The sequence below is a fragment of the Chitinophaga sp. CC14 genome (genome assembly GCF_048957795.1).
GTDB classification, from domain to species: domain Bacteria; phylum Bacteroidota; class Bacteroidia; order Chitinophagales; family Chitinophagaceae; genus Chitinophaga; species Chitinophaga ginsengisegetis.
In genome coordinates this window covers 1,787,812-1,903,154 of the sequence record NZ_JARBFY010000003.1, presented here as the reverse complement: position 1 = coordinate 1,903,154, position 115,343 = coordinate 1,787,812, and the positions used below count along the sequence as shown (strand labels likewise).

The window sequence follows — 115,343 nt, the reverse complement described above, 5'->3', positions numbered from 1 at the left end:
ACCATCCAGCAATACTTCTTTGGTGCTGCCGTTCAGCGTGAGTAAAATGCGTTTGCCTTTTTCTGCATCACTGTATACCAGTTGCAATGCTGCAGGATGTTGCGTGGTAAATGCCCACTGCTCGCCCACTTCACTGCGGTAATAACTTTCATAATCAATGCCGGAGAAGCTGAATAGCGGCGTGGCATTATCCCTGTTCAAACGGGTGGCATGACGCAATAAATGAACCGGGGTAATATCTACCGCGCCTTTGCAGGCAACTGCCAGTACAGCAATGTCTTTATCTGCCAGCTTAAAATCTGCGGGTAACTGAAGTTGTGTGTTACCATCTTTGGAAGATATTTTAACGGGTACTTTCTTTCCGTTGCTCAACAAGGTTACCTGGCTGATCTTACTGTTCAGTCCCGGTAAAATGATAGTGCCGTGTTCCGGCTGCTGCAATAAATGCAGGTATAATTTGCCTGGTTTTGTAGTTACTTCACCCCAGGCAAAGGTAGTATCAAAGGGATTGGCAGATGCGCTGTAAATGGCTTCACCGTTGAGTTTCAGCCAGGCGCCGTTTAACAGCAGTACTTCTTTTTCAAAATCTACTACCGAACCATCGCCACGCGGACCGATGTTCAACAGGTAGTTTCCACCACGACTTACCACTTTAATCAGTCCTTCCAGTTTTTCATGCGCTTTGTCTTCCGCCTTGCCATGCTCCTGCCAGCTGCGATAGCCCCAGGTTTCATCATACACCGAAGCAGGCGTTTGCCATGCGGAAGCAATCTTATAATCAGGATACTGGTTATCTCCCATTACACAAAAATCACCGGCGTCATTACCCAAACGGCCGCTCACCATACAACCCGGTTGCAGACGATGTACAATATCCGCCAGGTCCCTGCTCTGCTGCGCGGTGAGCGATCCCATATCAAACCATATCTCGGATACCGGGCCATAGTTGGTCATCAGCTCCGTTACCTGCTTCTTGTTAAATTCATGATGCTCCGGCGTAATAGGATCACTGTTACTGCTGGAAATAGGATATGCCTGCGGAAAGTGCCAGTCGATCAAAGAAAAGTACATCCCAAACTTCAACCCATGCCTGCGGCACGCATCCGATAATTCTTTCAGCACATCCCGTTTGAAAGGCGTTGCATCTACCACATTATAATCGGTGTAAGCAGTATGAAACATGCAAAAACCATCATGATGCTTGGAGGTCATCACTACCGACTTCATGCCCGCAGCCTTTGCCAGCAGTACAATAGAGTCGGCATTCCAGTGTTCCGGGTAAAACTGTTTGGCGATATCGCCGTAGGTATCGCTGTAAATACCGGCGTGCGCCTGTATCTGTTCACTGTATCCTTTTGTAACGGGCTTGCCTTCCCAAACGCCTCCCAGCGTGGAATAAATAGCGCCCCAGTGTATAAACATGGAATACTTCTGATTCTTCCACTCCGTTTGTGCCACAGGCTCCTGCGCCTGCACAAACTGACCGGTGATAATAAGCCCCAGTAAAACGACAAAGATTTTCTTCATAGATAATAAGCGGTTATATGCCGACATAAAGCTAAATCGTTATACTGTTGGTTAAGAATAGGATTTTAGCAATTAGCAGTTCGTTTTTAGCCGGACTTGTTAATGAAATTAAAAAGCAGCTCTCGCCGTAGGCACCGCATCCAGCGACGTAAAGTCGCCCGCCAGATATTTATAGTAGGCGGTAATAGCAATCATACCCGCATTATCAGTACAGTACTCGAATTTAGGAATAAACGTGCGCCAGTGGTGTTTCCGGCCATATTCCGTTAACGCAGTCCGCAACCCGCTGTTGGCGCTCACGCCGCCGGCAATGGCAATATCGCGGATACCTGTTTCTTCAGATGCCTTCACCACCTTATTCAGCAATATGCTTACAATACGGTGCTGGATAGACGCACAGATATCAGGCAGGTTTTGCGCAATAAATGCAGGATCTTTCTGCTGGTTCTCCTGCAGGAAATAAAGGATCGCCGTTTTCAATCCGCTGAAACTGAAGTTCAGATCGGGGATCCGTGGCTCGGGGAACTTAAACCGCGTGGGATTACCGGTTTGGGCGTATTTATCTATCAACGGGCCGCCGGGATACGGCAAACCCAATATCTTGGCACTTTTATCAAAAGCTTCTCCGGCAGCATCATCCAGCGTTTCACCAATCACCCGCATGCTCAGCGGGCTTTCACATAAAACGATCTGGGTATGACCACCAGATACCGTTAAGCATAAAAAGGGAAAGTCGGGTTTGGGATCATCAATAAAGTTAGCCAGTACATGTGCCTGCATATGATGCACGCCTATCAGGGGGATATCCAGCGCCATCGCCATTGATTTGGCGAAGCAGCTGCCCACCAGCAGGGAACCGATCAAACCGGGTGATTGGGTAAAGGCAATCGCACTCAGCTCTTCCCGCTTTACCCCCGCGGTTTTCAGCGCGATGTCTACCACCGGCACTATATTCTCCTGGTGCGCGCGGGAAGCCAGCTCCGGCACCACGCCACCATATTGCTCATGTACCTTCTGACCGGCAATATGATTGGATAACACCTGCCCGTCCACGATCACTGCTGCTCCTGTATCATCACAGGACGACTCTATAGCTAATATTTTAACCGACATAAGGCGCAAAATTAATAAAAAAGGCGGGAAAACCCCGCCTGTACAACAGTCACACTGTTGCCCGTTATGTATAATGCCTGCTTAGTTACTACGGATGGCCACCACTGGATCCAGCTTACTGGCTGTATAGGCCGGGATAAAGCCCGCGAGCAGCCCCACCAGGGCAGATATGCTCAACCCGAATATTACCGAACCCGCGGACAGCACCATCTCAAAGGTACCAGACAGGTTAATAATTAATGTAAGAAAATAAACCAGCAGCAAACCAAAAGTACCTCCCAGTAAACACAAACTCACCGCTTCCAGCAAAAACTCCATCAGGATAATACCCCGGCGCGCTCCTATGGCCTTTTTCAAACCAATGATGTTGGTCCGTTCCTTTACCGTTACAAACATAATATTCGCAATACCAAAAGCCCCTACTATCAATGCAAAGATGGCAATCATTCCCCCGCCCATATTGATCGCTGCAAACATCGCATTCAGGCTGTCGTTAGCGGTACTGATTTCATTCAGGGAAAAATCATCCTCTTCTTTCGGCCTTAACCGGTGAGACGCGCGCACCACTCCTCTCAGCTCATCTTTCAGCTGATCCATACTCACATTGGGTTTAGCCTTTATCAGGATATACGGGTCCGCAAAACGGCGTTCATCCACCACTGTACGGGCAAAGCGGTAAGGCAGTATAATGGCATTGTCGTACCCGATGCCGCCAATCATGCTCTCCCCCTTCTTCTTCAGCACCCCAATGATCTTTACATCCCTGCCGGCCACTTTCACCACCTTGCCCATAGCCGCTTCCGGCGAAGGGAAAAGCCCGTCCCAGATGGTAAAGCCCAGGATCGCCACATTGGTGCCGCTGTTACTTTCACTGTTGGCAAAGAAACGGCCGTCGAGAATCTGTAAGGTCTGTATCTGGTCAAAGTCGTTTGTCACCGCCATCATCGTCACTCCATCCATATAATCATCTCCATATTCTACCTTCTTATTGCCCGATTCAAAATTGAAAGAAGCAAAACTGGCACTCTGCACCTTATCCTGTATGGGTTTGAGATCCTTATATTCCGGCTCCGGGCGGTTCATATATTTCCACCAGGGATATTCCCCGTTGCCGCCCCAGGGCCACTTCTGCATATATACCACATCGTCGCCCAAATCGGCCAGATCCTTTCTGATGTTGTGTTCCAGGCTACCGGTAAGCGTAAATACCGCGATGATACAGAAGATGCCAATGGTAATTCCAAACAACGATAAAAAAGTGCGCAGCTTATTCACCCGCAGCTCCTGCATCGCCATTTTGAAACTATTCCATAATATTTTAAGGGTTGCTATCATATTCCAAATTTAGCGGATTTATCGGCACGGGCAGCGCCAATAAACACGAAATATAGCCGGACAAAAAATTTAGTTACCTTTGCTGCCATTTTTCGGATATTTATGAAGTACGCTAACGAAATCAGTAAAAGAAAATCCTTTGCTATCATCGCTCACCCGGATGCCGGTAAAACTACGCTGACAGAGAAATTCCTCCTGTTTGGCGGCGCTATTCAAACAGCCGGTGCGGTGAAGTCCAATAAAATAAAGAAGCACACCACTTCGGATTTCATGGAAATTGAAAGGCAGAGAGGTATCTCCGTAGCCACTTCCGTTATGACCTTCGAATACCGCGACATCCTCGTTAACCTCCTGGATACGCCCGGTCACAAGGACTTTGCGGAAGATACCTACCGTACGCTGACTGCCGTAGACAGCGTGGTACTGGTGATCGACTGCGTAAAAGGGGTGGAAGAACAAACGGAAAGACTCATGGAAGTATGCCGCATGCGCGATACACCCGTGATCATCTTCGTCAACAAAATGGACCGTGATGGTAAATATCCGTTCGATCTCCTGGATGAACTCGAAGAGAAACTCAACATCCGGGTACGGCCTCTCAGCTGGCCCATTAATATGGGCAGCGACTTTAAAGGCGTTTACAACCTGTACGATAAAAGCCTCGTAGCTTTCCTGCCCAACAAGAAAGCCACAGACGAAGACGTGGTGCCGCTCACAGATCTCAGCAGCAGCTACGTTGATGAACACTTTAACGCAAAAGACGCCGCACAGCTGCGCGGCGATGTGGAACTGATCGAAGGCGTGTACGATGCCTTCAACAGGGAAGATTACCTCGCCGGTAAACTGGCGCCCGTTTTCTTTGGCAGTGCCGTAAACAATTTCGGGGTGAAAGACCTGCTGGATACGTTTGTGGACATCGCGCCCATTCCGCGTAACCGCACCGCTACCACCCGCGAAATAGACGTAAACGAAGATAAATTCAGTGGATTCATTTTTAAGATCCATGCCAACCTCGATCCGCGCCACCGCGACCGTATCGCCTTCCTCCGCGTTTGCTCCGGTAAGTTTGAAAGAAATAAATTCTATCACCATGTTCGTTTAGACAAAGACGTTAGGTTCAGCAACCCTTACAGCTTCCTGGCCCGCGAAAAGAACGTGGTAGACGACGCCTATCCCGGCGACGTGGTAGGTTTGTTTGACACCGGCAACTTCAAGATCGGCGATACTCTCACGGAAGGGGAAAACTTTTACATCACCGGTATCCCAAGCTTCTCTCCTGAGCTGTTCAAGGAACTGGTGAATAAAGATCCGCTGAAAACAAAACAACTGGAAAAAGGTATCCGCCAGCTTACAGATGAAGGCGTGGCACAGCTGTTTACCCAGCATGGTGGCAACCGCAAAATCATTGGCTGCGTGGGCGACCTGCAGTTTGAAGTAATCCAGTACCGCCTGCTCCAGGAGTACGGCGCCGCCTGTCAGTTCAATACCCTGCCTTTCTACAAGGCATGCTGGCTCACCGGTCCGAAAGAAAAGATCGAAGAATTCATCCGCTTTAAATCTTCCAACATCGTGGAAGATAAAGACGGTCATATCGTATACCTGGCCCAATCGGAATGGTACCTGAATACCGAACGCACCAACAACCCCGATATCCAGTTCAACTTTACATCAGAAATTCATAAATAGGCATACTGCTTTTGCCGTTGGCTTCTTCAGAAGCTAACGGCAAAAAAAAGCCGCTTCCTGTGAACAGGCGCGGCATTACTTGTACGACCAACTCAAATTATTGCTTTATTGAGAATATTTTGATTTAGGTGTGTATCGTGTGTGTTATACAAAAATAGGCACAGGCATCCACTCCCCTTTCTCGAAGTGGGAAAATGATTTACGCAATCGGGAATCTTTATTCGGGAGAAATAGAATACTGGAAAATGTATTCCTCTGTAGTACCGTCCCGCACGCCTTCTACGCGGGCATCCAGGTGCCTGGCATCTTTAAAACGGTAAGTAATTTTCCTGGGGAAATCATTGTTCAGGTCTTCCGCCACAAAACCAATAGCTTTCAAAACCCGCAGTTTCAGGTGTATGGTAGCTGGCTTGTCCTGCCCTTCATAGGCAGGAATATAAAAGATATCGGCTCCTCTTCTCACCAGCTGCATGGACTGTTGTAAGGCGCTGTCCGCCCCCACTACCCGCCAGGTTTTTCCTTTCCAGGTAGAATCGTTGATCCGGCTCCAGGTTTCCACGATGGTGCTTTTGCGGGTGTTCATCTTCCAGGTGCCCTCCAGCTTGTCCAGGAAACGGAAATCAGCAGGACTTACCTGGCCGGCTGCCCGCAGGCTGCCGGCCAGTAACAGGATCAGCAGCAGGTAACTACTGCTGTACCACCGCTTCTTCGCCATAGATCTGTTGTTTGTATTTGAGAGAAGGAGAAGTCAGTAAAGGTCCGATACCCAGCTCAGGCCATTTGGTATCCACTTTCCGGATGGTAGCGTCGTCCGCTACAATGATATTGGGCCAGTCGCGCTCAAAATTGTCCAGCAGCCTGGTTTTCAGCGTGCCGTCCATACCAATGCCGCCAATATATTTACCGGGTTCACCGGAAGGTACACGAACAATAAAGCTGTCGCGCTTAGGGTCCAGGTTATTGCAGAAACGCCATAATGCAGACGCCAGATCGCTTACATCCACCGTGTGCTCCACAAAAAGGATCATCTTAACGCCTGCCAGCGCGGGCAGGGTATACAGCTGTTCATTCAGCTCCCGTACATGCGAAGGGCGTGCCTTTTCCACCGCTACCAGGATACAGGAAATATCCAGCGGCAGCAGTGAAGCGTTGATGCCTTTGATTTCCGGGAACTGCTGCATGATGGCGGCAGTATCCAGCTGGCGCGGAGCCGGAACGGATATAAAAGTAGTGTCCTGCTCTTCTTCATATTTACGGGTACCATCGATACACATTTTACCGCCAAAGCCCATTTTGGAGCAGGAGTGGTCCAGTACATCCATCGGTCCCTGGCTCAGGTAGATGTCGGAAGCGGGGTTCAGGTGTTGGAAGACATACTGCGCCAGTTGCTTATAATCGGTGATCTTTGTGCCGTCGTCTGTTACTACCAGGATCTTGTTAAACATCATCTGCCCGGCGCCCCACATGGCATTCATCACCTTCTGCGCCTGCCCGGCATAATCTTTTTTGATCTGCGCAATCACCAGGTTATGAAACACGCCTTCCACGGGCATTTCCATATTGATGATTTCAGGTACCAGCGTCATTTTAATAGGCGCCAGGAAAATACGTTCGGTGGCTTTACCTATCCAGGCATCTTCCTGCGGAGGAATGCCTACTATCGTCGACGGATATACGGCGTCTTTGCGGTGCGTAATAGCCGTTACATGAAATTTAGGATACCAGTCGGCCAGTGAATAATACCCGGTATGATCCCCGAAAGGGCCTTCCCAGATGAGTTCTTCAGAAGGTTCCACATAACCTTCAATCACAAAATCCGCATCTGCGGGTACTTCTATTTCCGGTTGGGTAATACACTTCACCAGCTCCACTTTCTTCTTACGGAGAAAACCGGCCAGCATATATTCATCCACGTTTTCCGGGAGTGGTGCGGTAGCGGAGTAAGTATAAACAGGATCTCCGCCCAATACTACGGCAACGGGCATACGCTTATTCAGCTTCTTGTACTCCATGAAGTGTTTTGCGGATACTTTATGTTTATGCCAGTGCATGCCGGTCATATCTTTTTCAAATACCTGCATGCGGTACATCCCTACGTTGCGGGTACCGGTAAGCGGGTCTTTGGTATGGATCACAGGCAGGGTGATAAAAGGGCCGCCGTCTTTAGGCCAGCAGGTAAGCACCGGCAACTTGCTGAGATCCGGGTTAGCCATAACCACTTCCTGGCAGCTGCCTTTTCCGCTTACTACCTTTGGCATCCAGGAAGCAAACTGTCCGAGCTTTGGCAGCAGGGCCAGTTTATCAAGTATACTTTCCTTTGGTTTGGATAATAATTTAAAGAGATTTTCAATTTCACCGGCTACATCGTCCAGTTCACTCACGCCCAGCGCCAGGCACATACGCTTGTAACTGCCCATAGAGTTGATCAGCACGGGGAAGTCGGTACCGGTATTTTCAAACAGCAGGGCTTTGCCCCCGTCGGGCGATTTGCTGACCCTGTCCGTTATTTCAGCGATTTCCAGTTTAGGGTCCACATAAGTTTTTATGCGCACCAGTTCTCCAGCCTGTTCCAGCGTGTCTATAAAGTGTCTGAGATTTTTATATGCCATGTTTGGATCTTATTACCAATCAACAAAAGTAACCATCCCGCACCGCAATAAAAAATGCCCCCCATGTAAATATGGGAGGCATCTCATTTATTCCATTTTCAGTTATCAGTTCACTATGGTAACACCCGCGTGGAATACGGCTCTTGGCCTTGATGGGTAGTAGCGTACCGGGGCTGGTACCGGAACAGGTATTACGGCCGGGTAGTAAGCCGGTCTGGCGTATACCACTCTTTGAGGGCGGTAGCAGTCGTCATACCTGTCGCGTACATACACTCTTCTGGGGCGCTCGCATCTTTCCCAGCGGTCATCATCATAACGGTCATATCCGCGTCCATGTCCATATCCGTGGCCACGTCCATGTCCCCTGTCATATCCCCTTTGTGCATAAGTGGTGAGCACAGTGCCGCCAATAAGCAGCATCAACAGCAGTACTTTTTTCATGTTTCTTTGGTTTTTAGTTCAAGATCGGTTGGCAAATAAAAGTTGTGGTGTGTTATTCATTTCAACCCGCATACCGGGCAAAAGTGGCATCTGTAACAACATAAGCAGAACCCGGATATGCAATAAAAGTATACCTGTGAGGCTTATGCGGTTTCCTATGATGCTTTTTATACGGTCTTCTATGATGATGCGGTGGTGTTGGCGGAGCCGGTGGCCGGTGATGCGGAGGCGTTGGTGGCCTGGGCAATCCTGGCGGTAACGGTGGCGCCGGCGGATGTGGTAAATGTGCCGGAGCCGGTGGCCTGGGTGGCAGTGGTGGTGCAGGCGGCCTTTGCTGTGCAGAAAGGCTCATAGAACCTGTTATCAACATCACTGAAGCTATATTTAAAAACTTCCTCATGGCACTTCTTTTTCGTTAGTTAAAACAGGCAGTTGCACACCAACTTATTTTTGTAGCGGCTGTTGTTTCATTACTCTCTCCGCGATTTGTGATTCTGCGATCCGCCATAAGCTGGTGGCTGCATTAGTACCTGTTTGAACTCATAAATTCAACAACTATGCCAATAAAAAAAATCCCGGCGGTATGCCGGGATTGAAACTATAAATAAAGTATTAGACAGTATGACTATCAATACATTATGGTCTGAGTATCGGGCAACGGGTAGCCTTTTGTTTACCCCAGCCACTACCACCGCCCAAACGGTAAGTAATGGTAAAACCGGAAAACGCATACCAGTCTTTATATTTATCAGAACCGCGTTTGGTACCATCTGCAGGATAGGTTCCCGGCGTCACTTTACCGGTTACTTCATCGCCCCGGTAAGCCATGTCCACTGATTTCTGACCACGATAGGTCAGCAATGTATTCTGGTCTACGTAGTTGGTGCTCACATCATCCATATAATCCGTAGTGGTAGGACGCAGCCCTATTTCAAATCCAAGGGTCCAGTTATCATTGATGATCGCTTTTACACCCGCTCCAAACGGAAAGGAAAAGGAAAACAGGTCGTAAGGCTGACGGGTAGGATACTGCGGTAATCCCTGCCCTTCCGTACCCAGGGGACGAAGCCGCACGCGGTTACCCGACTGGTCTTTAGCCGTGGGATCAAATCCAAAACCACCCACCCCCACGAACACGTAAGGCGTAAACCCTTTTTCATCGAGGTCGAAAAAGTTGATTTCGCCAATCAGGCTGCCTTCAAAAATATTGGTCCGGAAACTAAGGTTACGCGCTACCAGGTCTTTGGAAGAATTAGTGCTGTCTGCGCCGGTAGCAATACCCCAGGTAAAGGATCCACGGATAGTGAGGTAACGGTTAATATCCTTTCTCACCAGCAGTCCGAGTGCAGGCCGGGTATATTTCATATCCACCCTTTGCTGGGAAAGATCCCCGCTGTAATTGCTGATACCTGCAAAAGCGCCGACATGCCAGTCCTGCGCAAAGGTGAAAAAGGGAACTGCCATGAATAACAACAGTATTCCGGTAGATTTGGAGAATTTCAATGTATTTAAGTTTAAGAGGTTAGTCCTTATTATTCGTGCAACCATTTAACGTTATTATCACAATTTTTATTTGGTGCCCCCTCCCAAACTTTCTACCGCATTTCCCGGCACATTACTTTAAAAATGTAAAAATAAACTAATAAACCAATTAACTAATAAACAATTAAACTAGCATCTTATATAAGCCCATCCTTCCTGTTGCCTTTCCACCAGGTGCGCTACAGCTGCCGGCACCACCTCCACAAAGGGAAACAGCTGATCTGTTGCCAGCTGACGGCTGTTCAGGGTATTCCGGCAAATGAGGAACCGGACGGACTGCCCATGCAGGGCCGATATTTTTTCGGGGAAAGGGTGACCATCGGGCAGCAGTAAATTCCAGGCATGACCATGTACTACCACCTCTATGGCTATACGGGTTTTTCGTTCGTTGGTATAATTAAGAAGATTATTGAGCTGCCCGAGCATAGACAGCTGGGCATCCCGTTCACCGGATGTGATTTGAAAAACTACCTGCATGCTGACAAACCTAACTAAATATTGGCAAACCCGAAAGTAATGGCATCAACATTAGGTGGATGTTATTGTCAGAGATGATTCTCTGTTCGTTTTTCATTATGCAACTCATACTGTACCTTCCTCAGCTTCTCTTCCAGCTTGCAGTACTTCTCTCTTGCCTCACGTAGCTGGTACTGTAATGAAGCCTCTTTTTGCGCCTGTTTTACAAGATTAATATTGGCTATCCGCAAAGCCTTGAAATGATGGTACAGGATTGCCCAACCCAGTAACAACAATAATGATAAAACAATGATGACGGCTACCATAAGATAAAAGGTTATACGATCATATCAATCAACTATGCTAAACCACCGGGAAATGGTGTTGCGAAGGCCGCAACTCCATAACAGGATTGATAGGACAAAATAATTCAGGCTATAAAAACTGTATGAATGGCCCCGCTGATGGTGCAAACATGACACGACAACTAAAGATATTGATTCCCGTAATTAACGGTTTGTCCATTTTAGCTTTTTCCTTTCTTTCTCCCGGGCAATCTCTCTTCCGGCAACAAATTTTCTACATATTATAAAAATACGCACTGAGTAAAAAACATATCATATTGAAAATCAATCATATAAAATGATCCAAAAATTTACTTCTCCGGTGATCATAAAAAAAATTAAATTAGGGATAATGTTCATGTAGTGATCTTCTTATCAAGGACGTAAATCAGCATGTACCGGATCCAATGAAAATCAACTAAATCCCTCATATTGTATGGCCGCCCTTCTGACCAAAGAACAACTTGAAAATTTTGCTTTACAAGGGTTATCTTATGCAGATGATCATGTCAGTGATCCCTTTAATATCAGAGATGTGGCAGAACGCCTCGGTATTTCCTACTCCTACTTCTATCACAACTTTGTGAATTACATGGGAGAACCATTCTGGCACTATGTTAAACGTCACCGCCTGGAACTTGGCGCCGGCCTGCTCCGGCACAGTGGCTATAATATCGGCGAAATCAGCGAGTATTGCGGATATGCCACTACAGCAGCTTTCAGCAAAGCATTTAAACTACATTTTAAAGAAAGTCCGAAAGATTTCCGCCGCATCATTATCCTGCCCAATGAAAACAGAACGCTGCAGATCACTAAAACCATCACAGCAGCAATAGGAAATGATGCATTCCAGGAACTGTTCAATTACGACCGCTGCGAAAAACTCAGAATGCCGGATAGTATCCTGTACTACTCCTTCATTTCACGCGGCCAGGACCCGATCGCAGAAATGATCGCCCGCATGAATACCTATCATAACCTGTTTAAAAAGATGCAGACATTATACGATCTGCCGCAAAGCAGGATCATTACAGGCACCCTCGATGCTGTGCCGGTAACCAACTATGAAAAACTATCGATGTTCGCCGGATTGCTGATTCCAACATCTGCTATAGGCGCGCATATCCAGTTGCAGAAAAACCACTCTTATCTCGCTACCAAACGGATAGCAGGCGGCAACTACCTCAAACTGCCGGTGCCAATGGACTTTGCCACTGCAGGCATGCCGATGTATAATTTTATCAGTATGAACTGTAAGGAAGGCGTATTCAAAATGAGCGGGAACCACTTCTTCATCTCGCTGGACGGACCAACATACTCTGAAATATTTATCCCGCTGCTCAAAAAACATTATTAAAAAGAAAACGGAATGATCTCCTGATCATTCCGTTTGTTCCTTTTTTATTTGGTAAATACAGCCCGGAAGCAATTGGCGCTCGTATTCACCGTATCTTTCTGCGGCTTGCCCGTTCCGTAAAACTCATCCAGGAACCCCGCTGCATCCGACCAAACCGTTTGCATCATTCCCTGGAAACGCGGTTTCATCTCCTTAGTGGCACTGGCCCGGTAATCATACATGTCTTTCAGCTGCAGCTTTGCGTTGGCCGGCATCCTCCACGGACATGTGATCACCGACAGTCCTTTCATTGCCAGGTACACCGGCGTTTTATCCGGCCGCTCGTAATGCCAGTCGCAGATAACCACATCTTTTGGAACCAGGTCCACCGCACGGTGCGTATTGTTCATGCTCGCCTCCCAGGCGCCTAACCCCGTCAGCTTGCCATCCAGTAACCTGTCGCCCCACATCCACAGCTCACGCCCCTTCTGCGCCAGGTGATTCCGGATTGTCCATACCTCCCCGGCAAATAATTCGGCTTTGTCGCGGCCGCCGCAACGCGGACATTTATCTTCCCCGATATAAAACACTTCATCCATGCCTGCATGAAAGGCGGTACTCTCAAATACATCACAGATCTCATCCACCAACTCAAATACAATCTTATGTACACCCGGATGTAACGGGCAATAACTCTTGCAATACAAACCATCTGCATTTGGCCATACATAGTTCGCCGGCATCTTTACCCAGGGCGTTTCATCAAAATCAGGATATACCTTCAGCAGGTTGCTGGTAGTACCAGCCCACGACTGATGACCCAGCAGGTTAATCTGCGGAATCAGCCGGATGTTATGCTTACGGCAGGTTTGCACCAGCTGCTTTACCTGTTGTTCAGTTAAGCCGCCGGCATCACGCAGTTCCGGGTGCGACTTAAACTGGTAATTAAAATCAACACGCAGCACCAATGTGTTGATATGCCGCGGCGCCAGCTCTGTGTCAATAAATTTCAGGAATGGGGCCAGTCCTTCCGCTCTGGGCGCAGCTATACAAAAACCACGAACAGGCAAAGTATCGGCCGGCAGGGGATTTGCAAAGGAAAGGGAGCTACTGCCGCAAACGAGCAGTAAAAGGGCAAACAGTTTTTTCATAACGCTTAAATTTTTACAGGCATGTCGTAAAATAATAAAAGCAGTGCGCAACTGCAACCTTTTCACCGGAACAAATGTATAATGAGCATTCTAATGTTATACACTTTGATTTTTAATATCTTTGATAAAAGCACTACCTCTATGAACGAGATCAAACTACCGTTTACTGCCCGTCTCACTTTTACCCTGTTTTCGATCATTCTCATTATATATATAGCCCATGTTGGCAGCGGTATTATTGTTCCGTTGATGTTTGCCATGCTTATCGCCATCATGCTGCTGCCGGTTGTTCACCAGCTGGAAAAATGGCGTCTCCCGCGGGGGCTTGCGGCCATCATAGCGGTGTTACTGTTTATCATCGGCATCCTGCTGCTGATGCTCCTCCTCGCCAAACAAATGGAAGCCTTTATCTCCGACTTCCCGCAACTGGAACAAAAACTCACGCTGGTGATCGATTCCACCCAGGATTGGATCAACACCAAATTTCATATCAACTCCAGCACACAAATGAGCTATGTGGAAAAAGCCATGATGGGCACGCTCGGAACTGCCACCAGCTTTATCAGCCAAACATTCCTGTCGCTTTCCTCCCTGCTTGTGTTCGTGGTATTTGTATTCCTGTATGCTTTCTTTATCCTCTTCTACCGCAGGTTGCTGGTATCTTTCCTGATAAAGATCTTCCAGGAACAACACCGCGAGAAATTACTCACCGTAATCGCCAGCACACGCACCATTATTAAAAGCTATGTAGGCGGACTGATGATAGAAATGGTCATTGTAGCTATTCTTAACACTGTGCTGTTCTTTATCCTGGGTATTAAATATGCTATCCTGCTGGGCGTAATGGCCGCCATCTTTAATATCATTCCTTATGTAGGGATCTTAACGGCAGCGATTCTCATTATCCTGGTAACACTGGCTACGGGTACGCCTATACAGGCATTACAGGCAGGTGTTGCCCTGTTCCTCATCCACGTACTCGACAGCAACGTGCTTTTCCCCAGCATTGTGGGTTCCAAAGTAAAGATCAACGCATTGGTCACCATTATCGGTGTGGTGCTTGGGAATATGTTATGGGGCATCCCTGGTATGTTCCTCGCTATTCCGACCATCGCTATTATTAAAATTATTTGTCAGAATATAGAAGAGATGAGCCCCTGGGCTATTTTGCTTGGCGATGAAGCCAAACCGAAAGTAAAGAAGATCAGAAAAACGAAAATTGACGAAGCAAAGTCATAAAAAAAAGACTGTTCAATATAAAAAAAGTTGCCCCGGAAATACCGGAGCAACTTCTCACTATAAATCAACAACCAATTGCTATGATAATAACGGATCTTTCTTCAACCTGTTCTTATATACCCAGTAAAACACAACCGGGAATATAAAAAGATTAAAGAAGGTATCTGTGATCAAACCGCCTATCACCACACGCGCCAGCGGTCGCGCGGTTTCCGAACCAATTCCCATACTGGTGGCCGCAGGCAACAACCCGATCGCCGCCATCATGGCGGTCATAATCACCGGGCGTATCCTCGACTCCACCCCATCGTGAATGGCCGCCGCCAGGCTGAAATCACCTCCGCGGTGCATAGTCCGCACATTCGTTTTGAACTTCGACAGCAGGATCACACCATTCTGTACACAGATCCCAAACAACGCGATAAAACCAATACCCGCGGATATACTGAAGTTCATACCGGTAAGCCACAGCGAAAAGATCCCACCGATAATCGCAAACGGCACATTGTTCAATACCAGCAAGGCATCTTTCACCTTTCCGAAAAGTATAAACAGGATCAGGAAAATCAGCAACAAACTGATAGGTACTACCTGCATCAGCCGTTTGGTAGCCCGTTGCTGGTTCTCAAAATCACCGGCCCACTCCAGCGAGTAACCCTTTGGCAAAGTGATCTGCTCACCCACCTTCTGCTGCGCCTCCGCAATAGTGCTGCCCAGATCCCGGCCCCGTACCGAAAATTTTATGGCGCCGTAACGCATATGTTTATCATGATAGATCATACTAGGGCCCACTATATGGTCAATCTCCGCAATTTCTTTCAACGGAATCTTATTTCCCCGTATAGTCGGTATGGTTAGATTCCCTATCGATACCTCGCTTTCCCGGAAACTCTCGGGGTAGCGTATACGAAGATCAAAGCTCTTCTCCCCCTCATAAATCCGGGTAGCAGCCTTTCCGCCAATCGCCATCTCTATCACGGAGTTGGCATCTTCTGTGGTAACCCCGTACAACGCCATCTTTTGCTGGTTCAGGTTGATGCGTAATTCCGGCTGACCAATATTACGCAGTATCCCCAGGTCCTCAATACCGTGCACTCCTTTCAGGATCTTCTCTATCGATTCTTCTTTGTCTTCTATCAGCTTAAAATCATCTCCGAATAACTTCACTACAATAGAGCCCTTTACACCGGAAACCGCTTCCTCTACATTATCCATGATTGGCTGGGAAAAATTCAGGGTAATACCTGGAATACCCGCCAGCTTTCCATTCATCTGCTCTATCAACCGGGCCTTCGATACCCCGCTCTTCCACTCACTTTGCGGGTAAATGTCTACGTGAAATTCAATATTATAAAACCCCGTAGCATCTGTACCATCATTGGGCCGCCCCGTTTGAGACATCACCTGCTTCACTTCCGGAAAGGTGAGCAGCTTCCGCCTGATATCATTGGCTACCTTCACCGACTCTTCCAGCGATGTGCTCAACGGTCCGGTGGCCCTGATGTAAATGGCGCCCTCATTAAGCTGTGGCAGGAATTCCGTTCCTAAAAAACGGAAACAATATAACCCAAACGCCAGTACGGCCAGCGACACGGTAAAGGCTACACGCCGGTGACGGAAACAGTAATTAAAGATGCGGAGCGTGATACGGTTAATAAACGCCAGGAAAACATTATGCTTCTCCTTTACATTCTTCCGGAGCAATACACCCGCCAGCGCGGGCACCAGTGTAAACGTAAGGATCAACGCCCCCAGTAAAGCAAAACCCAGTGTCCAGGCAAGCGGGGAAAACATCTTCCCCTCTACTTTTTCAAAAGTAAAGATGGGCAGCAACCCCGTGATGATGATCAGCTTTGCAAAAAAGATCCCCTTCCCGTTCTCCAGGCAGGCTTTCCGGATCAACCCCGCCTTGCTCAGTTTATTAAACCGCTCCATCCCCACACTATGCGCCTTCCTGTCCAGCACCACAAAAATTCCTTCCATCATCACCACGGCCCCGTCAATGATGATCCCGAAGTCGATCGCCCCCATCGACAACAGGTTAGCGCTCATCCCTTTTATCCGCAAACAAATAAACGCAAACAACAACGCCAGCGGAATCACCACAGATACAATCACCGTAGTTCGCCAGTCGGCCATAAACAGGAACACAATCACCGTTACAAAAATGATCCCCTCCAGCATGTTGTGCAACACGGTATGCGTGGAAAAATCGATCAGGTCTTCCCGGTTATAAAAGGGCTTTATCTTTACATCATCGGGCAAAATACGTGTATTCAGCTCCGTTATCTTTTGCTTCAGCGCTTTTATCACTTCCGCAGGGTTCTCTCCTTTCCGCATCACCACGATGCCTTCCACTACATCATAATCCTGGTCGCGCCCCACCTGCCCCAGCCTCGGCAGCGCCGATATGCTTACATCGGCTACATCCTTTACCAGTATGGGTGTACCGTTGATATGGTCTACAATGATGTTCTTGATTTCTTCCGTGTTATTGAGTATCCCGATCCCTCTCACTACATATGCCTGCGCATTTTTTACAATCACATCGCCTCCTACGTTGACATTACTTTTAGACAATGCCTGGTACATCTCCTGTGCCGTAATATCATACTGCACCGCTTTATCGGGATCAATGGTTACCTGGTAAATTTTCACTTCTCCCCCAAAACTTACAATATCCGCCACACCGGGCACTGATAAGAGGTTCCGCTCAATTACCCAGTCCTGCAACGTTTTCAGCTCGGCTACAGACAGCTTGCTGCTCTGAAGCGTATACCGGTAAATTTCCCCGGTAGGGCCATATGGCGGCTCTATTTCAGGATCCACGCCATCCGGCAGCGAAGCCGATGTAATATTATTATTGATCTGTTGCCGCGCAAAAGTATCATCCACGCCGTCGTCAAAAATCACTTTCACCACGGAGAGGCCGAACAGGGAAGAAGAACGGATATACGTTTTCTTTTGCGCCCGGTTCATGGCAATCTCTATCGGTCTTGTTACAAACTTCTCCACTTCTTCTGCGCTCCTGCCCTGCCATTGAGTGATGATAGTCACGGAAGTATTGGTTACATCCGGGAACGCATCTACCCCGATCTGCTTAAAGCTGATATAGCCGGCAATAGCCAATATACCGGTGGCAAAAAAAATGAAGTATTTATTGCTTAAAGAAAAAGCAAGTACGCGCTTAATAAATCTGTTCATAGTGATGGCCTTTACTGCTGATCCTTCAGCGTTTCATAAATGAATACCTGCCGGGAAGCTATCACCCGGTCGCCCTCTTGCAGGCCTGCACTTACATAGGCCCGCCCATCGCTGGTTTTATCGATCTTCACCTCTTTTACAGTCACGCCGCATTTCGCATTGGAACGTACCAGCACGTAGTATTTGTCGTGGTCAAAAATGATCCCCCTTGATGGAATGCTTACGGTATTACTATCGGAACGACGATTGGCTTTCACACGCACAAACATCTCCGGCTTTAGCAGGAAACCCGGGTTTTTCACTACCACCCTTGCTTTCATCACTTTATTTTCGGGGTCCAGTATATTGTAGATCTTGTCGATAGTACCATAGAAAATTTTATCCGGATAAGATAAAGTGCTCATCTCCACTTTATCCCCTTCCCGGATACCGGCGATGTCCGATTCAAAAATGTTGATCATCGCCCATACTTCATTGAGATCGGCCACCACAAAAATAGGATCCGTGTTATCCGGCCGCCACTGCATGCTTTCGGCGGCGCGCTTGCTGATCACAAATCCGGGTACCGGCGCTTTCACGGCATAATCCGTACGATGCCCGCCGCCATTGATATCCAGGATAGCCTGCGATTTATTATAGGCGGCTACAGCCTTATCATAGGTACTCTTTGCTTCTTCATATTCGCGCTGGGAATTCAACCCGCTTTTATAAAAAGATGCCGCCACTTCCATATTCCTTTTGGCGGTTTGCATATCATTAACGGATATACGCTGATCGGCTGTAAACCCCGCCATCTCCGGGCTTTTAATAATAGCCAGCACCTGGCCCTTTTGTACAAAATCGCCGGAATGAACTTTTACGGCAGTTACAATGCCACTCACCATCGGGAAAATGCGCGCGGTTTTATCTTCATTCTCGGTGATTTTCCCGGTAAGCAGCAGCTCATTTTCAACCGGTCGTGCAGTAGCGGTATCAACTACCAGCGTGCGGAGCAGTGAGTCTGAAAGTGACCATGAACGCGGCTCTTCAGGCGTCACTTTGCTGCCGCAGCCGGTGATGATACCACTAAGGGATATAATGATAACAATTGCAGGTATATACCGTTTTACTAAATATTGCATGTAAAGAAAATTTATCAGGGATGAAAAACAGGTGTGCCGGTGGTGTAATTGAGCGACTCCAGTGCATGTAAGCGGTCGTATTTCAGCTCGTTCATTTTGAGTACGTTGTTCCGGTAGGCATCATACAGATCTATGAATTCAAGTAACCCGATATTGTGAAGCCGGAAATTTTTCTCTACCTCATTCATCATCGTGGTGTATTCATTTTCAAAACCGGGATCAAATTCCCGCACCAGCTTTTCTGTTTGTAATGCCTGCTGCAAGCTATTCATCACTTCATGCGCCAGCTCATCTTCCTGCCCCTCCAGCTGTAGTTTGCTGCTCTCCAGCGCCGCCTGCGCGGTTTTAATATTCCCCTGGTTCCTGTTAAAAAAAGGCAATGGCATCGATACACTCAACCCGTTATAGTTACGCTCAAAGTTGCCCTGCTTATCATAGGAAACGCCCAGCTGCAGGTCGGGTACGGCCATCGACTTCTGAAGACGCACGTTCAGGTGATTATAGTTCACCGTTTCCTGCGCTATCTTCAGATCGTAGCGGTTTACCCGCGCAGTATCCAGCAATGATTGAAAGCTGTATTCCAATGCCATCGGTTTATCGCCAACGCCTTCCGGCAACACCGGCCGGATCACCGTACCCGGCGGCACTCTCATCAGCAATGCCAGATCGGACTGTGTTTCCCGGATCTCCTGCTGCAACTGCAAATGATCATGTTGCAGATCGTACAACATAGATTTGATGCGCACAATTTCCTTCGGCGCAATATTCCCTTGCGCCTGTTGAGCGGTAAACACACTCACTACCGTTTGTAAAAAAGTAATCTGGCTGGCAAATGTTTCCAGCGACTGCTCCTTGTAATAGAGATCATAAAAATTATCATGAAGAGAAAACCGGAGGGTACGCAGCAGGTCGTAGAACTGGTACTCACTCATCTTAACCCCGCTCTGGGCCAGCTTCACCGCCTTGTTGCGCTTGCCGGCCAGTTTAAACAGCTGCTCCGCCTGCAGGCTGTTCTGTCCGGCGTAAGAAAAGTCGAACCATTTCCGGGTGGTATGGTTATACAATACATTCTCAAAAGTCACCTGCGGATTATCGTACAGCTTTGCGGTGATTACGCCTGCTTTGGCCGAATCAATGCTGTAACGCTGTGTAAGTAAAGGAATATTTCTTTGCAGGAATTGCTGCTCCGCCTGTGGCAATGTTAGTGTCAGTGTATCTGTAACCTGCGCTGATGCTGTAATACGGAACACAGTGGCAAACAGTACAAGCCCTGCTAATCTATTGATCATACAACTTTTTTTCGTTGCACAAAGATGGTAAGCGTCTATTAGCAGCTTATTAGAATGAAGTTAAAACCGGGTTAGAATTTTCCGGCGGGAGTAAAGAAAATATTAAACGTGGTTCCCTGGCCTAACACACTGCTTACCGTGATGGTAGCCTTATGCAGCTGCAGGATCTTTTGTGTCATAGATAAGCCAATACCATATCCATCAAAAGGATGCGCATTATCCGCGCGGTACAGCGGCATAAAGATCTTTTCGGTATCAGTTGCCGCTATACCAATGCCACGGTCGCTTACAGACAAAGTAATACCGCTGTCGCTATAGGAAAGCCGGGCACTAACGTCACGGTTATACGAAAATTTAAACGCATTGCGGATGATGTTCTGCAACGCCAGCGTCATCAGCGAACGGTTGCCGCGGATACAAAGCAGGGCAGCATCTTCCGGAAGGCCGCTGAGTTGTACATGCAGCTGCAGCGGTGGTGATTTATGACGCCAGTACTCTGCCAGTTCCCACAATAATTCATCCAGCCGGATCAATTCACTGTTGGCTTCCGTTAAATTGGCATCTACTCTTGTAAGCTGCAACAGCCCATCCGTAATGATCTTCAGCTTCTCCGACTCACCGAGCAAAGTACCCAGCGTTTGTACATATTCTTCCCGGCTCCGGCTGTTCTGCAGCGTGACTTCTATCTCCCCGATAATAGTGGTTAATGGTGTACGCAGCTCATGAGAAGCATTGGACACAAAAGAACGCTGCATATCAAAAGCCTGTTCCAGGTGTTGCAAAAGACCATTAAAATTAGTGGCCAGTTCATCTATTTCATCTTTATTCAATCCCTGCTGCACCCGCATGTGCAGGTTGTTGGAGCGGATCTTCTGCACCTGCCGGTTAATGCTTTTGATGGGCTCCAGCGCCCTGCTGGCATACCACTGCCCCATCAGGAAAGTGATCAGCAATGCTGCAAAAAACATCACGATCAGTATCCATAAAAGATACTGCAGCTGCTGGATACCAGCTGTATTACGCGCGGTTACAATCACTACAAAGTCGCCCTGGTTATCGGGATAATAGATCCCCAATCCCGACTCTTCCTGGAAACGGAAGCGGTACACTTCCCTGTGACGGATGGTTTCCAGCAGCGACACCGGCCAGTTGTACCTTGTTTTTTCAATGAACACTGCCTGGTTATGCTGATCATAAATATTACTGAATTCATCGGGTATCCGTTCCCGGTAGCTCTTCTCTATTTCGAGGAATTTCTTCTTCGTCAGCTCGTCCTTTTCCAGGTACACCTGCGCCGTTACCAATGCACGCATCTGCAACAGCTTATAAAAACTGTTCTGGATGTATTGGGCAGATAACAGGTATATCAGTACGAAAACAACCGTAAGGATAATACCCGAAATCAGGGTAAACTGCAGTGATAGCCGGTGCCGGATCTTCATAAGCTTATTTCTGTTTCATCACATAACCCATTCCAACTACGGTGTGGATCAGCTTTTCGCCGGTAAAGCCTTTTTCAATTTTATTCCGGAGATAATTAACGTATACATCAATGGTGTTGGTGCCCGTGTCAAACTCCAGGCCCCATACGGCTTCAGAGATGAGCGCGCGGGAAAGCACCTTGCCCGTATTGCGGAGCAGCAGTTCCAGCAACGCATATTCCTTGGCAGTGAGCACAATTTCCTGTCCTTCGCGGCTGGCAGTTTTGGTATGGGTATTCAGCTGAAGGTCCGCAAACGTAAGCACCGCCTGCTCCTGGTGGAAATGACTTTTTCTTCTCGACAACGCATTGATACGGGCTATCAGCTCGGAAAAATGAAAAGGCTTGGCGAGATAGTCGTCGGCGCCGGCATTGAGTCCTTCTACAATATCCTGCGTGGCATTTAACGCTGTGAGCATTAATATAGGTACACTGATTTCCAGTGCGCGCAGATTTTTACATACAGCCGTTCCGTTTATACCCGGCAACATCAGGTCCAGTAAAATAAGATCGTAATCCTGTTCCAGGGCAGCCTGCTGACCGGCAATTCCATTTGTATGCACATCCACCTGGTGGTGATGCTCTTCCAGCCCGCGTTTGATGAAAGCGCCCACTTTAACTTCATCTTCTATAACCAGTATTTTCATATCAAAAAATTATAAGCAATAACCCCTGCAAAAGTAGGATTGTTTACCCGGGCGGGCATTAAAGCGGGATTAAAATCGAGGTTCCTATGGACAATTTCGCAATATCTGTTAGCTTTGCTCCAACCTAAACCGGCAACCGTATCATGCATTTACCCGTTTTAAGTACCGGCGACCTGGTGCTGAGACCCATAGAAGATAAGGATACCGCCGCCCTCTTCAGACATTTTTCAGATGATGCGGTCACAAAATATATGGACATTGATTCTTTTTCCAATATCAGTGAAGCCACACATATTATACAGTTCTTCCGCCAAAGCCTGGAAAAGGAAGAAGGCATGCGATGGGCCATCACACTGGCCGGAAAGGACGAACTGATAGGCACCTGCGGATATCACAAAATCAACAAAACACATTTCAAAGCGGAAATCGGGTACGACCTGCAACCGGTTTACTGGGGCAAAGGCGTGATGAAAGAAGCCATCAGCGCCATGCTCACTTATGGCTATGAGGAATTACAGTTCAACCGCATTGAAGCCTTTGTGGACCCGGAAAACCAGGCGTCTTCCAAATTGTTAAGCAGACTGGGATTCCGGTATGAAGGTTTTTTAAGAGATGCCTTCTTTGAAAAAGGAAAATTTGTAAACGCAGAACTCTACAGTCTTTTAAGACACGAACATACACGGGAATCTATTTTCTAATTATTATATACCATGAGCTTACAATTCCGGCATGCTACAGAAGCCGACCTGCCACGGATCGTTGAAATTTATAACACTACTATCGCCGGCCGGATGGTGACCGCCGATACGGCACCTGTTACCGTTGAAAGCCGGCTGCCCTGGTTTCATGCGCACAACAGCACGCACCGTCCGTTGTGGATGATAGACGATAACGGCAGCAATGTAGGCTGGCTGAGCTTTCAGTCTTTTTACGGCCGCCCCGCCTATAACGGTACCGTGGAAGTAAGTATCTACCTTGATGAAACCGCCCGTGGCAAAGGATTAGGCAAAAAAATACTGCAACATGCCATTACCGTAGCGCCGGAATTTGGTGTACAAACCCTGCTGGGTTTCATCTTTGCACACAACGAACCCAGTCTGAAACTGTTTATGAATATGGGTTTTGAAGAATGGGCGCACCTGCCGGAAATTGCGGTGCTGGATGGTGTGGAAAGAAGTTTGAAAATTTTAGGAAGAAAGATCTGACCCCGGCTACAACATTCCTTCAGTTTTCGGGGATAATTTCGGACCGTAAATCAGGAAAAATATGTGGTGGTTTTATGCATTGCTATCCGCTTTCTTCGCGGCACTAACCGCTATCCTCGCCAAAATCGGGGTAGCGGATATTCCTTCCAATCTGGCCACAGCCATCAGAACTATCGTGATATTGGTGCTGGCCTGGGCCATTGTATTTGCAAGAGGGGAATATAAAAGTTTCGGCGCCGTATCAAAACACGGACTGCTCTTCCTCGTATTATCCGGCATTGCTACCGGCTGTTCGTGGATCTTTTATTTCAAGGCACTCCAAATCGGCAAAGTATCACAGGTAGCACCGGTGGACAAGCTCAGTGTAGCGCTCACCATAATCCTGTCAGCCATTTTCCTGCATGAAGCGCTCACCTGGAAAACAGCCATCGGCGCCGGACTCATTATAGCCGGTACATTGGTGCTCATCTTAAAATAAAATCAAAAAAATCAGCGTAATCCTGGGAAAGACAACCTCCGCGGCATTTACTCCGCTTCTATTTTGTACACACAACGGCGGGCGCCGTTGATAATGTGTTCCATCCGCGACACATTCATTTTTTCTCCGAGTATGCTGACAAACGTCCTCATCTCGGAAGTACAGATATTATCACATTCTGTGGCGGCACAGCAAATGGGACAGTGATTCTCTATAAAATAATAGGTATCGCCTTCTTTTTTCCATTCAGCCAGGTAGCCTTCCCCGGAACGGATGGCCGCAAACGAGGTAAGCCGGTTTTCAATACCGTTAACCCCTTCCAGGGCACTGCTGTATTTTTCCAGCTGGCTTTTCTCCCGGGCGTTCACTACGTTATCGAGCGCTTCCTTACCCAGCACATTCTTAATGGTCTGGATCAGCTGAAGGGTGAGTTCGGTATGTGTGTCGGGAAAACGGGCATTACCCAGGGGGGTAAGGCTCCATATTAAAACAGGCCGTCCTACGCCCTTGGAAGCACTTTCCGATTGCACCAATCCTTCTTCTGCCAGTTTGAGCAGTTGAAGCCTGGCGCCCTCTCCGGTAATACCCAATTCATTGGCCAATTCTGCTGCAGACAGCGGTCCCCGGGTCTTGAGCAACGTCAAAAACCGTTCGGCAGCATTCTTGGTTCGTATTGGATAATTTTCCAAGTTCTTACTTGTTTTATTCTCAAATATCGGTATTTTTGTGAAAGCTAAAAAAAAGATTTTGGGATTTTGGTGAGTTTATGAGATCCTTCATCAAAATTTAATCTCATAATCATTTAAATCTCTAAAAGTTAAATATTAATGAACGTCCTGATATTTAATGGTGCAATAGATGATCGTCCTTATGCCACAGCCAACCAGCTGGCGGTGTATCTGACGGAACAGTTAAAAGAGAAAGGATTTTCCCCGGAGATCTTCAGTCTGGGTAACGCCCAAATCCCCTTTTTCTCCCAGGCGGAAGCAGGAACAAAACCACCCGCAGTAGACGCCATGTGCAAAGCTTTTTGCAAGGCGGATCTGCATATCTGGATGACTCCTTTATATCATGGCAGCATGACAGGCGCCATGAAAAATTGCCTGGACTGGCTCGAAATGACAAGCAAGAACCAGCGTCCTTATTTAACAGGAAAGGTTGTAGCTTTGCTGTCCTGGGCGGACGGCACCCAGGCCATGCAGGGTATAAATGCGATGGACGCAGTGGCAAAGGCACTAAGGGCATGGGTTTTACCATATTCCCTGCCTATTTTGAAAGACAACCTGTATGACCCGGAAACCCGCGGGTTCACTGAGTTCTATAAAAATAAACTGGATACGATGGTGCAGTTACTGTGTGCGGCTAAATCGCATGTAGTGGCTGGTATTGAAGGATAAACAGATAAGGAAGGCCGGGAAACCGGTAAATAGCTAATTAAAACAAATTCTGAGTATGATAACCGTTTCAGAAAAAGCAGGAGAATATATCAAAGCGCTGATGGAAAAAGAACATCATGCGCCGGGCACCTTTGTGCGTGTAGGCGTAAAAGGTGGTGGTTGCTCAGGTCTTGAATATGTGATGAAATTTGAAGCAACTGAAGAAGAAGGCGACCAGGTTTTTGAAGATAAAGGCGTAAAAGTAGTGGTACAAATGAAAAGCCTCCTGTACCTGTATGGTACAGAACTGGACTATTCTGATGGACTCAACGGAAAAGGCCTCTACTTTAATAATCCAAATGCAACCAGAACGTGTAGCTGCGGCGAAAGCTTTGCGGTTTAAATATTAAACTTGTATGATCAACAGTAACGAAATAATTGATGATATAGCCAATAAGGAGTACGAGTTTGGCTTTAGCACCGATATTGAAATGGATATAGCTCCTCCGGGGCTGAATGAAGATATCATCCGTTTTATTTCGGCGAAGAAGAATGAGCCCGAATGGTTGCTGGAATGGCGCCTGAAGGGATTTGCCGCGTTTAAGAAAATGGAATTCCCGAAATGGCAGCACTTTGAAATGCCTAAGCTCGATCTGCAGGCACTTTCCTACTATGCCGCCCCCCGTAAGAAAAAACAGCTCAACAGCCTGGATGAAGTAGATCCGGAACTGCTGGCTACCTTCGCAAAACTGGGTATTCCCCTGAATGAACAGAAAGCCCTTACCGGTGTAGCCGTAGATGCCGTTTTCGACAGCGTTTCCGTAGCCACCACTTTCAAAGGAAAACTGAAAGAAATGGGCGTGATCTTCTGCTCTTTCGGTGAAGCAGTACAGGAACACCCCGACCTGGTAAAGAAATACCTGGGCAGCGTGGTTCCACATACTGACAACATCTTCGCAGCACTCAACGCCGCTGTATTTTCCGACGGCTCCTTCGTATACATTCCCAAAGGCGTACGCTGCCCGATGGAACTGAGCACTTACTTCCGTATCAATGCACAGAACACCGGACAATTTGAACGTACCCTGATCATTGCAGACGATAACAGCTACGTAAGCTACCTCGAAGGCTGTACCGCTCCTATGCGTGATGAAAATCAACTGCACGCAGCAGTAGTGGAACTGATAGCGCTCGAACAGGCGGAAATAAAATACTCTACCGTACAAAACTGGTATCCCGGCGATAAAGACGGTAAAGGCGGTATCTATAACTTCGTTACCAAAAGAGGTATCTGCAAAGGCGCTGCCAGCAAGATCTCCTGGACACAGGTAGAAACCGGCTCCGCTATTACCTGGAAATATCCCAGCGTAATCCTGCAGGGCGACCACTCCGAAGGTGAATTTTACTCCGTAGCAGTAGTCCGTAACAAACAGATCGCTGATACCGGTACCAAAATCCACCACATCGGTAAAGGCACCAAAAGCCGTATCATCTCCAAAGGTATTTCTGCCGGCAGAGGTGACAACAGCTACCGCGGCCTGGTATCCGTTGGGCCACGTGCCGACAATGCACGTAATTTCACCCAGTGCGATTCCCTGCTCATCGGTAACCAATGCGGCTCACACACGTTCCCGTATATCGAATCAAGAAACAAAACTGCCATGATCGAACACGAAGCCACCACTTCGAAAATCGGTGAAGACCAGATCTTCTACCTGAACCAGCGTGGCATCGACAGCGAAAAAGCAGTAGCCCTGATCGTAAACGGTTATGTGAAGGAAGTACTGAACCAGCTCCCAATGGAGTTTGCAGTGGAAGCACAAAAATTATTATCTATTACACTTGAAGGAAGCGTTGGATAACTCATTATCCAATTAATACATACAGAACGAAATAAAACAATCATGCTGACGATTAAAAATCTGCACGCAGAAGTAGAAGGGAAAAAAATTCTGAAAGGCATTAATCTCGAAATAAACAAAGGAGAAATGCACGCCATCATGGGACCTAACGGTTCCGGCAAAAGCTCATTGGCTTCTGTTCTGGCGGGACGGGATAACTACACTGTCACCGAAGGTGAAGTTTGGTTCAACGGCAAAAATCTGCTGGATATGGCTCCGGAAGAACGCGCCCGCGAAGGTGTTTTCCTCGCTTTTCAATACCCCGTAGAAATTCCAGGTGTTTCTAACCTCAACTTCCTCAAAACCGCACTGAACGAAATCAGGGCGTATAAAGGTCTCCCGGCCCTCGAAGCCAGGGAATTCCTGAAGCTGACCAAAGAAAAACAACAACTGGTTGACTTCCACTCCAACCTGATGAACCGTTCCCTCAACGAAGGATTCAGCGGTGGCGAAAAGAAACGTAACGAAATTTTCCAACTCGCTATGCTGGATCCACAGCTGGCCATACTGGATGAAACAGATTCCGGACTGGATATCGATGCACTGCGTATTGTTTCAAATGGTGTAAACAAATTACGCGATGCAGAAAAATCTTTCGTAGTGATTACTCACTATCAACGCCTGCTGGAGTATATCATACCTGACTTTGTGCATGTATTATACAACGGCCGTATCATTAAAACCGGTACCAAAGAACTGGCACTGGAACTCGAAGAAAGAGGATACGACTGGCTGAAAGAGGAATTACATTTGAAAGAATCTGTATAAAAAGAACTATGACAAGCGATATGATATTGCCATTTTACCAGGCGTTAACAGAAGATGTAAATGCACTATCGGCACAGGTTCCGGCCCTCGCTACGGATACGCTGCAGGACATCCGCCGCAAGGCGCTGGAGCGTTTCTCTGCAATAGGCTTGCCTACGCTGAAAACGGAAGCATGGCGCTACACGAATATTCAGCGCTACCTGAAAGAGTTTCCTTATGAACTGCTCACCACCGCTTCCCCTGTTTCAGAAGCAGTAGTAAACAGCACCGCTATTCCTGAACTGGACTGCTACCGCATTGTGCTGGTAAATGGCCACCTGCAGGCGGATCAGTCTACCCTGCCGCAAGGTAAAGGTATTACCGTTGGCGCCATGAGCACCCATACTACCGCACCAGGCTTTGTTACTTATTTCAACGAACAGCACCACCTGGCCGCAGAATCATTGGCACAGCTGAATACAGCCCTCTTCGCAGATGGCCTGTATCTTGAACTGGCTGCCAATACCGTGCTCGATAAACCAATACATGTAGTAAACGTTTACTCCTGTACAGCGCACGCCTTCATTCAGCCACGCCACCTGTGGATCCTGAACAGAAACGCGGCCGCTACTATCATCGAAACTTCCGTACACCCGGAAACCGCCACCATCGCTTTTGCGAACAGTGTACTGGAAACCGTGGTACTGGAAAATGCAGAACTGTGGCACTATAATGTACAACAGGGCGCCGAAAGCTTCCGCGAAGTACATACCACCGCTGCACAGCAACACAAAGACAGCCGTTATCACCATTTTAATTTCACCCTGCCAAACACCCCGTTCACCCGTAACAACCTGAGCGTGGCCCTGAATGGCAGTCATACCGAAACTAATCTGAACGGTTTATATATTGCCAGCAAACACCAGCATGTAGATAACCATACCTTTATGGATCACATCATGCCCGATTGCAACAGCAACGAACTGTACAAAGGCGTACTGCTCGATAACGCCAACGGCGTATTTACCGGCAAGATCCTTGTACACCAGGAAGCACAGAAAACAAATGCTTTCCAGCAGAACAATAACCTCCTGCTCGGTACCAAAGCGGACATCAACTCCCAGCCTCAGCTGGAAATTTATGCCGACGACGTAAAGTGCAGCCACGGTTTTACTGCCGGTCAGTTCAGTGAAGAGTCCATGTTCTACCTCCGCTCACGCGGTATAGGCGAAGATGCGGCAAAAGCACTGATGGTAAACGCCTTCTCCCACGACATCACAGATGCAGTGAAGGTGCCTGCCCTGCAACATTTCCTGCAGACGCAGATTGCGGAGATCATGAATAACTAATTTTACAATGGAACATATTGCTAACATAGTAACCGACGGCCTGGACGTAAAGCAGATCAGAAAGGATTTTCCTATCCTGCAGCAACAGGTACATGGTAAACCGCTGGTATACTTCGACAACGGAGCTACCACGCAGAAACCACAGGTTGTAATAGACACGGAAGCCCGCTATTACGAAGAATATAACAGCAATGTGCACCGGGGTGTACATCACCTGAGCCAGGTAGCTACCAACGCATACGAAAAAGCCCGCATCACCATTGCAGGTTATATCAATGCCGCCGACCCGCATGAAGTGATCTTCACCGCAGGTACCACCGCCGGCATCAACCTGGTAGCCAATACCATGAGCCGCCGCTTCCTCAAACCAGGCGACAGCGTTATCATTTCCGCCATGGAACACCATAGTAATATAGTGCCCTGGCAGATAGCCTGCGAAGAAACCGGCGCCATACTCAAGGTAATTCCTATCAACGACCGCGGCGAACTCCGGATGGATGCATACGAAGCCATGCTGGATGACTCCGTGAAAATAGTAGCCGTTACCTACGTTTCCAATACAATGGGCACCATCAACCCGGTGCAGGATATTATAACGCTGGCGCATGCACGCAATATACCGGTACTGCTCGATGCCGCTCAGGCGATCCAGCATATCAGTATTGATGTACAGGCCCTCGACGTTGATTTCCTCGCTTTCTCCGGTCATAAAATTTATGGTCCCACCGGAACCGGTGTACTCTATGGCAAAAAGGAATGGCTCAATAAACTGCCTCCCTACCAGGGTGGCGGCGATATGATCAAAACCGTCACTTTCGAAAAAACAACATACAACGAACTGCCGTATAAATTTGAAGCCGGTACCCCTAACATTGCCGGTGGCATCGCACTGGGCGCGGCTATCCAATACCTGCAGCAAACCGGGATCTCCAAAATCCAGCAATGGGAAGAAGAGCTGATGGAATATGCCATGCAGGAACTACGACAGATCGATGGTATCCGTTTTATCGGAGACGCAGCAGAAAGAAGCGGCGCTATCTCCTTCCTGGTACACAACATCCACCCGTTTGATATGGGTGAACTGCTGGATCAGCAAGGCATCGCCGTAAGAACAGGACACCATTGCACCGAACCACTGATGGATATCTTTAAAATCCCCGGTACCGTGCGTGCATCCCTTTCTTTCTATAATACCAAAGAAGAAATAGACAAACTGGTAGCCGGCATAAAAAGAGCCAGCGCCATGCTTTTGTAAACAGGCGAATATGACGATTCAGGAAATACAGGAAGAAATAATATCCGATTTTTCGGTGATGGGCAGCTGGGAAGATAAATACGAATATATCATCCAGCTGGGTAAGGAATTACCACTCATCTCAGAAGAATTTAAAACGCCGGACAATCTCATCAAAGGCTGCCAGTCGCGCGTGTGGCTGCATACAGAGCTGAAAGACGGCAAATTGTTCTTTACCGGCGACAGCGATGCCGTAATCACCAAAGGGCTTGTTAGCCTGATGATTTATGTACTTTCCGGTCATACACCACAGGAAATTGCCGCAGCAGAAATTTATTTTATCGATGCCATCGGCCTGAGCAGCCACCTCTCACCTACCCGCTCCAACGGGTTACTGAGTATGCTCAAACAAATGAAGCTGTACGCCATCGCCTACCAGGCTAAAATTAACCAGCAATGAGTGAAGCAACATTAAGAGAACAGATAGAAGCACAGCTCAAAACCGTATTCGACCCGGAAATCCCGGTGAACATATGGGAACTTGGACTGGTATACGAAGTAAAGATCAAGGAGAATAACAGGATCGGTATCGATATGACCCTTACCGCCCCCGGCTGCCCCGTAGCCGGCGATATTATCCGGGAAGTAGATGAAAAAATAAGAAATATAGAAGGCGTTTCTGATGTAGATGTTCACCTTACTTTTGATCCACCCTGGACAAAAGACATGATGAGCGAAGAAGCAAAGCTGGAACTCGGCTTTCTGTAAAAAATCACAATACTTACATACTAAAACCAAATATCAAATACACTGCGTAGTGTTATCTGATATTTGGTTTTTTATTTTATGGAATTATTTACTTTGCGGTTTAAATCGTTAATCCATTGAACCTATCCGACGAACAAGTGCTTGCTATGGCGCCTGATGAATCTTCCCGTAAAGCCGGGAAGGACCTGGCCAATCCGGCTAAATGGGTGAGTAAAGGCGTCAGCGAAATAGCGTTATGGGGCGAATGCCAGGGCAGCGGCAGTAAACCATACCAAACACAGATAGACACCGGCAACATGGCATTCAAATGCAGTTGCCCCAGCCGTAAGTTTCCCTGCAAACACGGACTGGGACTGCTGTTGCTCTACTCCAGGCAGCGGGCTTCCTTCCCCGAAGAAACACCACCCTCCTGGGTAAGCGAATGGCTCGCCAAACGTGCAGAAAAAGAAGAGAAGAAAAATACAACGCCCACTGCTACAGAGAAGCAGGCAGATACCACCGCCCAGGCCAAAAGGCAACAGGCACGCATGCAGAAAGTAAGCGACGGCGCCGCAGAACTCCTCCGCTGGATGAAAGATCTCATACGCAATGGTATCATGGACATGCCCGAAAAAGATCCTTCCTTCTTTGAAAATATGATCCGCCGCATGGTAGATGCACAGGCCCCCGGCCTCGCCGCCATGATGCGCGAACTGGCAGACATCAGCTACTTCCACGACGGATGGCAATCCGTTTTCATCACCCAGCTCACCCGCATTTACCTCGTTATACAAGGCTATCAGCATATCAGCGACCTCCCGCCCGCACTGCAGCAGGATATCCGTACCCTCGCCGGATTTTCTACCTCGCAGGAAGAACTGAAGGAACAAACCGGGATCACCGACACCTGGCAGGTACTGGGAAAACAAACTACAGAGGAAGACCGCCTCGTGGTGGAACGCTATTGGCTATACGGCGTAAATACCAAACGCCCCGCGCTGATCCTGCAGTTTTATGTACGCGGGCAAAGCACCATCACCAACGCCCTCACACCCGGCAGCGCCATCAATGCAGAACTGGTATTTTACCCTTCGGCAGCACCGCTGCGCGCACTCATCAAACAACAGGTAACAATACCGGCCAATCATACTTTCAACGGCTACGCCGGATGGCAGGAAGTAGTAACCGCGCAAACCGCCATCAGTGAAGTACTGCCCGTGTATAACGACCAGGTATACACGATCGCAGACCTCACCCCCGTTTGGCACGCGGAACAATGGTGGCTGCAGGATAGCCGCCAGCAACTGATGCCCGTGAAAAAAACATTCCAGCACATCTGGAAACTGCTGGCGCTGAGCGGAGGAATCCCCCTGCACATGGCAGTTACAGGTAAAGAAACCCAATACGAACCCATTGGCGTTTGGCACGAACAGGAATACAAAATATTATAATGGAGCACTGGAATCAACTCATCAATACCGCCCTTCTCGGCACGGCCAAAAAGCCGGCCGGCAGCACCGGTATGAACGGCCCGCTGCAACAGGCGGCCAATACCATACTGACCGGCGATAACACAGATAAAGAAGATAAGTTCCTGCAACTGGCTGCAGTACTCTACAACTACCGGCTAAGCGGTACCCAACCCGTAACCGCCAGCGTAGCACCCACGAAAGTGTGCCCGCCGGAAACCAAACCTTACTGCAAACCCGCCGCCGTTAGGGTATTGCAACAGGTACAGGAAACAGACAGCATCCAGCTCCTCCAGCTTTGGCTGGAATACTGCGCCAAAGCCAACGTACTCCTGCCACCGGCGCAACTGCCCGTGATGCTCGATAAAGGCTGGCGGAATAAATCGCTGCGGGCATTGATCGCTGCCACAGGCGGGCAACGCGCGGAATGGCTCGGGCACTTTAACCCCGACTGGAACTTTTCACGCGTGGCAGACACCATCGAAGACAGGTGGCAGAACGGCGCCACGGCACAACGTGTGGAAGCGCTGAAAGAACTGCGTGCAGCCGATCCCGTAATGGCCCGCACCTGGCTGGAGCAATCCTGGCCCAAAGAAAGCGCCACGGTGAAAACCGAACTGCTCTCTGTACTGGAACAACCCGCAAACCCTGCAGACATTCCCTGGCTGGAATCCCTGCTTACTGAAAAAAGTAAACAGGTAAAAGAAACCGCCACCCGCATCCTGAAAAAACTACCCGGCTCCTCCCTGCATGAAAAATACTGGCAGATCATAGCCGGCGCCATACAACTCGATGAATACGGACAGGTAACCGTAGCCCTCCCGGAAATAACAGACGACAGCATCTTCCAGAGCGGCATCGAAAAACTCAGCAACGATAAAACCATCACGGATGAAACACACATCCTCTACCAGCTGATCAGCCTCGTACATCCCGCCCGCTGGGAAGAGCATTTCAAGCGGAATACGGAAAGGGTGATCGCCCTTTTTCAGTTGCAGGATTCGCTGAAACCCTTTATTCCGGCACTGGTGCTGGCCATCGCCTGGTTTGAAGACAAGGAGCGCGCCCTTTCGTTTATGCATCACAGTGAAACATTTTATATAGATATCATTCCCATGCTGCCGCCGGAACAGCAGCAGCAGTTCAGTGAAAAGTTTTTTGATGAACACCCGGATTCCATCATCCAGTACGCCTGTAACAACCAGGAAGAATGGAACCTCCCGCTGTGTACCCGGATATTTAAATATGCGGCCACACAGCCTTACACTTACAACCAGCAGTTCATGAGCAATCATATCCGGCAAATACCCGTGGCCATTGCCGCTACCCTGGACGATATCACGCCCGTGGAAGCCTATCACACCGGGTACTGGAATAATATAAAGGTTCACCTGGGCCGGCTGCTCCAGGCAAAAAGCCAGATACAATCACTTTAATCCAAACACATTAATTAACATACCATGTCAGACATTTTACGTTACCACGCCGAACAATTGTATGCACAGGAGCTGGAAGAACTGAAAAAAGACGACCCGGGGAAGCGTCCGCAAAACTGGTTACTGACACCCCAATCGGTAGTCACCTACCTGATCGGCGGAAAACTGAAGAACGGTTTTGAGGTCACCCCTAAATATATTGGCAGCAAACGCCTCATGGAAATCGCGGTTGCTACTCTCGCTACCGACAGGGCCCTGTTGCTGTATGGCTTACCCGGTACTGCCAAAAGTTGGGTGAGCGAACACCTGGCGGCTGCCATCAGCGGCGATTCCACGCTCATTATACAGGGCACCGCCGGCACCAGCGAAGAAAGCGTGCGGTATGGCTGGAACTATGCCCGTCTGCTGGCAGAAGGCCCTACCCGGAATGCCCTGGTGGAAACGCCGGTGATGCGCGCCATGCAGGAAGGTAAAATTGCCCGTATTGAAGAACTCACCCGCATCGGCGCCGATGTGCAGGATACCCTCATCACCATCCTGTCGGAAAAAACGCTCCCCATTCCGGAACTGAATACAGAAGTGCAGGCCACCAAAGGATTCAACATCATTGCCACCGCCAACAACCGCGATAAAGGCGTAAATGAACTATCCAGTGCGCTGAAACGCCGCTTCAATACCGTTATCCTGCCTGTTCCGGATTCTATGGAAGAAGAAATTGATATCGTAAGAAGAAGAGTGGAAAGCTTCGAAAAAACGATGGAGCTGCCGGCAGAAAAACCGGCGATTGAAGAAATCCGCCGCATCGTTACCATCTTCCGCGAACTCCGCAACGGCGTTACCCTCGATGGTAAAACCAAGCTGAAGTCGCCCGGTGGCACCCTCAGCACTGCTGAAGCCATTTCTGTAGTTAATAATGGTCTCACCCTCGCCGCCTGGTTTGGCGATGGCACCCTCAATGCTGCCGATCTCGCAGCCGGTATCATCGGCGCCGTGGTGAAAGACCCCGTTCAGGATAAACTGGTTTGGCAGGAATACCTGGAAACGGTAGTGAAAACACGCGAGGAATGGAAAGATGTGTACCGTGCCTGCCGCGACCTGGCGTAACGGAATATTAAGGATCAAGTCCACCTTTGAAGCGTGGTTGAAGCGTGGATGAAGCGTATCAGGTCCACCTTTGAAGCATGGTGGAAGCGCCTTTAAAAGGAAGGAAAGCCTTCTTCAGAACTTCATGTTTTACTTTAAGGTGAATTTTACAACTTAATCATAATGTGTTCATTGCATAACGATTGTTTAGAAATTACTTTCAGTATATTTTCCGGGAGATGTCAAACCGCAGGCATCCCACTCATTTATTAATAATGATCGACGTATGTCTGTACATATATTAGGTATCCGGCACCACGGCCCTGGCTCTGCCAGGAATGTAAAGGCTTTTCTGGAAGAGCTGCAACCGGATATTGTGCTGATCGAAGGGCCGCCGGAAGCAGATAGCCTGTTGCAATGGGCCGGTCATGACGACCTCCAGCCACCAGTAGCGATCCTGGCGTACCAGCCGGATAGTCCGCAGAAAGCCTGCTTCTATCCCTTTGCTGCATTCTCACCGGAATGGCAGGCAATGCTGTATGCCAAAACCCATCGCATCCATGCCCGCTTTATGGACCTCCCGCTGGCCCATGTATTCGGAATGGAAAATGAAGCCGCCGCCAAAAGAGCAGCCGGAGCGCAAAAGGACGAAACCCAAAAAGAAGATGAAACCCAAAGCACCACTCCGGACGAAGAAACTCCCCCTCCGGAATTAAACAACTCCACAGAAGAATTCACAGCTGCAGAACTGGACATGGAATTTCTGCCGCCATCACCGCAGGACCCGGTCGCCCACCTGGCCCATGCCGCCGGCTACGACGACGGTGAGCGGTGGTGGGAACATATGTTTGAATACCGCCTCGGGCAGGAACAGGTATTTGAAGCCGTGCATGACGCCATGCACGCGCTCCGGGAAGAACTCCCCCGGCGGTACGACCGGAAAGAAGCACTCCGCGAAGCCTGGATGCGGAAATGCATCCGCCAGGCGGAAAAGGAAATGTTCCAGCGCATAGCGGTAATATGCGGCGCCTGGCACGCACCGGCGCTGCAAACCATGCCCAAGCAAAAAGACGATAACGACCTGCTGAAAGGACTCCCCAAAACAAAAGTGGAATGCACCTGGATTCCGTGGACGTATAGCCGCCTCAGCTATGAAAGCGGCTACGGCGCAGGCATCCCCTCACCGGGATGGTACGAACATATCTGGGAACATCCCGCCGATGATGGCACCCGCTGGATGGCCCTCGTGGCAAAGCTCTTCAGGGAGCAGCAACAGGATACCTCCGTGGCGCACGTAATGGAAGCTGTACGCCTGGCCAATGCGCTGGCGGCCCTCCGCCATTATCCGCGGCCCGGACTGGAAGAACTCAACGAGGCCACCCTCAGTGTGCTCTGCAACGGGGAAAGTATCCTTATGCAGCTGATCCGCGATGAACTGATTGTGCGCAACAGGATCGGGAAGGTGCCCACGGAAGTGCCTACGCCCCCGCTGCAAACCGATATCACCCGGTGGCAGAAAAAACTGAGACTGCCCCAAACGGCCGACTTTAAAGACTATACCCTCGACCTCCGGAAAGACACGGACCTGGAAAGAAGTATCTTCCTCCACCGCCTGCAACTGCTGGAAATACACTGGGGAAAACGGTTTGAAGTATCCGGCAAGGGCACTTTTAAAGAACAATGGCGCCTGCAATGGGACCCCGCCTTTTCTATTGACATCATTGAAAAAGGCAGCTGGGGAAATACGGTAGCAGAAGCCGCCACCAGCTTTGTAATCAACACCGCCAATAATACCGGCACCCTGCAACAGGTGTGTAAAATGCTGGAATCAGCCATCCCCGCGGAACTCCCCGCGATAGTGGAAGTGCTGATCCACCGGATCAACAACCTCGCCGCAGCTTCCGGCGATGTACTCCAGCTGATGGAAGTAATTCCCTCCCTGGTAAATATCAGCCGGTATGGCAACGTGCGCAAAACAGATGCAGCGCTGGTTAACAACATCACCGAAAGCATGATTGGCCGCATCTGCATCAGCTTACCCGCTGCCTGCACGGCGGTAGCCGATGATGCCGCACTCCCGTTGCTGGACCTTTTCTTTGCCATGAACGACGCCATTAACCTTATACAGGATAATGACCTCACCGTCTCCTGGCAGGAAACACTGCTGGTCATTTCCGGCAACCCGCAGTCGGCCCCCATGATAGCCGGCTACGCCTCCCGCCTCCTTTTCGATGCCAAAATAATGACGGGGGAAACACTGGTAAAAGCTTTCAGTGTATCCATGTCCGTTGCCAATCCGCCTGCACTGGCAGCTGCCTGGCTGGAAGGCTTTCTCAGGGGCAGCGGCACTCTCCTGTTACTGGATGAAGAGCTGTGGAGCATGGTGCATAATTGGGTTTCCCAACTGGAAAATGATATTTTCATACAGGTATTGCCGTTATTACGCCGCACCTTTTCTAACTTTACTGCCCCGGAAAGAAAAAAACTGGGCGACAAAGTGAAACACGGCGGAAATGGAACCAGCATAAAAGCAGCTACCACAGGGGATATGGACCATGAGCGGGGCGCCCGTGGCATCCCGGTAGTGATGCAATTGCTGGGATTTAAAGACGCTAAACTATTACCGGATGGAGCATGAAGAACAGGTTCGCAGGTGGCGGCTCATGCTGGGAGGATCCCAGAATGATGGTACTTCCTTCCCGTTAAATAAAACGGACCTGCAGTTGGACAAAACGCTGGAAGCCCTGTACGACAGCACCAGGCAGGGAGGATTAGGACCATCCTCCCCAAATGTAAGCCGCTGGCTGGGCGACATCAGGAGCTACTTTCCCGCCTCTGTGGTGCAGGTAATGCAACAGGACGCCCTCAAACGCCTGAACCTCACCCAGATGCTCTTTGAAAAAGAGATGCTGGAAAACATAGAACCCGATGTACACATGGTGGCCACCCTGATGACATTGAGCAAGGTAATCCCGGAAAAAACCAAAGACACCGCCCGGCAGGTAGTAAGAAAAGTAGTGGATGAACTGATGCGGAAACTGGCACAACCAACCCAACAGGCCATCACCGGCAGCTTAAACCGCAGCGCCCGCAACCGGCGCCCACGGCATAATGAAGTGAACTGGCCACTCACCATCCAGAAAAATCTGCAACACTATCAACCGGACTATAAAACCATCATCCCGGAAACACTGATCGGATACGGCCGTAAACGGTCGGCGCTGAAAGAAGTGGTATTATGCCTCGATCAAAGTGGTTCAATGGGTACGTCTGTCGTTTATTCTGGTATATTTGGGGCCGTAATGGCTTCTATCCCGGCACTAAAAACACAAATGGTGGTGTTTGATACCGCCGTGGCAGACCTTACAGAAGAATTGCAGGACCCGGTAGAACTGCTGTTTGGCGTACAACTGGGCGGTGGTACAGATATCCATGCCGCATTGAAATACTGCGCGCAGATCATCACCAAACCGGCAGACACCGTGCTTGTATTGATCACCGATCTCTTTGAAGGAGGAGATGAAAAAAATATGCGGAAACGCTTTACCGAACTTGCAGCAGCAGGTGTACAGGTAATCGTACTGCTGGCGCTGAATGATGAAGGCGCCCCCAGCTACGACCACGAGAATGCCCAATTCCTGGCTAATCTCGGGATACCCGTATTTGCATGCTCCCCGGATAAATTTCCGGAGATGATGGCCTGTGCATTGAGCAAACAGGATGTTGCACAATGGGCCGCAAAAGAAGATATTGTGCTGAAAAAATAAACTGAATCTATCTATACCCTTATGCCATACAAAAAGGAAACTATACTACCTCTTGTTGAAAAACTGAAACAACTGAATGACTATGAAAACATCGCAGGCACTATACAGTCCGGGGTAGATTTCCTTACAGGGCATACCTATGAAACACCACCGGTATTTCCCACCGCTGAAGCCGCCCGGCAAATGGGACATTTTATTTCCCTGCTGCAGATTCCCGATCACTGGGACGACAACGACCGGCTCATCCTGAAGCTGATTTCACCTCCGCTTACCTGGAACGAATGCAAAGAAACTTTCCTGACTACCATCATTCCCATGTTGGATATGCCCGGAACTTCCTCCTCCATCGTATTGCGGTTCAGCTACTTTACCAGCTACCTCCAGCAACGGGGTTGCACACCGGAAGAAATCGGCTCCCTCATGATCAGCTATTCCAGGGACGGCAACAACTTCGACCTGGCGCCGCTGAAATTCACACCCCTGCGCAAATTCCTGCAGGACCTGATCAAAAGTGCGGAACCACACGTGATCAACGCCTACGTAAACACCTGGCGTAAGAAAGGATGGAACTCCCTCTTCTTCCGGCTTCTCACCAAAGGGCACCCGGACCGGGAAATGGAATACCTGGAAAGCATCCTCCTGCTGCCGGAATACCTCCCGGATCAACAGGCCGTGTCACGCGTATTATTGCAAAACAACCCGGGCAAGTATGAACCGCTGATCGAAAAAACAACCACGCAGCTGGCCGCAGTACCCGACTATGCAGCCGCACTCAGTGGTTATTATTTACTCGCCGGTCATCTCCCGGAAAAATATAACCAACGGCTGCTGAAAGCAGCCTACGATTTCCTCGACATGCCGGTGGCAGGCCCGTACACACCGGAATCGGGATATTCAAAAGTAACAGGGAATGTACCGCCCAACAACATGCCACCCGGCGTGCTGGCTGTGCGCGGCCTACTGCACCTCGACCGCCCCGCGGCCGTTCCCTATCTCGGTAACCTGCTTTCCCAAAAACGTTCCCTCCACCCGGAAGCCTTCCAGGTGCTGGCAGACGAACTACAGGAACAGGCTGCCCCCATGTTGTTACACGCACTGGAAAATGATTACGACGCCAGAACTGTACTGCCGGTACTCTCCCAACTGAACAAAGCGCTGTATATTGATCAGCTCTGGCCATACACACTGCATAAACTGAAGTCTGTTCGTACACTCGTGGCCGTTATACTGGCGGAACACCCGCAGGCGCTGGAAAGAGCAGCGGAATTACTGGGGCATAAGAAAGCGGATCAACGCTTAACTGCCGTACAGATCCTCTCTAAACTCGACAACCCGCATGCACGCGAACTGCTGCAACTGGCGCTTCACAAAGAAGTAAATGACGATGCCCGCGACCTGATGCTGGAAACACTGGGAGGTCATACCCTCACGGATACCGACGACCTGGTGCTCGTTACCAAACTGGTGATGTTTGCAAAGAAAAGACACAAGCTCTCCAAACCGGCGGAGAAATGGCTGGACGACAAAGCCCTGCCACCACTCTATTTGCTGGATGGCACCGTAATGACCACCGACATGATGCGCTTCCTTATTTACCGCATGTCGAGGGTAACGGAAGTACACGCCGACGTGGAAGCCAAGCCCCTGCTGCGTTTGATCGACAGGTCCCGCAGCGGCGATTTTGCCCGCGCACTCTATAAAGCCTATGCCGACCAGGGCGGCGATCTGAAGCTGAAGTATCTCATGACCCTCACGGCCCTGCTGGGAGATGACCTGCTGGCAGATACGCTCCGGGAAGACATACAGCTCTGGATCACCACCAAACGTCTCAAAATGGCGGAACACGGCGTGGGCGCACTGGCCCTGCATGGCAGCAATAAAGCCCTCCGTGAAGTGGAATTCTTCTCACGCAGGTACCGCTTCCGCAAAGCAGTAGTAGGCGCCGCAGCCCTCAGGGCGCTGGAGCTTACCGCCACGGAAAGAGGCATGACGCTGCATGAACTGATCGATTCATTGGTGCCGGATTTTGGCTTCGACGGATTGTACAGGTCCTTTGAAGTAAAGAACGAAACATACCGCGCCTTCCTCGACAGCAACTTTAAACCGGCTTATCTCAACGATAAAGGCCGTCGCTTAAAAGCGATCCCGGTAGCCACTCCCAGGGACATCAGGAACGCATTCAAAGCGCTGCCAAAAGAAATGGCCGACACCATCAGGGTACAAACACAGCGACTGGAACTGTTCCTGGAAGAACAAAGAAAATGGAGCGCTGCAAAATGGCAGGCGGTATTTCAGCAAAACCCCGTGATGTCTGCTTTTGCAACACGACTGGTATGGGCATTATTTGATGAAGCCGATCAACTGATCACCGCCTTTTACTGTGATGAAAACATAACGCCGAAAACACTTACAGGCGCCGTTCTTACCATTCCTGGAAATGCACACATAAGGATATTGCATCCCGTTCACCTGGATGCAGCTACCCTGCAGCAATGGAAAAATAAATTCAATGAACTGCCTGTTGAACCGGTGTTTCCTCAATTGGAAAGACCGGTAACCTTATCGCAGGGTTATGCAGCCGTGGAATACGATTACGGCGACGCTTCTATGGAAAACGGTTTGCCAAGTGGTTATATGGAACAGGAAGGTTAATAGGAGGTTCTTTTAAATCACGGGATTTTATTGTATTTTTTCACCTTAACCAAGTGAACAATAAAAATCTACGCATGTTAAAACTACGCTCCACACTGGCATTTGCCTGCCTGCTACTGCTGTCGGTAAGGCCCCTGCAGGCGATCAACATTATTCCGCAGCCGTCGGAAGTAAAAACATTATCCGGCACATTCTCTTTATCCGGCGCCACTGCCATCATTCCAGGCAAGTGCGCCGGCGAGGCCAACCAGCTGCAACAGGCATTACAGGAAACATATGGTCTTTCTCTCGCCCTGAAACCCACCGCTAAAAACAATTACATCCGCTTCTCCCTGAATGAAAAACTGGAAAAGGAATTAGGGAAAGAAGGTTATCAACTGCAGGTAACGCCGGATAACATTACCATCACGGCAGCCACTGCCACCGGTGTGTTTTATGGTATCCAATCTTTACGCCAGCTCATTACAGCCAACGGCAACACCTACACGATCAATGCCGTATCCATCAAAGATAAGCCCCGCTTCGGCTGGAGGGCATTCATGCTGGATGAAGGCCGCTACTTCAAAGGCGGCGAAACCGTAAAGCGCCTGCTCGATGAAATGGCGCTGCTGAAAATGAACGTATTCCACTGGCACCTGACCGACGACCAGGGCTGGCGCATCGAAATAAAAAAGTATCCCTTGCTCACCAGCGTGGGCAGCAAACGCGATTCCACCCAAATAGGTACCTGGAACAGCAAAGTATATGATGGCAAAGCTCATGAAGGATTTTATACACAGGAACAGATTAAAGACATTATTAAATACGCGGCGGACAGGCACATTACTATCATACCTGAAATAGAAATGCCGGGTCACTCCAGCGCCGCTATTGCCGCGTATCCCTGGCTGGGCACCACGCACACGCCTATCAAAGTACCGGGCAAATTCGGCGTGCATTACGATGTTTTCAATGTATCCGATCCTAAAGTGATCGCTTTCCTGGAAGATGTGTTGCAGGAAGTGATTGCGCTGTTCCCGTCCAAAGTAATCCATATTGGCGGCGACGAAGTAAAATACGACCAGTGGAAAGCAGACGCCGGGGTAAACGCCTACATGAAAGCGCATAAACTGGGCTCACCCGCCGACCTCCAGATTGCTTTCACCAACAACATCTCCAACTACCTCGCCCGCAAAAACCGCCGCATGGCCGGCTGGAACGAGATCATGGGCAGCAAACTGCATGAGTTCACCGATAGCAAAGATGTTTCCGCTACTGAGAAACTCGCGGCCGGTACCATCGTACAGTTCTGGAAAGGAGAGCTGAAACTCATCACCGATGCGGTGTCCAAAGGATATGACGTGATCAATTCCTATCACGCCATGACCTACCTGGATTACGACTACAAGGAAATACCGCTGGAAAAAGCTTACAGCTTTGATCCCATCCCTGAAGGGCTGGATCCAAAGTATCACACCAAAATACTGGGCAGTGGCTGCCAGATGTGGGGCGAATGGATTCCGGATGTAAAAACGATGAACCACCAGGTGTTTCCGCGCCTGGCGGCCTATGCGGAAGATGGCTGGACCGTTCCTGCCAACAAAAACTTCACACAGTTTTCCAATGCACTGCAATACTTCTATACCCGTTGGGATAAAGAAGGTATTCAGTACAACAAATAATTATAACAGCTATTGCAGCACCTGTTTGGCTGCAATAGCTGTTTATTTCGCCGGCAGCAGCTTCAGGGTATCGCCCGCCTTCTGTAGATGATAAATGATGATCCCTCTGGTGTTTGCAGTTAACGCATCAGGATCGTTTTCCCTGAAAGCAGGAAAAGTGCGTACCAGCGTTTTTCCTTTTATAAAAAATGTATCCTGCCCCCTGTAAGCCTTTTGCTGCATGGTATCCAGCGAGTAGGTATTAATCCTTGTGATTTTGGGCCCTATGTCAAAAGCATAGATCTTACCGAATTGACCGGTACCTTCAGACAGCATCTGTAAGTAAAGCTCCGGTTTACCGTTTCCGTCCAGGTCCGCGATCATCATATTTTTCAGCGCCCCCTTCACGTCTTTTTCAATGGTGCTGTCTGCCTGTGTGGAGTCTTTTTTGCTGCCCACCGCCAGGATCAGGTCCCGCATGCTGCTGTTGCCACGGGCAATAGCGGAAATACGGTAGTCTCCGTAGGTGGTATCCAGTGTCACGCTTTTCACATCTTCTGTTGCAGGCGCCTGCACCGGCGCATTGGCAGAGTCTTTTGCTGCCCGTTCTTCTTTATTTTGCATGGGGCTGTTGCAGGCTGCAAAAATCACCACCGGCAACAGTGATAGTCTGAAAAATATACGATCCATAGTCCGCTGGTTTTAAAATCAGACCCGGTCGCTGAGGTACGGCCGGAACTGCCTGTCATCAATGTTTTTTACGCTTGTGGGCTTTGGTATCCTTGCTGTTATGCGTGGTATCATCGCCTTTATCGTCTTGTTCTTCATTCTTCCTGCTGTCAAGATTATCCCTGATTTCAGGCCGCGGCAGATTGGAAAAAGATTGCTGTTTACTTTGCCGGGTATTTTCATTTCTGGTGCCTTTCATAAGACAAATTTTTGGTGAACAATACCTTAGGCGCCACAAAAGCAGTGCCTCACTCCTTCCGGCTATGTATGGGCAACCGGTAAGGGATAGCGTGTCTGTCGCTCCACTTTTTGACGGACAATATCCACAGTAAAAACGGGGAAGGAATAACGCAGAGAGGGGATAACTAAAATAGGATCAGTGGCTTATCTCCAAAAGTGCTCTGCCGCAGGAAAGGGCGCATGATATCTGCTTATTATCTTCCTGAACATAAATTTATTTTTTTATGAAAAACCTACCAGCTACCATCGGACTTATAGGCGTTCTTACCCTCTTTGTTTTCTTCAGGGGTAACCCGGACAAGGCGCAGGCGGCTCCGGTAAAGCCTATACAAACTGACCAGATTGAAGTATTTGCACAGGACACTTTTCCACCTAAGCCAATGGACACAGTGATGAAACACAAGAAGAAAAAAGATAAAAAAGGAGATACTTCCTGGCCACAGAAAAGAGATACTTTATTCAGATGATTTTAGCGGAGGGGAATTCCCCTCCTTTTTTTATTGTTCAAGCGTACCAAATAAACCGTTCTTATAATCCTGTATAGCCTGCTCAGTTTCTTCGGCAGTATTCATTACAAAATTATCTTTCGCTGCTACCGGTTCATTGATGGGTTCCGCGCAAAGGTATAACAGCCGGGTATTTTCAAGCGCGGTGATGCGAATGTCCGCTTGCTCATCGCCCTTATCAAACACTACGAGATGATAGCCTGCTACTGCTGTTCCGTTCACTTCTATTTTTCCATCCACTACATACAGCAGCGTCCAGTATCCACGTGTAGCCGTAAGCGTTACCTCCTTCCCGGCTTCCACATTTCCCCAGATAGCAGTGATAGGTGTGAAGTTTTTTAACGGCCCGGTTTTACCTTCATATCCGCCGCCCACAAGGGTAAGGTGTACACCTTCTTTTTCCGCTACTGCGGGCATTTCCGTTCCTTTAATATACTGGTACCAGGGATCTTCTGCTTTATGCGCGGCGGGCACATTAAACCAGAGCTGCAACAGCTCGTAGTTACCCCCTTTCTTCAGAAATTCTTCCGACGGGCCTTCACTGTGCAGGATCCCTTTCCCGGCAAACATCCATTGTACGTCGCCTGCGGTTACGGTCATGGCATTACCGGCATTATCGCGGTGGTAGCCCTGACCCTGCAACATAAAGGTAACCGGTGCAAACCCGCGGTGAGGGTGCGGATGCAGCCTGTCTTCCGGCGATCCGGGCGCAAAATACCTAGCCGGCATATGATGCACCACAATAAACGGATTGGCAAAACGGAACTGCATAGTGGGCAGCGACTGCCGCACTACTTCCGTATCGGTAATATGTTTTTCGCGTCCTTCGAGAACGTGGAGGATTTTCTTCTCCATAAAAAATATTTTATCGGATCAGTTTTAACCTGGCTTTTTCCACGGAGCTGCGGAACATTTTCAGGATCAGTACTTCATAATTTTCAATGATGATCACTTCTCCTTCCCGCGGAATGTTTCCGTGGATGTAGTTTATTAAACCGGAAAGGGTTTCATAATGTTCGCTTTCCGGCAGCGGGTAAGGTAATAATTCATTGATATCTGCGAGGTATTCATGCGCATCCACAATAAAATTATCATCTTTCTGCTCTACAATCGGCGCTTCATGATCATGTTCATCCTGGATATCCCCTACCAGTTCTTCCAGGATATCTTCCATTGTAACAATTCCTTCGGTATCGCCGAATTCGTTGGTTACCACGGCCATTTGCAGGCGTTGTCCCTGGAAGGTGCGCAGCAGGTCTTTTATTTTCATGCTGTCCGGTACATAAAATACCGGCTTCATGATATCCTTTATATTATGGAGTGTTTTTTCGTGCATTCCCTTTACCACATCCTTGGTATATACCACGCCTTTCAATTCGTCGAGCGAACCGCTGGACACGGGATACCGGGAATATCCATCTCTGATTACCTGGTCTATCAGCTGATCCAGGGGCAGATTGATGTCGAGGGAAGAAATATCTTTACGATGCGTGAGGATTTCTTTTACACGACTGTCGTCAAACATAAATACGTTCTGGATCAGTTCCCGTTCGGTTTCCTCGATGGCGCCGCCTTCCTGGCTTTCAGAAATGATCAGTTTCAATTCCTCTTCCGAATGGATTTCAGACTCTCCGGCGGGTTTAATACCAATAAGACGAAGGATACTGTTGGCAAAGCCGTTGAGCAGCCATATAAAAGGACGGAAGATCACGAACAGCGCCCGCAGCGGGATGGCTACCACCAGCGTGGTGGGCAGCGGTTTGCGGATGGCCATTGATTTAGGGGCCAGTTCCCCGAAAACGATATGCAGGATGGTAATAATGGTAAAAGCAATAGCTACGGCGATTACATGGGTGGCGGCCAGTGAAATGGTAACGCCCAGGCTTGCCATCAGCTGTAGTACGATGGCGGTCATTACCGATTCGCCTACCCAGCCAAGCCCCAGTGAAGCCAGCGTAATCCCCAGCTGTGTGGCCGCCAGGTATCCATCCAGGTTATTCAGGATGCTTTTGGCGGCAGCAGTAGCTCTTTTGCCTGCTACGCTGCCTTTGCTGTTGATTTGAGAAGAACGTACTTTAACAATGGCAAATTCTGCCGCAACAAAGAATCCGTTTAATAATACTAATATAATTGTCCAGAAGAGTTGCCAAAGCATGTAGTTGTTAAATTGGTTCGCAACCCCAAATATAGGTAAATCAATTTTTATACGTTCGGGTATTTTGAGGAATTACCCTTTATAAATTAAAATTTCGGGAGATATATCACTGATTTTACCTTTCTTCCATGCAATTTTTTCCAAGCAGTCTACTTATTTCATAGAGTTTATGTATTTTGTGGGGAATTAAGGCTGGCACATTAATAGAAAATGGAGAAAGAACTTACTACCCTCGCTGCGCCCGCAGCTACGAGCGCAAATGAATCAAATGCTGCAACGCCGCAGGAAAGCGTCAACTTTAGAAAACAGCGCTGGATTTATGGTATCGCAGGCATCTTCATACTAGGCGTTATACTTGGTGTGGCATGGTGGCAATCGCCCGATTTCCGCACCTATGTGGAAGACGTACCTCCAACTTTTTATTATTTCCTCATAGCCGGGTTTATTTTCGCCATGATCGACGGCGCCATTGGTATGTCTTATGGCATTACTTCTACTACCTTTTCCCTGTCGATGGGTATTCCGCCTGCATCAGCGAGTACGGCGGTACATATTTCAGAGATCCTCAGCTGCGGTATTGCCGGCTGGATGCATATGCGGATGGGCAATGTCAATAAAAAACTATTCAAACTGCTCATATTACCGGGCATAGCCGGCGCCATGATAGGCGCTTACCTGTTGTCGTCGCTGGAACATTACGCACAATACACCAAGCCGGTAGTATCGCTTTATACGCTCATCCTCGGCACGGTAATCCTGATGAGAGCCATTAACGCGCAGCGTAAAAAGCACGTGGCTAAAAAAATAAAAAGAATAGGTCTGCTGGGCTTTGGTGGCGGATTTATAGACGCCATCGGCGGCGGTGGCTGGGGTTCTATTGTATTATCTTCCCTGATTGCCGGCGGCAGACATCCCCGCTTTTCGCTGGGCACGGTAAAGGCTACCCGCTTTTTTATCGCCATGCTCAGTTCCCTCACTTTTGTAACCGTATTGTACCATGTACACTGGGATGCCGTACTCGGCCTCGTGATAGGCAGTGCCATCGCTTCTCCCATTGCGGCAAAAGTATCCAATAAAATTTCTGCTAAAACTATTATGGTGGCAGTAGCGGTAATTGTGATCCTGGCAAGTATGAGGAGCATCTACATGTTTGTGCTCAAAATCATATAGTCGTAGCCGTTAATCGTTGCTTACCTGCTGGTTTACCTTTAAAGTAATGGGCTTGTTGATCTCATATTCCACCAAAGCTTTAATGGTGATCACTTCGCGGTCGCTGAAAGGCCGCTGCGGAAGGAATTTCGGATCTATATCCACCTGGATTTCGGCGGTCCGGTCTTCAAAAAGATAGTTATTACCACGGAGCTTTTTAGTAACGTAGCCGGTCACCTTAACGGCGATGCTGTCGTTGTGCAGTTGCCGGGCATTGCGCATCACCTCTCCGATGGTGTAAGTCCGTTCCTGCAGAGCGAACAGGGGAAGCAACAAACATAGCATCCAGCTTTTCATGATAAATATATTGGTTTGCTAACACCATAAACAATAATCATGACAGATTGTTCACCGAACAGATACATTTGGTTATCTTGTAAATCATAAACTTCAGGTATGGGATTCCTCAAAACGTACAGCAGTATGTTCTGGTTACTGGCAGGCATCATCGCCGGCAGTATTGCCGGGCTTATATTTGGTGAGCGTGTAGCCATTATTAAACCATTGGGTGATGTTTTTTTAAACCTGTTGTTTACTGCTATTATACCACTGGTATTCTTTGCTATTTCCTCAGCCATTGCCAACATAGAAGCAGGGCATAAGCTGGGCCGTATCCTCGGCGTTATGTCGCTGGTATTTCTGAGTACCGTTCTCATCTCTGCCTTTCTTACGATTGTGGCCGTCTGGATATTTCCTATCCACCAGCAGGTAACCCTCACAAAAGATGTGAACCTGGAACAGCCGGGTAACTGGGGGGAACAGTTGGTACGACTCCTCACCGTGAATGAATTTTACGAGTTGCTGTCACGTAAAAATATGCTGCCGTTCCTCATCTTCTCCGGGCTGGTTGGTTTTGCCGCTATGCGTACCGGTGAAAAAGGCACTGCTTTCCGCGGCTTTCTGCAATCCGGTAATGAGGTGATGAAAGATATCCTGACGCTCATTATGAAATTGGGCCCTGTTGGGCTGGGCGCCTACTTCGCTTACCAGGTGGGCACCGTAGGACCACAACTGTTTGGCACCTACGCGCACTCCCTCGGTATTTATTATGGCTTTGGCATCGTGTATTTTATTGTTGGCTTCAGCGCATATGCGTTTGTTGCCGGTGGTATACCCGGTATAAAAATTTTCTGGAAGAATAATATCATTCCTACCCTTACTGCTGTTGGTACCGGCAGCAGCATCGCTACTATTCCGGCTAATCTTCAGGCAGTAGAACGGATGGGCGTTCCGCGCGATATCGGTAATGTGGTGGTGCCATTGGGCGCCACGCTTCACAAAGACGGCTCCAGCATTTCTTCCATTATAAAAATGGCGGTGGTGTTTGCTATGTTCGGAAGGGGCTTCGACGGTGTAGCAGTAATTTTAATGGCACTAGGCGTTACCGTTATAGCCAGCATCGTGGAAGGCGGTATTCCTAATGGCGGTTACATCGGCGAACTGCTGGTGATGAGCATTTACGGCTTCCCCATAGAAGCGCTCCCGCCGTTGATGATTATAGGCACACTGGTAGATCCGCTGGCTACGATCCTCAATGCAACGGGAGACAATGTAGCTGCTATGCTCACAACACGTTTTCTGCGAGGGCGGGCGCCGGCAGTTTCGTAAATGCCTGCTCCAGGTCGGCCAGCAAGTCGGCCGTTTCTTCCAACCCTACTGATAAACGGATCAGGCTATCGCTCACGCCTGCTGCCCTTCTCTTTTCTGCGGGAATGGATTTATGGGTCATGGCCGCGGGGTGACACAACAAACTTTTGATACCGCCCAGGCTTTCCGCCAGTTTAAAATAGTGCGTGGATGTAACAAAAGCAGTAGCTGCTTCGGCCCTGTCATCTTTCAAAGTAAAAGATATAATCCCTCCAAACCCTTTACTCTGCCGCTTTGCCAGCTCATGCCCCGGATGCGATGGCAGCCCCGGGTAAAACACTTTATCCACTGCCGGATGTTTCTCGAGGTATTCTGCCAGCGCCTGCGCGTTAATACCATGCTGCTTAATACGCAGATGTAATGTTTCGATACCACGTATCAGCAGGAAGCTGTCGAATGGTGAAAGAATAGCGCCGCAGGCATTCTGATAAAATTTGATCTCCTCTCCCAGCTGTAATGTTTTAGCTACTACTACCCCTGCAATCAGATCGCTGTGGCCGCCCAGGTATTTGGTAGCGCTGTGGATCACCAGGTCGGCGCCCAGCTGCAGCGGCTTTTGCAGCACGGGGGAAGCAAAGGTATTATCTACACAAAACAAACAGTTATGTGCTTTTGCAATGCGGCCAATGGCTTCAATGTCTGAAATCTTCAACGTTGGATTGGTAGGCGTTTCCAGCCAGATCAGGCGTGTGGCCGGCGTGATGGCGTTGAACACCGCCTGCGTATCAGAAGTATCCACATAGTTTACTTTGATACCAAACTTCTCATATACTTTATTGAATAACCGGAACGCACCTCCGTAAATATCATCTACTGCTACAATTTCATCGCCCGATTTCAGGAGTTTGATCACCGCGTCAATCGCTGCCAGGCCACTGGCAAAGGCAGATGCAGTAGCGCCGCCTTCCAGCTTCGCAATGATCTTTTCTGCGGTTTCGCGGGTAGGATTATTGGACCGGGCATAGTCGTATCCTTTATTTACGCCAGGCGCGTCCTGCACAAAAGTAGAGGTCTGATAAATAGGCACGGCAATAGCGCCTGTTTGCGGATCTACGGGAATAGAATGGATCAGTTCAGTGATAGTGCTCATCTTTGTTTGATTTTTAGTTTGATGAAAATTGATTAAACAGGTCCGTTAAATGAGCATATCAAAAAGGTGGGAGCATAAAAAAAACTCACCTGGGAGCCAGATGAGTTTTCTAATATTGGAAGAATAATATAAAGTAAAACTATTGATCTGACTTATCTTTCCTGGTCCGTAAACCGGGATGGATGCAGCACCTTTCACTGTTTGCACAGTGATGGTTGCTAAGGTATCGTCGGGCCATGTCCCTCCTCCTTTCTTGATAAGCTATTTAAAGAACTGGTGCAAAGATAAGGCAGAAAAAATAACTTCCAAATTTATTTTCCTACAAAATCAGTAGACTATTGTTTATGTGCGAGTGTTAAACGGATGCCTTCTTCATAAGAAGTAGGTTTCACTTTAAAATGCTGCTCAAACTTTGTAGAGTCGAAAATATAGGGATAGTTGCTTTGGTACAGCATTTCCTTCATTTCCCGGATCGTGGTATCAAACAGCCCGGAGAGCGTGAGCATAAAGCTGCCCAGCTTCATATACTTAGGTTTTACGCCCATCTGGGTAGCAATGATATTCACATATCCGTTGCCATCGGGCGCAGGGTTGGCGGTGGGCAGATGCCATACCTGGTTCCAGGAAGTATCGTCCTGGGAAAGCAGGTACAATCCTTTGGCGGCATCCGGCGTAAAGGTGTAGCTGTGTGTCTGATCGTCTTTTCCAAGCCACATGGCATTGCTGTTCTTCCTGAACTTATCGATGATCAGCAGGTTGAGGAAACCGGTTTTATCGGCGCCGGGACCGTAGAAGTCGGCGGACCTTGCAATGGTGGCGGTCAGGTTACCGGCCTTCACCTCATTCATCAATTGGGTGGCAATGGCCGCACGAACCGCTCCTTTCTTACTGGCCGGATGATACGGCGTATCTTCTTTCATTGGGCCGTTTACTAACCCGTAAGGATATACGTTGTCGAAGAAGATGAGTTTTGCACCGGCCTCTTTGCATGCATTAATTACATTGGTCATAATCTTTGGCCATGCGTCTGACCATACCTTGATATCATATTTAAGACCGGCAGTAAGAAATACCACGGCGCTGCCTTTTACGGCTTTCTTTGTTTGTGCGGCGTCGGTAATGTCAGCCGGTACCAGGTCGGTAATGCCTTCAATAGACTTCGGCGAACGGCTCACAAGACGTACCCTTTTGCCGTGGCGCACCAGTTCGGCAGCCAGATCGTTAGCAATAATACCTCCTGCACCAAGGATTGTATATAAGGGCTGGATAGAAGAATCAGACATAAAATGAGGATGTGTTTATATGATAGACGAATAAGTGAACGGAATATTTTATTTCAGGGGTCTAATGGATCAAAAACATTTACCTGCAGCGACCGGAGGTCTGGCAGAAACGACAAAAAGTAAAGATCGGCCTGTTTGATATCTGCCGCAGGCATGTATCCCAGCTCTGTTGTACAGCGTTGGGTAAACATCGGGCTGTTCACATAGGCGATGTGCATGACGTCAGACACGCACATCATCCTTTTATTGGCTGGTATGCCACTCTGCCACACGATCCTTACGGCATTACGCACGTTGGTGGTGGTGTGGCGGGCATAAGGATCTACCATTACCGCTGAAGCCGGGATCTTTAGTTCATTTACCAGGTACTTCTTCATTTCCACCGCTTCGGAATATTGGGTACCCACGGGTCTTACATGCCCACCGGATACAATAATAAAGGGGGCCATTCCTTTGCGGTACAGTTCTGCCCCGGTGCGGCAGCGGCTTTTACCGGTTTCGCTGATTGTTTCCTTTGCCACGGGGCTTGCCCCCAAAATAAGCATGGCGGTGTATGGATATTTGTTCCAGTCTGTTTTCTTTATTTGTTTATACGCTTCTTCATTGGTACCGGATAATGGCTCATAGCGCACGGCTTCATCGCGGTGGTTCAGCTCCAGTAAGCCCAGCGCTACCTGCAACGATGGCTGGAAGAATAAGTCCGGCTTCTTTTCCGCTGCCTGTTCTATTACCCGTTGCACCATTGCCCTGTAAGCGGGCGATAACACATAATAAGTGGCAGAGTCAATCACGGGGTAGCGAAGCCCTTTACCGTTCGTATAGGCATTGAGGATATAGTTCACCCCATCGGCAGCGTCCTTCCAGGCGAGGGAAAGGAATGCAGCGTCAGTTTTCCCGGCATATAGCTGGAACAGGCCACTGCCCCGCATTTCGCTTAACAGGCGTTCCATCTCCTTTGGGTGCTGTTGCAATAATGTAAGAAAGGCGCCATTCACTTCATTAATGGTACTACCGCTAAACTGCAAAGAAGCGGTAACATCGCCACTACTCACGGGATGGGCTGCACGCTGTGCGTAGGTGTTGCGCAATGCGGTAAGCGTGCTGTCTTTATTCATCAGCTGTGGCAGCCCGGGTACACGTTCCAGCAGTGTGAACAGGTAAAAGATCCTGTCCTGCAAAACGCTTGTTCCCTTGTAAAATTTGTAATGCAGGTCCGGCGAAGCAGGTTGACCAAAAGTACAGGATAACACCAGGAGTAACAGGCCGGTAAGAAAGCAGTTTTTCATTAAAGCAGGTATTACAGGAACAATAATACAAAAGGAAAAGGGAACTTTATCTTCTCCCTGAAATATAACCTATATTTTATATACCAATATTTAAACCTTGAAGTCTGACGGTATATGAAAGTTTTAATAGATAAAAATATATAATGTATTAAATATAATTATACATAGAAAACTCAGCAGAAAATACATACCTATTCTTTTTGTTTTTCATTGATTATCTATTAGTTACGGAATATAAAATCATTTATTTTCGTCGCGGTTTAGCCACCACGCCAACGTCCCAATCATATGTAACAATGTATACAACCCAAGAAAAAAAGACCTTTGTACGTTATGCTGTGCTAACGATAATGGTGATTGTTCTGATGACCTTTTTTATGATTATCTCTTTAAGAAAGAAAGAGTCAGCACAGTTAAGCATAGTTGTTAAAGACCTGATAGCCACCAAAACAGATGTTGGTCATATTGACCAGGCCGTACAGTTGCTGTATGCAGCCGATAATAACTTCCGCGTATATACGCTTACCTACGACAAGCATTACCTGAATGCTTATGTGGGCCAGTTGAGCAGCATTACTGCGCACCTGGACAGCGCCATGAACTCCGCCAAAAAGGAGAAGCAGCTACATGCGCTCCTGGCCGACAAAGCGAGGAAGTCGCAGTTGTTCCTACAGACACGGCTATACGTAGATTCATTACTACAACTGTCGCAGGTATGGGACACGGCCACCCAGCCCCTCCCCCTGCAGCAACTGGGCAATATCAAAATACCGGCGCCTAATATAAAAGCGGATACGATTGTTACCACGGAAACAGCTACCACCAAAGGCCGCAAGAAATTACTGGGCCGCATCAAAGATGCGATCAGCAATAAATCGCAGGTACAGCAAACCAGCCAGCAGGTGAAAATCGTTCAATACGACGCCCCGAAGGATGGCAAAGCCTTTTCAAAAGATCAGCTGTCAAAGATCCAGGCCGCCTATAACAAGTTTATAAAAGACGCCACCGAAAGTCATAATAACCTGAAGCAGAAAGAATATGCCCTCGTTATTGCCAATGAGCGGCTGTTCTCCGGGCTGCTTCACCTCATGGCCAACCTGAAACAGAACATTGTAGCCGAAACCGATAAGAAACGGCTGCAGCTGGGCCAGGACATCGATCATTCCCTCTACAGGCTGGATAAGCACAATTACTGGGAAATTCCCCTCATCCTGTTACTGGCGGGGATCATTATATATGGTATCATCCGTTTATACCGCTACGACCTGGCTTTATTGAGAGCCAAGCAACAGGCGGAAAAGTTTGCACAACAGAAAAGCGACTTTGCAGCTACCATCAGTCATGAAATACGCACGCCGGTACAGTCGGTACTCGGCTACACGCACCTGCTGGAGCGCGACCAAACACCGGAAACGGTGGCGGCTATACGTCATTCGGCAGAAATGCTGTTACAAGTGGTAAATAACGTGCTCGACTACACGCGGATGGAATCTGCAGAGCCGCTGTTAAGGGAAGAAAAGTTTGCTCCCCGCACCGCTATTGAAGAGGTATGCAATACGCTGGCCGTACAGGCATCCATGAAATCACTGACGCTGGATGTAAACATTTACTTCCCCAGCACTTTAATTGTATTGGGCGATGCCTTCCGGTTGAAACAGGTATTGATTAACCTGGTGGCCAACGCCATTAAATTCACGGAAAAAGGGGGCATTACCGTAACAGCGCATATGCGTGACAACAACTTATTACAGGTAAGCGTAAAAGATACAGGTGTAGGTATTTCACATAAAGAACTACCTTTGGTATTCGATGCTTTCTCCCAGGGAAATAACCATTATCATAAAGGAAGCGGATTGGGATTGCATATTTCCAAGAAGATCATCGAGCTGCACAGCGGAAGGATACATGTGGAAAGTCTTGCAGGAAAAGGCTCTACTTTTTATTTTGAAATCAGGTACAAGCTGATGACCCCATCACCTGTTACCAAAAAAATTATTGTCCCGGTGAATAATACATCTACAAACGCTACTATTCCGGCAGGTATCCGGTTACTGGTGGTTGAGGACAGTATCCTCAACCAGAAACTACTGGCCCTGATGCTGGACAGAATGCAGGCTTCCTACCTGATTGTTTCTTCAGCAGAAGAAGCGCTGGAAGTGTACCATCGTGAAGCATTCGATTTTATACTGACCGACATTGACCTCCCCGGTATTGATGGACTGATGCTGACCAACATGATCCGGGAATTACCAGACAAAAAGAAAGCCGCAGTAACCATTATTGCCATTACCGGTAATGTTATGGAAGATGATATTGAGCTGTATCTCCGCTCAGGTTTAAATGATTACATCATGAAGCCTTACCGCGAAGAAGACATCCTGGAGAAAATTACCAGGCATCACCAAATGGCTTAAATTGCGGAATGACTATCGCCGATCAGATCATTGCTTTCAACAGCCAGCTGCATTTCCCGGGCAAGTTGCCCGCAGGTATACGTGTGATGAACCCTTTCCGGGAAGGCCCCGGTATTATGGGGATCATGACCCAGTTCTACAAAAAATTTTATGACGACAAACAGCCGAGGCAACTGATCCTGGGCATCAATCCCGGCCGGCTGGGATCGGGGTCAACCGGCGTACCCTTTACGGATACCAAACGTATGTGGGACAAGTGCGGCATTGAAATTACCGGGCTTAAAACGCACGAGCCTTCTTCTGTTTTTGTGTATGATGTGATAGACGCCTATGGCGGGGTGAAAAAGTTTTACCAACAGTTTTATATCAGCTCCATTTGTCCGCTTGGATTTACCTCCCTTCAGCCCGGCGGAAAAGAAATAAACTACAATTATTACGACAGCGCTGCTTTAACAAAAGCTGCTTATCCCTTTATTGTGAGCAGTTTAAAAGAACAATTGCAGTGGAATATCAGTCGTGAGGTATGCTATTGTATGGGGACAGGAAAGAATGCCGCGTTCCTGCAGGCATTAAATGAAAAGGAGAAATTTTTCGGGGCCGTTGTTCCGTTGGAACATCCCCGTTTTGTGATGCAGTATAAATCCAAAACGAAGTCGCAGTATATCGACAAATACCTGACGGCTTTTGAGGAACACCCATAACCCCAACCTGTGGATTTTTTACGCCGTCTGAACCGCAATCTGGTCTGCAATATTGTTCAGCAGTCCCATGTTTAAACGACGGCCGTTGTCTGTAGCGCCTGGTGCGCGCACAAATCCGTCCTCATCTTTTTCCATCATTACCTCTTCTCCGTCTACATCTACCAGAAAGCGTTCAGCTGAAGAGGGCTTTACATAAAAGCGGCCTCCGGAAGTTTTGATCATAAAAGCGTTCATAAGATTCTTTTTTCTAAGAGATCTTACGCAAACCACGGACCAGCTATGTCAGGACAAAAAATAAAAATATTGATTCCAGATCAGTTCGAATTCTGCCTGGGAAATTAACTCCGGAATAAACTGCCGTTCTTCACTGATTTCTTCCAAACCGGGCATTACCTGGTCGGACAAGGCGGTACCGCCGAAATGAAAATTGCTGCAGGCAATGCCGAAGCTTCCATCCGGGTAGATTTCAATTTTCCGGTTTTCGAAACGCTGCGAATCTATCTCACTGTACAGGTATATTGGTTCGTCTTCAAAATGATGAAGCCAGGATACTTTGAGATACTCCATGCTCAGATTTTTACAAGACGGCAGTCCCAGGTATCTTTGGGTTGTTCCGGTACCGGATCGGGCGTTACCACGCCGGTGATCTGGTAGATATTGCCTTCTTCATGCAACCGGTCGCCTATCTGAGGGGTCAGTTCCTCTTTGAAGCGGATGGTGGCAATGATACCGAACGACTTGTAACTATGAATTTTCACAATACTCGCAGACCTTACGGGTAAGAGCAATTCGGCCTTTTTGCGATTGTGACTCCTGTACAGGGAGAACATCAGCCATAATGCGAGGGCAAACAGGCTAAGGAGCAGCAGATTCACGGCTTTTTTTAGGTTTAGGTTGAATAAATATGTTATGGTTGAACCGCACCTCCTGTTGGCATAAAAGAGGTGATACTACAATATAGTGAATTTAACACATGTAAACAATTTTTTTTACAAGGGCGGGCGGATTGGTCCCGGGGAGGAGACATGGAGAGTAGTGCTTACTTAAAGGTTACTTCCCGGATGCTTCTCCGGTGCTTCGGACATGGGTACCTGATGGACTATCCATGCACTATCTATACTGTTCGCATGCACTCCTCATGCACTATTGATGCACTATCCATGCACTATCTATATATTCAGATCGCCAGAGTCCGCTGATATGATTTTTCAGGGAGAAGGGGTACGGCAGTATTCATCTCCTTTAATTATAATATTAAAACATATTTTCTAAACATTAATATTAAATACCTGCAATGGATCATCGTAGAGGAAAGTATATCCCAGCAGGTTTCTCAGTTTACTGGACCCTACAATCTTATACGGCTCCTCTTCGGCGGGCAATCTACGCGGCATCTGGATACCGAGGCGTTGTGCGGCGGCCTTGTAGTAATGGCTGCGTTGCGGATGTCCGCTGGCGCAGGCGTTAAACACTTCCCCCCACACCTCTTTTTCTATCACCTGCCGGATAACACCGATGCAGTCGTCCCGGTGGATCACGTTCATGGGCTGGGCGTTGGCTTTCCGGCCTTCCATGATACGGCGCTGGTCCGGTAGCCGGTCGTAGCCAATAAGCCCGCCGAAACGCAGCACAGTGGTATCAAATGCGCCTGATTCCAGCAGCAGGTTTTCTGCTTCCCGCAATGCCATCCCGTTGGGGGTATCGGGCAACTCTTCATTTTCTTCTGTTACCAGTCCGTTGATATCTTTATATACGGAGGTAGAGCTTACAAAGATAACTTTGCGGATAGGCGTGGTTTCTATAAAGCTGCGCAACAGGGCTATTTCAGATACATGTGCATCTTTGCCCCTTTCTTTCCGTGGCGGAACATTTATGATGAGTATGTCGGCATCCCAGAAGGCGTCGGGGCCGGTTAGTACATCTTCCGACAGTACTACGGTGTATGCTTCCAGGCCGAGCGCCTGCAATTCCTGTACGCCCGCAATGCTGGTGCGGGCTCCTTTTACGGAATAGCCCAGGGTTTGCAGGTGCAATGCCAGGGGCTTTCCGAGCCAGCCACAGCTTAAAACACTGATCCTCTCCTTTCTTTCCTGTTTGTGGGTTACTGCTGTGCTGTCCATATAAAATAATATTTTACCGCAATAATGCTGATTACCATCACGAAGGTAACTGCGTGATTAAGGTACATCACCTTGCTGAATTCTCCGTGTTCAATACTGCGTTCATTTTCACCGATGTAAGGCTTATGTACTACCACGCCCTGGTACGAATTGGGACCACCAAAGCGGCAGTCAAGAATCCCTGCCAATGCGGCCTCCGGGTATCCCGAGTTTGGGCTGCTGTGTGCCGGTCCGTATTTAATCATAAAATGCCAGGCACGACTGCTGCCATACAGGAGGATCATCAACAACGCCGTGATACGGGCCGGAATAAAATTAGCTACATCATCCAGGCGGGCGGCAAAGCGTCCAAAATACAGGTATTGCCCGTTCTTATAACCTATCATGGAGTCAAGGGTATTGATCATCTTATACAGCATCATACCGGGCAGGCCCAGCACTGCATAAAAAAACAGTGGCGCTACTACCCCATCGCTCAGGTTTTCCGACATCGATTCAAACACCGCGATACGGATCTGATCCGGTGAGAGATGAGCGGTATCCCTCCCAACTATCCACGACAGCCGCCTGCGGCCGGCTTCCAATCCTTCTTGATGTAAAACATCAAATACTTCTTTGCCTTCCTGCAGCAGGCTTTTGTTGGCCAGCGCAAAAAAAACAAACACTGCACTGAATGCATAGTACACTACTGGCCACCCCGATAGTACTATAAGCGTAAAATAAAAACTTATATACACGGCCACGCACAGTGTAATGGTGAGCAAAGCGCCCTTCCAGAACCTGGCACGGCCCCTGTTCAGCAAACGCGTACCCTGGCTGATCAGCCAACCATAAAGTTTTACCGGATGCGGCCAACTGCGCGGATCTCCCAGCAGCAGGTCGGCGGCATACCCTAACAGTAACGGCAATACGAATGCTAATAGAGGGTCCATTGGCGCAAAGCAGTAGTCAGTAATTGATTATCGGCGGCATTGCGGCAGGCCACCCGGCAATGCCCGGGTCTTAATCCGTAGAAATTAGAGGCATCACGGATCAGCAATCCATACTTCTCCATCAGCCAGGCTTTCAGCGTAGCTGCCGTACCGGTTAATGTTTCAAACAAAAAATAATGCGTATGCGATGTATACACTTTATACTCCGGCATCTTACGGACGCCCTCCCATAAATGAAAAGTTTCCTGCAACAGGCTACCGGTGGCAATGGCAAACTGCTCCGGGTGTTCCAGGATATAGTAGCCGGCTTCCAGCGCCAGGCTATTTACCGACCACGGCATCCGGAAAGTACGGACACGGTCCAGCAGTTGTTTTCTTCCCGCCACATAACCCAGCCGTAATCCGGGGATGCAACACGTTTTTGTCATGGACCTCAGCACCAGTACATTCGGCAACCGGTGCAGGTGCGGCAGCATGGTAGTGGCGTTCAGCGTAAATTGTATATAGGCTTCATCAATGATGAACACCGTATGCTTGTTATGTGTGATGAGTTTTTGCAGGGCCGCTTCATCCAATGCCTGCCCGGTAGGATTGTTAGGATTGCAGATAAATACCAGGTCGCTGCTGAACACTGTATCCGGTGTAAGTTTATCCCATTGCAGGTACTGCACCTGGTGCCGGTATAGCTTACACGCATCTGCGTACTCCGAAAAAGTGGGCGCTACTACCGTAGTAGTGGCTCCTGTGAATGCCTGTGCCACGAGGTAAATAGCTTCCGTGCCTCCATTGGTGACCAGGATGCTGCCAGCAGGCAGGACGGCCTGGCTTTCCAGCAGGGCCTGTAGTTTTGCACCACCAGCATCAGGGTAATGATCTATGCCGGTTACTTTATTCTTCAGATGCTCCTTCAATCCTTCCTGTAAACCGCCGTACCATACGTTGGAGCTGAAGTCAGCTTTCACCTGCTGATTAAACAGGTACCCATCGTCTCCGTGTCCTTGTATCATAATGCAATAATATTATAATTCCAGTGCCTTATAAACAGCCGGAATGTCCAGATGTTCACGGATGTGTGTTGCCAGTTTGTTATATTGTTCCTCTTTAAACCGGCGGTAATCGAACTCCTTTGCTACTGCGGGTTTCCCGCAATGCGCCAGCAGGTCGTTGATCACTGTATCATTATCCAGGATACCATGCAGGTAAGTACCCCAGCAGTTGGCGCGGAGAAAATACCCGTCTGTGCCATCATCGGGAAATGTATTTAGCGGAGAAGGGATGGTGGCGGTAGTATCTCCCATATGAATTTCATATCCTTCACACACTTTCTGCTGATCCCGGTAGTAAAAACTTCTTTGCCGGGTTACTTTTTCTTTCGTAAGCACGGTGGAAACCGGCAGGATACCCAGTCCTGGTATACTTCCTGCAACACCTTCCACACCGTGAGGATCCGCTACCTGTTGGCCCATCATCTGGTAGCCACCGCAAATACCGATCACTGCTTTATTTCGTTTATACGCTTCCGTTATAGCGGCAGCGGTACCGTTATTCCTGATCGAGATCAGGTCGGCGACGGTATTTTTACTGCCTGGCAGGATGATAATGTCTGCTGCAGACAGTTCAGCGGGATTATCTGTATAGAAGATATTCACCCGCTCATCTTTTTCCAGTGCATTAAAATCAGTGAAGTTGGACATATGCCGCAACAACACAATGGCTATATTTATTTGCCCCGCGGCAAACCGTTTTTGTTTCAGCGGTAATGAAACCGCATCCTCTTCTTCAATATGAATATCATGATAATAAGGCAACACGCCAGTTACCGGCACGCCGGTAATGCTTTCCAGCATTGCCCGTCCATCTTCAAATAAACGGATATCGCCACGGAATTTATTGATGATAATACCTTTGATCAATGCTTTTTCTTCCGGCGGCAACAGCGCGATGGTTCCGTATACGCTGCCGAAAATCCCTCCACGGTCAATATCTGCAATGAGATATACTGCTGCCCCGGCATGCAACGCGATCCGCATATTGGTGATATCTTTTGCCCGCAGGTTCAGTTCTGAAATACTGCCCGCACCTTCCATTACCACGGGATTAAACCGTTGCGATAAACGGTTAAACGCACCTTTTACTTCATCAAAGAGGGCACGCTTATCATCTTCCATGAAGTATTCCCAGGCCGATTGATTACCGGCCGGCTTGCCGTGCAGCACCAGCTGGGCGTTGCGATCGCTGGTAGGTTTCAGCAGTACCGGGTTCATATCGGTATGACACGGCACCCCGGCCGCTTCTGCCTGTACGGCCTGCGCACGGCCTATTTCGAAGCCATCGGGCGTTGCGTAGCTGTTGAGCGACATATTCTGGGCCTTAAAAGGCGCCGGAGCATATCCATCCTGTTTAAAAATACGGCAAAACCCGGCAGTGATCACGCTTTTGCCTACATCGGAAGCCGTACCCACAAACATTACCGGCCGGAGTTGTTTCATTCGTTCATGACATTGGTGCTGGCGCGAAGATATTAACTTTAAGATAAGAATACCAGCTTATACCGCCCACAAGACGATGACCAGCACTGTAATTATTTAAATATTTCATCTCCTACCCCACTATTAATCGCCGCCTTTTTCACTTTCATCACCGCATCATAACCACCGGCATTGGTAGTAATGGTAAACGGCAATTGTACACCATTTACGTCGCGGTAATCGGTGAAGTCGGTAGTCGTTTCTTTTTCGTTGCCTTCCTGTCCGGGCAGGGAAACGGTGCGTATTTTCAGGCCCGTTTTTATATCGTAGTAGTTGCGCAGCAATGCCCCGTTGGAGGTAGCAATACTGATAACATAGGTGCTTGTATTATTTACGTCGGCTGTCAGCGGCGCCAGTTCCAGCTTTACATCGTTGGTGCGGTTGAGGTATTGCAACTCCGGGAAAAGGCTGTTCTTATCTTTGAGGATAGCTTTGTCTGCCGGCGAAAGCGGTACTTCCTGTCCCATGCGCATCATACTTATATTACTGCCATTGATCAGCAGCTTAAAGGCAATTAATTTATTAACCGGAATACTTACCACCTGTAGTATTTTATCCGGTTGTTTCACCTGCAAAGTGCGCTCAATAGGTGTTCCCTGGATGTTCCCATCTTCTTCCAACAACAGGTCTTTTACACCATTCAACTTATCGGCCCCGCCTATGGCGTCGATATATTTTTTTAATATAGCCGTGCCCGTAGTACCATCCGGAACAGGTTTACCCAGGTCTGCTTTCCAGCTGTTATTGGCAGGATTGATATCGGGAAAATTACCTGCGGGATCAATGATTACGCTGGTTAGCCTGGTAGTGGAAGGATAGCGGAACGTCCAGTTACTGCCACGCTGCCATACTTCCACGGGCAAATGCATCGTATCTGTTTTACCATTGGCATCTGTTACTGCCAGCACTACCGGCATGGGAAGTTGTTCCAGGTTCTGAATGGTGATGAGTGCCCCCTGTGCAGGATCGTTCTTTACATACTTCACCTCTTTTACGGCCTGGTCCAGTTTCCAGGTATTAAAGAACCAGCCGCGCCAGAACCAGCTGAGGTCTTCGCCGGCAGCATTCTCTATACTTCTGAAAAAGTCCCACGGCGTAGGATGTTTAAATGCCCACCGCTTAATATATTCCCGGAATGCATAGTCGAAACGTTCCGGACCCAGGATCTCATTTCTGAGGAGATTCAGTCCTGCTGCGGGTTTATAATACGCCGCGATGCCATTGTAATTAAGACCAATAACATCCGGGGTATTCATGATGGCTTCTGCGTTAGCAGAAAACAGCATGGGGGCTGATCGCTGCATACTTTGACGCGCAGCGTATTCTCCCATGTTGAAATTTTTGGTAGAGATCCCGTTGATGAAAGTATTGAAGCCTTCATCCATCCAGGCATATTTACGTTCGTTGGAACCTACAATCATAGGGAACCAGTTATGTCCGAACTCATGGTCTGTAACGCCCCAGAGGCCGCCCTTTGTGGATTTCCAGTTACAGAAAACAATACCGGGATATTCCATTCCACCTACAACACCTGCTACATTGGTAGCTACCGGGTAAGTATATACGTACCATTTATCTGAGTAGTGTTCGATACAGCCTTTTACATATTCGGTAGATCTGCCCCAGGCGTTTTTGCCGGCTACTTCTACCGGGTAAAGTGATTGTGCCAGCGCCTTTTTGCCACCGGGCAGGTTAATACGGGCAGCATCCCATATGAAGGCTGCGGAGGCGCCCCAGGCTACATCACGGGTATTTTTACATACGAAATGCCAGGTACGGTTTCCTTTGGGTGTGTTGTTTCTTACGTCTGCGCTGTCGCGGATATACACGGTTTCATCGCTGTTACGCGCTTTGGCAAGCTGGCTCATTTCCTTTGGCGACAATACCTGTGCTTCATTTACCAGTTGCCCCGAGCCTCCTATCAGCAGGCTGGCGGGAGCAGTGATGGTATAATCAAAGTTGCCGTACTCGAGGTAAAATTCCGATGCGCCCAGGTAAGGAATGTTATTCCATCCGAGTACATCGTCATATACCGCCATGCGCGGGTACCATTGTGCTATTTCGTAGATCCATCCGTTAGCAGTGCGCAGCCGGCCGGTGCGGTCGGTACCATATTCCGGGACCGTATAGGCGTAATCTATTTTCAGTTGCAGGGAGGCGCCTGTTTTGAGGGCATCTGCCAGCTTCACCTGCATACGGGTATCATTTACCAGGTAATTGGCGGAGGCGGTTTTCCCGTTGGCAATCACACTTACGCTTTTCAATTCAAAACCCTGTGTGAAGCTCCGGTTGGCAAAACGTTCGCCGGAAGCCGCTACCGTAGCGCTGCCGCGGGAATCTTCCCGGTAGATGTTCTGATCCAGCTGCAGCCATAAAAAGGGCAGTTGGTCCGGGCTGTTATTTTTATAGGTAATGACTACGGAGCCGCTTATACGATGTTGAGCCGTGTCGAGGGTTACGGCCAGTTTATAATCCGCCGCATTCTGCCAGTATTTCGGACCAGGCTGGCCGCCTGCACTGCGGTATTCATTACCGGGAGCGGGATAAAATAGCGGGGAAAAAGCCTCATGCGCATCGTATTTGGATACTGTCTGGCCCATTCCCTGCTGCATCCCGGTGCATAATAGCAAGGATGCGATAGCATAGATTCTGTTGATTTTCATCGGAAGAGAATAGATTTAGAAGCACCGAATATACAGAAAATGCCGGCAGTATAAAACCGTTACAGCGAACAACAAAGTGTGGAATTACTTTGCGGTTCGCTGTAACGGCTTTTTATGGGACACGTTTTTTTAAAGACCGTGTTCTTTTAATTCCTTTTTCACATGTTTAAGACGGAAAGCAAAGATAATGCTGAGGATACCGGTTCCCCAGAAGGCCGCCGCCATAAGTCCCAGTACCGTGGCTACGCCGAGTGCCGGGTTATCGAGAATAAAGATGGAGATAATAATCAGGCCGATCCCTCCTACCAGCAGCCAGCCCCAGTTGGGCACCTTATCTGTTTGCAGCTGGATGGAAAATCCTATCAGGCTGATACCCTTGAACAGGAACCAGAAAGCCAGGAAAAGCGGGATCACCGCCATGCTCACAGAGGGATACAACATCAGGATAAAGCCTATCACCAGATCTATAATGCCTGAGGCAAGCGACCATCCCCAACCGCTGTGTACTTTACGGTTGCCCACTGCAAAAGCAATTTCAAAGATACCCGTCACAAACAGGGTAACGCTGAAGAAAATGCTGAGCAATACATAGCTGCTGAAGGGATTGGAGAAAACAATACAACCTGCAATAAGGAATATGATCCCGTTGAGCAGGTACAACCACCAATACTTCACATTATTCCTGATAGCCGAAATGAATTGTGACATAATAATTACTTTAACGTGATGAAAGGATAGTACTACGTTTCTCTCTAACACATCCCGTAGTAAAATGTTCGCCGGGAATATAGGCGCACAAAAACCGGGGAAAAGCACTTAACTTTGTCCAAATGATTTAAATCATTTATTTAATAAAAGACGGAAACTATCTTTGTGGAATGAATAAGGCGATCAAGCAAGACAGACAGCCACCTAACTGGTGGCACCAGGCAGACTTCATGGGCATTCACGCGGTGCCCTTACTGGCATTCTTCACCGGTACAACAGCATTTGACTGGATATTGTGCGGTGTACTGTATGTAGTACGTATGTTTTTTGTAACGGCTGGTTACCACCGTTATTTCTCGCACCGTGCATTTAAAACGTCGCGGTTCTTCCAGTTTATCCTGGCGGGAGGTGCGCAAAGCAGTTTACAGAAGGGCGCCTTATGGTGGTCGGCCAATCACCGTATTCACCACAAGCACAGCGATACCCCCGAAGATCCGCATTCAGCGAATGTTTACGGCTTCTGGTACGCCCATATCGGCTGGATCATGGGTCCTGAATACAAACCTACCCGTTTTGACCTGATCAAGGATCACAAAGCGAAAGAGTTGCTGTGGCTGAATAAATGGCATATGGTACCTGCAGTGGTATTGGCTATAGCCGTTTATTTTGTGGGTAATAAAGTAAATGGCACCGGCTGGTTCGACTGGTCCGCAGGGTTATCTACCTTATTGATCGGGTTTTTCCTGAGCACTGTGCTGTTATATCATGGTACTTTTACCATCAATTCACTTATGCACAAAATTGGTAATAAGAGATATTATACCGGAGATGAATCCCGCAACAGTGCTATTCTGGCGCTGATCACCCTGGGAGAAGGCTGGCATAACAACCACCACTACTACCAGAGTGCAGCCAGACAGGGTTTCTATTGGTGGGAATTTGATATCACCTACTATGTTATCAAAACATTAGGTTTCCTGGGAATAGTATGGGAAATACGCCCGGTTCCGGCCAAACTGAAAGAAAGCAATAAGCTGAAACAGCAATCTGCTCCACGCGTACCAGTGGAGGAACTGAATTAAGCGGATTTTGTCTTACTCAGGATTAGGCTGATTATACTGATTTAAGGATTTTACTTTTTGGATTTTATACCTGATTTGGGGAGATATAAGTGGATACTTTCGCTTATATCTCCCCAAATCCTTTTAAATCAACAGTGATCAAATCCTTAAATCAGTATAATCAGCCTAATCCTGAGTAAGACAAAATCCGCGTTATTTTTCTATCTTGTCTCCCTAAAATTAAAATTCCATGCAATACACACCCGCAGCAGACAGGTATAACAGTATGACCTACAACAGGTGCGGTAAGAGCGGTTTACAGCTGCCTGCCGTATCACTGGGTTTATGGCACAACTTCGGATCTGTTGATAATTTTGAGAACGGACGCAGTATTATTCATAATGCATTTGATAAGGGTATCACCCATTTTGACCTCGCCAATAACTACGGACCTTTACCCGGCAGTGCGGAAGAGAATTTTGGCAGGGTATTGAAACAGGATTTCACCGGGCATCTGCGGGATGAACTGATCATTTCCACCAAAGCAGGGTATACGATGTGGCCCGGTCCTTATGGCGACTGGGGTTCCCGCAAATACCTTGTTTCCAGCCTGGACCAGAGCTTACGCCGCATGCAGCTCGAATATGTAGACATTTTTTATTCGCATCGTCCGGACCCGGCCACCCCTATTGAAGAAACAATGGGAGCGCTGCACAGCATTGTGCAACAGGGAAAGGCGCTGTACGTGGGACTTTCCAATTATACTGCCGAACAAACAAAAGTAGCGGTGGAAGTATTGAAATCACTCGGTACCCCCTGCCTTATACATCAGCCTAAATACAGTATGTTTGAACGCTGGATAGAAGGCGGACTGCTGGATGTACTGGAAGCCAACGGCGTAGGCTGTATTCCCTTCTCCCCCCTGGCGCAGGGATTACTTACAGACCGTTACCTGAATGGTATCCCCGCCGGTTCCCGCGCCAGCAAGCCTACCGGGTTCCTGCAGGAAGGTGAAGTAACGCCTGAAAGAATTGAGAAAGTGAAAAAGCTGAATGTACTGGCGCAGCAACGCGGCCAATCCCTCGCACAGATGGCGCTGGCCTGGATCCTGAAAGACAAACGGATCACCACCGTATTGATCGGCGCCAGCTCCGTTGCACAACTGGACAACAACCTGGATACGTTGAAAAATACAGCTTTTACAAAAGAAGAACTGGACGCTATCGAAGCGATATTGAAATAGTTTTATAGTGGTTGGCCGTTAGCAGGAGATGCTAACGGCTAACTGTTACTTTCTTCGTTTTGCCCGCTCGTATTGCACCGGCCATTTAATTTCTGCACCCAGTTCATGGGCCGCCCTCAGCGGGAAATAAGGATCACGCAGCATTTCGCGGGCCATCAATACCATATCGGCCCAACCGTTGGCGATGATTGACTCGGCTTCTTCTGCCGTGGTAATTAATCCTACGGCGCCGGTGGCAATACCGGCTTCCTTGCGGATCTTTTCTGCAAAAGGTGTCTGGTATAAAGGTCCCACTTTAATCTGCTGGTGTGCCGCCAATCCGCCGGAAGAACAATCTACCAGGTCCACTCCTTTCTCTTTTACAATGGCAGCCAGCTTTACTGATTCTTCCGGGGTCCAGCCGCCCTCGGCCCAGTCGGTGGCTGAAATGCGCAACAGTAAAGGATATTGCTCCGGCCACACTTCACGTACGGCTTCCACTGTTTCCACGAGGAGCCGGATCCTGTTTTCAAAACTGCCGCCATATTCATCTGTACGTTGATTACTAAGAGGAGATAAAAAGTTGTGCAGGAGATAACCATGCGCACCATGTATTTCTATTACCTGGAAACCTGCCTTCAATGCTCGGATAGCCGCTGCTTTAAAATCGTCTTTCACTTTACGTATGCCTGTTTCCGTGAGTGCTACCGGCACCGGGTACACGTCGTTAAAAGGAATGGCGCTGGGCGCTACCACCTCCCAGCCGCCATCTTCTGCGGGCAGGGCGCGGCTGCCTTCCCAGGGCCTTAATGTGCTGGCTTTCCGGCCGGCATGGGCCAGCTGAATGCCGGGAACGGCGCCCTGCGCGGAGATAAATGCGGTGATTTCCTGCAGCATAGGTATGTGTTCATCCTTCCAGATGCCCAGATCGTGAATGGAAATACGGCCTTCCGGAGATACTGCCGCCGCCTCTGTTAGTACCAGCCCTGCACCACCCACAGCCCGGCTTCCGAGATGCACCAGGTGCCAGTTGGTGGCAAATCCATCGGTGGAAGAATATTCACACATAGGCGATACCGTTATCCTGTTCCGGAAAGTAATTTCCCTCAATTGCAAAGGACTAAACAAATGTGACATAAAACGCTGCTTTTAAGACCGTTAAAATTAAGCATTAATCGTATAGCGAAAACATAATATTCAAGACCCGTCAGGCAAAGCAAATATCCCTGGAAAAGCCTATTTTTAGGGCATATACCTATAAGTCCGATGTACCGTTTCCCTGTCCGATGCAAATTTGTTGTGTCCCTTGTGCTCTGTTTTGTTTTCTGTTTAAGTGCTGTTGCTCAACAAAACGCTGATTTTAGTGCTTCCGCTACCAGCGACTGTGAGTCGCTCATTACCAGTTTCACCGATCTCTCTACCGGCAACCCTACTGCCTGGTTGTGGGACTTTGGGAATGGTACCACATCTACCAAAAAAAATCCCGGCGCTACCTATGTAAAAACCGGGAAATACACCGTATCGCTAAAAGTAACTTTTGGAGATGGCAGTACTAAAACAGCTGTTAAAACAGATTACATTGCCGTAAGGGCAAAACCGGTTGTAAACTTCAGTGTATCTTCCGGTAAAGGATGCGCACCCTTCACCACTACCTTTACGGATAAATCCACCGCGGAAGGAAGCCTGCAAAATTTCAGCTGGGACTTTGGCGATGGCGAAGTGTTACAGAACGGCAGCAGTACTCCCAGCCATACTTATACCAAACCCGGTGTTTACAGCGTCATTCTCACGGTAACTGACAGCTACGGCTGTACGAACTTTAAAGTGCTGGAAAAAGTGGTGGACGTAGCACCAGCCATTGACGCCAATTTTACCGTAGCAGAAAAAACACTGTGCAAAGCACCGGTAGATGTACTATTCACCAACACTTCCAGCGGTCCGGGTACGCTCTCCTATAAGTGGGAATTTGATGATGGCGGCACCAGCACGCTCAAAGATCCGTTGAAACATACCTTTACCACCAAAGGCACGCATAGCATTAAACTAACGGTAACGAACGAACGGGGTTGTGCTGCTACCGCATCGGTTACCGACATCAATGTGGCTAACTACGCAACTACCTTCTCTGCCCCTTCGCTGATATGTACCGGCCAGGCGGCGCAGTTCCAGGCATCCTTTTCGCCCGTTCAGCCGCAAAGTACCACCTGGGAAATCAATGGCGAGTATACCTGGTCGTACCAAAACAGTGTGATTTACAATCCCCTCGCTGAAGGGCCGCTTCATATTAAGCTGACTGCCTTATACGGCAACTGCCCCGATGTGGTGGAAAAAACCGTTACCGTAAAACCAACGCCCACCGGCCAGATAAGTACAGATAACAAACCTATCTGTAATGTGCCGGCTACTGTTAATTTCAAAGACAATATGACGGGCGCCACCAGCTGGAGCTGGACTTTTGATGACGGACAAACCTCCACCCTTCAAAATCCCACACACGTATACAACAATGCAGGCACCTATTATGTACGACTAGTAGCCACCAGCAAAGATGGCTGTTCTAATTACAGCACCAATTACCTGTACATCAGTCAAACCGATGTATACCCATACATGAGCAACAACAACGGTTGCGAAGGGCTTAAAGCAGCTTTTTATGCCAGCATCAACAATAACGATGTGATCAAAACTTACCTCTGGAACTTTGGCGATGGTACTACATCCACCGAAGCACAACCGGAGCATACCTATAGCAAAGCCGGCATGTATACCGTAACACTACAGTATACTACCGGGAACGGCTGTACGGGAACCAGAACAGTACCCGGTACCGTAGCAGTTTATAAAAAACCGGTACCCGACTTTACCTCTCCCGGCGCTCCCGAAGTGTGCGGTAATACGCTCACTACTTTTATCGACAAGTCGGATGTAGGCACCAGCTGGTCGTGGAATTTCGGCGATGGCAGTTATGGCTACAACAGTACTTCCCAGCACAGTTATTCAGAACCCGGCACTTACGATATTACCTTAACGGTTACCAATGGCAGCTGTCCTAATACCATCACTAAACCGGCGTATATAAAAGCCGTCAACCCCTTCCCACGATTCGATATTGAACCGGTGGATTGCAGTAAACGTACAACCGTAACCGTTACCGAGGCTTCTTTGGGCGCCACCAGCTGGAAATGGAGCTGGGGCGACGGTACAGAAACTTCCTATACTAGCCAAAGCAGTAAGGTTACGCATACTTACGCCAAATCGGGTACGTATACGATACAACTCACCACATCTGATGGTCATTGCACTACCTATCTGAGCAAAACAGTGACTATTATAGCGCCATCTCCTGTTATTATCGATGCCGACAAAACAGCGCTTTGCAGTAATGAAACCGTTACTTTTAAAGTAACTTCATCTGCCTCGGGTATTTATCATTATGATCCCTACTACTGGCAGGTGGATGAAAGCACCACCAACTGGGGATGGAACTACGGTACCTATGCGTACACCAATCCGCCGCCTGGTAAGCATAGTGTACGTTTGCTGATGCTTAATCAATTATATTGCTATGATACCAGCAATGTGATGGAAGTGAATGTACGCGGCCCCATTGCAGATTTTAATCTCCCTACAGAAGCACAGTGTAAAGGAACAGAACTCACCTTCACGGATAATACGGATCTTACCTACAGTAATAAAATAGTAAAATGGCAATGGAACTTTGGTGATGGCACTCCCGTACAATCCTTTACCAGCGCTCCATTCAAACATACCTATCAACAGGCCGGAAGTTATTATTATCCTGTAATGACCGTTACAGACCAGGACGGATGCACCAACACCACCAGCGGAAAGTACCTGCAGGTGAATGGCCCGGTAGCATCGTTCTATGCAGACTATTACCTGGTGAAGCCCGGAAGTACCGTTAATTTTGGGAATACCTCCTACGTAACCGGCGGTAATATTACCGACATAAAGTGGAGTTTTGGAGATGGCAACACCTCCAATGAGCCTTACTATGTATCACATTTCTATCCCGACAAAGGCGTATACCCGGTAACGTTAGAGCTGAAAGATAATAACGGCTGTACAGATAAAGTAACACAAAACATTAAAGTATCCGCCGTAGGCGCAGGATTTACCTATACATCAGAATTTGTAAACGGCAGCAAATGCGCCCCGATGATATTCCGTTTCACGAATACGTCCATCAACTACACTTCCTGCTCCTGGGATTTTGGCGACGGCGGCACCTCCGATCAGTTTTACCCGGTACACACTTACACCGAATCCGGGCATTATACCGTGAAGTTAAAAGTAAAAGGCGATGCAGATACAGAAGATGAATACAGCGAGGTGGTAATCGTTACCGGGCCTTACGCCACCATTGCAACCAGTGCCGACGGCGGTTGCCTTGAAAAAGAAATCACCTTTACCATCAAGCCTGAAAATGCCACCACCTTTAGTTGGGACTTCACTGATGGCAATGTGGAACAAACCACTGCACTCGAAATAAAACATCATTTCACAGAACCAGGCATCTACAAACCCCGGTTACTACTAAAAGACGACGCTGGTTGCAAAGGCAGCGCCTTCCTGGATCACCCGGTAGTGATAGATCAGCTGGATATTAAACTGAATCCATCTCCCGCAAAAATATGCGATGCAGGAACACTTACTTTTGAGCCTGAGTTTAACAGCTATTCTGCAGATGAACTAGGCATTACACCTACTTTTACCTGGGCATACGACGCCACACTTACTCCTACTGATATCAATACCACTACGCCGGTATTTCACCTGGATAAATTGGGCGAATATAAATTCGGCATGACGGCCACCACTAAATACGGCTGCACGCAAACGGTAGAAGTACCGGTAAACGTATATCCGAAGCCGTTAGCCGTCATCAGTGCGCCGGATAAGGCATGTAAAGATATACCGGTAACTTTCAGCGGCAGCGTTACCAAAACAAATGACGTTACCTGGAGCTGGGATTTTGGTAATAATACAACCAGTGATATACAGCAACCACCGGCCTTATCTTATTCCCAACCGGGCCTGGTACAGGTGAAGCTCACCGTTACCAGTAAAGACGGCTGCACCGACGAGGTAATACATCCACTAAATATTTTACCGTTACCGGATATCAACGCCAGCGCGCCGGCGGATTTTGTTTGTCTTGGTAACACCACCGTATTACATGCCGGCGGCGGCGGTACTTATGAATGGACGCCCACAACCGGGTTAAATGATCCTTCCATTGCAACGCCCACGGCCTCACCGCTGGTCAACACCACTTACCAGGTAAAAGTAACTGACAACAATGGATGTATCAATAACGATGAAGTAGCGATCCGCGTGGTACAGCCGTTCACGATACAAGCCACTCCTGATACTGTGTTATGCCTCGGCGACAAACTGCCGCTGCATGTATCGGGCACCGACTATTACACGTGGACAGGAACTGGTATCGACAAACCCTCCTCTCCTACGCCGGTAGCCACGCTCACAGGCGCCGGTCAATACGTGTATGAAGTGACCGGGTTTGATAAAGACAATTGTTTCTCTGATAAAACATCCCTTACCGTAAGGGTAAATCCCACGCCCACCGTAAATGCAGGTGTGGACCGTGAAATAATGGCCGGCATTCCCGTATACCTGGCAGCCAACACCAGCAACGATGTGATCCGCTGGCGCTGGACGCCTGCTGAATTCCTGGACTGTGCCACCTGCGCACGGGTACAGGCACTGCCCGATTTCACTACAAAGTACCGGGTAGAAGTAGAAAACGTATATGGCTGTAAGGCTGCCGACGACGTGGTGCTGCACATCCTTTGCAACCAAAGCGCTATATTTATGCCGAACGCGTTTACGCCGAATCGTGATGGCAGGAATGAACGGATCTATCCCAAAGGCAAAGGCGTGAAGGAAATTGAGTGGCTGCGGATCTATGACCGTTGGGGTACCCTGGTGTTTGAGAATACGCACTTTGCTATCAACGCTCCTGCCGCAGGCTGGGATGGCCGTAGTGGTAATAAAGAAGCGCCAATGGGCACTTATATTTATTCCATGCAAACCGTGTGTGAAGGCGGTGAAAAATTTGAGTTTAAGGGAAGTATTACGCTGATAAAATAAAATGACGAACGAAACCATCATACAACACCGGCAGGAACTTAACAGCAACGGCTATACGGTAATACCGGATGTATTCTCTGAAAGTGCCATTGGGGAAATGATTGCTGTGATTGATAGCGCGGATCATACCGGCCCATTGTTCCGGAAAACCAATGACCTCTTCGCCATCCGCCGTTTTTTACAGGAGGTGCCTTCTATTGCCCCGCTGATATTTACACCTGGCATCAGGCAAATTGTCCGGGAGCTGTTTAGCGAACAACATGTTCCCGTTAAATCTATTTATTTTGACAAGCCCGGGCAATCCAACTGGTTTGTGGCCTGGCACCAGGATCTCACCATTTCGGTAGCCGAAAAGCTGCCTGTAGCCGGTTATGGCCCGTGGACTGTAAAGCCCGGCCAGTTTGCCGTACAGCCGCCAACAGACATCCTGGAAAGCATCTATACCCTCCGCATTCATCTTGACGATACGGATGAACAGAACGGCGCATTAAAAGTATTGCCCGGCTCACACGCAAAAGGTGTTTACCGTGCCGACAGTATTGATCTGAACCAAACCCCGGATGTGAGCTGCTGCGTGAAGAAAGGCGGCGTGATGATTATGCGGCCATTGCTGATGCATGCTTCCGGACGCAGCAGCAACGGGCATAACCGGCGGGTAATCCATATTGAATTCAGCGACCGGGAACTGGCGGGTGGACTGCAATGGGCGGAAACGCGTAGGTTGTCTTTCTCCGGATTAGACTGATTAGACTGATTACCTTGATTTTACTTTTGGATTTTATAATGATTAAAAGATTAGGGGAGATATAAGCGAATTTCGCTTATATCTCCCCTAATCTTTTAAATCAAAAGTGATCAAATCCCTAAATCAGTATAATCAGTCTAATCCGGAGAAAGACAACATCCTCTCAATACCCCACGTTCTGTTTCAACGTAGCCGTACCGTTTTTAACGCTAAGATCAATCTGGCGTTGCGGAATCGGGAACCTCACATTTTTGCTGGTGAAGTTGCCGTTCACGATGTCGGTGGTAATATCTTTTTCGTAACTGAAATAGCGGTTCAGTTCTGTTTGCGCAATACCCCAACGTACCAGGTCAAAATAGCGGTGGCCCTCCATTGCCAGTTCCAGCTTGCGTTCAAACTGGATGGCTTTGATGGCCCATGCTTTCCCGTTAGCCGTAAAGGCGCCGGCAGGATATGCTTTGATATTGTACTTCGCTGCGGGCGTGTTGGTATATCCATCCATTGGGTGGGCCGGGTTCAGGTATGTTTTCACCCAGCCAACGGGGTTGGCGGCGCGGGTGCGTACGATGTTTACGTGATCCTGTGCAGTGCTCAAACTTCCGGCCTGTGCCTGGCATTCAGCAGCCATGAGCAGTACATCGGCAAAGCGGATCAGTACATAGTTAATGGCGTTGCCGGGCGCCCAGCCGTTGCCGTCGTAAAACTTATCCTGGGTAGCCTGCATGTATACATTTTTGATGGCGGCATAAGGGCCTGCGGATTGCTGGTCACGTACCCAGTTCATGCCGGGGTGGTTGCCCCAGTCGAGGAAAGGAATACCACGACGGCCAACGGTCCAGTCGAGGCGAGGGTCCAGGTTGCCCGCATCCGGTGTAAAGGCGGCGCTGCTGGCTAACCCCATGTCATTTTTTACGGGATGATCATTAAAGTTATCGATGTAAGGCAGGCCGTTGGCATCGGTGCGGTAAGAGTTTACCAGGTCCTGTGAGGGTTGGTAGAAGCCGCAGCAGCTGAAAGGTCCGTTGTAAGGATAGTTCAGCATTTCGCCCTGGTTAGCATTGCCGGTGCCACCGGAACCATCGTTGGCGCTGTACTGGATAGAGAAAACCGCTTCACTGTTATTCTCTGTAAAAGCATCAAAATTATCATGGAACTTTGTAGTGAGGGCGTAAGGAGTTCCTTTGGCAGTAACGCCGTGTGCAATCACATCTTCAAAGATGGGCATGGCTTCCGCGTACTTCTTTTCATAGAGCAGTGTTTTAGCCAGGTAGGCTTTGGCGGCCCAGCTGTTAGCCCGACCAATTACATCCTGTATTTCATTGAGATTTTCAGCCGCATATTTAAAATCCGCTTCAATCATTGGCCACACGTCTTTATCGTTGGGTATCTTGTATTCATCTACATCCAGCTTGTTATAGCTGTTGGAATTTTCATCTACCCAGGGAACATTATCAAACATCTTTTTCAGGTCTGAATAATAATGCCCGCGAAGGAACCGGGCTTCCGCTGCCAGTTCTTTCTTCTCCTCTTCCGTCATATCTGTAACGTTTGGAAGGATGTGTAATACAAAGTTACAGCGGCGCACACCTTCATAATTTACGCGCCATTTATCATTAAAGAAGCCGTTGGTGGCATTTCCCACGAACGTACCTATTTGCAATATGGCGGCGGCATCGCCGGGATCGCTGCCTTTATGGGCATCCCCACCGCATACGCTGCCATAGATCCAGTTGTCGGGCGACACGGCAAAACCGCTGCCACCGGAGATGTTCACCATATCTCCATCTTTAAAATCCTGGCCGTCCAACGCGCCATAGGCGCCTATGAGCAATGTATTCACGCCTTTTTTATTGGTGAGGGAAGATTCTTCCAGGGAAGATTGTGGTGTGCGTTCGAGAAAACTCTTACTACAACCGGAAATAAAGGGAGTTGCAATCACCGCACTCAATAGTATATGATATAATGATTTCATGATCCTGCTTTTTTTAAATGAGCAATTGTTAGAAACCCAGGTTAATTCCAATGAGGAACTGGCGCTGGTTGGGGTAGGCGCCTTCGTCTACACCAAAGTCCGTGATATCGGAACCACCGATTTCAGGATCCAGGCCGGAGTATTTTGTAATGGTGAATACGTTGGCCGCCTGGATATACACCCGCAGCTTTTCTACGTGTATGCCCGACAGCAATTTAGTGGGCAGGGTATAGCCGAGCTGCATATTTTTGGCCCGGAGATAAGCGCCGTTTTCCACCATATAAGAGTTGGGGACGCCCTGTGTGCTGGTAGATCCATCCACTTCCTGGATAGGCGCTGTTGCGTTGTGGTGATCGGGACGCCAGGAATCATATAAGGCAGTTTTGCTTTTGGCGCTTTCAAAAGATGGGTAGAAATCGCGCCACCAGCGCACGTTATTCCAGATCTGGTTGCCATGTGTACCGAAGAGGAAAATGCTGAAATCAAATCCTTTGTAAGTTACGCCCAGGTTGATACCGTAGGAGAAGTCGGGGTTAGGATTGCCGAGGAAGGTACGGTCGTCCGGTGTAATGATACCATCGCCGTTCACATCCTGGTAGCGGAAGCGGCCGAGCCCTTCGCCTTCCTGGTAAATGGCGTCGGTACTATTGGTTACTTTCTTCGCCTGTTCATCTGCTGCTGCAATTTCTGATTCTTCGTTCCAGAAGCCGATCACTTTATATCCAAAGAAAGAGGAAACCGGCTGTCCTACTGCATTGCGGATGATGTTGCTGCCATCGAAGCGGCGACCGTCGCTATCGAAGTAGTCTACTCCATCTGCAATTTTTACGATTTTATTTTTGTAGGTGGTAAGCGTACCGCTGATATTTAACTGCAGATCTTTGTTGATATTTTTATGCCAGCCGATGGAGAAATCGAACCCTTCATTTTTCATGCGGGCGATATTTACAAACGGCTGCGCGCCAGTGCCGGCCAGTCCGGGCAGTTCCGGATTGTACAGCAGGTCTTTGATGTCTTTGCGGTAGTAGTCGGCCGAGAAGTCCAGTTGTCCGTTAAACAGACTGGCATCGATACCGATATTTGCATTCACATCACTTTCCCATTTGGCATCGGGGTTACCGATTTGTGTGCCTGCAAAGCCTGCGTTGAGACCATTGTTAACGCCGGCCAGGTCGTAATAGGAAGAGTTGCGGTTACCACCGTACAGGAAGTAGCCGTTGTTAACGCTGAGGTTTAACTGGTTGCCCATGATCCCCCATCCGCCGCGGATCTTCAGGTCGGAGATCCAGGTGATCTTCTTCATAAATTCTTCCTGTGAAATACGCCATCCTGCAGTAATAGCAGGGAAGGTACCGTAATGATCATTTACAAATTTGGAGGACCCATCGCGGCGCAGGGTGGCGCTTAAAAGATAGCGGTCGTTGAATGAATAATCCACGCGACCCAGGATAGAAAACAGTCCTTCTGATTGGCGGTTGCTGTAGTTGGTTTGCGTACCGGTACCAGTGCTCAGGTCGGGGAAGTAATCATCGAAAGTAAAATAATCTTTCGTGGTACCACCTACTGCGCGGCTACGGCTATCAAAAGATTCCGTGCCGGCAATTATTTTCAGGTCGTGTTTATTAAAGGTCTGGTGATAAGTAAGGGTATTGGTCCAGGTCCAGCTGTGTGCGTTGTTAGATCCTTCTGTGTAAGAATTGCTGGTAGAATTTTCTTTGTTTTCATACTGCGGGAACAGGAAAGAGTGCGACCAGCCGGAGGCTACTTCCCCACCGAAGCTGGTGCGGAAAGTCAGGTACCTGAGGAAGTCTACTTCTCCATATACATTACCAAACAAACGGGTATTCAATCCTTTATTATTCCGGGTACGGTATTGCATGGCTACCGGGTTAAAAGCGTCGCCCAGTGCGTCTCCGGAGGAGCCGGCAAAGTTGCCTTTGATATCATATACCGGTATAATGCTCTGTTCGCGCATAGCATGACCAATAGCGGCATCCGACGTATTAATATCTACCGAAGGATTTTCTGACATCGAAAAAGCGAGGTTCTCTCCCACCCTGATACCGGGTGTGATATTATACTGGGTGTTGGAACGCACGGTATATCTTCTCAGGTAGGTGTTCATTAAAGTACCTTGCTGATTAAAATAATTCAGGGAGAAGAGATAGTTCCCTTTATCGCCGCCGCCGCTTACAGCCACATTATGACTGGTAATAGGCGCCGGACGGAAGATCTCGCGGTACCAGTTGGTACCTGCTTTGTTGGCCCTTGAAATCTGGTAGAAGCTATTATAATCGTCGAGGTCAGTATAGTTTGGATTTACATAATAGAGAGATGGATCAACGGAGGGATCTCCTTCCATTGCGCCCGATGGCAGGATATAATCCGGAATAACAGGTTTTGTACCATTGCCATAGAGTTCCGTTCCGGGATCAAGTCCGGAATTTTTATAGGCCAGCCACCGGAGATCGCCCTGCTCCTGCGGGTTGAGGGTATTCCATACGTTGCCATTTTTCGGATACTGGCGGCCGTAGTAGCCATCGTAAGCCACCTTTACTTTGCCGGAGCCGCGGCGGGTAGTGATGATGATCACCCCGTTGGAGGCGCGGGAACCGTAGATGGAAGCAGCACCGGCATCTTTCAATACCTGCAGGCTGGCTACATCGTTGGGATTGAGGTCGGCGATATCGGTGGTAGGTACCCCGTCCACTACATACAACGGGGAATTGGCGCCAAAGGTATTTACGCCGCGGATACGGATCTGCGGGGATTCTCCCGGCTGACCGGAGCCTATAACGGTAACGCCTGATGCCTGTCCCTGTAACTGTTCAGTTACCTGGCCGGAGGGTTGTTTTTTCAGGTTATCGATATTCACTACGGCTACGGAGCCGGTGAGGTCTTTCTTCTTTTGCGTGGTGTAACCCGTTACTACTATTTCATTCAATGCGCTGGAACCTTCTTTCATGGTAACGTTGATGAGTGATCTACCGCCAACGGGTATACGCTGTGCTTCGTAGCCGATGAAAGTGATATCCAGTTCATCACTGCTTCTTCCCGGCGCCGCTATAGTATAAGAGCCGTCTGCATTGGAAACAGTGCCGATGTTGGTTCCCGCGATGCGGACAGTTACACCGGCTACGGGGTTACCCTTTTCATCCCTTACCACGCCTTTTACCGGGTGCTGTTGCTGTATGGTGGTGGGTTCTGCAGGAGCGGGAACAATGGTTTTTTCGGTGACCATGTAAAAGTGTTCCCTTACCTTTTCGAAGTGCAGGTTAAAGGGAGACAATGCCTTGCCGAGTGCTTCTTCGGCCGACTGGCACGCAGCTACCGACAATTGTATTTTTTTGTTTTTAACCAGGTTGCTTTTGTAGGCGATGGATACCTTGAAGTGTTCTTCGATCAGGTGAAGAACAGTTTTCAGGGATGATTCATCTGGTTGTGCTTCCGCACTGTTACCGGTTTCGGGGGGAACCGGGTGGTTGCCGGCATCAGCTAATTCCTGGGCTGATACCGTTTGGGACAGGAAATACAGGGCCAATGCTTGCATCAGCAAAACACGTAAACCTTTTTTCATCTTGAACAGGTTTTAACGATTAAGAATAAGACATCTATAAAATCGGGCGGCGAGTGTTACGGTTTATGGATCCAGACTTCATCGCCTCTTTGGTTGAATTGCATACGGAAAACCTTACCCAGCTGTGTCATCATGGTATCGGCGTTGTAAATGATAGGCATTGAACCCGATACTTTATAGTTTAATAGTTGTGTGTCACGAACGATTAGTTTTTTACCAAACACCTGTTCCATAAAAACGGCCGCATCTGCCAGTGTAAAATCATCCATGATTAACCGGCCGGTGTGCCAGGAGGTGTAGTGTATGGCATCTACACTTTTCTTGGTATAATCGCCATCCTGTTTGTTGTAGCGGAGCATTTCCCCGGGCTGCAGGTATAGCGCTGCAGCTTTTCCTTTATTGGTTTCGCCGATATTGAGCAGGATACTTCCCTGCTGCAGTACTACTACTATTTCTTTACCGGCGCTGTTTACGTTGAACTGTGTACCCAGCACTTCCACATCGAGATTATCGTATGTATGAACGATAAATTTCTGTTGGGAGGCGGTATGTTTTACATGAAAGAAAGCTTCTCCATCGAGCCATACTTCGCGCTGCCCGTTTCCGGCTACGGCATACAACAGGCGGGAATCGGCGTTCAGCGTCACTTCCGAGCTATCCGGCAGCATCAGGTTCCTGGTTTCTCCCAGCCGGGTGAAAGTGCTGAGGATGGCAGGTTTCGGCCCTGAAGGCTTCCACCACCACCATGCTGCGGTGACCAGGATGCCCAGTATAACGGCGGCGGCATATTTGCCCACGCTTCTCCAGATGGATGGACGCTCCGGCATCGCTGCGGCCTCCTCCTCTTCTTCCAGTCCATTCAGCACGGCATCCCACAGTTGTTCCTTGTCCGGTGCGGACAGGGAATAATCGCGGAAGCGGATGCTTTGCACGAGTTGCCTGGCATTGCTGATGAGCGGTTCTTTCTCCGGGTGTTGTCTGAGCCATGATTCCCAGAACACATTCCTTTGCTCCGGGTGTAATACCCATTGCTGAAAGTCTTCATCCATTGCAAACTCCCGGGCGGTGTACGATAAATAGTTACTGGCTGCCAAGAGAACGTGCTTTTACCTAAAGAGCAGGTAACGCTTAAAATCTCATCACTTTTTTTAAGCTTTTTTTTTATTTACCTAAAAGCAGCAACAGGAGCGGCATAGGGAGATTTTTTTTGAGGATGCCGATGGCTTTGGAGATGGTATTATATACAGAATCGACCTGCATGGACATGATGTCGGCCACTTCTGTATAGTTCAGGTTCTGGAAGAAACGGAGATAGATGGCTTCCCGCTGGCGCCGGGAAAGGTTGCTGAGGGCTTCCTGGAGGAGACGTTTTTGTTCTTCTGCGGTTTCGTGCTGGATTAACTGGTTTTCGAGAGGAAGGGTATATTCAAATTCAAAGGCTTCCCATGATTCGCGGTGCTGGTACCGGCGATCTTTACGCAAAGCACGGAGCAGCCTTCTTCTCAGGCTGCTGATAAGGTAATACCGGACGTTCCCGATATTGGTGGTCAGGTGTTCCCTGCTGATCCAGAGGTCCTGGAACAGATCCTGCAAACAGTCTTTGACTCTTTCTTTGTCCTGGCAAAAATGCATGCCATAATGAAAGAGGTCATCGATGTGTGCATCGTATATTCCGGCGAAAGCGTGGCGGTCACCCTGTAGAAAGAGTCCCCAAAGTGAGGAATGGGAAGCCACCACGTGTAGCCCCGATCTGAAGGCTTTCCCTGTATTCATACTATTCTGGTTGATCTGCTAAAGCTTGTTAATTATTCTGACACTTGCAAATATTTTTTGGTACAGGATATGTCTGGTGGTATATAACATTAAAACTGAACGATATGAAAAACCTCACTTATTTGTTACTGTCATGCCTGGTACTTTTACTCAGCAGTTGTGAAGTGATAGGCGGAATATTCAAAGCAGGCGTATGGACCGGGATACTAGCCGTAGCAGTGGTGGTGGGCCTGATTATTTTCTTGATAAGTCGCGGGGGCAAACGGGGATAGTTTTATAAGTGCAGCCTTGCAGCGGATGGTTACAAGGCTGCCCTGTTATCACCTGTGTATAGAGGGTGAGTTCTTCTACCTTTTTGAGGAGTATTACATTCATGGCTCCAACATCCACACTGCCCGCGCGTTCCACTTCTACCTGTGAAGGTACTACTGGTAAGTGATGATGCGCATTAATAAAGTCTTCTATCTCTAATAAACCTGGTAATTTATAGGATGCGTGAAAAACATAATCCGGCCAATCGGTGGTAGTTACCTTTACACGTTTTGCTTTAATATCACCATTTACCGCCAGTTTCACCGTGGGGTTATTGGTGCCGATCGTTGGAGGCGATACGCAACCTTTCCTGCCCGGTTAAACTATTGTTGGTTAGTATTTTGGACATTTTTTAAAAAACTATATTCAAAATTTTGAAAAATAAAATAATTAACTACTTTTGCATCCCGTCTAAGCGGGGAAATCCCGGTAAAAACGGGACGTAGCGCAGCCCGGTAGCGCGCTTGCATGGGGTGCAAGAGGTCGCTGGTTCGAATCCAGTCGTCCCGACAGAAAGGCTAAAATCATTGTAACGCTTTGTTACGCGATATGCCGAAAAGCCCGCAGATATTGTATCTGCGGGCTTTTTTAATTTTGCCCCATATTATCTTATATCATCGAATTTCAAGGTGTCAGCAGAGTAATACCGTGAGTAGGTTTCAGAGTAACTTTACCTACTCTACGTAGATTCCTCGTCATATGTATTAATTTGCATTTCAAATTATTACAAAGGATATCATCTTATTTCAAATGATATCAACGGCTTTGTTTCTACTCATTTTTTGGGCTTGTGAGCCACGATCCAGAGAACATGATTTGTCCATTTAAAATGAAGAAGAAATGAGAAGTGAAAACACTTTCGGCGTACGCTATGCCCTGCGCCAAAACAAGAACAAAAGAAAAGACTACTCGGTGTACGCAAGAATTGCCTGTAACAATTCTCCGGAAAGAGAACTTACAATCAAGGGTAGTTTTCAACTGGAAAATTGGGATGCAGAAAAAGGTGGCCCCTACCTTACCTCAAAGGAATTAAAGGAATTCGCCACTTATCTGGAAAAAGTAAAATCAAAATTAACAGGCATTTTCCAGGATCTTGAATTGAAGGAAGGTGTGCTGACAGCCGAGAATATCAAAAATTGCTATCTCGGCATTGGCCCTGACATTCAAAAAGTCACCATGCTCCAACTCTGCAAAATCGCTTATGAAAAGTTTAAAACAGAGATTAAAAAAGGAAGCATCAAGAACTATGGCGCTACAAACGGCTATGTAGAAAGATACTGTAAATGGAAATACGCTGCGGGTGATATCCCCCTTCGCCATCTTAATTTTAATTTCATTGACGGCCTGTATACCTACATACTTCAAAATCCGATTAAGCCAAATGATCCTTGTAATAAGAATGGAGCCATGAAGCACATGGAGAGGGTTAAAAAGATGGTTAAATGGGCAGGAAAGAACGGCTGGTGTGAAAAGGACGCCCTTAGTGATTTTTCAGTCAATTTCAGACGGAAAGAAACAGAATATCTAACGTGGGAACAACTACGCATCGTTGAAGATGTAATCCTTGTTAATCCAATACATAAGCTCGTACGGGCAATTTTTGTTTTCTGCTGTTATACCGGCATGGCCCCAATAGATGTGCAATCCCTCCAACCAGGGCAATTATCTACGGACATAAACGGAAACATCTGGATGACCTATACCAGGGTAAAAAGTGAAATACCAGCATGGGTACCACTTTTAGAGAAGGCAAAGGAAATAATTCAAGAATACGGTCTTGAAGCAGGTGCATCATATAGAGAAACTGTGTTTCATTATGTAAGCAACAAGGTTCTAAATGATAACCTGAAAGTTATCGGTCTCATATGCGGATTTTCAGTGGAACTTCATCCTTACATGGCTAGACATACATTCGGCACCACTGTAACCATGCAGCTGGGCGTACCTCCGGAGGTAGTGCAAATAATGATGGGACATGAAAAGTTGGCTACCACCATGATTTATGCACGGGTAGGAAATCCCCTGGTATTGATGTATATGCAACGTGTACAGCAGAAGATCAACAGCGGTCAGACGCTCGGGATGCAGGGTATAAATGAAGAACAGTTTGCATTGCTTCTGGAGCAGATTGCGCCGAATGTGTTGGAGAAAGTATTCACAACAGTACTAATGCCTAAACTCATGGAAATTATCGATACAAGTCCGAAAATAAAAAATCCGGTCCTTCACTTAGAATATGAAGAGATTGGCCGGTAAAATAATTTGCCTTGAAATAGCTCACCAATGGGCTATTTCAAGGATTGAATTTAATATACCGGCATTACTTTCAAGAGTTACTGGTACTCTTTAAATCAAAAGAATCCATCAAATTGTCTGATATTTTTTTTAATACTTTAATATTAATATCCAATTCAACTTCATCTGACAACAATTCGAGAAAACTTATATTGACATCATGAAAAACCGCTATTGTAAGCTGCATAGGGTCTATTAACTTTCTAATATCAGTAGTTTGAAAGGTGATAATATCAAGAGCAAAATTATCATCTCGCTGATATTCCTGAATATTTGCAAATCCAGTATGCGCATATCCAGATGCTTTTATATAGAACGCACGATACCTGCCAAAATCAACAAGATCTTCTAAATCCCTTGCAGTTGCACGTTTCTTTCCTGGAAACAAATGATCCGCCCAGCCGTACTCATTATCTAAGAACTTCTTACCGTGTTGGGAAGCGATTGTATCAAAAAAATCATCAATATCATTTTTCTTCTCATCTTCCAAAACCCGGAAGCCTAAAGGTTCAAGACGCTCCTGATAACTCTCCATTTGCTTTTTAAGGTTTCTAATTCTATGATGATAAAACCGCATTGTTAAATCTTCCTCATCTTTATCACATAATAATTTAAGAGTTAGAGCATATTCATAAAATGATCTCCAAAGAACTAAAGCTCCATCATTGTAGCCTGACAAAAGCATATGTCCAATTTGATCTGCCTGCCGTAACATGAATCCATACAAAGTTAAAAGTACAACATCCGATGTCGAAACTTTATTTCCTGTGATGACCTTCTCAACATTCTTCAATACAACATGGCAAGTATTAATATAGGAAAAGAAGTGACTAAGGCTAGAGTTATTCAATGCAGAATTAGTGCGTTGATTATCCAAACATAAATTAAAAAATTTATCATACTGGATTGTAAACTTTCTATTACTCTCTTCTATAATATACTTCTCAAATACCTCGTTAAATTCATCTGAATTCTCATTGACATAAGATAAATAAACATCTTTGCCCAACCCTGAATCCAATTGAGCTTCCGTAATAAAATTAGAATACAACTCTTGAATATTTTCTATCAAAAGGCCACTAAAACTATTTCGTTTCATATTTAATTGCTTGGTTGGGGTGATTAAAGGTATCTGCTGCCAGGTAAAAGTTATGAAAATAATAATAATTCTTACCGAAATGACAAATTATACCTACAACCGACCTTTAGATATTCTCCTTTTCTCCATCAGTTCCATAATCTCACTATAATCATAGTAAGCTAAATTCCCGATCATCGAAAACTTCAGCGTCCCATTATTTCTCATAGTCTGCAATGTCCCTGCTGATAGCCCCAGCATCTTCTTTACTTCATAGGTTTTAAGCCACCTTTTGGGTTCTTCCGGCTTATACCTGGATAACATCGCTTCTATTTCCTGGAGAAGCTCTTTCTTAAAATTAGCCAGATCATCTTTCGTCACTATTTCAACCACACCCATAGCACAATATTTATAACAGCATACAATAACTAAAGCCCCACACGGGGCTTTAGCAGGTTATCCCCGTCTACATGGACTATCGCTGGCCGGCGTACTCCTACAAACCGGCGTCCTTTTCACCCATGTAATCTGATTGGTGCATTGTTTGGAGAATTTCCACCAGTCCACTCGGACATATAAACAATGCTTCCTAGTATCGGATGGTAAGAGGGTATATACTTAATATATCCCTGGTCGTGCAAGTCATTGATACATCGCTGGTAGGTGGATCTACTTATTTTAGCCAGTTCCAACACCTCTTTACGATCTATTGAAACCGGTTCGCCGAAGTCATTCATACACCATAGCTGGAATAAGGCCAGATAAAGACTTAAATGCGGAGCGCCGATTTTATTGTCATTTTTTATGACAGCATACAATGCTGCAAGCCTGTCCCTTGCTTTTTCCATATCATCACATTTTCAATTTCACAATAATTAGTTTAGCTTATCGATGGCCCTTTTTGCCGCTCCTGCTTCTGTGAAGAAGCATCGTTAGCAACACCCTGCTTATTCACCTGGTCAGTGGATTGGTTGATACCGGCAGCCTTCTTTAATTCTTCAATACTTGATTTTTGTAGGCTGGCAGTATAAACACGTAGCGTGTCATGCTTGGGTGATGCTTCAATAAAAAAAGACTTTTCGCCAGCCTGCACATGCTGTCTGTTCCCTCTTTCCAGTGAAGCATATAGATCGTCTGCTTTTTCCGGGTCTTTCAGATCGTTGATCGGCAGCGGCCCTGCGACTTTCCTGATATCAAAGCCCTTAACGGTTTCAAGAGGATGATTACCCTGTTTGTCCGTTTCTTTGAAATTAAGATATGCCCATTCATTAGTGTCCTTATTCAGAAGAAAAGATCGCTGCTGCATAGCATTGTAAGCATTTTTTATGGTAACGTTGCCGGCATCCTTTCCGATAACAAAAGTTTGTTTCTGAATTTCTCCAACCTTGGGGCGTACCAATAATTCCATTCCGTTCCGGAAAACGAGGTCACTGCCTTCCCTGGTAGATCGTTTATAAGGAAAGGTGACAACAACTAAATCTTCGCCGAACTGTTTTGTGTCATATAATTTAAACTCCGGCTTACCGCTTTTTATGTTTATTGCCAGGGCATCATCAAGCGAATTCCCTGCACCGATTTTACGAAGATCATTCTTATGATACTCCAATACCTTCTCACTCATTTCGCTGATAAATTTGTTAGTTAGTAATACGGGAGAAACACTTTCATACCATTCTACTGAAGGAACACCATAGATAATCCCTTTTACTGCCATCGGGATTGATTTCAATTCCACTACCTCCTTAACACTATATTCCTCGCCCAGATTCACTGATTTATGTTCTGCTCCCCATTTATTTATCGAAAAGGCAAAATCATCTACGGTCAAGTCACCTTTTCTTGTATCGAACGCCATCCAGACATTTCCCTTATTGTATTCCTGCTGCATTAAATCGTATATATCCTTATTGATCGACACATCCGGTCCATCAAAACGGAGTTCATCCGAGTAGTATCCTGCCGGATATTTAAGAGCAAAAGGCGCAGAAGGGTTATAAACCTGTTCTACGGTCCATTGCTGATCATTCCAACGATTGGGAGGAAATGCACTGGCTACATAGAAACCAGTATCACCCATAATCTCTCCGTCATATTCATACTTCATTATTGCACCCTGATAAGTAGCATACAGGCTAAAAGCTACGAAGCCGTGTACCGGAAGTGGTTCATCTTTAATGGCATCAAACAATCCCTTATAGCCACTTTGATAATCATTATGGTTGCTAATATTATATAACTGATGCCCGGTTTCATAAACCAAATGACCAGGATGGGTATGTTTAACAACCTTATAGGAATCAATAACGTGGTCTGGAATAAAGATCACCTTATCATCACCACCTCTGTATTCAATGTTATTTGCCATACACAAACTTTTTATTTATATAATTGGGACAGCATTGATCAAATGGTGATTCTTAATCTTTAGTTTAAGATTTCTCCCGCCATCCTTTTCAGAGAGAAACAGGAAGAGTTGCTTTTTATCCGGGATGGTAAACTTCGGGACGACAAATACTAAAACTCCATTATCCTTCGCCTTGATTAGATTAGCATTTCCGGCAATATAGCGGGGGATTACATCAACCTCTTGGTGAGCCGTACGTCGGGCAATCTTTCTATCCCTGATAGAAAATTTTAGCTGATCAGTATAATAATTGATGGAAGATCTATTTTCCAGGAATACCTGAAAGTAAAACAGATCATTTTTAATATAGATTGCGGTCAGCTGCGCCTCAATCTCAAATTTCCTGTCGTGTGGCCCATGATGCTTTCTTTTGCTGATCTTTACCAAGTCAGCTGTTCTTTCTACATCAGCAGCATTCAATGTATCCTTGGATAAACTTGCTGTTTCCTCGCTGGCATCTTGGCTATACTTTGGAAACTGTAGATTCAAAACTGATGGAGTACTGTCATATCCCACCAGGAAAGAATAGAACTTACCATCCTCTGTAACGATACTCAGATTAGTTTCGGGAAAATTTTCCTTGCCTGCCTTCACCTGCAATATATTTTTTACACCTTTAGCCTTCTGTACCATCAGATCCCTGCTGCCGCGATCAACGCTGCTGATAGCGAAAGGGAAAATAATATTGGACGTCTTACTGTATGCGACATATAAACGCATCGGTTCAATATTTCGATAATCTGGTGTCTGTGCCTGTACAACACCACTTCCTATCATGCAGAGTATACCTGCAAATCCAATCACACATTTCATCATCACTAGGAATTTTATTGTAAGAAAATATCAACTCTGCCGGTTCTTCAGTAACACCTGGTAGCCGGCCTTTATATTAACTTTGATCAATCGGACTTTTTTACTCAATAAAGACTTTGCTGTTTCAATACCGGCGCTCGCGGCCTGCACTCCTAAAGAAGGGTCCATGGACATGATAGGTATTCCCTGTATTGCCTGATCTGCGGAGTTTTTTGTAACATCACGGGCGATAGCACCGGGAATATATATGCCGGCCATACCATCAAGATCGTAAACAGACAGTGATATGGGAAGGATGGAGTTATCTATTCTTATTGAGTTAATTTCAACCTGCAGCCGCTCACCATTAATCGAGGCAGCACCATATACAGAGCTGTTTTTGGGTATTAACCGACCAGCTATATAAACATCACTGGTGATACGCATCTTTATGGTAGATCCAGATACCAACGTCTGATATTCCGGAATCTCCGCTGAGACAGCGTTATCTTCCTCCGCGGATGCAATATCATCATCAACAGAATAAAATCTGTTTGGCGGCTGATGACCAATAACCAGAGAATCGCCAGGATAACGGTTACTTTCAAGAAGTGCGGGTTGAAGAGATGAAACAGGAAGCACATCGTCCCTATAATGGTTAACAGGATAAGCAAGTTGCTTATGCTCGGCTGACTGCTTCTTCATTTTATCCTGGATACGAGACGGATACTGTATGTCAAGGATTTTATCCAGCATTCCATCCAGCTTTGCCATCTCCGGATCGCTTTGAGAACCATCCTGCAATACCTGCATCATTTTTTCCAGCTGCCCGACCTCGGAGGACACTGCAGGAATAACGGAAGGAGAATCTTTTGCGGGCAAAAGGCTCTCTTTGTTGAGAGGTTTTATATCTTCCTTACGTTGAAGCTCTTTATTAAGCTGTGCCAGTTTTTGCTGCACCCGGATAACATTTTTATCCGGTTCGCTATTATCTGAATAAGGGGATTCAACTGCTCCATCATTTAACGGATTATTTACACCGGCTTCCTTTTTATAGGTATTAAAATCTAAATCATGAACACCGGCAGCGTTGCCTCCACTCATCTTGTCATAATAAGGATCTCGTTTGGCTATTTCCCTCCATCTGGCAGAATCACGATCTGCCTTTTCGTAATAATCAATTTTACCCATACGACTATCATCCTGGAGAATAGGCGCCGGTAATTCATAATTAAAGGCGTCTTTACCGTGCTGCATGGGTGCTGCAACTCCCTTACCACCTCCTAAAAGCGAAAAGATGACGGTTACAAAGGGAAATATTATAAGAGGTGCAATAACAGCAAATCTTCTTTTTCTTAAATATTCTTCTGATAATGATTGCGTCTTTTCCATAACTCACATTTTTCGATGACACATTTAGGGCAATCCTATTGTTTTATCAACCAGCAATAGGCTATCAAAGATGCCAGGATGCCTGGTGTACAGGATGTCGATGGTCTTTTCGCCATTCGGTACAGCTCTCAGACTATCGAGATAATACCTAAATCGGACTATGCTGCGATAGCTCGTACTATTTTTCAAATCTGCCGGCGTATAAACCGGATCGGCTGATATTATATTGGCTGGGCGACTTATTGAATACGGCTTAATTTTCAAACTATTACCCGGAGCATCTCTGCTAAGCCCGATATATATAAAAGCACATGTACCAAGCCCAAAGAAACAGAGAACAATAACCTTCAAATACCTTTTAGGCAGCCGGTTCAATCTATCCGAAAATAAATTTGTATACTTTCTGATAGCCGGGAAATATTTTTGGATAAGCACATCCAGCCACCTATAAAGAATTTCCTGCTGTCCTTTTCCCTTTTCATTCTTGGGCACTTTCCATCTCCACCTCATAACTCAGCGATTTATCACATTAATATCATCATTCCGGAGTATTGACCAGTGCAGGATTAAAAACCCGTGAGAATTATTATCCGTACTCTTTGCATCTTGCAGATAACCTTCAGTAATAAGGCTTCTAGTGGTGATACTGGTTGGCCTCCGGATCTGAAGTGTTGCGTAGCATTTAAAATAATATGGTTTCTGATTAAAATCCACATTTACGCTATCAACCTCTATACGCTGGCTCACATTGCCGGAGATAACACTGGTATAAAACCCGCTCTCTTTAAGGCTGCGGTACTTCTCTCTGGCTGATGCGTCAGCCAGGTACATAGATTTCGCAATATTTGATTGAATAATTTTCTCATCCGGATCAAGAGTAAAAAACAGCCGGTGAAAATCTTTTACGTGTGCCCGGGCTTCTACAGGGAGATAATTTCTACGATCATCAGCAAAAGCCTCAATCACTTTGTCTCCATAAAGCACATATATCATTCCCTGAACTTTTGCTGCCAGCTGATAGCTTTTGTAATAACAGAAGCAGGAAATAATAAGATTGCTTATAATGACTGCAATAGTGAAACTACGTATGTACTTAAAGGCAGTATCTATATTTCTCAATTGTCTGAACATGGCACAATGTTTTACTTACCCGCTAATTCATCATACAAATGGGAACCACCCAATCCGGCAACCCGGCCAATATCTGCCATCACTCCGGAGCCTGGATTCTTGCCGGTGTACCCCTCATTGAAGTTTTTAGGAGCATTGTATGCGTTAGAAATGCCCTGGCCGAGCCGAGAGGCAGCCATGCCAGCGCCACCTGTGGCAGCTGAAGTTGCGATGCCGGTGATTTTCTGCAACATCGGATTACTACCGGTAACGTGAACAATATATCCGGCTATACTTGGGACGGTAAAGTAACCAACGATGCCTAAGACAAGAAAGATCAGGTAAGCCGTATCATTGGCCCCAAAAGATGTGTCTCCATACTTCTTTATCTGTTCAATATCTAATAGCAACATATTGATCTGAATCTTATTGATGATCGCTCCGAAAATGTTCGCAACAGGCAACCATAAAAAATAATTAATATACCTGCCAACCCAACTAATCAATGATTGCTGGAAACCATCAAACACACTCATACCGAGAACCAACGGCCCCATTATCGCCAACACGATGAGATAAAATGTTCTAACTGTATTAATACATAGTGACGCCGCCTGAAATAAAATCTGTAGCGCTTCAGAAAGAAACTGTTTTACAGAATTACGGATACTGTAAGCGGTTTGTTCCAGGCTAAATTTTATATCATTGCCAAGTCTTTCAAACATGCCTTCATTTGTTCTAGTGGAATCTTTCGGATGGTAATATTTATACCATTTATCCTTATCTCCCTGTCCGTTGGTGCCGATATACATTTCATAGATATCAGACCGTTTTATCGCGTCTTCTTTCTGTTTCAGGAGTACCGCGATAGCTGTATCAGAATTCTTAACTATTCCCGCTGTCGCTACTGCAACCGGCTTCATAATACCATTCATTACGCCAAGTACCAGCGGGACATATAAGCCAATAGCCACAGCTATAACGAAAGGACGCAGAAGCGGATACAGGTCCACCGGCTCCGCACGGGCAATCTGCCCCCACACCCTGCTGGATATAAACCAAATAGCGCCAAAACCGGCAATAGCCTGACCGATCTCAATCATATCGCTACACAGTGGAATCATTTCGTCGTACAGCTTATCCAGCACACTATGCAGACCACCGATACTATCTGCTATGCCCTGAGCATAACAGTATCCGGGAAAAATAATCCCTGCCACCAGGAATACACAAACCAACCTTGCACTTTTCATACATAATTATTTAATCACTGATACCATGTAGCAAACGGACCATGCCGATATCATTTCTTTCTTTTGCCCGTTGTAATCCCAGCATCTGCGCACCAGAATTAAACTCTTTGAGAAAAAGTAATTTATCTTCCATGCTATAAAAAATCCGATCAATACCATCTAGCCGCTCATCATCAGACATACGGAGCTTGTTGGCGGTTACAATCATAATCAGTTCATCCAGATTCTTTAAACTTTCATTAGTTATCTGACCGTAGACAGCAGACATGTATTCCAGTTCTTCCACACTGAATAAATTGCTGTTCCGGAAAGCACTAAATGCACTTTTATACTGTTTCAGAATAGCACCCTGACAACTGATTATTTCAGGAACACGCCTGTAATTCTTGATAGCAGGGTTTATAGCAAACAACTCATTGAGAAAAGTTTCATGCAGATTAAAATTCCCCTTGGAAAGATCCTTAACGGTATTGTATCCTTTGCTCACAATCTTATATCCATCGTACATATTCTGTAGAATCTTTTTCAGCTGACTTAACTTTTGAATATTTAAAGCCAATTGAGCGAGTTCATCTGCCTGTGCGGAAGCATGTGTTGGAACCAGTTGCACAGAAAAAAACAACAACATCACAAAACCCAATACTCGCATACAAACCTATTTTAACCCATAAAGTATTTTTTGAACCTCAATATCCTGTACGTCTGATCTGCGCTGCTTTTCCAATAATCCAATCTCATCACGAAAGGAGCTAATAAATGCCTGCCTGTCCAATACTTCCGCATATAGCTCATCCAGCTTTTTCAATCTTTCATCATCAGATAATTGAAGTTTATCAGGAGTGATTACAAGCAGGAAAGCGTTAATTGATTCTTCGTTCTCGGTCCTTGCATTCTCCAGCACGGATAAGACATACTCTATGTCACCGGATGAAAGGAATCCGGATGAATTCACTTTCCTGATTGTGTTCCTGCAGGTGGTTTCTGACCAGGTTAAAGAAGAAAGTAGCGCTTCAGCTTTCGGATATTCTGAAATAAGTGGATTAACCTGCTTCAAAGCCCGAAAAAAGAAGCTATGCAAGGAAAAATCTCCGTTCTTAATCTGAGAAATGGTAGTCAGACCTTTCTGAGCAATATCATATCCTTTCTTTGCATAGCCCATATACTGCTGTAGCAAAACGATCTGCTTCAGGAGGTATTCCCGCTGGGTCTTTTTCTGCCGGAACCATTCATCAAAAGTCTGTGCATTTAATGCCGGGGAGACTGAAATAAACAATAAAAACAAAAAGCACATTTTCATACCATCACCATTTAATAAGATCATTGCAGTCCGTATAACCGCTTCACCATTTCTATCTCGCTCGCACCTTTGGATCGCTGCATACTTATACCTATATTATGGGTAGTAAACTGCTTTAATGCTGTATAGTTATCGCTGATCTGAGAGCCAGCATCTGCTATAATCTGTAGGCGCTTCCCGTCAGACATTTTAGTACTGAAAGAATTAATCACCAGTTGCAGCTGATCAATATTTTTCAAACTCTCGGATAGTATGCCGGAGTAAACTTTATACATGTACTCTATTTCCTCCGGCGTAAAATGATTGTCTTGCCTAAGTAGCTGAAATGACCGCTGGTATTCATTTACAAGCGTTACTTGCAGTTGTACAACATCTTTTATCTTTTTGTAAGTAGCAATGGCGTTTTTGACTTTCCACAGTTCGTCAAAGTATCCGGAATACAGCTGCCGTTGCTTCTCTGTCCAACTGCCTATTTCTTCCAGCTTTAATTTGGAAAGCGTATTTTCCAGCGTCTTCTGCACGTTTTGTAGAACAATAGTATTATTCTGAATTCGCTGTACCTGGAGATCCATTGCACGTATGACCTTTTTTAAAGCAGCTTTCACAACCACCCAAACAATTGCTTGGCTTTTTTGGGTTGGCAGGATAACAAGACAGAAACTAAGCACAAGGCAGATCGAAATTCTATACACACATTTCATACATCACGATTAAACAGTTAATTCAAATCCTGCACTAATGCGGAGATACCCCGCTGTATATCTCCCCCGTATCTATCAGTGTATGCCATCACTTTTATCTTTTCCGATTCTTCCGTGCTATAGGCATAGTATTCCTCCGGCGATGGTTCAAAGCGATAGACTTTCATAACCTGCCCACCCAGGTCAATAAAAACCTCTCTATATCGCCGCCCCGGCTCATTTGCTCTGTTTACAGAAAGAACCATATCTCTTGCCTTGTCAGACAAACCAAGCATCGCCTGGATTTCCTGAAACTTGTTCTGGAATTTCCGGAGGTCCAAGAGGATCTTGCAGTCGGCATTGGAGATAATAGCCTCTTTGACAATACTGGAGCTAATCAGATCCGACAGCTCTTGTGTTACCGTAATAGCTTCCCCATAATGTTTCCTGACAGTCTTATATAAGTACTTCATGAACTCCGCCATACCGCTACGCATAATGGCTTTCCAGGCTTCCTCTATGGTAATTACCTTATGGATACCTTTCAGTTTCCGCATTTTGGAAATAAACATTTCCATAACCAGCAGGGTAACGGCAGGGAAAATTGGATGGTCCTTAATATTGTCCAGCTCTACGACTACAAACCGCTCTTCCAGTAGATTTAGGTTCTCCCTTGCGTTCAATAGGTATGAAAATTCACCACCCCGGAAATAAGGTTTCAGCACATACAGGAGGTTGTTTATGTCAAAATCCTTCTGCTGAACACGCTCACGCTCTAATACTGTCACATACTCAGTCTGTAAAAACTCATAGAAGCTGTCAAAGCAGGGAAATATAGATTTATCACTATCCAGCTTTTCATAGTACAGCTGCAAGGCATTCGACAGCGCCACATATTCCGACTGGTTGAATGTTTCGCTCTCCCGCTTCCATAGCGACAATAGCAAGGTTTTGATCGATTCCTTTTTTTCGATATCCAGGGTATCATGCTCTGATATATAGAACGGGTTAAACCTGATCGGGGATTCCTCCGTATAACTGAAATAATAACCATTCACCAGTTTACACAAGCCAGCATAGCTACCACCAACATCCAGGATCACCACATGCGCTCCCTGTTCATAGTAATTCCGAAGCAACGATTGCATGAACATGCTCTTCCCGCTACCACTACCACCTATGACGATTTTATTCCTGTTGGCTATCTGCGATAGCTTCATAGGCTCATGGGTAATGTCTACGTGCAATGGCTTGCCCGTCTGCCTGTCACCCAGCCGGATACCATAAGGGCTGATGCTGCTTTTATAAGCTGTCTCTAAACTCAGAAAGCAACATGCCTGTTCACAGAAAGAATCGAAACAGTCATTTTGAGGAAAATCCCCTTCATTACCCGGCATCGCCGCCCAATAAAGCTGAGGACCACCTATAGTTTCCTGTTTGGCAGAGGCGTCAAGTGCGGAAAATGCCGTTGCCACCTGGTTCCTGATGTCTTTCAGCTCATTTTTATCCGCAGACCAGGTACATAAATTGAAATGTGCCTTTACCGGCAAACGCTGATCACTCACAGCTTCCTGTAAAAAAGCATTGACAGCATCCCTGGCAACGGCATTGCTACGGCTGTATGCAGATAAGGACTGAAGCCGCAGCCGCTTCTTTTCCAGCTGCTGGATCTTCTTTGCCGGGTCACCGATAATTATAAACTGATTATACAGGTGATTACAGGATAACAGTTGACCAAGGCTGGCGGCAAAACCAATACTATATTTATAGTTGTCGCTGGAATATTTATCATAATTGATCCTGCTGCCACATAACCCCGGCAGACTTTCTGCGTCGGACAAGGTATATATCTGCAGATAGTCGTCCCCAATCCGGATATCATCTCCAAAAAGAATATCCTTACTAACAGGGTTACTTGCGTCAGGCAGAAGGTTACAATACCGTTCTATAATGCCAGCCTTTCTTTGCGTACTAAGTAGATCTTCATCCTGCAGGCGTTTTAGCTTCATCAGCCCACTGCCTTCAAGAATACTTTTAAACTGACCGGCGCTGTCCAAAAAATCACGCAGTACATTATCATTCTGATGCGCCGCCGGAATAATAGACTTCCGGCACAGATTTGACATCAGTGATGTTGATGGCCTCCTGTCATTTACCATCTTCGTCAGCATAATAAAGCAGGAGTGATCAAGAAATGGTCGCTCGTTGAAAAACCGGGTGCTGCTGCGGGACAGAAAGGAATCGATATCCTTTTCACCATCTCCGGTATACTTCTTATTGATATACCAATCCTGCTTATGAAAAACAGTAAATTGTGGTAGTACCTTTATTGCCTTGATAAATGTCTGATGCAGCACTTCATAGTCTGTCGCTGACAGCGTAAATATCTCGGGAAGCTCTATTTCATACGCGACAGTTATATCTGCATTCTTTGATAAAATGCAATCATGTTCTACGGCCATTATTGGCAACATTTCCTCCATCACTCTTTCCATAACTCACATTTAAATTGCCCATAAAAAGATTCCGGCTATAAGCCGCACGTATACAGGTTGGAATCTGTCTTCTTGCCCACTTCTTAGCCAACCCGAATTCACCGTATGTGTTACTTAATTTGTAAACCTTCGCAGTAAGCCCAGCACCGCTGCCGCCAGCAACCGCCAGACATATGTAAGTGTTCAGGCCACATACATACATAATGGCAAACAGTATCATTATTGCTAACATGCCAGCTGCCAGATACCAGATATATTGCGCCTTCAATCCGCGGAATTCGATGCTGAGATTAATTCCTTTGTTTACAGAATAGATACTGTTTGCCATAAAATTGATTTAAGAAAACACTGTTGCACACTTAGGTAAGACCAAAGAAGCTCTTCAACACCGTGGCTACTACAACAAGGAAAATGCAGCTACCAAACCAGCTGGCGGCAACCCGTGAGGTATCCGGATCTCCACTCGACCATTTTTGATAGACCTTTACAGCCCCGATTAATCCAACCACCGCGCCTACACCGTACATAAGGTCTACGCCGGTATCAAAATATCCCCTCACTTTATCGCTGGCCTCCTTGATGCCAGCTTTTCCATCTGCCTGTCCCTGGGCCATGACAGAGAGATTCACTAATTCCAGTAACAATGTTGTACTGGCAAGCAACACTGTTCTTTTGTGTTGTTCTAAATTCAACCACTTCACTTTCATACACACAGTTTTTAAAATCACACATTGCTGTTGCAGCCGGCATTCATATAATGGGATACCGGAACTATCTTGCCGCTACCATAATGCTGACACATCATCATCCTGTAGGCCATTTGAGCCTAATTCTTTACTCTCCCCCAAAATCACGTTATTGATGGCAACCTGAAACGCTGTTCCCTTGATGGCAGGATACTCGGAGATTAGCTTCCTGAGAATAATAATAAGACCGGCCTTGCTATATCTTTCTGCTGCTGCAACTTCCATCACCATCTTGATCCTGGCTGACAGTTCAAATGCGAGAGAGAAAAGGTCCACTGATTCATTGGGAGGCCGCGTATCATCTGTGCTTTCAAATAATGACAGCTGGTTAGATTCAGGCTTAGATGATGTAGGCTCATGTTCTGCCGGACGCCGCGTGATAAAATTCTTTATCTCCTTCCGGTAGTAGCGTACCAGCACATAGCAATAATAAATTCCAAGAAGAAGGGCGGCTACAATTAAGTAGCACGCCCATGAGATTGAACTTAACATAGGCTGCTTCCTTTTTATTCCACAAACTCATACCATCACGCAGCCTATGTTAATCAGTACACCACTCTTTCACACATCAACTGCACCAGGTATAATGAACTATCTGGATGCAAATATGTGCCTGATTGAAAGCAAAAAAACCTGACAACACTAGTAGTAGGGTGCCTAACCTGTTATATAACAGGATATATAGATTTAGAAATAATTTATTTTCTGATTCTTTTTAAAGGAAGGAAATGCCCGGTAAACGAAAAGCGTGTAGATATCTGATACACCTCATTTACAGGCATACATGTATAATTGATTTGATTATTTAAATCATTTTGCTAAATTTAGGATCATAATGAAAGAACGACTGTAATAGACAGCATTCCCCTTATATTCTTCTCCCAGACATAACAGCATGACAACTATCAGCGAAAGTTGATAGTACTACGTATGCCCATACATTAAAATCAAAAAAAGGTTATGACTTTAATCGAGCAATTATTTCTGCTATTAGAATTATTTATGAAAAAGACTGAAGAAGAAAGACAACAGAAGGCATGGAACATGTTTCATTCATTCTTCATTCTGTTCCCACCTGCTACAATAAAAAATATGATTAACGATTTGGCAGCATTCTCGCAAGACAGAAAGGATATCGCTGAATCAGAAAAACAAAAGCTACTCGCGTTTTGCAAATATCTAAGCGTTAGCTTAAGCCTTCTTCGCAATGAAGTAAATAATCGTAAAGCCATTACTGATATTAGAGCAGAAATATTTTCTGACAACGACCGTTCATTGTAACGTTAGCCACTATTACCTAAGCAACCTTAGTTCTCCCCACAGTTTTTCCGTATTATCAATTAAAATCAAATTGTATGTTAAACAGACATGAAAAGCTACCAGGCTGGTTAAACCAGCCTTACAAACTCTCTATGACTGAGGTGGAGAACCCTTTTGCAGTAGTAGAAGACTTCTTTGATCATGATTACTTATATGGTCACAGAGATAGTCTTTGGGAAATGATGAAATCAAATGTGACGGGAAACTATTCCAAACGGTTATCTACTAAAGAAAGAGAAAATATGGTCACATCATACGAAATGATAGAAAGGCTGATAGAATCATGTTATCTGATAAATGAATTGCATAAATCAGGTAAGATTGTTTTTAATAAAGCGGCGGAAAATACAGCCCAGTGCGAAGAAGAGTATCCTGATCAACATAACCCTATTATTGAAGGAATCATGAAGGTTGGTGATAAAATTCCGGGTATAGAAAAAGTATATCTAATTAAATACCATTCCCGGATCGACTATACCGCTTCGCTTCTGGTGCTTACGCATGGCAATACCACTAACCATGAGCAGCTGGAACAAAATATAAGGGCACATTTTCAGGAGGATTGGCCTGTGAATATTCTGATAAGGACAGCGACCGAGGTATTCAACCTATGGAAGGAGGGGAATATTTTTTATAACCGGATATGCTGGAAAGAAAGGCTGATATATGATGCGGGGAATATAGCCTTACCGGATTCCAAATTATACTCATTGGATGATATAAAAAATAAGGCAATGGGCCTGTTTGAAAATATTAGCTCTGTTGTTCCTGGATTTCTTCTTGGGGCGAAGAACTACGCTAATGAAAAGATGAATGCCTTATCCGCTTTCTCCCTACATCAGGCAGCAGAACATAGTTTGCGGGCACTACTTATATCCATAATGGGATTTTCACCATATAAGCATAATCTACGTCCCTTCTTAAAATCCAGCTTATTTCTAACTGAAAAGTTGATTGAAGTATTCAATGAGGAAGATATTAAAGAGGAAAAATTTCTTTGCCTGTTAAATAAAGCATACGTGAAAGCCCGCTATGTGAATGACGATCAATTTATTATTACAGATGAAGATTTGGCGCTACTTCATTCAAAAGTACATGCACTTGTTATGACGACAGAGAAAGTATTTTATGAGGTGACTAGCCAGACTGGAACTCTATCATCATCACCTTATTTCACCAAAGCAGATTGTGACTTATGAGAACGATATTCAGAAATGCCAAACTTCATTCAAAAGCTGCCCGCAGGCAGGAAAGGACTGTTGATGTACCGTGGCTTAACTTATCCGGTCATTGGCTTGTAAAGGCAGGGTTTAATATTGGTGATGATATCTGCATAATGGTGCAGCATAATTATCTGCGAATTACAAAATCTGGACAGGTATCGAAAAGTGATCATCCCGTTAAATATAAAATCAAATGAAAAATGCAGAAGATATCCGCATGGCTTCTATAGCCGGTCGTAGCTACCGCCGAAAAGCTACTATTGAAAAAACACCGTTACTTACACTTTCCGGGAAATGGCTCACGGAAGCGGGTTTTGTGATGAACGATAAAGTACAGGTAAGAATACTCCCAGGTAAACTGATTATTACCCAACTAATTAAACTACCTGGATATAAAAGGCAAATAAAACGGTACCTGGAAAAGTTAAACGGAACTATTTAATTACTTATTTGATAACTCTACAATAATACATTATGGCAACAAAATCCAAATTGAAATTGATACAGCAATCCACCCATTACCTGAAAGTACGCCAGGACAGGGTGCCTCCATTTATTATGGAAGGTTCGTATGTTTTTGCTGAAAAAGTAGAAGCAAACGCAATTAGCCTGAAACCAGATATTTTTCTTGTTTCATTCCTAAACGGTGGAAAGAGATTTATAAAAGGTCAACGGAAAAACGGAAATCTTCTATTCTCTGATATCCGTTCTGGCCGGGCTGTACCGTCTTATAAAAATGAAATCAATGGTATCTACCGACTTAAACTTGTTTCTGATACAGAAGTGGATATTCCAGTTCACCTGAAATCCCTCCATGATCAAATATCTTAAGTAACGTGAGTTTTGGTGAAAAATTAAAATAACAGGCACCGTGTATTCCTGCACCCGCCTGCCTTTTATCATCCTATTCTACCAGAAAATCAAGATCCGGTTTATCAACAATGCGCCAACCATCGTCATACAAGGCAAAATATGCTTTCCTGCTTTCCTTGGGTTCAATTTTTAAATTGGAAATGGCAACAAAGGGAGTGACGTTCTTATACACATATGTATATTCAACAATGGCTTTCTTATCGTTTTTCAGCATCTGCATTCCGGTAATCTCTCCAAAATGCTGCTCGGCAAGTTTTACCTTCTGAACCATTATTTTTTTATCTTTCTCCGGTGTTTCCATAAGATACGGTTTGGCCTTATCTGTAAAGAAAATAAAAGGAGTACCCATTTCAGCTAAGGTCTGCTTCCGCTTTAAAGTAATATACCCTTCCTGTTCCAATTTTGTATCCAATGCTCTGGCGGCATGGTCAGGATCAGCAGTGTAGATATCCCAATCAATGGTAACAGGATATTTTGCCTTAATTAATTCCGCCGCGTGTTCTCTGGTAAGTTTCTTTGAGCCGCATGAAATAAATAGAATTGCCGCTACAATAAAAGAGAGTGTCTTCATATAGTGGTTATTTTGAGTTACTAAATAAACCGATTATCGGTTCTGGTTAACAATACAAAATAGGGTTTTTCTATCTTTTTCGCTTCGGTATTTTACCCATTCCCTTAAAAACCTCTTCATCGGAGATCTTTTCACAATGTAGTAAGAACGTACTAAGGGGAATCCCTAACCCTTCAGCGATAAATTCTAAGGTTGTGTATTCCGGGTTACGTCTTCCCAGCTTAATTTCAGTGATAGCATTCTTAGCCACCCCGGAGGATGCCACAAGGTTTCCCTCGCTTTTAACCAGGTTTATATCTTCAATCCCATTCAATTTATTCAACTTTGCCTGCTTCTTATTAGCATCTAACCATTTTGTAAGACCTAAACCCAGTCTGTACGTATAAAACTCTTTAGTTTTTTCCATAGGTGGAAAATGCCATATTTAGAAAAATATTTTACCCCACAATTGTGGGGTAAAGTGATTTTTTTCATATCTTTATACCACAAGCGGCATTAAAAAGCTGCTGAATCACTTAGGATATACGAAATAAATTAGACATGAGAACGATAGTATTTGTAAATACGTCTTGATGATGTATTTTGCGATCTTATAAAATAATGATATTAAGCGATTTGCTTTTGTTTACGGCGCTCTACAAACTACGACCTTGAAGGCACACCCGGAAACTGAGTGAAACGCTCACGCTATGGCGTGGGCGTCTTCTATTCGGTGTGTCAGGGTGTCGTAGCCCCGTAGAGCCGGTAGGGACTAACCCACGTCTTTTTTTTGTCCCTACCAGTAATCACCCTCTTTATTCTATAATCTCGCGCATCCCCACTTCTGGCATATATAATTAACGGTTGTTTTTCAAATCTAAATGGGGTAAGAATTAAGGCAGCCCGTGAATGTCTATTCACTGGGGCTTTATAATCCAACAGACAGTTAAAAAAAGTATGTAACCGCTAAATCTATTGCAGGCAGCGTAACAAACAAACATCTTCCATAATCATAAAACCACGTCATCATGAAAAGATTATTTTTCCTGATAGGGATACTATTGCCATTTCTGCACTGCTTGTCGCAGACAATTCCTGTCAGCAGCCTAAATATAGGTGATCAGATGCCGGCAGTATCGCCAACTCATACCGTAAACTTTTCAAGTAGTCAGATTTCACTTGATTTATACCAGGGCAAACTTCTGCTTCTGGACTTCTGGACAACAAATTGCAGCAGCTGTATTGCAGGTCTTGCAAAATTGGATAGCCTGCAACAGCAATTTAATGGGCGGGTACAGATAATATCTGTTACCCAGGAGAAAAATGCCATCGTTAGAAGATTTTTTGCAAATGGCAAAATTCACCGCCCCCAATTAGCCACCATTACAGATGATAGCTTACTGCACAGTTATTTCCCTCATGCTTCCATACCTCATGTAGTATGGATTGATCCCACCGGCAAAGTGCTATCATTCACTTACGCGGAATATGTAACGGCAGATAATATACGAATGGCATTAGCTGGCAAAATGAATCACCTGCCGGTAAAGAGTGATATCATACCTCATGATTATACCCAACCATTCATGAAACCTGCAATTGCCATCGGCCCTAATGCTTCTGTATTTTACAGCATTCTTACTGGCTATTCGCCTGGCCTGGTCATGAAATCAGGCATTGAGATCGACAGTAGCAGTCAGACCATACGCAGATATGCAACAAACTGGTCTGCCATTGAACTATATCTAATGGCCCTCCAAAAACTAATAAACTTTCCACGTAACCAGGTGCGGCTTGATGTCGCCCATCCGGAAAAATACCTGTATTCGCCAGATCAGGGTTACTTCTTTGACTGGCAACGCCGGAACGCACATTGTTATGAAATCCGTTGCCCCCCTGGCACTACAAGGAAGCAACTGCAAGCCTATATGCTGGATGATCTTAACCGCTATCTGCATATAAGTGGCGGCATACAGGTACTGCCTGTTAAATGCCTAATCCTGAAAAAAGGCTCCTCATTTATTCCGCTATCCTCAAAAGGTGGCCCGGCAGAAATAAAGACAGGTACCAACGGGGACATATTATTCATAAGAAATACGACCATTGCGGCATTATTGTATCAGCTCAACAACATACAGGGCATACCACCTATAATAGACAGCACCGGCATAGCTGATAACCTGGACCTTTCACTAAATATTCCATACGGAAACACTACTGCGTTAAAGACTGCGCTTTCTCGTTATGGCCTCACGATGACAGAGGAACTACGGCAAATAGAAATGCTCGTAATCACGGACCACTCCGTTTTGTAAGAATTATCAACCAACTACCAAACCATTAAAATCCACGAATATGCAAAGAAACACTCATAGCTTTTGCCGTTATGCCCGCCTGATCGGCCTTCTGATAATGCTTCTGGCAACATGGAGTTTTGCTGCAGGTCAGGATAGTAGCAACACTGCCATCCAGGGACGCATAACAAACCAGCAAAATGGCCTTCCGATGTCAGGAGCATCTATCCGATATATATTGGCTAACTATACAGCGCGAACTAATGCTGATGGCTATTTTACCATAAGTAGGGCAGCAAAAACAGACAGCCTTATCATTACTTATGTTGGCTTCACCACCTTAAAAATGCCGGTTAAAGCCATCAGCGGCACTACTACTATCAACATCCAGCTATCACCAAAGCAAACAGGACTAAAGGAGGTAATAGTTTCCACCGGATACCAATTACTATCGCGGGAAAGAGTGACCGGCTCATTTGAAAAGGTAAGTCAGGAAATTATAGACAGGAGAATCAGTACCGATCTTATTTCCCGGCTGGATGGTACCACAAGCATTTTATTTGATCATAGAAATAAAGGCCAGGAACTGCTGTTCAGAGGACGAAGTACATTGTTTGGTAACAATGCTCCATTGGTGGTAGTGGATGATTTCCCCATCGAGGGAGATCTAAACCAGATTAATCCTAATGATATCGCCAGCGTAACACTACTCAAAGATGCAGCCGCATCGTCCATTTGGGGCGTCCGTGCCGGCAATGGCGTATTAGTAATCACCACCAAGAAAGGACGATACGGCCAGACGCAGCAAATAAATGTTACCTCCAATGTTATTATAACCGGTAAGCCTAACCTTTATAATGACAATGCCATTTCATCCGGGGATTTTATCGATGTGGAACAAGAGTTGTTTCGCAAAGGGTATTATACCGGCCCCTTAAACAATACCTATAGCCGCCCTCCGGTAACACCTGTCGTAGAAATATTGCAACAGGAAGCCAGTGGAACTATTACCCATGCCCAGGCTGTTGCTCAGATTGATGCGTTTAGAAATAAGGACATACGCAGTGATTTTCAAAAATATCTTTACCGTACTGCTATTACGCAGCAACACGCAGTCGGTATCAGCGGCGGCAGCCCGACAGTGAACTACTATCTCAGCATCGGCTATGATGCTCTGCAAAGTAATCTGGTCCGTAATGGGTCTCAAAGAGTAACCCTACAATCAGAAAACAGTTTTCATCTTTCAAAGCGATTTGAGCTACAGGCAGGATTACAGTACGCCACCAGCAGAATTGACAATAATAACCCCGGCCCGCAGATGATCATACCAGGTGCGGATAAAGTCAGGTATTTTCCATATGCACAGCTTGCAGATCCAACGGGAAAGCCCTTACCAATGGTGAAAGATTATCGCTATAGCTTTATAGACACCACTGGATCTGGATTACTTAGAGATTGGCGGTATTACCCATTGCTAGATCTCAGACTGGCTGATAATTATAGTAACCTGAATACATATCGCTTTAAAATAGGCGGTACTTATTCAATTTTGCCTGGGCTTTCAGTAGAAATGAGGTACCAGTATGAACAGCAGACAAGTTCTACGTGGAACATGAGTAACGCTGAATCATACTATAGCCGTAATCTAATCAATCTTTACACACAGCTGCAGGATGGCAAACCACTATATGGAATTCCTATTGGAGGCATACTGGATCAAAGTTCCGAGCAACTAACCACGCATTCAGGACGCGGACAGTTAAACTATACCCGATTCTGGAGTAAACACCAGCTGGCAGCTTTGGCGGGAATTGAGGCAAAACAATCCCAAACACTTTTCAACACAGGTAGAACATATGGATATGATCCTGATCTACTGACTTATTCAAATATCAACTATGTAGACTATCTGCCAACATACATGAACCTGAAAGGTGACCAACAGGTATTTGACCCAAAGGATTTTAATAAGTTTTTATACCGCTTCGTTTCCTATTATGCCAATGCTTCTTATACTTATGATGACCGCTATATTATTTCAGCCAGCGCCAGAAAGGACGCCAGTAACCTCTTTGGTGTCAGGAGCAATAAAAAAGGTGTTCCATTATGGTCAGCAGGGCTGCGTTGGAATATTTCTCAGGAAAACTTTTACAAATCTGCCGTCCTCCCGATGCTGGCAGTACGATTGACATATGGCTATAGTGGAAATACCAGCAACCGGCTATCAGCGCATACCATTATTAGTTATAATCCAGCCGGAAATAATTACCTGATCAATGAACCATTTGCCACCATTACCACCCCGCCAAATCCCGACCTGCGATGGGAGAAAACGGCTACTTTAAACATTGGTATTGATTTCAGAACAAAAGGAGATATGCTCACAGGGAGCATTGATCTATATAATAAAAAAAGCATGGACCTGATTGGTAATTCGCCATTAGACCCTACTACCGGTATATCGAGCATGAATATGAATGCTGCTACCATCAATGGACACGGGATAGATATTTCCTTCACAGGTAAATTTATCGATAGCAAACAGTTTAAGGTGGAAACTAATCTGCTTTTCGGTTATAATACCAACAAAGTTACCAGATACCAATATAAGTATAGTAAGGCTATCAGCTATTTGGGGTCAGGTATTAATCCACTGGAGGGAAAGCCTACAGATGCCCTGTTAAGTTACCGCTGGGAAGGGCTGGACAATCAGGGTGATCCGCAAGGCTGGCTCTCAGGTAAGGTAAGCAAAGATTATTCAGCTATCCGCAGTAGCACATTGTTGGATGACTTGGTTTACAGCGGAAGAACCCTACCTCCATTTTACGGCGCACTGCGACCTGCTATTACCTTTCGGCAGTGGAGTATAAGTGCCAACATTACCTACAAGCTGGGGCACTATTTCAGGAGGAATTCCATCAGCTATTCCGCCTTATATCAAAGCTGGAACGGTCATAGCGATTTTGCCAACAGATGGAAGCTGCCTGGTGATGAAAAAAAAACCAACATACCATCAATGACATATCCTGTTAGCAGCTACCGGGATGAATTTTACCTACAATCTGCTGCACTGGTAGATAAAGCCGATATCATCCGTTTGAAGGACATAAACCTGCAATACAACTACCTTTCTGCAGGAAAATCTTTCTTTAAGCAATTACAATTCTTCCTGTACCTGGACAACATCGGTACAATATATCGGGCTACAAATTATGATATAGACCCTGAATATGGTACAGCCGTTCCCCCGCGTGGCGTATCATTCGGCATCAAATCCTCTTTTTAAATTCCTAAATATTTAAGCCATGAGATACTATAAGCATATATCTATCATCTGTTTTCCTTTGACAGTATTACTGTTCCTAAACGCCTGCCGTAAATACCTGGATGCAAAACCGGACAGTAAGATGGAAATACCATCAACTGTAAAAGATCTGCGGGCAATGCTGGATGATGTGGCAACGATGAACCTTTCCTGGCCTATTGCCGGTGAGGTAGCTGCTGATAACTATTATCTGATTTCTAACAACTGGTCCAGCCTTTCGTCTGTAACAGACCGGGACAATTATATATGGAAAGCAGATGTAAGTAACGATATGGACTGGAGCCTTTCGTACCGTGTCGTATTCAAAGCCAATGTAGTGCTGGAAAAATTAAATGATATTGTTCCGACACCAGCAGAACAGGAAGAATGGTCAAGACTAAAAGGTAGCGCTCTATTTTACCGGGCATTTGCCTTTTATATGGTCACCCAGGAATTCGCCCCTCCGTATGACCATAATACCGCATCGGTCTCGCCGGGCATTCCGCTGAGGCTATCAGCTGATGTAAATGAGATTTCTACCCGCGCATCAGTGGAAAGTACATATTCCACTATAATAAACGATCTTGAAAATGCGGCCATGCTGCTGCCTGTCAATGTACCGTATAAAACCCGTCCATCCAGATTAGCAGTTTTTGCCTTATTGTCGCGTGTTCATCTCACGATGGGAGATTTCTCAAAAGCAGCTTCATATGCGGATTACTGCATAAAAAACGGCACTCAACTACTGGACTATAATGATGTAAACCCCAATACAGACGAACCTTTGAAGCGATTTAACAATGAAGTCATTTTTCATGTGGCGGCTAATTATTCATATTGCCTCGATCCGTCTATTTGTAAGGTTGATACAACGCTCGTCACATCTTATGCCAACGCCGATCTGCGAAAACCAATATTTTACAGAATCAATAGCGATGGTAGCGCAGCTTTTCGCGGAAATTATGACGGCAGTAACTCATATCAGCTGTTCACTGGTCTGGCTGCTGACGAGGTTTTTATTACTGCTGCTGAATGCCTTGCCAGACAGGGAAAAAACACGGAAGCTCGGCAAATACTGAATGTGTTTTTGAAAACCAGGTATGATAAATCGACATTTCTTCCTGTGACGGAAACAGATAAGGATCGCCTTCTGTCAATAATTCTGTTAGAAAGAAGAAAGGAGCTGCCATTCCGGGGGATAAGATGGATAGACCTACGCCGGCTAAATAATGCCGGTACCGAAAATATCACCATTCGCCGGCAGATCAATGGAGTGGTGTATACCTTACCTCCCCATGATCTGCGCTATGCCATGCAGATTCCCAGTAGCGTAACAGCCATTGTTCCAACCATACCGAAAAACCCAAGATGAAGATGGCAGGTGTATATCACCTGCCATCTTGTTTTACGGTTTAAAAACCACTCTTCCCGCTATCGGAGTACCCGCATCAATATCCCCCTGGATATTATTTAAGGCAGTAGCGTCAGGTAACCCATTACTGGCGTTCTTTTCCACCCTTATAGCACACAGCTGGCTACCATTTAAGCAACCTGTAGAGGACACCTCATGATAATTGGCCGGATTGGTAGTTCCACCTGGTTGTGTGGGTGAATATTGAAACCATGCCATCGCCCTGCTCGTTGCACTTTCAGATGAAGATGCCTTAGTAGCATATGCTCCGCCTATACCTGCAACAATTGCAAGAGCAGCAAACAGCAACTTTACTTTTTTCATAACATTGTTTTTAAAATGGTGAAAGAAATGATTCTGCCTATTTTTCTGTACGCAGGTAATGGGCATGACCTGCATTGCGCCGCAATATTTTTGACGTATATAAAAAGCGTTTTAAATTAATGTAGTGCAGAAACAAAGGAAGGAATTACCAGGTACTGTAAAGCCTACCACAGCTAGTAGTAGGGTCTTTATCTGGTTGATTGTCAACTCGTATGGCAAATATAAAAATTAGAACCCCAAAGAATCTCGAAGATTATAGATGGAAATAATTCCATAAATTCAATTCTTCAATTATAAGTGATGGAAATTACTTTATGACAGGATTAATTAATAAATATTAGACATCAAACAGTACGCTTTAAATTATGACTCCAACAATTAATATTATAAATGAAGATAAATTCGTTCGTGCCCTCAGTGGATGTAGTGATAAAGGATTTAGAATAATTGATGGAAAGGATTTTGAGATCTTACAATACGACACCAAACCACTAGATAATTATACGCCACCGCCGTGTTTTCCGGATTATTGCGATTTTCACAATGGAATTAAGGTAGACACCCATGAGTATTTTGATAAATTTCCTGAATGTTGCGCAAAACACAAAAAGCTGCTGCAGGTAAACTGGTTTAACAAAGGGAAATACGAGTACATAAAGACAAAGATTTTTGATACTGTTTGTTATACCCAAGACTGTATAAACAAATCCATCAAAAATAGAAGCTGGTACAAAGAAATTACAGACTATATAGATTATACCATTAGAAGCTATGGGCAATTACCTATAGGATATGGCCCTTCACCAGGCATTCAAATATACTACAATAGCATTGAATCAATAATAAGTCAAGCCAAAGGCATACCCAATAACAAAAAGCAAAAATTACTGGAATATCTTGATCAGGAAGGAACACCTAGTAAACATCCATCCAAAAACACAGATCTTAATATCCTTATAGATACATATAAGAAATGGTTAAGCATTTTCCCTTTTGAGCTTCCCTTTTTCAAAAATCTAAAACCTTATTTTTCAAAACACCTCCCTTTTATAGAAAATATTTCTGAGCCGAACTTATACGATCATTTGGTTCGGGCTAAAACCGTATCCAAAGAACGGCTTGTCAAGCATTTACTTGATGCTACAATTGAATTGATCACCTCAATTAACTGTAGTACTCAATATACGGAGGGGAAACTTGAAAATATATCAAAGTTGGAAATTGAACTGATACTTTCGTCAAGAAATCTGGAGCTTCAGGCATTAAAGTATAAAACGTTAGATGACCGTAAACAATATACAGATGTTCTAAAAGAATGGTTTAATGGCGAGAAAAAATTCATCAAAGAAATAGCTCCACATCTAAGCAATATTATCCCAAACACCGATTGGAATAAAGACGGGAATTCCAATCCAGCAATTAATAGCCATTCTGCCGATATGATATCTAAAGTGACAACATTACTTGCAAGATATCCCAAAATACAAGAGTTATATATATCAGCGAACCTAAAACTCAATGAAGGCAAATATTTTAGAAATATTTTAGATGATTATAGATTGGTCCTGGAGTTAAGCATGAAAGCAGTCTTATCAAGCGAAAAATCAATGGAAAATCAAAGACCTGCAATAAATATATTCTTTTCCCAGAAAGGCAAATCAGTTCAGCATATGAATATTTTCTGGCAGGTGATCGACTTTTATTGCAAATACAACAACAGTAATGTAAAACATAATGACGCTGTAAACCCTAGTGAAATCAGGTTTATTGTTGATCAATCGAACAACTGTTTAATTGAGTTGCTCACAGCCTAACGCTATTCTTAGATTTTTCTTGTAGTGTTCGCTAACTGAACTAGCAAATCATATAGCCGCTGTTTATTCTTTGGATCAATATCATAATAACTGCTATGGAGGTGTGTGTAACTGATCTGATCAGATTTCATGCTGGTGTAATGAGCAGCCACAAATTCCAGCAATTTCTTTACATTAACGTTCTGTATGGCCCCCATCTCCTTAAACACACGAAAAATAGCAGCCAACAAGGGGACTGATAAATTGGTTTGTACTTTATATTCATCAATGCTCATTGACCCGCTGTCTCCAAATGATCCAGATGCCGGATGCAATAACTGAATTTCTTCCTCTATTTGTTCTGCTATTTGCTGATCAATTCCTGGCAGGTCCAGTACTAACTTACCAGATGATTGAATGAATACTTCATTCACCAGTCTTTTATAGCTATGGAGCAGCTTTACCCTGTCGTCTGTTGTTTCCAGATGCGACAACTTCTTTTTTATGAGTTGCTGCACGAAATAATTAGCAAATAACGGCGTATTATAGTTTATTCTTAATAATAGCTCCGTCAACAACGGCAATGATCCGTGATGCGCCTCATATAAGGAAGAATTCCGTAATTCAAACCAGGCAGCTTTCAGATAAAAGAAAATCCGATATGGAAGATGTACTCTATCATTTGAGGCAAATGAACGTAGGTTATTTAATACAAGATCCACCAAGACCGGATCTTGTTTATAATCATATAATTTCTTTTCCAACAATGGGAGTTCTTTTGTAATCAGATCCCGGCAGACGGTATGATAGCTTTCTGGCACCCGCTGCTCCAGGTCAAAATATTTTAAAAAATCATTCTCAATAAAAGCCAATAGCTCTGCAAGACATTGTTGCAGCTTTTTATACAGGAAAACAGATAAACGGCTATTACTGCTGACATCAGCCGCTTGACTAAGCATATCGAGCAGATGAATTAAAAGAATCTGATACCGGTTAATCAATACCTGCATGTTCATCTCGTCCCTTGTATTAAACATATCTTCCAATAGCGCAAGCCTGATTTTAACTTTTTCATCTACTGCTACAGTTAAGGTCTGTCTTACAAATGCTGCATCCAGGGCGGAAGGGTTACTGTTTATGGCTGGCAAGGTCTGATTAACGAGCAAATCAAACCACTCTAAAGAATATTTTCTCTGCATAGGATTTAAGTTTTTCAATGTATGATCTGATTTCTAAGGTACTATAGCTAACAGATCAATTGTTCAGCAAAAAGGAGAGAAAATAACGCAATCGGGAGCATCTTACAAAACCCCATTCTTACGGTAAGCAGCCGGTGTAATCCCTACTCGTTGCTTAAATGCTGCAATAAAACTCGATAAATACTGATACCCAGTTGCAGTGGCGATTTCCTCCAGGCTCAACTCTGTTTCCCGTAACCATTGTTGGGCCACCTGTATTCGCCGGCTCAACTGGTAGTCAAAGATTGATGATCCGGTAAGCAGCTGGAACCCTTTCTTCAGTTTATATTCATTGATATAGATCATGCGCGAGAGGTCTTTAATGGTATAATGAGTATCCAGATTTTCTGCCAACAAATCTTTGAGCGCCATAATCCGCTGTCGCTCTTCATGTGTTAATGATATCTCAGACCTGTTGCTGCCATGAGCTATGGTAAACACCTCCGTCATAATATCCATGACCCTTGCATCTGCATACATACCCCGCAGGCTTCCCATATAATTACAATGCAACAGTTTATCTATGCAATCCAGGAGTGTCATAGGGGCATCAACCGGCGCCGATGTAAGACTTACAGGAGTACTTCCATTTATTTTACCTATAAATTCCTTCAATACGGGATAGTAGGCAACAAAGTGATTCAAATACTCAATAGGCATCGCTATGTCGAGCGTAGCATAAATTCCGCCATCTCCAAATCGGAAAGTACTTTCAGGATATGGGTGATAGAAAAGTAAAAACTGTCCAGGTGAAAGCACAAACTGGCCCAATTCTTTTACCTCAACATTTAACAAATTATCCAGTGCTATTCGGAATACCAGTTTAGGAGTGTCACAGTGACTTTCTAACATGTCATCCTTCTCTAAACTGAATACATTATACCATACTGCGTAATCGTTGCTTTCAGCAATGCACTGAAATAATAACTCACCATTGTTATAGTTCATAGCAGATCTTCTCTGAGATACTATCTGATGGTGTAATAATTCAGCTGAAATATTCTCTGTATAACGAAATGGCATACCGCTGCTTGAGGTCACTTTACAAAGCATGATCATCACATTTGGTGAATTAATGGGCTTACTAAACATTCATTTGTATTCCGGCAATAGGTGCTGCAGTAATACTGCAAAAAAGGGAATCTGTTTGTTATGGTTAACTTAACAGGCGCTGTGCATTCTTAATTTACAAAAAACTGCGGTATTAAATCATGACGATTCTGTACAAGATAAATAAATACATAAATTCCAGTAGCTTGATAATCAGTGAAAAGTGTTTAGCTTGCCGCTCGATAAATTAATGACAAGATGCCAGCAATAGATATTAAGAAATTTACTAAATCATTTAATATAGACGGAGCAGATGTTGAATTTAACTTTCAACCTATGAACATCAGGAAAAAACAGCTGTATCAGGTATATTGTAATTACAATGGGAACCAGGTGCGTTTCCATCTGCAAAGTAAGGATGAACAAAATTTCATAATTACCAGTAAAGCCGTCTGCCCAAAGGAATATCATGGACTGGAACAGGAATTCTCAGAGGCCATTTGTAACAATTGATTATAATAAGAGGGCGTCTCATAAATAAATGAGATGCCCTCTTATTACTATTTTGATAGCTGCAAGATTCTGAAAGCGCCCCGCATTACAATGGTAAACACTATCATGCCTACCACCAGGTCCGGTATCCTGGATGATGTTAAGTAAACCAGGCCACCAGCTATCATTACACCAATATTGATGATCACATCATTGGAGGTAAATATCTGGCTGGCTTTTATATGCGCCTCATCACTTTTCGTTCTGCGCAGGATGACAAGCGAAAGTGCGTTCCCTATCAGCGCGAATAATGATATGTATATCATGGTGCTGAATACCGGCGTTTCACCGAAACCCATAAACCTCCTGATCACTTCTATAAACCCGATCACTGCCAGCATTAGTTGAAAATAACCGCTCACTTTTGCAATACGCTTCTTCCGTAAGATGGTACCACCTACTGCATACAGGCTGAGGCCATATACTAGCGCGTCAGCCAGCATGTCCAGGCTGTCAGCCACCAGTCCCATAGAATGTGAAATAAACCCGGTGGTTATTTCCAATACAAAGAAGAAAGCATTGATCAGCAGCACATAAATCAACAGCCGCCGTTCGTTACCCTCCGACGCCAGATGCAACTCAGCATCCACCGGCTCAGATGCCACATGGCTTTCATCAAGGCTGAGAGCATGTATAGCAGCAGCAATTGGCGCCAACTCACCTGCATGCACCACGTCCAGCTTCCTTTCTCCCAAATCAAATATTAACTGCTTTATACCTTGTATCCCCTCCAGCTTCATACGCACCAGCTGCTCTTCCGCGGAGCAATCCATCTTTTTTATATGAAATGTAGATTTTAGCATTGCCTACAATTTTAATTTCAACCCACCATTTACTACAAAGCCATCTAATGGGGCATAAATGTCTCTGAAAACAGGGCGTGTAACCGTTCCGGTGTATATACTGTCAAAACGGGTTTGTCTGGTATCCATGAAATTTTCAAAGTTTACGAACAGCGAAAACCGCTCCCACAAACGTTCCGCCATAAACCCACATATCCAGTAAGGCTTACCTGTAGTACCATCGCTAAGTGCCTGTTTACTGTAATAGTATGCTTCCAGGCCAATCTTCCACTTTTCTTCCATCTCATACATCAGCACGTTGTTCAGCCGGTGTTTGGCAGTGAGCGGGTTTGCCTTCTTTATCCCGTTATCATTCAGCTGTGCATCCGTAAATGTATAGCCGATGAACAGTTTAAAATCACCATAACCAAATTTAACATTCGTTTCCCAACCTTTGGTATCGATGAATCCGTTA

Annotated in this window: 103 protein-coding genes, 1 tRNA gene and 1 riboswitch (2 of these 105 only partly in view); of the genes, 42 read left to right on the top strand and 62 right to left on the bottom strand. The window is 46.3% G+C overall.

Annotated features, from left to right (window positions below):
- The 3 genes from PV783_RS17825 to PV783_RS17815 form a co-directional block, all read right to left on the bottom strand.
- Positions 1-1,527: the 5' portion of an alpha-L-fucosidase gene (locus tag PV783_RS17825; protein ID WP_420989009.1), read on the bottom strand. The gene continues 609 nt to the left of window position 1, outside the view; 1,527 of the gene's 2,136 nt are visible here — the first part of the coding sequence; the start codon lies at positions 1,525-1,527; its stop codon lies beyond the left edge, outside the window.
- Positions 1,528-1,635: 108 nt separating this feature from the next.
- The gene (tsaD, locus tag PV783_RS17820) at positions 1,636-2,640 is read right to left on the bottom strand and encodes a tRNA (adenosine(37)-N6)-threonylcarbamoyltransferase complex transferase subunit TsaD (protein WP_420989008.1); all 1,005 of its coding nucleotides are present in this window, start codon (positions 2,638-2,640) and stop codon (positions 1,636-1,638) included.
- 81 nt (positions 2,641-2,721) lie between these two features.
- Positions 2,722-3,975 (bottom strand): ABC transporter permease, encoded by a 1,254-nt coding sequence (locus tag PV783_RS17815; RefSeq protein WP_079467700.1) that lies wholly within the window; start codon positions 3,973-3,975, stop codon positions 2,722-2,724.
- Positions 3,976-4,077: 102 nt separating this feature from the next.
- Between PV783_RS17815 and PV783_RS17810 the strand changes: the two genes are divergently transcribed.
- Positions 4,078-5,661 carry a peptide chain release factor 3 gene (locus PV783_RS17810; protein ID WP_079467701.1) on the top strand — a complete coding sequence of 528 codons (1,584 nt, stop codon included), beginning with the start codon at positions 4,078-4,080 and terminating at the stop codon, positions 5,659-5,661.
- A gap of 217 nt (positions 5,662-5,878) precedes the next feature.
- On the opposite strand, the gene PV783_RS17805 is transcribed toward PV783_RS17810, so the two are convergent.
- The 3 genes from PV783_RS17805 to PV783_RS17795 form a co-directional block, all read right to left on the bottom strand.
- Positions 5,879-6,376 carry a DUF6265 family protein gene (locus PV783_RS17805; protein ID WP_079467702.1) on the bottom strand — a complete coding sequence of 166 codons (498 nt, stop codon included), beginning with the start codon at positions 6,374-6,376 and terminating at the stop codon, positions 5,879-5,881.
- Complete coding sequence (locus PV783_RS17800; protein WP_079467703.1) at positions 6,348-8,270, bottom strand: menaquinone biosynthesis decarboxylase; 1,923 nt, start codon at positions 8,268-8,270, stop codon at positions 6,348-6,350. The genes PV783_RS17805 and PV783_RS17800 overlap by 29 nt, the downstream gene beginning before the upstream one ends.
- A gap of 105 nt (positions 8,271-8,375) precedes the next feature.
- Positions 8,376-8,711, bottom strand: a complete 336-nt coding sequence (locus tag PV783_RS17795; protein WP_079467704.1) for a hypothetical protein — start codon at positions 8,709-8,711, stop codon at positions 8,376-8,378.
- A gap of 192 nt (positions 8,712-8,903) precedes the next feature.
- On the opposite strand from PV783_RS17795, the gene PV783_RS17790 reads away from it, so the two are divergent.
- Entirely contained in the window at positions 8,904-9,065 is a 162-nt protein-coding gene (locus tag PV783_RS17790) for a hypothetical protein (protein ID WP_159454153.1), read from the top strand.
- Between the two features lie 282 nt (positions 9,066-9,347).
- Here PV783_RS17790 and PV783_RS17785 read toward each other — a convergent pair whose 3' ends face one another.
- The 3 genes from PV783_RS17785 to PV783_RS17775 all read right to left on the bottom strand — a co-directional run bounded on the left by PV783_RS17785 (position 9,348) and on the right by PV783_RS17775 (position 11,035).
- Positions 9,348-10,175, bottom strand: coding sequence for a DUF6089 family protein (locus PV783_RS17785; protein WP_159454154.1), 828 nt, complete (start codon positions 10,173-10,175; stop codon positions 9,348-9,350).
- 207 nt (positions 10,176-10,382) lie between these two features.
- Positions 10,383-10,730: a DsrE family protein gene (locus tag PV783_RS17780; RefSeq protein WP_079467706.1), complete on the bottom strand. Its 348-nt coding sequence runs from the start codon at positions 10,728-10,730 to the stop codon at positions 10,383-10,385.
- A 68-nt stretch (positions 10,731-10,798) separates the two neighbouring features.
- Positions 10,799-11,035, bottom strand: coding sequence for a hypothetical protein (locus tag PV783_RS17775; RefSeq protein ID WP_079467707.1), 237 nt, complete (start codon positions 11,033-11,035; stop codon positions 10,799-10,801).
- Positions 11,036-11,489: 454 nt separating this feature from the next.
- Between PV783_RS17775 and PV783_RS17770 the strand changes: the two genes are divergently transcribed.
- Positions 11,490-12,410, top strand: coding sequence for a helix-turn-helix transcriptional regulator (locus tag PV783_RS17770; RefSeq protein WP_420989007.1), 921 nt, complete (start codon positions 11,490-11,492; stop codon positions 12,408-12,410).
- Between the two features lie 44 nt (positions 12,411-12,454).
- On the opposite strand, the gene PV783_RS17765 is transcribed toward PV783_RS17770, so the two are convergent.
- Positions 12,455-13,540 (bottom strand): family 20 glycosylhydrolase, encoded by a 1,086-nt coding sequence (locus tag PV783_RS17765; RefSeq protein ID WP_420989006.1) that lies wholly within the window; start codon positions 13,538-13,540, stop codon positions 12,455-12,457.
- A gap of 141 nt (positions 13,541-13,681) precedes the next feature.
- On the opposite strand from PV783_RS17765, the gene PV783_RS17760 reads away from it, so the two are divergent.
- On the top strand, positions 13,682-14,779 hold the full coding sequence (locus tag PV783_RS17760) for an AI-2E family transporter (RefSeq protein ID WP_420989005.1): 1,098 nt from the start codon (positions 13,682-13,684) through the stop codon (positions 14,777-14,779).
- Positions 14,780-14,857: 78 nt separating this feature from the next.
- Here PV783_RS17760 and PV783_RS17755 read toward each other — a convergent pair whose 3' ends face one another.
- The 5 genes from PV783_RS17755 to PV783_RS17735 form a co-directional block, all read right to left on the bottom strand.
- Entirely contained in the window at positions 14,858-17,983 is a 3,126-nt protein-coding gene (locus PV783_RS17755) for an efflux RND transporter permease subunit (RefSeq protein ID WP_420989004.1), read from the bottom strand.
- An 11-nt stretch (positions 17,984-17,994) separates the two neighbouring features.
- Positions 17,995-19,104 carry an efflux RND transporter periplasmic adaptor subunit gene (locus tag PV783_RS17750; protein WP_420989003.1) on the bottom strand — a complete coding sequence of 370 codons (1,110 nt, stop codon included), beginning with the start codon at positions 19,102-19,104 and terminating at the stop codon, positions 17,995-17,997.
- 14 nt (positions 19,105-19,118) lie between these two features.
- Positions 19,119-20,393: a TolC family protein gene (locus PV783_RS17745; protein ID WP_336388858.1), complete on the bottom strand. Its 1,275-nt coding sequence runs from the start codon at positions 20,391-20,393 to the stop codon at positions 19,119-19,121.
- Between the two features lie 71 nt (positions 20,394-20,464).
- On the bottom strand, positions 20,465-21,835 hold the full coding sequence (locus PV783_RS17740) for an ATP-binding protein (RefSeq protein ID WP_420989002.1): 1,371 nt from the start codon (positions 21,833-21,835) through the stop codon (positions 20,465-20,467).
- A 4-nt stretch (positions 21,836-21,839) separates the two neighbouring features.
- Positions 21,840-22,520 carry a response regulator transcription factor gene (locus PV783_RS17735; protein WP_079467715.1) on the bottom strand — a complete coding sequence of 227 codons (681 nt, stop codon included), beginning with the start codon at positions 22,518-22,520 and terminating at the stop codon, positions 21,840-21,842.
- 143 nt (positions 22,521-22,663) lie between these two features.
- On the opposite strand from PV783_RS17735, the gene PV783_RS17730 reads away from it, so the two are divergent.
- The 3 genes from PV783_RS17730 to PV783_RS17720 all read left to right on the top strand — a co-directional run bounded on the left by PV783_RS17730 (position 22,664) and on the right by PV783_RS17720 (position 24,203).
- Entirely contained in the window at positions 22,664-23,218 is a 555-nt protein-coding gene (locus tag PV783_RS17730; protein WP_079467716.1) for a GNAT family N-acetyltransferase, read from the top strand.
- 12 nt (positions 23,219-23,230) lie between these two features.
- Positions 23,231-23,725, top strand: a complete 495-nt coding sequence (locus PV783_RS17725) for a GNAT family N-acetyltransferase (RefSeq protein WP_420989001.1) — start codon at positions 23,231-23,233, stop codon at positions 23,723-23,725.
- 61 nt (positions 23,726-23,786) lie between these two features.
- Positions 23,787-24,203 (top strand): EamA family transporter, encoded by a 417-nt coding sequence (locus PV783_RS17720; protein ID WP_079467718.1) that lies wholly within the window; start codon positions 23,787-23,789, stop codon positions 24,201-24,203.
- A 47-nt stretch (positions 24,204-24,250) separates the two neighbouring features.
- Here PV783_RS17720 and PV783_RS17715 read toward each other — a convergent pair whose 3' ends face one another.
- The gene (locus PV783_RS17715) at positions 24,251-24,892 is read right to left on the bottom strand and encodes a helix-turn-helix transcriptional regulator (protein ID WP_079467719.1); all 642 of its coding nucleotides are present in this window, start codon (positions 24,890-24,892) and stop codon (positions 24,251-24,253) included.
- 138 nt (positions 24,893-25,030) lie between these two features.
- Between PV783_RS17715 and PV783_RS17710 the strand changes: the two genes are divergently transcribed.
- The 15 genes from PV783_RS17710 (at position 25,031) to PV783_RS17640 (ending at position 43,625) form a co-directional block, all read left to right on the top strand.
- Positions 25,031-25,600 (top strand): NADPH-dependent FMN reductase, encoded by a 570-nt coding sequence (locus PV783_RS17710; protein ID WP_079467720.1) that lies wholly within the window; start codon positions 25,031-25,033, stop codon positions 25,598-25,600.
- Between the two features lie 55 nt (positions 25,601-25,655).
- Positions 25,656-25,982, top strand: a complete 327-nt coding sequence (locus PV783_RS17705) for a HesB/IscA family protein (RefSeq protein ID WP_079467721.1) — start codon at positions 25,656-25,658, stop codon at positions 25,980-25,982.
- Positions 25,983-25,995: 13 nt separating this feature from the next.
- Entirely contained in the window at positions 25,996-27,441 is a 1,446-nt protein-coding gene (sufB, locus tag PV783_RS17700; protein WP_079467722.1) for a Fe-S cluster assembly protein SufB, read from the top strand.
- A gap of 42 nt (positions 27,442-27,483) precedes the next feature.
- A complete protein-coding gene (sufC, locus tag PV783_RS17695; protein ID WP_079467723.1) occupies positions 27,484-28,248 on the top strand; it encodes a Fe-S cluster assembly ATPase SufC in 765 nt (254 codons plus the stop codon).
- A gap of 8 nt (positions 28,249-28,256) precedes the next feature.
- Entirely contained in the window at positions 28,257-29,576 is a 1,320-nt protein-coding gene (gene sufD, locus PV783_RS17690; protein WP_420989000.1) for a Fe-S cluster assembly protein SufD, read from the top strand.
- A 7-nt stretch (positions 29,577-29,583) separates the two neighbouring features.
- On the top strand, positions 29,584-30,831 hold the full coding sequence (locus tag PV783_RS17685) for an aminotransferase class V-fold PLP-dependent enzyme (protein WP_420988999.1): 1,248 nt from the start codon (positions 29,584-29,586) through the stop codon (positions 30,829-30,831).
- A 10-nt stretch (positions 30,832-30,841) separates the two neighbouring features.
- Complete coding sequence (locus PV783_RS17680) at positions 30,842-31,270, top strand: SufE family protein (RefSeq protein ID WP_079467726.1); 429 nt, start codon at positions 30,842-30,844, stop codon at positions 31,268-31,270.
- On the top strand, positions 31,267-31,578 hold the full coding sequence (locus tag PV783_RS17675) for a DUF59 domain-containing protein (protein ID WP_079467727.1): 312 nt from the start codon (positions 31,267-31,269) through the stop codon (positions 31,576-31,578). Before PV783_RS17680 ends, PV783_RS17675 begins: the two co-directional genes overlap by 4 nt.
- A gap of 116 nt (positions 31,579-31,694) precedes the next feature.
- Positions 31,695-33,008: an SWIM zinc finger family protein gene (locus PV783_RS17670; protein WP_420988998.1), complete on the top strand. Its 1,314-nt coding sequence runs from the start codon at positions 31,695-31,697 to the stop codon at positions 33,006-33,008.
- Positions 33,008-34,462 carry a DUF5691 domain-containing protein gene (locus tag PV783_RS17665; protein ID WP_420988997.1) on the top strand — a complete coding sequence of 485 codons (1,455 nt, stop codon included), beginning with the start codon at positions 33,008-33,010 and terminating at the stop codon, positions 34,460-34,462. Before PV783_RS17670 ends, PV783_RS17665 begins: the two co-directional genes overlap by 1 nt.
- Before the next feature lie 24 nt (positions 34,463-34,486).
- Positions 34,487-35,566, top strand: coding sequence for an ATP-binding protein (locus tag PV783_RS17660; protein WP_079467730.1), 1,080 nt, complete (start codon positions 34,487-34,489; stop codon positions 35,564-35,566).
- 265 nt (positions 35,567-35,831) lie between these two features.
- Positions 35,832-38,183, top strand: coding sequence for a DUF5682 family protein (locus tag PV783_RS17655; protein ID WP_420988996.1), 2,352 nt, complete (start codon positions 35,832-35,834; stop codon positions 38,181-38,183).
- Positions 38,173-39,312, top strand: a complete 1,140-nt coding sequence (locus tag PV783_RS17650) for a VWA domain-containing protein (protein ID WP_420988995.1) — start codon at positions 38,173-38,175, stop codon at positions 39,310-39,312. Before PV783_RS17655 ends, PV783_RS17650 begins: the two co-directional genes overlap by 11 nt.
- A gap of 21 nt (positions 39,313-39,333) precedes the next feature.
- The gene (locus PV783_RS17645; protein ID WP_420988994.1) at positions 39,334-41,964 is read left to right on the top strand and encodes a DUF4132 domain-containing protein; all 2,631 of its coding nucleotides are present in this window, start codon (positions 39,334-39,336) and stop codon (positions 41,962-41,964) included.
- A 74-nt stretch (positions 41,965-42,038) separates the two neighbouring features.
- The gene (locus tag PV783_RS17640; protein ID WP_420988993.1) at positions 42,039-43,625 is read left to right on the top strand and encodes a beta-N-acetylhexosaminidase; all 1,587 of its coding nucleotides are present in this window, start codon (positions 42,039-42,041) and stop codon (positions 43,623-43,625) included.
- 42 nt (positions 43,626-43,667) lie between these two features.
- Here PV783_RS17640 and PV783_RS17635 read toward each other — a convergent pair whose 3' ends face one another.
- Together PV783_RS17635 and PV783_RS17630 are read right to left on the bottom strand one after the other, a co-directional pair.
- A complete protein-coding gene (locus PV783_RS17635) occupies positions 43,668-44,294 on the bottom strand; it encodes a hypothetical protein (RefSeq protein ID WP_420988992.1) in 627 nt (208 codons plus the stop codon).
- A 58-nt stretch (positions 44,295-44,352) separates the two neighbouring features.
- Positions 44,353-44,532 carry a hypothetical protein gene (locus tag PV783_RS17630; RefSeq protein WP_079467736.1) on the bottom strand — a complete coding sequence of 60 codons (180 nt, stop codon included), beginning with the start codon at positions 44,530-44,532 and terminating at the stop codon, positions 44,353-44,355.
- 265 nt (positions 44,533-44,797) lie between these two features.
- Here PV783_RS17630 and PV783_RS17625 point away from each other — a divergent pair, with 265 nt between their 5' ends.
- On the top strand, positions 44,798-45,040 hold the full coding sequence (locus PV783_RS17625; RefSeq protein WP_420988991.1) for a hypothetical protein: 243 nt from the start codon (positions 44,798-44,800) through the stop codon (positions 45,038-45,040).
- A gap of 30 nt (positions 45,041-45,070) precedes the next feature.
- Here PV783_RS17625 and PV783_RS17620 read toward each other — a convergent pair whose 3' ends face one another.
- On the bottom strand, positions 45,071-45,934 hold the full coding sequence (locus PV783_RS17620; protein ID WP_420988990.1) for a pirin family protein: 864 nt from the start codon (positions 45,932-45,934) through the stop codon (positions 45,071-45,073).
- A 10-nt stretch (positions 45,935-45,944) separates the two neighbouring features.
- On the bottom strand, positions 45,945-47,234 hold the full coding sequence (locus PV783_RS17615) for a hemolysin family protein (protein ID WP_420988989.1): 1,290 nt from the start codon (positions 47,232-47,234) through the stop codon (positions 45,945-45,947).
- Between the two features lie 210 nt (positions 47,235-47,444).
- Here PV783_RS17615 and PV783_RS17610 point away from each other — a divergent pair, with 210 nt between their 5' ends.
- Positions 47,445-48,404 (top strand): sulfite exporter TauE/SafE family protein, encoded by a 960-nt coding sequence (locus tag PV783_RS17610; RefSeq protein WP_420988988.1) that lies wholly within the window; start codon positions 47,445-47,447, stop codon positions 48,402-48,404.
- 9 nt (positions 48,405-48,413) lie between these two features.
- Here PV783_RS17610 and PV783_RS17605 read toward each other — a convergent pair whose 3' ends face one another.
- The gene (locus tag PV783_RS17605) at positions 48,414-48,740 is read right to left on the bottom strand and encodes a NirD/YgiW/YdeI family stress tolerance protein (RefSeq protein WP_079467741.1); all 327 of its coding nucleotides are present in this window, start codon (positions 48,738-48,740) and stop codon (positions 48,414-48,416) included.
- A 99-nt stretch (positions 48,741-48,839) separates the two neighbouring features.
- Between PV783_RS17605 and PV783_RS17600 the strand changes: the two genes are divergently transcribed.
- Positions 48,840-50,051 carry a dicarboxylate/amino acid:cation symporter gene (locus PV783_RS17600; RefSeq protein ID WP_420988987.1) on the top strand — a complete coding sequence of 404 codons (1,212 nt, stop codon included), beginning with the start codon at positions 48,840-48,842 and terminating at the stop codon, positions 50,049-50,051.
- Here PV783_RS17600 and PV783_RS17595 read toward each other — a convergent pair.
- From PV783_RS17595 to PV783_RS17585, 3 genes are all read right to left on the bottom strand, one after another.
- Entirely contained in the window at positions 50,008-51,180 is a 1,173-nt protein-coding gene (locus PV783_RS17595; protein WP_111580633.1) for a trans-sulfuration enzyme family protein, read from the bottom strand. The genes PV783_RS17600 and PV783_RS17595 overlap by 44 nt on opposite strands.
- Before the next feature lie 149 nt (positions 51,181-51,329).
- A riboswitch (SAM riboswitch) is annotated at positions 51,330-51,443 on the bottom strand.
- Positions 51,444-51,515: 72 nt separating this feature from the next.
- A complete protein-coding gene (locus PV783_RS17590) occupies positions 51,516-52,463 on the bottom strand; it encodes an NAD-dependent epimerase/dehydratase family protein (RefSeq protein WP_420988986.1) in 948 nt (315 codons plus the stop codon).
- A gap of 53 nt (positions 52,464-52,516) precedes the next feature.
- On the bottom strand, positions 52,517-53,749 hold the full coding sequence (locus PV783_RS17585) for a YdcF family protein (protein WP_420988985.1): 1,233 nt from the start codon (positions 53,747-53,749) through the stop codon (positions 52,517-52,519).
- A 296-nt stretch (positions 53,750-54,045) separates the two neighbouring features.
- Here PV783_RS17585 and PV783_RS17580 point away from each other — a divergent pair, with 296 nt between their 5' ends.
- Positions 54,046-56,163, top strand: coding sequence for an ATP-binding protein (locus PV783_RS17580; protein WP_420988984.1), 2,118 nt, complete (start codon positions 54,046-54,048; stop codon positions 56,161-56,163).
- 8 nt (positions 56,164-56,171) lie between these two features.
- Positions 56,172-56,864 (top strand): uracil-DNA glycosylase family protein, encoded by a 693-nt coding sequence (locus PV783_RS17575; protein ID WP_420988983.1) that lies wholly within the window; start codon positions 56,172-56,174, stop codon positions 56,862-56,864.
- A gap of 18 nt (positions 56,865-56,882) precedes the next feature.
- On the opposite strand, the gene PV783_RS17570 is transcribed toward PV783_RS17575, so the two are convergent.
- From PV783_RS17570 to PV783_RS17530, 9 genes are all read right to left on the bottom strand, one after another.
- Positions 56,883-57,098, bottom strand: coding sequence for a hypothetical protein (locus tag PV783_RS17570; RefSeq protein WP_079467748.1), 216 nt, complete (start codon positions 57,096-57,098; stop codon positions 56,883-56,885).
- A gap of 48 nt (positions 57,099-57,146) precedes the next feature.
- Positions 57,147-57,431 carry a DUF6881 domain-containing protein gene (locus tag PV783_RS17565; RefSeq protein WP_079467749.1) on the bottom strand — a complete coding sequence of 95 codons (285 nt, stop codon included), beginning with the start codon at positions 57,429-57,431 and terminating at the stop codon, positions 57,147-57,149.
- Positions 57,432-57,433: 2 nt separating this feature from the next.
- Positions 57,434-57,739, bottom strand: coding sequence for a hypothetical protein (locus tag PV783_RS17560; protein WP_420988982.1), 306 nt, complete (start codon positions 57,737-57,739; stop codon positions 57,434-57,436).
- A gap of 393 nt (positions 57,740-58,132) precedes the next feature.
- Positions 58,133-58,984, bottom strand: a complete 852-nt coding sequence (locus PV783_RS17555; RefSeq protein ID WP_420988981.1) for an SDR family NAD(P)-dependent oxidoreductase — start codon at positions 58,982-58,984, stop codon at positions 58,133-58,135.
- On the bottom strand, positions 58,966-59,916 hold the full coding sequence (cbiB, locus tag PV783_RS17550) for an adenosylcobinamide-phosphate synthase CbiB (RefSeq protein WP_079467752.1): 951 nt from the start codon (positions 59,914-59,916) through the stop codon (positions 58,966-58,968). The genes PV783_RS17555 and cbiB overlap by 19 nt, the downstream gene beginning before the upstream one ends.
- On the bottom strand, positions 59,901-60,923 hold the full coding sequence (locus PV783_RS17545; RefSeq protein ID WP_420988980.1) for a pyridoxal phosphate-dependent aminotransferase: 1,023 nt from the start codon (positions 60,921-60,923) through the stop codon (positions 59,901-59,903). Before PV783_RS17545 ends, cbiB begins: the two co-directional genes overlap by 16 nt.
- Positions 60,924-60,935: 12 nt before the next feature.
- Positions 60,936-62,405 carry a cobyric acid synthase gene (locus PV783_RS17540; protein WP_420988979.1) on the bottom strand — a complete coding sequence of 490 codons (1,470 nt, stop codon included), beginning with the start codon at positions 62,403-62,405 and terminating at the stop codon, positions 60,936-60,938.
- Positions 62,406-62,497: 92 nt separating this feature from the next.
- A complete protein-coding gene (locus tag PV783_RS17535) occupies positions 62,498-65,107 on the bottom strand; it encodes a M1 family metallopeptidase (RefSeq protein WP_420988978.1) in 2,610 nt (869 codons plus the stop codon).
- Positions 65,108-65,236: 129 nt separating this feature from the next.
- Entirely contained in the window at positions 65,237-65,815 is a 579-nt protein-coding gene (locus tag PV783_RS17530; protein WP_111580643.1) for an HdeD family acid-resistance protein, read from the bottom strand.
- A 170-nt stretch (positions 65,816-65,985) separates the two neighbouring features.
- Here PV783_RS17530 and PV783_RS17525 point away from each other — a divergent pair, with 170 nt between their 5' ends.
- Complete coding sequence (locus PV783_RS17525) at positions 65,986-66,897, top strand: acyl-CoA desaturase (RefSeq protein ID WP_079467756.1); 912 nt, start codon at positions 65,986-65,988, stop codon at positions 66,895-66,897.
- A gap of 229 nt (positions 66,898-67,126) precedes the next feature.
- Positions 67,127-68,119 carry an L-glyceraldehyde 3-phosphate reductase gene (gene mgrA, locus PV783_RS17520; RefSeq protein WP_111580644.1) on the top strand — a complete coding sequence of 331 codons (993 nt, stop codon included), beginning with the start codon at positions 67,127-67,129 and terminating at the stop codon, positions 68,117-68,119.
- Positions 68,120-68,164: 45 nt separating this feature from the next.
- Here mgrA and namA read toward each other — a convergent pair whose 3' ends face one another.
- Positions 68,165-69,235: an NADPH dehydrogenase NamA gene (gene namA / locus PV783_RS17515; RefSeq protein WP_363435732.1), complete on the bottom strand. Its 1,071-nt coding sequence runs from the start codon at positions 69,233-69,235 to the stop codon at positions 68,165-68,167.
- 171 nt (positions 69,236-69,406) lie between these two features.
- Between namA and PV783_RS17510 the strand changes: the two genes are divergently transcribed.
- Both PV783_RS17510 and PV783_RS17505 read left to right on the top strand, forming a co-directional pair.
- On the top strand, positions 69,407-74,233 hold the full coding sequence (locus tag PV783_RS17510) for a PKD domain-containing protein (protein ID WP_420988977.1): 4,827 nt from the start codon (positions 69,407-69,409) through the stop codon (positions 74,231-74,233).
- A 1-nt stretch (position 74,234) separates the two neighbouring features.
- Positions 74,235-74,978: a phytanoyl-CoA dioxygenase family protein gene (locus PV783_RS17505; protein WP_420988976.1), complete on the top strand. Its 744-nt coding sequence runs from the start codon at positions 74,235-74,237 to the stop codon at positions 74,976-74,978.
- Positions 74,979-75,141: 163 nt separating this feature from the next.
- Here PV783_RS17505 and PV783_RS17500 read toward each other — a convergent pair whose 3' ends face one another.
- From PV783_RS17500 to PV783_RS17480, 5 genes are all read right to left on the bottom strand, one after another.
- Positions 75,142-76,950 carry a RagB/SusD family nutrient uptake outer membrane protein gene (locus PV783_RS17500; RefSeq protein ID WP_420988975.1) on the bottom strand — a complete coding sequence of 603 codons (1,809 nt, stop codon included), beginning with the start codon at positions 76,948-76,950 and terminating at the stop codon, positions 75,142-75,144.
- Between the two features lie 28 nt (positions 76,951-76,978).
- Complete coding sequence (locus tag PV783_RS17495) at positions 76,979-80,527, bottom strand: SusC/RagA family TonB-linked outer membrane protein (protein ID WP_420988974.1); 3,549 nt, start codon at positions 80,525-80,527, stop codon at positions 76,979-76,981.
- Between the two features lie 56 nt (positions 80,528-80,583).
- A complete protein-coding gene (locus PV783_RS17490; protein ID WP_420988973.1) occupies positions 80,584-81,621 on the bottom strand; it encodes a FecR domain-containing protein in 1,038 nt (345 codons plus the stop codon).
- Between the two features lie 67 nt (positions 81,622-81,688).
- On the bottom strand, positions 81,689-82,300 hold the full coding sequence (locus tag PV783_RS17485; RefSeq protein WP_079467764.1) for an RNA polymerase sigma factor: 612 nt from the start codon (positions 82,298-82,300) through the stop codon (positions 81,689-81,691).
- A 234-nt stretch (positions 82,301-82,534) separates the two neighbouring features.
- A complete protein-coding gene (locus PV783_RS17480) occupies positions 82,535-82,876 on the bottom strand; it encodes a hypothetical protein (RefSeq protein ID WP_420988972.1) in 342 nt (113 codons plus the stop codon).
- 172 nt (positions 82,877-83,048) lie between these two features.
- Between PV783_RS17480 and PV783_RS17475 the strand changes: the two genes are divergently transcribed.
- Together PV783_RS17475 and PV783_RS17470 are read left to right on the top strand one after the other, a co-directional pair.
- Positions 83,049-83,122: transfer RNA gene (locus PV783_RS17475), tRNA-Pro, on the top strand.
- 330 nt (positions 83,123-83,452) lie between these two features.
- Entirely contained in the window at positions 83,453-84,868 is a 1,416-nt protein-coding gene (locus PV783_RS17470; protein WP_420988971.1) for a site-specific integrase, read from the top strand.
- A gap of 70 nt (positions 84,869-84,938) precedes the next feature.
- Here the strand turns inward: PV783_RS17470 and PV783_RS17465 are convergent, their stop codons facing one another.
- From PV783_RS17465 to PV783_RS17390, 16 genes are all read right to left on the bottom strand, one after another.
- Positions 84,939-86,006, bottom strand: a complete 1,068-nt coding sequence (locus PV783_RS17465) for a DUF5677 domain-containing protein (protein ID WP_420988970.1) — start codon at positions 86,004-86,006, stop codon at positions 84,939-84,941.
- A gap of 93 nt (positions 86,007-86,099) precedes the next feature.
- Positions 86,100-86,384, bottom strand: a complete 285-nt coding sequence (locus tag PV783_RS17460) for a helix-turn-helix domain-containing protein (protein ID WP_420988969.1) — start codon at positions 86,382-86,384, stop codon at positions 86,100-86,102.
- A 116-nt stretch (positions 86,385-86,500) separates the two neighbouring features.
- Positions 86,501-86,833, bottom strand: coding sequence for a hypothetical protein (locus PV783_RS17455; protein ID WP_420988968.1), 333 nt, complete (start codon positions 86,831-86,833; stop codon positions 86,501-86,503).
- Between the two features lie 32 nt (positions 86,834-86,865).
- Positions 86,866-88,350 (bottom strand): hypothetical protein, encoded by a 1,485-nt coding sequence (locus tag PV783_RS17450; protein WP_420988967.1) that lies wholly within the window; start codon positions 88,348-88,350, stop codon positions 86,866-86,868.
- Positions 88,351-88,365: 15 nt separating this feature from the next.
- Positions 88,366-89,205 (bottom strand): conjugative transposon protein TraN, encoded by an 840-nt coding sequence (gene traN, locus PV783_RS17445; RefSeq protein ID WP_420988966.1) that lies wholly within the window; start codon positions 89,203-89,205, stop codon positions 88,366-88,368.
- A 27-nt stretch (positions 89,206-89,232) separates the two neighbouring features.
- A complete protein-coding gene (traM, locus tag PV783_RS17440; RefSeq protein WP_420988965.1) occupies positions 89,233-90,573 on the bottom strand; it encodes a conjugative transposon protein TraM in 1,341 nt (446 codons plus the stop codon).
- A 24-nt stretch (positions 90,574-90,597) separates the two neighbouring features.
- A complete protein-coding gene (locus PV783_RS17435) occupies positions 90,598-91,083 on the bottom strand; it encodes a hypothetical protein (RefSeq protein WP_420988964.1) in 486 nt (161 codons plus the stop codon).
- 3 nt (positions 91,084-91,086) lie between these two features.
- Entirely contained in the window at positions 91,087-91,704 is a 618-nt protein-coding gene (traK, locus tag PV783_RS17430; RefSeq protein ID WP_420988963.1) for a conjugative transposon protein TraK, read from the bottom strand.
- 11 nt (positions 91,705-91,715) lie between these two features.
- Positions 91,716-92,936, bottom strand: coding sequence for a conjugative transposon protein TraJ (gene traJ, locus PV783_RS17425; protein WP_420988962.1), 1,221 nt, complete (start codon positions 92,934-92,936; stop codon positions 91,716-91,718).
- Positions 92,937-92,946: 10 nt separating this feature from the next.
- The gene (locus PV783_RS17420; protein WP_420988961.1) at positions 92,947-93,585 is read right to left on the bottom strand and encodes a TerB family tellurite resistance protein; all 639 of its coding nucleotides are present in this window, start codon (positions 93,583-93,585) and stop codon (positions 92,947-92,949) included.
- A gap of 6 nt (positions 93,586-93,591) precedes the next feature.
- Positions 93,592-94,257, bottom strand: a complete 666-nt coding sequence (locus PV783_RS17415) for a hypothetical protein (protein ID WP_420988960.1) — start codon at positions 94,255-94,257, stop codon at positions 93,592-93,594.
- Complete coding sequence (locus PV783_RS17410) at positions 94,254-94,805, bottom strand: conjugal transfer protein TraI (protein WP_420988959.1); 552 nt, start codon at positions 94,803-94,805, stop codon at positions 94,254-94,256. The genes PV783_RS17415 and PV783_RS17410 overlap by 4 nt, the downstream gene beginning before the upstream one ends.
- 146 nt (positions 94,806-94,951) lie before the next feature.
- Positions 94,952-97,408: a TraG family conjugative transposon ATPase gene (locus tag PV783_RS17405; protein ID WP_420988958.1), complete on the bottom strand. Its 2,457-nt coding sequence runs from the start codon at positions 97,406-97,408 to the stop codon at positions 94,952-94,954.
- The gene (locus PV783_RS17400) at positions 97,359-97,736 is read right to left on the bottom strand and encodes a DUF4133 domain-containing protein (RefSeq protein WP_420988957.1); all 378 of its coding nucleotides are present in this window, start codon (positions 97,734-97,736) and stop codon (positions 97,359-97,361) included. The genes PV783_RS17405 and PV783_RS17400 overlap by 50 nt, the downstream gene beginning before the upstream one ends.
- A 31-nt stretch (positions 97,737-97,767) precedes the next feature.
- Positions 97,768-98,115 carry a DUF4134 domain-containing protein gene (locus PV783_RS17395; protein ID WP_420988956.1) on the bottom strand — a complete coding sequence of 116 codons (348 nt, stop codon included), beginning with the start codon at positions 98,113-98,115 and terminating at the stop codon, positions 97,768-97,770.
- 75 nt (positions 98,116-98,190) lie between these two features.
- Positions 98,191-98,646 carry a hypothetical protein gene (locus PV783_RS17390; protein WP_420988955.1) on the bottom strand — a complete coding sequence of 152 codons (456 nt, stop codon included), beginning with the start codon at positions 98,644-98,646 and terminating at the stop codon, positions 98,191-98,193.
- Between the two features lie 468 nt (positions 98,647-99,114).
- On the opposite strand from PV783_RS17390, the gene PV783_RS17385 reads away from it, so the two are divergent.
- The 5 genes from PV783_RS17385 (at position 99,115) to PV783_RS17365 (ending at position 101,528) form a co-directional block, all read left to right on the top strand.
- Positions 99,115-99,435 (top strand): hypothetical protein, encoded by a 321-nt coding sequence (locus PV783_RS17385; RefSeq protein WP_420988954.1) that lies wholly within the window; start codon positions 99,115-99,117, stop codon positions 99,433-99,435.
- Between the two features lie 74 nt (positions 99,436-99,509).
- Positions 99,510-100,673 carry a HEPN domain-containing protein gene (locus PV783_RS17380; protein ID WP_420988953.1) on the top strand — a complete coding sequence of 388 codons (1,164 nt, stop codon included), beginning with the start codon at positions 99,510-99,512 and terminating at the stop codon, positions 100,671-100,673.
- The gene (locus tag PV783_RS17375) at positions 100,670-100,894 is read left to right on the top strand and encodes a SymE family type I addiction module toxin (RefSeq protein WP_420988952.1); all 225 of its coding nucleotides are present in this window, start codon (positions 100,670-100,672) and stop codon (positions 100,892-100,894) included. Before PV783_RS17380 ends, PV783_RS17375 begins: the two co-directional genes overlap by 4 nt.
- On the top strand, positions 100,891-101,139 hold the full coding sequence (locus PV783_RS17370; protein ID WP_420988951.1) for a SymE family type I addiction module toxin: 249 nt from the start codon (positions 100,891-100,893) through the stop codon (positions 101,137-101,139). The genes PV783_RS17375 and PV783_RS17370 overlap by 4 nt, the downstream gene beginning before the upstream one ends.
- A 32-nt stretch (positions 101,140-101,171) precedes the next feature.
- Positions 101,172-101,528 carry a hypothetical protein gene (locus PV783_RS17365; protein ID WP_354660491.1) on the top strand — a complete coding sequence of 119 codons (357 nt, stop codon included), beginning with the start codon at positions 101,172-101,174 and terminating at the stop codon, positions 101,526-101,528.
- A gap of 73 nt (positions 101,529-101,601) precedes the next feature.
- Here the strand turns inward: PV783_RS17365 and PV783_RS17360 are convergent, their stop codons facing one another.
- Both PV783_RS17360 and PV783_RS17355 read right to left on the bottom strand, forming a co-directional pair.
- Positions 101,602-102,141, bottom strand: a complete 540-nt coding sequence (locus PV783_RS17360) for a hypothetical protein (RefSeq protein WP_420988950.1) — start codon at positions 102,139-102,141, stop codon at positions 101,602-101,604.
- A 70-nt stretch (positions 102,142-102,211) separates the two neighbouring features.
- Positions 102,212-102,547 (bottom strand): hypothetical protein, encoded by a 336-nt coding sequence (locus tag PV783_RS17355; protein ID WP_354660489.1) that lies wholly within the window; start codon positions 102,545-102,547, stop codon positions 102,212-102,214.
- Between the two features lie 601 nt (positions 102,548-103,148).
- On the opposite strand from PV783_RS17355, the gene PV783_RS17350 reads away from it, so the two are divergent.
- Genes PV783_RS17350 through PV783_RS17340 form a run of 3 tightly spaced genes read left to right on the top strand, consistent with a single transcriptional unit; the run spans position 103,149 to position 109,090 of the window.
- Positions 103,149-104,435 (top strand): redoxin family protein, encoded by a 1,287-nt coding sequence (locus tag PV783_RS17350; protein ID WP_420988949.1) that lies wholly within the window; start codon positions 103,149-103,151, stop codon positions 104,433-104,435.
- 40 nt (positions 104,436-104,475) lie between these two features.
- A complete protein-coding gene (locus PV783_RS17345; protein WP_420988948.1) occupies positions 104,476-107,700 on the top strand; it encodes a SusC/RagA family TonB-linked outer membrane protein in 3,225 nt (1,074 codons plus the stop codon).
- A gap of 19 nt (positions 107,701-107,719) precedes the next feature.
- The gene (locus PV783_RS17340; RefSeq protein ID WP_420988947.1) at positions 107,720-109,090 is read left to right on the top strand and encodes a RagB/SusD family nutrient uptake outer membrane protein; all 1,371 of its coding nucleotides are present in this window, start codon (positions 107,720-107,722) and stop codon (positions 109,088-109,090) included.
- A gap of 33 nt (positions 109,091-109,123) precedes the next feature.
- Here the strand turns inward: PV783_RS17340 and PV783_RS17335 are convergent, their stop codons facing one another.
- Entirely contained in the window at positions 109,124-109,453 is a 330-nt protein-coding gene (locus PV783_RS17335) for a DUF6520 family protein (RefSeq protein WP_420988946.1), read from the bottom strand.
- Between the two features lie 365 nt (positions 109,454-109,818).
- Between PV783_RS17335 and PV783_RS17330 the strand changes: the two genes are divergently transcribed.
- Positions 109,819-111,267, top strand: coding sequence for a hypothetical protein (locus tag PV783_RS17330; protein ID WP_420988945.1), 1,449 nt, complete (start codon positions 109,819-109,821; stop codon positions 111,265-111,267).
- A gap of 8 nt (positions 111,268-111,275) precedes the next feature.
- Here the strand turns inward: PV783_RS17330 and PV783_RS17325 are convergent, their stop codons facing one another.
- The 4 genes from PV783_RS17325 to PV783_RS17310 form a co-directional block, all read right to left on the bottom strand.
- Positions 111,276-112,445: a hypothetical protein gene (locus tag PV783_RS17325; protein WP_420988944.1), complete on the bottom strand. Its 1,170-nt coding sequence runs from the start codon at positions 112,443-112,445 to the stop codon at positions 111,276-111,278.
- Between the two features lie 102 nt (positions 112,446-112,547).
- Entirely contained in the window at positions 112,548-113,543 is a 996-nt protein-coding gene (locus PV783_RS17320; protein ID WP_420989234.1) for a helix-turn-helix domain-containing protein, read from the bottom strand.
- 551 nt (positions 113,544-114,094) lie between these two features.
- Positions 114,095-114,889, bottom strand: coding sequence for a cation transporter (locus PV783_RS17315; protein WP_420988943.1), 795 nt, complete (start codon positions 114,887-114,889; stop codon positions 114,095-114,097).
- A gap of 3 nt (positions 114,890-114,892) precedes the next feature.
- A protein-coding gene (locus PV783_RS17310; protein WP_420988942.1) for a TonB-dependent receptor crosses the window boundary here: on the bottom strand, positions 114,893-115,343 show its 3' end. The gene runs 1,721 nt beyond the window's last position; 451 of the gene's 2,172 nt are visible here — the last part of the coding sequence; its start codon lies beyond the right edge, outside the window; it ends in the stop codon at positions 114,893-114,895.

Coding starts and splice junctions, on each gene's coding strand:
- tsaD (WP_420989008.1), bottom strand. CDS start 2,640: ATGTCGGTTAAAATATTAGCTATAGAGTCGTCCTGTGATGATACAGGA.
- PV783_RS17815 (WP_079467700.1), bottom strand. CDS start 3,975: ATGATAGCAACCCTTAAAATATTATGGAATAGTTTCAAAATGGCGATG.
- PV783_RS17810 (WP_079467701.1), top strand. CDS start 4,078: ATGAAGTACGCTAACGAAATCAGTAAAAGAAAATCCTTTGCTATCATC.
- PV783_RS17805 (WP_079467702.1), bottom strand. CDS start 6,376: ATGGCGAAGAAGCGGTGGTACAGCAGTAGTTACCTGCTGCTGATCCTG.
- PV783_RS17800 (WP_079467703.1), bottom strand. CDS start 8,270: ATGGCATATAAAAATCTCAGACACTTTATAGACACGCTGGAACAGGCT.
- PV783_RS17795 (WP_079467704.1), bottom strand. CDS start 8,711: ATGAAAAAAGTACTGCTGTTGATGCTGCTTATTGGCGGCACTGTGCTC.
- PV783_RS17785 (WP_159454154.1), bottom strand. CDS start 10,175: ATGGCAGTTCCCTTTTTCACCTTTGCGCAGGACTGGCATGTCGGCGCT.
- PV783_RS17780 (WP_079467706.1), bottom strand. CDS start 10,730: ATGCAGGTAGTTTTTCAAATCACATCCGGTGAACGGGATGCCCAGCTG.
- PV783_RS17775 (WP_079467707.1), bottom strand. CDS start 11,035: ATGGTAGCCGTCATCATTGTTTTATCATTATTGTTGTTACTGGGTTGG.
- PV783_RS17770 (WP_420989007.1), top strand. CDS start 11,490: ATGGCCGCCCTTCTGACCAAAGAACAACTTGAAAATTTTGCTTTACAA.
- PV783_RS17765 (WP_420989006.1), bottom strand. CDS start 13,540: ATGAAAAAACTGTTTGCCCTTTTACTGCTCGTTTGCGGCAGTAGCTCC.
- PV783_RS17760 (WP_420989005.1), top strand. CDS start 13,682: ATGAACGAGATCAAACTACCGTTTACTGCCCGTCTCACTTTTACCCTG.
- PV783_RS17755 (WP_420989004.1), bottom strand. CDS start 17,983: ATGAACAGATTTATTAAGCGCGTACTTGCTTTTTCTTTAAGCAATAAA.
- PV783_RS17750 (WP_420989003.1), bottom strand. CDS start 19,104: ATGCAATATTTAGTAAAACGGTATATACCTGCAATTGTTATCATTATA.
- PV783_RS17745 (WP_336388858.1), bottom strand. CDS start 20,393: ATGATCAATAGATTAGCAGGGCTTGTACTGTTTGCCACTGTGTTCCGT.
- PV783_RS17740 (WP_420989002.1), bottom strand. CDS start 21,835: ATGAAGATCCGGCACCGGCTATCACTGCAGTTTACCCTGATTTCGGGT.
- PV783_RS17735 (WP_079467715.1), bottom strand. CDS start 22,520: ATGAAAATACTGGTTATAGAAGATGAAGTTAAAGTGGGCGCTTTCATC.
- PV783_RS17730 (WP_079467716.1), top strand. CDS start 22,664: ATGCATTTACCCGTTTTAAGTACCGGCGACCTGGTGCTGAGACCCATA.
- PV783_RS17725 (WP_420989001.1), top strand. CDS start 23,231: ATGAGCTTACAATTCCGGCATGCTACAGAAGCCGACCTGCCACGGATC.
- PV783_RS17720 (WP_079467718.1), top strand. CDS start 23,787: ATGTGGTGGTTTTATGCATTGCTATCCGCTTTCTTCGCGGCACTAACC.
- PV783_RS17710 (WP_079467720.1), top strand. CDS start 25,031: ATGAACGTCCTGATATTTAATGGTGCAATAGATGATCGTCCTTATGCC.
- PV783_RS17705 (WP_079467721.1), top strand. CDS start 25,656: ATGATAACCGTTTCAGAAAAAGCAGGAGAATATATCAAAGCGCTGATG.
- sufB (WP_079467722.1), top strand. CDS start 25,996: ATGATCAACAGTAACGAAATAATTGATGATATAGCCAATAAGGAGTAC.
- sufC (WP_079467723.1), top strand. CDS start 27,484: ATGCTGACGATTAAAAATCTGCACGCAGAAGTAGAAGGGAAAAAAATT.
- sufD (WP_420989000.1), top strand. CDS start 28,257: ATGACAAGCGATATGATATTGCCATTTTACCAGGCGTTAACAGAAGAT.
- PV783_RS17685 (WP_420988999.1), top strand. CDS start 29,584: ATGGAACATATTGCTAACATAGTAACCGACGGCCTGGACGTAAAGCAG.
- PV783_RS17680 (WP_079467726.1), top strand. CDS start 30,842: ATGACGATTCAGGAAATACAGGAAGAAATAATATCCGATTTTTCGGTG.
- PV783_RS17675 (WP_079467727.1), top strand. CDS start 31,267: ATGAGTGAAGCAACATTAAGAGAACAGATAGAAGCACAGCTCAAAACC.
- PV783_RS17665 (WP_420988997.1), top strand. CDS start 33,008: ATGGAGCACTGGAATCAACTCATCAATACCGCCCTTCTCGGCACGGCC.
- PV783_RS17660 (WP_079467730.1), top strand. CDS start 34,487: ATGTCAGACATTTTACGTTACCACGCCGAACAATTGTATGCACAGGAG.
- PV783_RS17655 (WP_420988996.1), top strand. CDS start 35,832: ATGTCTGTACATATATTAGGTATCCGGCACCACGGCCCTGGCTCTGCC.
- PV783_RS17650 (WP_420988995.1), top strand. CDS start 38,173: ATGGAGCATGAAGAACAGGTTCGCAGGTGGCGGCTCATGCTGGGAGGA.
- PV783_RS17645 (WP_420988994.1), top strand. CDS start 39,334: ATGCCATACAAAAAGGAAACTATACTACCTCTTGTTGAAAAACTGAAA.
- PV783_RS17640 (WP_420988993.1), top strand. CDS start 42,039: ATGTTAAAACTACGCTCCACACTGGCATTTGCCTGCCTGCTACTGCTG.
- PV783_RS17635 (WP_420988992.1), bottom strand. CDS start 44,294: ATGGATCGTATATTTTTCAGACTATCACTGTTGCCGGTGGTGATTTTT.
- PV783_RS17630 (WP_079467736.1), bottom strand. CDS start 44,532: ATGAAAGGCACCAGAAATGAAAATACCCGGCAAAGTAAACAGCAATCT.
- PV783_RS17625 (WP_420988991.1), top strand. CDS start 44,798: ATGAAAAACCTACCAGCTACCATCGGACTTATAGGCGTTCTTACCCTC.
- PV783_RS17620 (WP_420988990.1), bottom strand. CDS start 45,934: ATGGAGAAGAAAATCCTCCACGTTCTCGAAGGACGCGAAAAACATATT.
- PV783_RS17615 (WP_420988989.1), bottom strand. CDS start 47,234: ATGCTTTGGCAACTCTTCTGGACAATTATATTAGTATTATTAAACGGA.
- PV783_RS17610 (WP_420988988.1), top strand. CDS start 47,445: ATGGAGAAAGAACTTACTACCCTCGCTGCGCCCGCAGCTACGAGCGCA.
- PV783_RS17605 (WP_079467741.1), bottom strand. CDS start 48,740: ATGAAAAGCTGGATGCTATGTTTGTTGCTTCCCCTGTTCGCTCTGCAG.
- PV783_RS17600 (WP_420988987.1), top strand. CDS start 48,840: ATGGGATTCCTCAAAACGTACAGCAGTATGTTCTGGTTACTGGCAGGC.
- PV783_RS17595 (WP_111580633.1), bottom strand. CDS start 51,180: ATGAGCACTATCACTGAACTGATCCATTCTATTCCCGTAGATCCGCAA.
- PV783_RS17590 (WP_420988986.1), bottom strand. CDS start 52,463: ATGTCTGATTCTTCTATCCAGCCCTTATATACAATCCTTGGTGCAGGA.
- PV783_RS17585 (WP_420988985.1), bottom strand. CDS start 53,749: ATGAAAAACTGCTTTCTTACCGGCCTGTTACTCCTGGTGTTATCCTGT.
- PV783_RS17580 (WP_420988984.1), top strand. CDS start 54,046: ATGTATACAACCCAAGAAAAAAAGACCTTTGTACGTTATGCTGTGCTA.
- PV783_RS17575 (WP_420988983.1), top strand. CDS start 56,172: ATGACTATCGCCGATCAGATCATTGCTTTCAACAGCCAGCTGCATTTC.
- PV783_RS17570 (WP_079467748.1), bottom strand. CDS start 57,098: ATGAACGCTTTTATGATCAAAACTTCCGGAGGCCGCTTTTATGTAAAG.
- PV783_RS17565 (WP_079467749.1), bottom strand. CDS start 57,431: ATGGAGTATCTCAAAGTATCCTGGCTTCATCATTTTGAAGACGAACCA.
- PV783_RS17555 (WP_420988981.1), bottom strand. CDS start 58,984: ATGGACAGCACAGCAGTAACCCACAAACAGGAAAGAAAGGAGAGGATC.
- cbiB (WP_079467752.1), bottom strand. CDS start 59,916: ATGGACCCTCTATTAGCATTCGTATTGCCGTTACTGTTAGGGTATGCC.
- PV783_RS17545 (WP_420988980.1), bottom strand. CDS start 60,923: ATGATACAAGGACACGGAGACGATGGGTACCTGTTTAATCAGCAGGTG.
- PV783_RS17540 (WP_420988979.1), bottom strand. CDS start 62,405: ATGAAACAACTCCGGCCGGTAATGTTTGTGGGTACGGCTTCCGATGTA.
- PV783_RS17535 (WP_420988978.1), bottom strand. CDS start 65,107: ATGAAAATCAACAGAATCTATGCTATCGCATCCTTGCTATTATGCACC.
- PV783_RS17530 (WP_111580643.1), bottom strand. CDS start 65,815: ATGTCACAATTCATTTCGGCTATCAGGAATAATGTGAAGTATTGGTGG.
- PV783_RS17525 (WP_079467756.1), top strand. CDS start 65,986: ATGAATAAGGCGATCAAGCAAGACAGACAGCCACCTAACTGGTGGCAC.
- mgrA (WP_111580644.1), top strand. CDS start 67,127: ATGCAATACACACCCGCAGCAGACAGGTATAACAGTATGACCTACAAC.
- namA (WP_363435732.1), bottom strand. CDS start 69,235: ATGTCACATTTGTTTAGTCCTTTGCAATTGAGGGAAATTACTTTCCGG.
- PV783_RS17505 (WP_420988976.1), top strand. CDS start 74,235: ATGACGAACGAAACCATCATACAACACCGGCAGGAACTTAACAGCAAC.
- PV783_RS17500 (WP_420988975.1), bottom strand. CDS start 76,950: ATGAAATCATTATATCATATACTATTGAGTGCGGTGATTGCAACTCCC.
- PV783_RS17495 (WP_420988974.1), bottom strand. CDS start 80,527: ATGAAAAAAGGTTTACGTGTTTTGCTGATGCAAGCATTGGCCCTGTAT.
- PV783_RS17485 (WP_079467764.1), bottom strand. CDS start 82,300: ATGAATACAGGGAAAGCCTTCAGATCGGGGCTACACGTGGTGGCTTCC.
- PV783_RS17470 (WP_420988971.1), top strand. CDS start 83,453: ATGAGAAGTGAAAACACTTTCGGCGTACGCTATGCCCTGCGCCAAAAC.
- PV783_RS17465 (WP_420988970.1), bottom strand. CDS start 86,006: ATGAAACGAAATAGTTTTAGTGGCCTTTTGATAGAAAATATTCAAGAG.
- PV783_RS17460 (WP_420988969.1), bottom strand. CDS start 86,384: ATGGGTGTGGTTGAAATAGTGACGAAAGATGATCTGGCTAATTTTAAG.
- PV783_RS17455 (WP_420988968.1), bottom strand. CDS start 86,833: ATGGAAAAAGCAAGGGACAGGCTTGCAGCATTGTATGCTGTCATAAAA.
- PV783_RS17450 (WP_420988967.1), bottom strand. CDS start 88,350: ATGGCAAATAACATTGAATACAGAGGTGGTGATGATAAGGTGATCTTT.
- traN (WP_420988966.1), bottom strand. CDS start 89,205: ATGATGAAATGTGTGATTGGATTTGCAGGTATACTCTGCATGATAGGA.
- traM (WP_420988965.1), bottom strand. CDS start 90,573: ATGGAAAAGACGCAATCATTATCAGAAGAATATTTAAGAAAAAGAAGA.
- PV783_RS17435 (WP_420988964.1), bottom strand. CDS start 91,083: ATGAGGTGGAGATGGAAAGTGCCCAAGAATGAAAAGGGAAAAGGACAG.
- traK (WP_420988963.1), bottom strand. CDS start 91,704: ATGTTCAGACAATTGAGAAATATAGATACTGCCTTTAAGTACATACGT.
- traJ (WP_420988962.1), bottom strand. CDS start 92,936: ATGAAAAGTGCAAGGTTGGTTTGTGTATTCCTGGTGGCAGGGATTATT.
- PV783_RS17420 (WP_420988961.1), bottom strand. CDS start 93,585: ATGCGAGTATTGGGTTTTGTGATGTTGTTGTTTTTTTCTGTGCAACTG.
- PV783_RS17415 (WP_420988960.1), bottom strand. CDS start 94,257: ATGATCTTATTAAATGGTGATGGTATGAAAATGTGCTTTTTGTTTTTA.
- PV783_RS17410 (WP_420988959.1), bottom strand. CDS start 94,805: ATGGATCTCCAGGTACAGCGAATTCAGAATAATACTATTGTTCTACAA.
- PV783_RS17405 (WP_420988958.1), bottom strand. CDS start 97,408: ATGGAAAGAGTGATGGAGGAAATGTTGCCAATAATGGCCGTAGAACAT.
- PV783_RS17400 (WP_420988957.1), bottom strand. CDS start 97,736: ATGGCAAACAGTATCTATTCTGTAAACAAAGGAATTAATCTCAGCATC.
- PV783_RS17395 (WP_420988956.1), bottom strand. CDS start 98,115: ATGAAAGTGAAGTGGTTGAATTTAGAACAACACAAAAGAACAGTGTTG.
- PV783_RS17390 (WP_420988955.1), bottom strand. CDS start 98,646: ATGTTAAGTTCAATCTCATGGGCGTGCTACTTAATTGTAGCCGCCCTT.
- PV783_RS17385 (WP_420988954.1), top strand. CDS start 99,115: ATGACTTTAATCGAGCAATTATTTCTGCTATTAGAATTATTTATGAAA.
- PV783_RS17380 (WP_420988953.1), top strand. CDS start 99,510: ATGTTAAACAGACATGAAAAGCTACCAGGCTGGTTAAACCAGCCTTAC.
- PV783_RS17375 (WP_420988952.1), top strand. CDS start 100,670: ATGAGAACGATATTCAGAAATGCCAAACTTCATTCAAAAGCTGCCCGC.
- PV783_RS17370 (WP_420988951.1), top strand. CDS start 100,891: ATGAAAAATGCAGAAGATATCCGCATGGCTTCTATAGCCGGTCGTAGC.
- PV783_RS17365 (WP_354660491.1), top strand. CDS start 101,172: ATGGCAACAAAATCCAAATTGAAATTGATACAGCAATCCACCCATTAC.
- PV783_RS17360 (WP_420988950.1), bottom strand. CDS start 102,141: ATGAAGACACTCTCTTTTATTGTAGCGGCAATTCTATTTATTTCATGC.
- PV783_RS17355 (WP_354660489.1), bottom strand. CDS start 102,547: ATGGAAAAAACTAAAGAGTTTTATACGTACAGACTGGGTTTAGGTCTT.
- PV783_RS17350 (WP_420988949.1), top strand. CDS start 103,149: ATGAAAAGATTATTTTTCCTGATAGGGATACTATTGCCATTTCTGCAC.
- PV783_RS17345 (WP_420988948.1), top strand. CDS start 104,476: ATGCAAAGAAACACTCATAGCTTTTGCCGTTATGCCCGCCTGATCGGC.
- PV783_RS17340 (WP_420988947.1), top strand. CDS start 107,720: ATGAGATACTATAAGCATATATCTATCATCTGTTTTCCTTTGACAGTA.
- PV783_RS17335 (WP_420988946.1), bottom strand. CDS start 109,453: ATGAAAAAAGTAAAGTTGCTGTTTGCTGCTCTTGCAATTGTTGCAGGT.
- PV783_RS17330 (WP_420988945.1), top strand. CDS start 109,819: ATGACTCCAACAATTAATATTATAAATGAAGATAAATTCGTTCGTGCC.
- PV783_RS17325 (WP_420988944.1), bottom strand. CDS start 112,445: ATGCAGAGAAAATATTCTTTAGAGTGGTTTGATTTGCTCGTTAATCAG.
- PV783_RS17320 (WP_420989234.1), bottom strand. CDS start 113,543: ATGATCATGCTTTGTAAAGTGACCTCAAGCAGCGGTATGCCATTTCGT.
- PV783_RS17315 (WP_420988943.1), bottom strand. CDS start 114,889: ATGCTAAAATCTACATTTCATATAAAAAAGATGGATTGCTCCGCGGAA.